This is a genomic window from Mycobacterium sp. URHB0021 (assembly GCF_054057895.1).
Genome location: NZ_JBSRZT010000002.1, coordinates 4,395,752 through 4,511,094, shown reverse-complemented (window position 1 = coordinate 4,511,094; position 115,343 = coordinate 4,395,752). Strand labels below are relative to the sequence as shown.

At 64.1% G+C, this 115,343-nt stretch carries 95 protein-coding genes and 11 pseudogenes (2 of these 106 running past the window's edge); 49 read left to right on the top strand and 57 right to left on the bottom strand.

Going from position 1 to position 115,343, the window contains the following annotated elements; all coding sequences use genetic code 11:
* Positions 1 to 174: the 3' end of a GntR family transcriptional regulator gene (locus tag ACVWWN_RS24530; protein ID WP_457146169.1), read on the top strand. 519 nt of this gene lie to the left of the window's left edge; the window shows 174 of its 693 coding nt (coding positions 520–693); its start codon lies off the left edge, out of view; the stop codon is at positions 172 to 174.
* 33 nt (positions 175 to 207) lie between these two features.
* Here the strand turns inward: ACVWWN_RS24530 and ACVWWN_RS24525 are convergent, their stop codons facing one another.
* The 11 genes from ACVWWN_RS24525 to ACVWWN_RS24475 all read right to left on the bottom strand — a co-directional run bounded on the left by ACVWWN_RS24525 (position 208) and on the right by ACVWWN_RS24475 (position 10,773).
* A complete protein-coding gene (locus ACVWWN_RS24525) occupies positions 208 to 984 on the bottom strand; it encodes a substrate-binding periplasmic protein (protein ID WP_457146168.1) in 777 nt (258 codons plus the stop codon).
* Between the two features lie 191 nt (positions 985 to 1,175).
* Positions 1,176 to 1,832: an amino acid ABC transporter permease gene (locus ACVWWN_RS24520; RefSeq protein WP_457146167.1), complete on the bottom strand. Its 657-nt coding sequence runs from the start codon at positions 1,830 to 1,832 to the stop codon at positions 1,176 to 1,178.
* Entirely contained in the window at positions 1,832 to 2,473 is a 642-nt protein-coding gene (locus ACVWWN_RS24515; RefSeq protein WP_457146166.1) for an amino acid ABC transporter permease, read from the bottom strand. The genes ACVWWN_RS24520 and ACVWWN_RS24515 overlap by 1 nt, the downstream gene beginning before the upstream one ends.
* The gene (locus tag ACVWWN_RS24510) at positions 2,474 to 3,244 is read right to left on the bottom strand and encodes an amino acid ABC transporter ATP-binding protein (protein ID WP_457146165.1); all 771 of its coding nucleotides are present in this window, start codon (positions 3,242 to 3,244) and stop codon (positions 2,474 to 2,476) included.
* A gap of 122 nt (positions 3,245 to 3,366) precedes the next feature.
* Entirely contained in the window at positions 3,367 to 4,329 is a 963-nt protein-coding gene (locus tag ACVWWN_RS24505; protein ID WP_457146164.1) for an ornithine cyclodeaminase family protein, read from the bottom strand.
* 7 nt (positions 4,330 to 4,336) lie between these two features.
* Positions 4,337 to 5,839, bottom strand: a complete 1,503-nt coding sequence (locus ACVWWN_RS24500) for an aldehyde dehydrogenase family protein (RefSeq protein WP_457146163.1) — start codon at positions 5,837 to 5,839, stop codon at positions 4,337 to 4,339.
* Positions 5,840 to 5,866: 27 nt separating this feature from the next.
* Entirely contained in the window at positions 5,867 to 6,868 is a 1,002-nt protein-coding gene (locus ACVWWN_RS24495; protein WP_457146162.1) for a proline racemase family protein, read from the bottom strand.
* A 24-nt stretch (positions 6,869 to 6,892) separates the two neighbouring features.
* On the bottom strand, positions 6,893 to 7,810 hold the full coding sequence (locus ACVWWN_RS24490) for a dihydrodipicolinate synthase family protein (RefSeq protein ID WP_457146161.1): 918 nt from the start codon (positions 7,808 to 7,810) through the stop codon (positions 6,893 to 6,895).
* Positions 7,807 to 9,264, bottom strand: a complete 1,458-nt coding sequence (locus tag ACVWWN_RS24485; protein ID WP_457146160.1) for an FAD-dependent oxidoreductase — start codon at positions 9,262 to 9,264, stop codon at positions 7,807 to 7,809. The genes ACVWWN_RS24490 and ACVWWN_RS24485 overlap by 4 nt, the downstream gene beginning before the upstream one ends.
* Positions 9,257 to 9,595: a (2Fe-2S)-binding protein gene (locus ACVWWN_RS24480; RefSeq protein WP_457146159.1), complete on the bottom strand. Its 339-nt coding sequence runs from the start codon at positions 9,593 to 9,595 to the stop codon at positions 9,257 to 9,259. The genes ACVWWN_RS24485 and ACVWWN_RS24480 overlap by 8 nt, the downstream gene beginning before the upstream one ends.
* Positions 9,592 to 10,773 carry an NAD(P)/FAD-dependent oxidoreductase gene (locus ACVWWN_RS24475; RefSeq protein ID WP_457146158.1) on the bottom strand — a complete coding sequence of 394 codons (1,182 nt, stop codon included), beginning with the start codon at positions 10,771 to 10,773 and terminating at the stop codon, positions 9,592 to 9,594. Before ACVWWN_RS24475 ends, ACVWWN_RS24480 begins: the two co-directional genes overlap by 4 nt.
* A 43-nt stretch (positions 10,774 to 10,816) precedes the next feature.
* On the opposite strand from ACVWWN_RS24475, the gene ACVWWN_RS24470 reads away from it, so the two are divergent.
* The 5 genes and pseudogenes from ACVWWN_RS24470 (at position 10,817) to ACVWWN_RS24450 (ending at position 15,444) form a co-directional block, all read left to right on the top strand.
* Positions 10,817 to 11,008, top strand: coding sequence for a hypothetical protein (locus ACVWWN_RS24470; RefSeq protein WP_457146157.1), 192 nt, complete (start codon positions 10,817 to 10,819; stop codon positions 11,006 to 11,008).
* A 282-nt stretch (positions 11,009 to 11,290) separates the two neighbouring features.
* Positions 11,291 to 12,349, top strand: coding sequence for a proline racemase family protein (locus ACVWWN_RS24465; protein WP_457146156.1), 1,059 nt, complete (start codon positions 11,291 to 11,293; stop codon positions 12,347 to 12,349).
* Positions 12,350 to 13,185: 836 nt separating this feature from the next.
* On the top strand, positions 13,186 to 14,034 hold the full coding sequence (locus tag ACVWWN_RS24460) for a proline iminopeptidase-family hydrolase (protein WP_457146155.1): 849 nt from the start codon (positions 13,186 to 13,188) through the stop codon (positions 14,032 to 14,034).
* Positions 14,031 to 14,921 (top strand): annotated as a pseudogene (locus tag ACVWWN_RS24455) (APC family permease); the annotation flags it as partial. The gene ACVWWN_RS24460 and the pseudogene ACVWWN_RS24455, both read left to right, overlap by 4 nt.
* Before the next feature lie 106 nt (positions 14,922 to 15,027).
* Positions 15,028 to 15,444, top strand: a complete 417-nt coding sequence (locus ACVWWN_RS24450; RefSeq protein ID WP_457149258.1) for an amino acid permease — start codon at positions 15,028 to 15,030, stop codon at positions 15,442 to 15,444.
* A gap of 587 nt (positions 15,445 to 16,031) precedes the next feature.
* Here the strand turns inward: ACVWWN_RS24450 and ACVWWN_RS24445 are convergent.
* The 6 genes and pseudogenes from ACVWWN_RS24445 to ACVWWN_RS24420 form a co-directional block, all read right to left on the bottom strand.
* The gene (locus ACVWWN_RS24445; RefSeq protein ID WP_457146154.1) at positions 16,032 to 16,880 is read right to left on the bottom strand and encodes a Rieske 2Fe-2S domain-containing protein; all 849 of its coding nucleotides are present in this window, start codon (positions 16,878 to 16,880) and stop codon (positions 16,032 to 16,034) included.
* 104 nt (positions 16,881 to 16,984) lie between these two features.
* Positions 16,985 to 17,500 (bottom strand): annotated as a pseudogene (locus ACVWWN_RS24440) (leucine zipper domain-containing protein); the annotation flags it as partial.
* A gap of 166 nt (positions 17,501 to 17,666) precedes the next feature.
* Positions 17,667 to 18,758 carry a P1 family peptidase gene (locus ACVWWN_RS24435; protein WP_457146153.1) on the bottom strand — a complete coding sequence of 364 codons (1,092 nt, stop codon included), beginning with the start codon at positions 18,756 to 18,758 and terminating at the stop codon, positions 17,667 to 17,669.
* A complete protein-coding gene (locus tag ACVWWN_RS24430; protein ID WP_457146152.1) occupies positions 18,755 to 20,158 on the bottom strand; it encodes an APC family permease in 1,404 nt (467 codons plus the stop codon). The genes ACVWWN_RS24435 and ACVWWN_RS24430 overlap by 4 nt, the downstream gene beginning before the upstream one ends.
* A 363-nt stretch (positions 20,159 to 20,521) precedes the next feature.
* Positions 20,522 to 22,272 (bottom strand): annotated as a pseudogene (ctaD, locus tag ACVWWN_RS24425) (aa3-type cytochrome oxidase subunit I).
* Between the two features lie 225 nt (positions 22,273 to 22,497).
* Positions 22,498 to 23,282: pseudogene (locus tag ACVWWN_RS24420) on the bottom strand (IS1380 family transposase); the annotation flags it as partial.
* A gap of 429 nt (positions 23,283 to 23,711) precedes the next feature.
* Between ACVWWN_RS24420 and ACVWWN_RS24415 the strand changes: the two are divergent.
* Positions 23,712 to 24,524, top strand: coding sequence for a hydrolase (locus ACVWWN_RS24415; protein WP_457146151.1), 813 nt, complete (start codon positions 23,712 to 23,714; stop codon positions 24,522 to 24,524).
* A gap of 487 nt (positions 24,525 to 25,011) precedes the next feature.
* Here the strand turns inward: ACVWWN_RS24415 and ACVWWN_RS24410 are convergent.
* Positions 25,012 to 25,134, bottom strand: a pseudogene (locus tag ACVWWN_RS24410) (DUF1906 domain-containing protein); the annotation flags it as partial.
* 168 nt (positions 25,135 to 25,302) lie between these two features.
* Here ACVWWN_RS24410 and ACVWWN_RS24405 point away from each other — a divergent pair.
* The 4 genes from ACVWWN_RS24405 to ACVWWN_RS24390 all read left to right on the top strand — a co-directional run bounded on the left by ACVWWN_RS24405 (position 25,303) and on the right by ACVWWN_RS24390 (position 30,255).
* A complete protein-coding gene (locus ACVWWN_RS24405) occupies positions 25,303 to 25,635 on the top strand; it encodes an ANTAR domain-containing protein (protein WP_457146150.1) in 333 nt (110 codons plus the stop codon).
* A 607-nt stretch (positions 25,636 to 26,242) separates the two neighbouring features.
* Positions 26,243 to 26,671 carry an acyl-CoA thioesterase gene (locus tag ACVWWN_RS24400; RefSeq protein ID WP_457146149.1) on the top strand — a complete coding sequence of 143 codons (429 nt, stop codon included), beginning with the start codon at positions 26,243 to 26,245 and terminating at the stop codon, positions 26,669 to 26,671.
* 706 nt (positions 26,672 to 27,377) lie between these two features.
* A complete protein-coding gene (fabG, locus tag ACVWWN_RS24395; protein WP_457146148.1) occupies positions 27,378 to 28,223 on the top strand; it encodes a 3-oxoacyl-ACP reductase FabG in 846 nt (281 codons plus the stop codon).
* Between the two features lie 70 nt (positions 28,224 to 28,293).
* Positions 28,294 to 30,255, top strand: a complete 1,962-nt coding sequence (locus ACVWWN_RS24390) for a 3-oxoacyl-ACP synthase III family protein (protein WP_457146147.1) — start codon at positions 28,294 to 28,296, stop codon at positions 30,253 to 30,255.
* A 39-nt stretch (positions 30,256 to 30,294) separates the two neighbouring features.
* On the opposite strand, the gene ACVWWN_RS24385 is transcribed toward ACVWWN_RS24390, so the two are convergent.
* The 3 genes from ACVWWN_RS24385 to ACVWWN_RS24375 are packed head-to-tail and all read right to left on the bottom strand — an operon-like array spanning position 30,295 to position 32,784.
* Positions 30,295 to 31,062, bottom strand: coding sequence for an alpha/beta fold hydrolase (locus ACVWWN_RS24385; protein WP_457146146.1), 768 nt, complete (start codon positions 31,060 to 31,062; stop codon positions 30,295 to 30,297).
* Positions 31,059 to 32,024 (bottom strand): PHA/PHB synthase family protein, encoded by a 966-nt coding sequence (locus tag ACVWWN_RS24380; protein ID WP_457149257.1) that lies wholly within the window; start codon positions 32,022 to 32,024, stop codon positions 31,059 to 31,061. Before ACVWWN_RS24380 ends, ACVWWN_RS24385 begins: the two co-directional genes overlap by 4 nt.
* A complete protein-coding gene (locus ACVWWN_RS24375) occupies positions 31,963 to 32,784 on the bottom strand; it encodes a hypothetical protein (protein WP_457146145.1) in 822 nt (273 codons plus the stop codon). Before ACVWWN_RS24375 ends, ACVWWN_RS24380 begins: the two co-directional genes overlap by 62 nt.
* 483 nt (positions 32,785 to 33,267) lie before the next feature.
* Between ACVWWN_RS24375 and ACVWWN_RS24370 the strand changes: the two genes are divergently transcribed.
* A complete protein-coding gene (locus ACVWWN_RS24370) occupies positions 33,268 to 34,056 on the top strand; it encodes an alpha/beta fold hydrolase (RefSeq protein ID WP_457146144.1) in 789 nt (262 codons plus the stop codon).
* A gap of 147 nt (positions 34,057 to 34,203) precedes the next feature.
* Positions 34,204 to 39,708, top strand: coding sequence for an ATP-binding protein (locus tag ACVWWN_RS24365; protein ID WP_457146143.1), 5,505 nt, complete (start codon positions 34,204 to 34,206; stop codon positions 39,706 to 39,708).
* Positions 39,709 to 40,137: 429 nt separating this feature from the next.
* Here the strand turns inward: ACVWWN_RS24365 and ACVWWN_RS24360 are convergent, their stop codons facing one another.
* From ACVWWN_RS24360 to ACVWWN_RS24310, 11 genes and pseudogenes are all read right to left on the bottom strand, one after another.
* Complete coding sequence (locus ACVWWN_RS24360) at positions 40,138 to 41,400, bottom strand: IS256 family transposase (RefSeq protein WP_457145238.1); 1,263 nt, start codon at positions 41,398 to 41,400, stop codon at positions 40,138 to 40,140.
* Positions 41,401 to 41,572: 172 nt separating this feature from the next.
* Complete coding sequence (locus ACVWWN_RS24355; RefSeq protein ID WP_457146142.1) at positions 41,573 to 43,420, bottom strand: NAD-dependent malic enzyme; 1,848 nt, start codon at positions 43,418 to 43,420, stop codon at positions 41,573 to 41,575.
* Positions 43,417 to 45,192 carry a dihydrolipoyl dehydrogenase gene (lpdA, locus tag ACVWWN_RS24350; protein WP_457146141.1) on the bottom strand — a complete coding sequence of 592 codons (1,776 nt, stop codon included), beginning with the start codon at positions 45,190 to 45,192 and terminating at the stop codon, positions 43,417 to 43,419. The genes ACVWWN_RS24355 and lpdA overlap by 4 nt, the downstream gene beginning before the upstream one ends.
* 43 nt (positions 45,193 to 45,235) lie before the next feature.
* Positions 45,236 to 46,516, bottom strand: coding sequence for a 2-oxo acid dehydrogenase subunit E2 (locus tag ACVWWN_RS24345; protein ID WP_457146140.1), 1,281 nt, complete (start codon positions 46,514 to 46,516; stop codon positions 45,236 to 45,238).
* Between the two features lie 34 nt (positions 46,517 to 46,550).
* Entirely contained in the window at positions 46,551 to 49,223 is a 2,673-nt protein-coding gene (gene aceE, locus ACVWWN_RS24340; protein WP_457146139.1) for a pyruvate dehydrogenase (acetyl-transferring), homodimeric type, read from the bottom strand.
* A 68-nt stretch (positions 49,224 to 49,291) separates the two neighbouring features.
* Entirely contained in the window at positions 49,292 to 50,683 is a 1,392-nt protein-coding gene (locus tag ACVWWN_RS24335; RefSeq protein WP_457146138.1) for a cation:dicarboxylate symporter family transporter, read from the bottom strand.
* Between the two features lie 158 nt (positions 50,684 to 50,841).
* Positions 50,842 to 51,069 (bottom strand): hypothetical protein, encoded by a 228-nt coding sequence (locus ACVWWN_RS24330; protein WP_457146137.1) that lies wholly within the window; start codon positions 51,067 to 51,069, stop codon positions 50,842 to 50,844.
* Positions 51,070 to 51,263: 194 nt separating this feature from the next.
* On the bottom strand, positions 51,264 to 53,516 hold the full coding sequence (scpA, locus tag ACVWWN_RS24325; protein ID WP_457146136.1) for a methylmalonyl-CoA mutase: 2,253 nt from the start codon (positions 53,514 to 53,516) through the stop codon (positions 51,264 to 51,266).
* 4 nt (positions 53,517 to 53,520) lie between these two features.
* Positions 53,521 to 55,378, bottom strand: a pseudogene (gene mutA, locus ACVWWN_RS24320) (methylmalonyl-CoA mutase small subunit).
* Between the two features lie 154 nt (positions 55,379 to 55,532).
* Positions 55,533 to 55,751, bottom strand: a complete 219-nt coding sequence (locus ACVWWN_RS24315) for a hypothetical protein (protein ID WP_457146135.1) — start codon at positions 55,749 to 55,751, stop codon at positions 55,533 to 55,535.
* A gap of 607 nt (positions 55,752 to 56,358) precedes the next feature.
* Positions 56,359 to 56,730 (bottom strand): histone-like nucleoid-structuring protein Lsr2, encoded by a 372-nt coding sequence (locus tag ACVWWN_RS24310; RefSeq protein WP_457146134.1) that lies wholly within the window; start codon positions 56,728 to 56,730, stop codon positions 56,359 to 56,361.
* A 568-nt stretch (positions 56,731 to 57,298) separates the two neighbouring features.
* Here ACVWWN_RS24310 and ACVWWN_RS24305 point away from each other — a divergent pair.
* From ACVWWN_RS24305 to ACVWWN_RS24295, 3 genes are all read left to right on the top strand, one after another.
* A complete protein-coding gene (locus ACVWWN_RS24305; RefSeq protein WP_457146133.1) occupies positions 57,299 to 57,532 on the top strand; it encodes a cytochrome P450 in 234 nt (77 codons plus the stop codon).
* Between the two features lie 41 nt (positions 57,533 to 57,573).
* Positions 57,574 to 57,744, top strand: a complete 171-nt coding sequence (locus ACVWWN_RS24300; RefSeq protein ID WP_457146132.1) for a hypothetical protein — start codon at positions 57,574 to 57,576, stop codon at positions 57,742 to 57,744.
* A 1,377-nt stretch (positions 57,745 to 59,121) separates the two neighbouring features.
* Positions 59,122 to 60,825 carry a diguanylate cyclase domain-containing protein gene (locus ACVWWN_RS24295; RefSeq protein ID WP_457146131.1) on the top strand — a complete coding sequence of 568 codons (1,704 nt, stop codon included), beginning with the start codon at positions 59,122 to 59,124 and terminating at the stop codon, positions 60,823 to 60,825.
* Positions 60,826 to 61,296: 471 nt separating this feature from the next.
* On the opposite strand, the gene ACVWWN_RS24290 is transcribed toward ACVWWN_RS24295, so the two are convergent.
* Complete coding sequence (locus ACVWWN_RS24290; RefSeq protein WP_457146130.1) at positions 61,297 to 61,800, bottom strand: helicase-related protein; 504 nt, start codon at positions 61,798 to 61,800, stop codon at positions 61,297 to 61,299.
* Positions 61,801 to 61,882: 82 nt separating this feature from the next.
* Between ACVWWN_RS24290 and ACVWWN_RS24285 the strand changes: the two genes are divergently transcribed.
* Entirely contained in the window at positions 61,883 to 62,221 is a 339-nt protein-coding gene (locus tag ACVWWN_RS24285; RefSeq protein ID WP_457146129.1) for a hypothetical protein, read from the top strand.
* A complete protein-coding gene (locus ACVWWN_RS24280) occupies positions 62,218 to 62,868 on the top strand; it encodes a hypothetical protein (RefSeq protein WP_457146128.1) in 651 nt (216 codons plus the stop codon). Before ACVWWN_RS24285 ends, ACVWWN_RS24280 begins: the two co-directional genes overlap by 4 nt.
* 297 nt (positions 62,869 to 63,165) lie before the next feature.
* Here the strand turns inward: ACVWWN_RS24280 and ACVWWN_RS24275 are convergent.
* Positions 63,166 to 63,420 (bottom strand): annotated as a pseudogene (locus tag ACVWWN_RS24275) (recombinase family protein); the annotation flags it as partial.
* Between the two features lie 229 nt (positions 63,421 to 63,649).
* On the opposite strand from ACVWWN_RS24275, the gene ACVWWN_RS24270 reads away from it, so the two are divergent.
* Both ACVWWN_RS24270 and istB read left to right on the top strand, forming a co-directional pair.
* The gene (locus ACVWWN_RS24270) at positions 63,650 to 65,011 is read left to right on the top strand and encodes an IS21/IS408/IS1162 family transposase (protein WP_457146127.1); all 1,362 of its coding nucleotides are present in this window, start codon (positions 63,650 to 63,652) and stop codon (positions 65,009 to 65,011) included.
* Entirely contained in the window at positions 65,008 to 65,865 is an 858-nt protein-coding gene (gene istB / locus ACVWWN_RS24265) for an IS21-like element helper ATPase IstB (RefSeq protein WP_457144319.1), read from the top strand. The genes ACVWWN_RS24270 and istB overlap by 4 nt, the downstream gene beginning before the upstream one ends.
* A gap of 590 nt (positions 65,866 to 66,455) precedes the next feature.
* Here istB and ACVWWN_RS24260 read toward each other — a convergent pair.
* From ACVWWN_RS24260 to ACVWWN_RS24250, 3 genes are all read right to left on the bottom strand, one after another.
* Positions 66,456 to 66,707: a hypothetical protein gene (locus tag ACVWWN_RS24260; RefSeq protein ID WP_457146126.1), complete on the bottom strand. Its 252-nt coding sequence runs from the start codon at positions 66,705 to 66,707 to the stop codon at positions 66,456 to 66,458.
* Positions 66,708 to 66,712: 5 nt separating this feature from the next.
* The gene (locus ACVWWN_RS24255; protein ID WP_457146125.1) at positions 66,713 to 66,847 is read right to left on the bottom strand and encodes a hypothetical protein; all 135 of its coding nucleotides are present in this window, start codon (positions 66,845 to 66,847) and stop codon (positions 66,713 to 66,715) included.
* Positions 66,848 to 67,029: 182 nt separating this feature from the next.
* Positions 67,030 to 67,161, bottom strand: coding sequence for a hypothetical protein (locus tag ACVWWN_RS24250; RefSeq protein ID WP_457146124.1), 132 nt, complete (start codon positions 67,159 to 67,161; stop codon positions 67,030 to 67,032).
* A 256-nt stretch (positions 67,162 to 67,417) separates the two neighbouring features.
* On the opposite strand from ACVWWN_RS24250, the gene ACVWWN_RS24245 reads away from it, so the two are divergent.
* Together ACVWWN_RS24245 and ACVWWN_RS24240 are read left to right on the top strand one after the other, a co-directional pair.
* Positions 67,418 to 67,825: a hypothetical protein gene (locus tag ACVWWN_RS24245; RefSeq protein ID WP_457146123.1), complete on the top strand. Its 408-nt coding sequence runs from the start codon at positions 67,418 to 67,420 to the stop codon at positions 67,823 to 67,825.
* Positions 67,826 to 67,960: 135 nt separating this feature from the next.
* Positions 67,961 to 68,233 (top strand): hypothetical protein, encoded by a 273-nt coding sequence (locus ACVWWN_RS24240; RefSeq protein WP_457146122.1) that lies wholly within the window; start codon positions 67,961 to 67,963, stop codon positions 68,231 to 68,233.
* Positions 68,234 to 68,886: 653 nt separating this feature from the next.
* Here the strand turns inward: ACVWWN_RS24240 and ACVWWN_RS24235 are convergent.
* On the bottom strand, positions 68,887 to 69,768 hold the full coding sequence (locus ACVWWN_RS24235; RefSeq protein WP_457146121.1) for a universal stress protein: 882 nt from the start codon (positions 69,766 to 69,768) through the stop codon (positions 68,887 to 68,889).
* Between the two features lie 485 nt (positions 69,769 to 70,253).
* On the opposite strand from ACVWWN_RS24235, the gene ACVWWN_RS24230 reads away from it, so the two are divergent.
* From ACVWWN_RS24230 to ACVWWN_RS24215, 4 genes are all read left to right on the top strand, one after another.
* Entirely contained in the window at positions 70,254 to 71,156 is a 903-nt protein-coding gene (locus tag ACVWWN_RS24230; RefSeq protein WP_457146120.1) for a universal stress protein, read from the top strand.
* 10 nt (positions 71,157 to 71,166) lie between these two features.
* Positions 71,167 to 72,162, top strand: a complete 996-nt coding sequence (locus ACVWWN_RS24225) for an Acg family FMN-binding oxidoreductase (protein ID WP_457146119.1) — start codon at positions 71,167 to 71,169, stop codon at positions 72,160 to 72,162.
* A 79-nt stretch (positions 72,163 to 72,241) separates the two neighbouring features.
* Positions 72,242 to 72,406 carry a hypothetical protein gene (locus ACVWWN_RS24220; RefSeq protein ID WP_457146118.1) on the top strand — a complete coding sequence of 55 codons (165 nt, stop codon included), beginning with the start codon at positions 72,242 to 72,244 and terminating at the stop codon, positions 72,404 to 72,406.
* A gap of 120 nt (positions 72,407 to 72,526) precedes the next feature.
* Entirely contained in the window at positions 72,527 to 73,414 is an 888-nt protein-coding gene (locus ACVWWN_RS24215; protein WP_457146117.1) for a universal stress protein, read from the top strand.
* Positions 73,415 to 73,427: 13 nt separating this feature from the next.
* Here the strand turns inward: ACVWWN_RS24215 and dosR are convergent, their stop codons facing one another.
* The 3 genes from dosR to ACVWWN_RS24200 all read right to left on the bottom strand — a co-directional run bounded on the left by dosR (position 73,428) and on the right by ACVWWN_RS24200 (position 76,562).
* Positions 73,428 to 74,075, bottom strand: coding sequence for a hypoxia response regulator transcription factor DosR/DevR (gene dosR / locus ACVWWN_RS24210; RefSeq protein ID WP_457146116.1), 648 nt, complete (start codon positions 74,073 to 74,075; stop codon positions 73,428 to 73,430).
* 40 nt (positions 74,076 to 74,115) lie between these two features.
* Complete coding sequence (locus ACVWWN_RS24205; protein WP_457146115.1) at positions 74,116 to 74,985, bottom strand: universal stress protein; 870 nt, start codon at positions 74,983 to 74,985, stop codon at positions 74,116 to 74,118.
* A 599-nt stretch (positions 74,986 to 75,584) separates the two neighbouring features.
* Positions 75,585 to 76,562, bottom strand: coding sequence for an Acg family FMN-binding oxidoreductase (locus tag ACVWWN_RS24200; RefSeq protein WP_457149256.1), 978 nt, complete (start codon positions 76,560 to 76,562; stop codon positions 75,585 to 75,587).
* Positions 76,563 to 76,855: 293 nt separating this feature from the next.
* Here ACVWWN_RS24200 and ACVWWN_RS24195 point away from each other — a divergent pair, with 293 nt between their 5' ends.
* A complete protein-coding gene (locus ACVWWN_RS24195; RefSeq protein ID WP_457146114.1) occupies positions 76,856 to 77,848 on the top strand; it encodes an Acg family FMN-binding oxidoreductase in 993 nt (330 codons plus the stop codon).
* Between the two features lie 404 nt (positions 77,849 to 78,252).
* Here ACVWWN_RS24195 and ACVWWN_RS24190 read toward each other — a convergent pair whose 3' ends face one another.
* The 4 genes and pseudogenes from ACVWWN_RS24190 to ACVWWN_RS24175 all read right to left on the bottom strand — a co-directional run bounded on the left by ACVWWN_RS24190 (position 78,253) and on the right by ACVWWN_RS24175 (position 81,882).
* Complete coding sequence (locus ACVWWN_RS24190) at positions 78,253 to 79,860, bottom strand: GAF domain-containing protein (protein WP_457146113.1); 1,608 nt, start codon at positions 79,858 to 79,860, stop codon at positions 78,253 to 78,255.
* Positions 79,861 to 80,176: 316 nt separating this feature from the next.
* Positions 80,177 to 80,281, bottom strand: a pseudogene (locus tag ACVWWN_RS24185) (SHOCT domain-containing protein); the annotation flags it as partial.
* 47 nt (positions 80,282 to 80,328) lie between these two features.
* Positions 80,329 to 80,667, bottom strand: coding sequence for an N-acetyltransferase family protein (locus ACVWWN_RS24180; protein ID WP_457146112.1), 339 nt, complete (start codon positions 80,665 to 80,667; stop codon positions 80,329 to 80,331).
* A 222-nt stretch (positions 80,668 to 80,889) separates the two neighbouring features.
* The gene (locus ACVWWN_RS24175; protein ID WP_457146111.1) at positions 80,890 to 81,882 is read right to left on the bottom strand and encodes an Acg family FMN-binding oxidoreductase; all 993 of its coding nucleotides are present in this window, start codon (positions 81,880 to 81,882) and stop codon (positions 80,890 to 80,892) included.
* A gap of 541 nt (positions 81,883 to 82,423) precedes the next feature.
* On the opposite strand from ACVWWN_RS24175, the gene ACVWWN_RS24170 reads away from it, so the two are divergent.
* Positions 82,424 to 82,858, top strand: coding sequence for a pyridoxamine 5'-phosphate oxidase family protein (locus ACVWWN_RS24170; protein ID WP_457149255.1), 435 nt, complete (start codon positions 82,424 to 82,426; stop codon positions 82,856 to 82,858).
* Between the two features lie 57 nt (positions 82,859 to 82,915).
* Positions 82,916 to 83,065: a hypothetical protein gene (locus ACVWWN_RS24165; protein ID WP_457146110.1), complete on the top strand. Its 150-nt coding sequence runs from the start codon at positions 82,916 to 82,918 to the stop codon at positions 83,063 to 83,065.
* A gap of 354 nt (positions 83,066 to 83,419) precedes the next feature.
* Here ACVWWN_RS24165 and ACVWWN_RS24160 read toward each other — a convergent pair.
* From ACVWWN_RS24160 to ACVWWN_RS24150, 3 genes and pseudogenes are all read right to left on the bottom strand, one after another.
* A pseudogene (locus tag ACVWWN_RS24160) lies at positions 83,420 to 83,726 on the bottom strand (3-oxoacyl-ACP synthase); the annotation flags it as partial.
* Positions 83,710 to 83,982: pseudogene (locus ACVWWN_RS24155) on the bottom strand (3-oxoacyl-ACP synthase); the annotation flags it as partial. The pseudogenes ACVWWN_RS24155 and ACVWWN_RS24160, both read right to left, overlap by 17 nt.
* 422 nt (positions 83,983 to 84,404) lie before the next feature.
* Positions 84,405 to 84,845 carry a pyridoxamine 5'-phosphate oxidase family protein gene (locus tag ACVWWN_RS24150; protein ID WP_457146109.1) on the bottom strand — a complete coding sequence of 147 codons (441 nt, stop codon included), beginning with the start codon at positions 84,843 to 84,845 and terminating at the stop codon, positions 84,405 to 84,407.
* Here ACVWWN_RS24150 and ACVWWN_RS24145 point away from each other — a divergent pair.
* Entirely contained in the window at positions 84,778 to 85,377 is a 600-nt protein-coding gene (locus ACVWWN_RS24145; protein WP_457146108.1) for a helix-turn-helix domain-containing protein, read from the top strand. The genes ACVWWN_RS24150 and ACVWWN_RS24145 overlap by 68 nt on opposite strands.
* 36 nt (positions 85,378 to 85,413) lie before the next feature.
* Here the strand turns inward: ACVWWN_RS24145 and ACVWWN_RS24140 are convergent, their stop codons facing one another.
* The gene (locus ACVWWN_RS24140) at positions 85,414 to 85,668 is read right to left on the bottom strand and encodes a hypothetical protein (RefSeq protein ID WP_457146107.1); all 255 of its coding nucleotides are present in this window, start codon (positions 85,666 to 85,668) and stop codon (positions 85,414 to 85,416) included.
* A 1,172-nt stretch (positions 85,669 to 86,840) separates the two neighbouring features.
* Between ACVWWN_RS24140 and ACVWWN_RS24135 the strand changes: the two genes are divergently transcribed.
* The 14 genes from ACVWWN_RS24135 (at position 86,841) to ACVWWN_RS24070 (ending at position 101,438) form a co-directional block, all read left to right on the top strand.
* Entirely contained in the window at positions 86,841 to 88,046 is a 1,206-nt protein-coding gene (locus ACVWWN_RS24135) for a Gfo/Idh/MocA family protein (protein ID WP_457146106.1), read from the top strand.
* A gap of 19 nt (positions 88,047 to 88,065) precedes the next feature.
* Positions 88,066 to 89,142 carry an ABC transporter ATP-binding protein gene (locus ACVWWN_RS24130; RefSeq protein WP_457146105.1) on the top strand — a complete coding sequence of 359 codons (1,077 nt, stop codon included), beginning with the start codon at positions 88,066 to 88,068 and terminating at the stop codon, positions 89,140 to 89,142.
* A gap of 27 nt (positions 89,143 to 89,169) precedes the next feature.
* Complete coding sequence (locus ACVWWN_RS24125) at positions 89,170 to 90,297, top strand: ABC transporter substrate-binding protein (protein WP_457146104.1); 1,128 nt, start codon at positions 89,170 to 89,172, stop codon at positions 90,295 to 90,297.
* Position 90,298: 1 nt separating this feature from the next.
* Positions 90,299 to 91,225 (top strand): ABC transporter permease, encoded by a 927-nt coding sequence (locus ACVWWN_RS24120; RefSeq protein WP_457146103.1) that lies wholly within the window; start codon positions 90,299 to 90,301, stop codon positions 91,223 to 91,225.
* Complete coding sequence (locus ACVWWN_RS24115; protein WP_457146102.1) at positions 91,218 to 92,087, top strand: ABC transporter permease; 870 nt, start codon at positions 91,218 to 91,220, stop codon at positions 92,085 to 92,087. The genes ACVWWN_RS24120 and ACVWWN_RS24115 overlap by 8 nt, the downstream gene beginning before the upstream one ends.
* Positions 92,088 to 92,097: 10 nt before the next feature.
* Complete coding sequence (locus tag ACVWWN_RS24110) at positions 92,098 to 93,030, top strand: sugar phosphate isomerase/epimerase family protein (protein WP_457146101.1); 933 nt, start codon at positions 92,098 to 92,100, stop codon at positions 93,028 to 93,030.
* Between the two features lie 13 nt (positions 93,031 to 93,043).
* Positions 93,044 to 94,186 carry a Gfo/Idh/MocA family protein gene (locus ACVWWN_RS24105; protein WP_457146100.1) on the top strand — a complete coding sequence of 381 codons (1,143 nt, stop codon included), beginning with the start codon at positions 93,044 to 93,046 and terminating at the stop codon, positions 94,184 to 94,186.
* A gap of 13 nt (positions 94,187 to 94,199) precedes the next feature.
* The gene (locus ACVWWN_RS24100; protein ID WP_457146099.1) at positions 94,200 to 95,141 is read left to right on the top strand and encodes a TIM barrel protein; all 942 of its coding nucleotides are present in this window, start codon (positions 94,200 to 94,202) and stop codon (positions 95,139 to 95,141) included.
* Positions 95,138 to 96,079: a Gfo/Idh/MocA family protein gene (locus ACVWWN_RS24095; protein ID WP_457146098.1), complete on the top strand. Its 942-nt coding sequence runs from the start codon at positions 95,138 to 95,140 to the stop codon at positions 96,077 to 96,079. Before ACVWWN_RS24100 ends, ACVWWN_RS24095 begins: the two co-directional genes overlap by 4 nt.
* A 279-nt stretch (positions 96,080 to 96,358) precedes the next feature.
* Positions 96,359 to 96,634, top strand: a complete 276-nt coding sequence (locus ACVWWN_RS24090) for a hypothetical protein (RefSeq protein WP_457146097.1) — start codon at positions 96,359 to 96,361, stop codon at positions 96,632 to 96,634.
* 103 nt (positions 96,635 to 96,737) lie between these two features.
* Entirely contained in the window at positions 96,738 to 98,045 is a 1,308-nt protein-coding gene (locus ACVWWN_RS24085) for a hypothetical protein (RefSeq protein ID WP_457146096.1), read from the top strand.
* Complete coding sequence (locus ACVWWN_RS24080) at positions 98,045 to 98,986, top strand: glutamate ABC transporter substrate-binding protein (protein WP_457146095.1); 942 nt, start codon at positions 98,045 to 98,047, stop codon at positions 98,984 to 98,986. The genes ACVWWN_RS24085 and ACVWWN_RS24080 overlap by 1 nt, the downstream gene beginning before the upstream one ends.
* Before the next feature lies 1 nt (position 98,987).
* Complete coding sequence (locus ACVWWN_RS24075; protein ID WP_457146094.1) at positions 98,988 to 100,988, top strand: tetratricopeptide repeat protein; 2,001 nt, start codon at positions 98,988 to 98,990, stop codon at positions 100,986 to 100,988.
* A gap of 213 nt (positions 100,989 to 101,201) precedes the next feature.
* Entirely contained in the window at positions 101,202 to 101,438 is a 237-nt protein-coding gene (locus tag ACVWWN_RS24070; protein ID WP_457146093.1) for a hypothetical protein, read from the top strand.
* 1,033 nt (positions 101,439 to 102,471) lie between these two features.
* On the opposite strand, the gene ACVWWN_RS24065 is transcribed toward ACVWWN_RS24070, so the two are convergent.
* The 4 genes and pseudogenes from ACVWWN_RS24065 to ACVWWN_RS24050 form a co-directional block, all read right to left on the bottom strand.
* Positions 102,472 to 102,795, bottom strand: coding sequence for a protease inhibitor I42 family protein (locus ACVWWN_RS24065; protein ID WP_457146092.1), 324 nt, complete (start codon positions 102,793 to 102,795; stop codon positions 102,472 to 102,474).
* An 84-nt stretch (positions 102,796 to 102,879) separates the two neighbouring features.
* A complete protein-coding gene (locus tag ACVWWN_RS24060) occupies positions 102,880 to 103,698 on the bottom strand; it encodes a C1 family peptidase (RefSeq protein ID WP_457146091.1) in 819 nt (272 codons plus the stop codon).
* Between the two features lie 354 nt (positions 103,699 to 104,052).
* Positions 104,053 to 105,828: pseudogene (locus ACVWWN_RS24055) on the bottom strand (ATP-binding protein); the annotation flags it as partial.
* 250 nt (positions 105,829 to 106,078) lie between these two features.
* On the bottom strand, positions 106,079 to 106,672 hold the full coding sequence (locus ACVWWN_RS24050; protein WP_457146090.1) for a cutinase family protein: 594 nt from the start codon (positions 106,670 to 106,672) through the stop codon (positions 106,079 to 106,081).
* A 566-nt stretch (positions 106,673 to 107,238) separates the two neighbouring features.
* Here ACVWWN_RS24050 and ACVWWN_RS24045 point away from each other — a divergent pair.
* Positions 107,239 to 108,069, top strand: coding sequence for an MBL fold metallo-hydrolase (locus ACVWWN_RS24045; protein WP_457146089.1), 831 nt, complete (start codon positions 107,239 to 107,241; stop codon positions 108,067 to 108,069).
* A 173-nt stretch (positions 108,070 to 108,242) separates the two neighbouring features.
* Here the strand turns inward: ACVWWN_RS24045 and ACVWWN_RS24040 are convergent, their stop codons facing one another.
* Positions 108,243 to 108,527 carry a hypothetical protein gene (locus tag ACVWWN_RS24040; RefSeq protein ID WP_457146088.1) on the bottom strand — a complete coding sequence of 95 codons (285 nt, stop codon included), beginning with the start codon at positions 108,525 to 108,527 and terminating at the stop codon, positions 108,243 to 108,245.
* A gap of 258 nt (positions 108,528 to 108,785) precedes the next feature.
* On the opposite strand from ACVWWN_RS24040, the gene ACVWWN_RS24035 reads away from it, so the two are divergent.
* A complete protein-coding gene (locus tag ACVWWN_RS24035) occupies positions 108,786 to 109,568 on the top strand; it encodes a DUF899 family protein (RefSeq protein ID WP_457146087.1) in 783 nt (260 codons plus the stop codon).
* 5 nt (positions 109,569 to 109,573) lie between these two features.
* On the opposite strand, the gene ACVWWN_RS24030 is transcribed toward ACVWWN_RS24035, so the two are convergent.
* Together ACVWWN_RS24030 and ACVWWN_RS24025 are read right to left on the bottom strand one after the other, a co-directional pair.
* Entirely contained in the window at positions 109,574 to 110,962 is a 1,389-nt protein-coding gene (locus ACVWWN_RS24030) for an NAD(P)/FAD-dependent oxidoreductase (RefSeq protein WP_457146086.1), read from the bottom strand.
* 447 nt (positions 110,963 to 111,409) lie between these two features.
* Positions 111,410 to 111,754, bottom strand: coding sequence for a helix-turn-helix domain-containing protein (locus ACVWWN_RS24025; protein WP_457146085.1), 345 nt, complete (start codon positions 111,752 to 111,754; stop codon positions 111,410 to 111,412).
* Positions 111,755 to 111,897: 143 nt separating this feature from the next.
* Between ACVWWN_RS24025 and ACVWWN_RS24020 the strand changes: the two genes are divergently transcribed.
* Positions 111,898 to 113,199, top strand: a complete 1,302-nt coding sequence (locus ACVWWN_RS24020; protein WP_457149254.1) for an aspartate aminotransferase family protein — start codon at positions 111,898 to 111,900, stop codon at positions 113,197 to 113,199.
* Here the strand turns inward: ACVWWN_RS24020 and ACVWWN_RS24015 are convergent.
* Complete coding sequence (locus ACVWWN_RS24015) at positions 113,083 to 114,162, bottom strand: LysR family transcriptional regulator (RefSeq protein WP_457146084.1); 1,080 nt, start codon at positions 114,160 to 114,162, stop codon at positions 113,083 to 113,085. The genes ACVWWN_RS24020 and ACVWWN_RS24015 overlap by 117 nt on opposite strands.
* A 157-nt stretch (positions 114,163 to 114,319) precedes the next feature.
* On the opposite strand from ACVWWN_RS24015, the gene ACVWWN_RS24010 reads away from it, so the two are divergent.
* Together ACVWWN_RS24010 and ACVWWN_RS24005 are read left to right on the top strand one after the other, a co-directional pair.
* Positions 114,320 to 114,727 carry a hypothetical protein gene (locus ACVWWN_RS24010; RefSeq protein WP_457146083.1) on the top strand — a complete coding sequence of 136 codons (408 nt, stop codon included), beginning with the start codon at positions 114,320 to 114,322 and terminating at the stop codon, positions 114,725 to 114,727.
* A 37-nt stretch (positions 114,728 to 114,764) separates the two neighbouring features.
* Positions 114,765 to 115,343, top strand: the 5' portion of a protein-coding gene (locus ACVWWN_RS24005; protein WP_457146082.1) for an alpha/beta fold hydrolase. 285 nt of this gene lie beyond the right edge of the window; only the first 579 of its 864 coding nucleotides appear in the window; it begins with the start codon at positions 114,765 to 114,767; its stop codon lies off the right edge, out of view.

The following is a 115,343-nucleotide window of genomic DNA, read 5'->3' as shown; positions in this document are numbered from 1 at the left end:
ACCCGGCTCTACGGCCTTGCCCGGCTTGCGCAGGCGGGCAAGCTGGAATCCTCTGCCGCCGAACACCATGTGTTGGTGGATCTGGTGGCCTCGGGCGACGGCCCCGGTATCGAGACCGCCCTGATCCGCCACATCGGTCATGTGCGGGGGATATGGGCGACGGGCCAGGAGTGAGCCCTGGCCCGCCGCGGGAAGACCTTTGGTTATCTAGCTGGCCGGCACGACGTATTGCTTCTGCGCGACGTCGGCCAATTTCGGTGAGAGTCCGGCGTCGGTAATCAGCTTGGCTACGGTGCCGTCCTGGCGCTGCGACTGGATGCCGTCGCTGAGCGCCTTGCCCAAGGACGTGTTGCCTTTGGTGTACGGAAAAGCGGCCTCCGGCGCTTGCACGATGGCCTGTACGCGTGGGTCCGGGTTCTCGTTGGCCAGGAACACCTGTACGTCCTTGACATCCTTGAACTGCGGGACCAGTACGCCGTAGGCGTCGACGTCGGCATCGAGTCGGCCCGCGTCGAAATCGGCTTTGAGCTCGACGCTGCTGGGATACGTCTTGAGTCTGTCGCCCAGTATTTTCCTGAGGTCCTCAACCCACAGGTAGCCCTCGATTGTGCCCACCGTCCCGATCTTCTCCAGGTCGGAGACGGTCTTGGCGCCGGACTTTGACGCGATACCCATCCCGTCGAGGTAGGTGGAGCTAGAGAAGTCCACCGCTGTCATGCGTTTCTCGGTGGCATCGATGGTGCCCAGCGCCATGTCGATGGTGTTGCTGCTGATCGATTGCACGGCGTCGGCGTAGGTGGCTTGCTGGTAGACCGGCTCCAGGCACTCGTCTTTAGCGATCTTGTTGACGATCGATATGTCGATACCTTCGGGGGTGCCGCTGTTGTAGCTGCTGAACGGCGGGATGTCGATGACTCCGACGGTGAGCTTGCCCGGGCTGATGGTCTGGACGTTGTCGTGTTTGGGTTTGCAGTCGGAGGCCACCGAGGAGCCTTTGTCGCTGCTACACCCGGCGAGCAAAGTCACTACGAAGCCGGCTCCGGCGACAATTGCTGCGTAACTGCTTAACCGAGTCGTGCTCATTATTTCTCCAGTTTGTTGGGATTTTGTTTCGTTCAGCGTCGCCAGCAGATTTGCTCGACAACGCGTCATGGCCCACCTGAATTCGAAGTCGACTAGGCGTATCGTCGCTGAATTCGCCTTTCGAAATAGACGGTGATCCAAGTCGCGGGCATCGATATACAGGCGTAAACAAGTCCGGCGAGAATGAATACCTCGAGATAGTTGAAGGTCCTGCTGCCAATCGAGTAGGAGGTCTTCATTAGTTCTGGGACGGCGATGCCGTAGGCCAGCGACGTCCCCTGAAACATCTGGATGGCCAATCCCATCAGTCCGGGTACCGCCGAGCGCAGTCCCTGCGGCAGGCGCACCCGGTAGAAGATCGGCCACGGATGCAGGCCCAGCGCTTGGGACGCCTCTATCTGGCCGCGCGGCACGGATTGCAGACCAGCACGGAACATTTCACTGGCGTAGGCGGCTGCATTCCAGGTCAGCCCGATGTAGGCGGCGGCGAGACTCTCAAAACTGATCCCGAACTTCGGAAGGCCGTAGTAGATGAGGTAGAGGATCACCAGCGCTGGTGCCCCTCGTCCGATTTCGACCACTGCCAGCCCGACGGCACGGGCCGCCAGGTTCTTCGATGCCGTCATCAGCGACAGGCCCAGGCCGATCGGATAGCCCACCACGATCGACACGGCCGCGATGAGCAGGCTCAGTTTGAGGCCAGACAACATTTCGGGCAGATATTCGGCCCAGTTGTGCAGGAAATCCATCAGTAGATTTCCTCCCGCATGCGCCGGTCGAGCTTGCGCGAGAAGTAGGCCACCGGAATGCTCAGCACGATGTAGATCAATCCGGCCACGATGTACGGGATGATGCCGACGGCCGTTGGATGCTGACGCGCGTAAGACTGGGCCTGAAAGACGATTTCGCCGACGATGATCGTCGACGCGATCGAGGAGTCTTTGAACAATCCCATTAGATAGGTCGCCACCGATGGCGACACGATCCGAATGGCCTGCGGCGCGATCACCCGCCGGAAGGTGACGCTGCGGCTGAGCCCCAGCGCGTTGGCGGCCTCCAACTGACCGACCGGTACCGTCTGCAGACCGCCGCGGTAGATCTCGGCCAGGTAGGCCGCCGAGACCAGGCCCAACCCGATCACACCCGCGGTCAACGGTGCGAACCGGATGCCCTCGCCGGCCAGGCCGAACTTCAGCACGAACAGCCAGACGATGATCGGCACGCCCCGTACGAAATCGACCAGGAGCCTGCTGATGACGCGGACCGCCAAGGTTCCCGATCGCAGCGCCAGGGCCAGTGGTACACCGCCGATGGCTCCGATGACGAAGGCGCCGAAGGTGAGGTACAGGGTCATGGGCACGCCTCGCAGTACCGCTGTCACAGGATCCATTCAGCGCTCCAGCACAGCGCGCAGAAACTGCCTCGTCCGTGCTTCCGTGGGTTCCTTCATGATTTCGCGTGGGTTGCCCCGCCCGATGATGCGGCAGTCGGCCATCACTACCAACGTGTCGGAAACGTCTCGGGCGAACTGCATTTCATGCGTTACCACGATCATCGTCATTCCCTCGGCGGCGAGTTCGCGCATGACGGCAAGGACTTCGAGCCCGATCTCGGGGTCGATCGCCGACGTCGGCTCATCGAACAGCATGATCGACGGGTCCAGTGCCAGTGCCCGGGCGATCGCGATGCGCTGCTGTTGACCGCCCGAGCACCGGGTTGGAAATTGATCGGCTTTTTCCGGCAAGCCGACTCGCTCCAACAGCTGCATCGACCTGTCGTTGGCCTCGTTCTTGGTGCGCTTGAGCACCTTCTGCTGGGGGAAGCTGATGTTGTCGAGCACCGACATGTGCGGAAATAGGTTGAACGACTGGAACACCATCCCGACGGTGCTGCGCAGCGCCGCGAGGTCACGACTGCGAATCTCTTTACCCGGCTCGATGGTGTGGCCTGCCACCCGGATGGTTCCCGAATCGGGTCGTTCGAGCAGATTGATGCAGCGCAAGAAGGTGCTCTTACCAGCGCCCGATGGCCCGATCAGCGCGGTCACCGTGCCCGGTGCGACATGGAGAGACACGTCATCGAGGACGACGTTGTCGCCGAAGCGCTTGGAGATGTGGTCGAGGTCAATGCCGACATTCCCGGCGCGCTCGCCGGCTTCCACCCCGGTAAGCGTCACCAGTCAGCGTCCCGGTTCACAGTGATCCTCCCTTGTGTGCCATGTCACATGGCAGTGTGCCATGCCGGTCGCTGCGTTTAAAGCCTTTGGTTCGACTTTGTGAGGATTTATTCGGGCGCGGCATCCACGACGGCGCTGGCGATGACGAGGTCTTCCCATGACATGCCGACGGAGATGAATACCAGTGGCGCGGTGGATGTCACGCTGTCGAGGTTGCCGCATGCGCGCAGCGCGACGAGTCGTCTGTGATCACACCGACCGGCCGCCACCGCATGGATGACGGCGCCGACCTGACGGGTAGCCATCGCGGGGCTTTCCACCATCACCGTCGACCGGGCGATCAGCTCGTCATCCACTTCGCGGGCGTCCGGTTCGTGGGCACCGACACATACGACTGTCGCGTGCTCGGCGACCAGCCTGCCGTCGAATAGCGGGACATCGGAGCCGGTTGTACAGATGATCAGGTCGGCGCGGGCGACTGCCCGATCGGCTGCAGCCGATCCGATGACGACTGTGGTCGCGTCGACACCGGCCAGCGCCGTTGCACCTCGTGGCGTGCGCACGGCCACCGCCAGCTCATCGAGCGCGCGCGTGCCCTCGATGACGGCCAGTAGTGTGCGAACGTGACTGTGTGCCTGGGTGCCAGCACCGAAAACCACGACTCGCAACGGATTCTCGGCCACCACCAGCCGATCCTTCACCGCGGCCATAGACACTGCCGCGGTGCGTATCGCGGTCAGTTCCGGTCCGTCCAGTAGTGCGGTTGGGGTAGCGGTCAAGGCGTCGAACAGCAGGTAAACCCCCTGAATGCGCGGCCGGCCATGGGCGGGGTTGTCCGGCGCAGAGGTCAGCACCTTCACACCCGCGTAGCGTCCGGAATCCGAGGGCATCAGGAGGAATGCACCGTGGCGAAGTGGTACTGACCAGCGCGGGATGTCGGCGTCCGGGTCCAGCCCGGCCGCCAAGGCGTCGCGAAGTGCCTCGACCGCGCGCGTCGGCGATAGTGCAGCCCGAATGGCGGTGCGATCATAGAACGGCAAGCCTGCCGGCTGGTCGGCTGCGGCGACCATGGTGTCCTCAGTACCGTCCGGACAGCGAACCCCACTGCGCCGACAGCCCTTTGATGCTGCGCCGCTGCGGAATCTGCCACGGATTGTCGTCGCGCAGTGGCGGCGGCAGCAGTGACTCCGGTGCATTCTGGTAGGCCACCGCGCGCAGAAACCGGCCGATCGCGGCCGTTCCGACCGACGTCGAGTCGACGGTGGTCGCCGGATACGGGCCGCCATGTTGCATTGCGGCGGTGACAGATACCCCCGTGGGCCAGCCGCCAAACAGCACCCGGCCCGAGAGCTGTACCAGGGCACGGACCAGAGCGGCCAGTTCGGGACTGTCCTCACCGTCGGCGCTGTGTACGGTGGCGGTGAGGTTCCCCGGAAACAGCCGCCGGGCCAGCTCCGGCAGTGCCGCGGCGTCGTCGTATTCCACGATAACCGATAAGGGCCCGAACGCCTCGTCCAGCAGCTCGCCGCCGGCGCTCACCAGTGCCTCGATCGACGTCGCGACGAATGCCGGTGTAGCCCAGCCGAACCCGTCGTCATCAACACGCACGTCGCCGGACACGAGGGTGGTCACGTCGGGGCGGGACATGACAGCGTCGCGGCGCCGCAGGTATCCGGTCGTGATGCCGGGTGTCAGTTCCCGGTGTTCGCCCACTTCGGCGGCGGCGTCGACGATGTGATCGGCTACCAACGTATGTGAAGGGACGAACAAGAATCCCGGTTTGGTGCACAGCTGACCACACGATCCAGTGACACTGGCGACGTAACCCTCGGCGATCTGAGCCGCATTCTTTCGCAGCGCGGCTTCGGTGACGAAAACCGGGTTCACGCTGCCGAGTTCGCCGAAGAAGGGAATCGGATTTGTGCGGCCCGCGGCGATTTCCGCCAACGCCCGCCCTGTGGCGGTCGATCCGGTGAATGCGGCGGCGCGCACGCGCTGATCCCGCAGCGCGGTGATGCCGTCGTCGCGGGTCTCGATCAGGTTGAACGCGCCGGGCAAACCCGCGGCGGTCAAGGCGTTATCGACAATCTCAGCCGTTGCCCGGGACAGCCGGGGATGGCCTTCGTGCGCCTTGAGCACAACCGGGTTGGCCGCGGCCAGCGCAGCGGCCGTGTCACCGCCGGCTACCGAGAACGCAAACGGAAAGTTTGACGCGGCGAAGATCAGGACCGGGCCGATCGGCACATTGACGCGCCGCACATCGGGCCGAGGTCCGATGACATAGTCCGGGTCTGCTTCGTCGATGCGCGCATCCAGGTATGCGCCTTCCGCAATGACTTCGGCAAACAGCCGCAGTTGCGATGTGGTGCGGCGTATTTCGCCACGCAGCCGGCCTTCGGCCAGGCCCGTCTCGGCGATGGCCAGCGGAATCAGCTCGTCGGCGGCGTCGTCGAGGCGGCCTGCGACCGCTACTAGAGCGCGGGCGCGGTCGCGCGGGTCGCTGTCGGCCAGTGGCGCTGCGGCGGCCTCGGCGCGATCGAGGAGGGCGGACAGCTCGACAGGGGTAACGGTGTCAGTCACCGGTGAGGCCTCCGTAACAAGTGATAGTCAGAATTCGAATCCGGCCGGGAAGGGATCGTCGGGGTCGAGCATGTACTGCGCGGTGCCAGTGATCCAGGCCCGTCCGGTGATCGTCGGCTGCACCGCGTCGAACCCGCCAACAGTGGTGGTTCCCACGAGCCGACCGATGAACTGCGATCCGATGAATGACTCGTTGACGAAATCCCGGTGCAGGGGCAGTTGTCCGCGACTGTGTAACTCTGCCATTCGCGCGCACGTGCCGGTGCCGCACGGTGAGCGATCGAACCACCCCGGATGAATGGCCATGGCGTGCCGCGACAGTTCGGCGGTGGAACCCGGCGCGATGAACTCCACGTGGTGGACGTGATCGACGCCCGCGATGGTGGGGTGTTTGGGCGGGGCGGTGGTGTTGATCGCGTCCATGATCGCCAGCCCGGCGGTGATGATGTCATGGCCGCGGGAGCGGTCGAACGGGAGGCCCACGTCGTCGAGGTTGACCATCGCGTAAAAGTTGCCGCCGAAGGCCACCGAGTAGGGCACATCACCGAACCCCTCGACGGCGACGCTGGCGTCAAGGCGCTCGGTGAAGCTTGGTACGTTGGCCAGTGTGACCGACACCGCGCGGCCCTGCTTGACTTCCACCTCGGCGACGACGACGCCGGCGGGTGTGTCAAGCCGGATAACGGTGCGCGGTTCGGTTACCGGCACCATTCCGGTCTCGACCAGAACCGTTGCTACACCCATTGTTCCGTGGCCGCACATCGGCAGGCACCCGCTGGCCTCGATGTAGACCACGCCGAAGTCACAATCCGGGCGCTCAGGCGGTTGCAGGATCGCGCCGGACATCGACGCGTGGCCGCGCGGTTCGTTCATAAGCAGCCGTCGGATGTGATCGAGGTGGGCGATGAAGTGCAGCCGTTTGTCGTTCATTGTCGCGCCTGGAATGACACCGACCCCCCCGGTGATCACCCGGGTCGGCATCCCCTCGGTGTGCGAGTCGACGGCGTGCAGCACGAGCGATGATCGCATGAGCGGTCCTCCTGTCGCGCTGGGTCAGCGGGCGGCCAGTCCTGCCAGGGCGCGTTCAGTGTCCGCGGTGACCTGGGCGCGTTGCTGCGGCGTCAGCGGCGTGCGCGGTGGCCGGGTCGGACCACCGTAGCTGTTGCCGCAAATGTCCATCGACAATTTGATCGCCTGGACGAACTCGGTGCGCGAATCCCAGCGGAACACGGCGACCAGTTGCTCATAGAGTGACCGGGCCTCCTGCCACTTGCCGGACACGCACAGCTCGTACAGTTCGACGGCTTCCCTGGGAAAGGCGTTGGGATAGCCGGCAAACCACCCCACGGCGCCGTCGACCAGCATCTCGAACAGTACGTCGTCGGCGCCGGCGATGACATCGATGTCACAGCGCTCCTTGATATCGAAGACCCGACGCACGTCACCCGAGAATTCTTTGACAGCAACAACTTCCGGGATCTCGGCGAGCCGCGCGATCAGTGGTGGGGTGAGGTCGACTTTGGTGTCCAACGGGTTGTTGTAGGCCATGATCGGCAGCCCCACCTCGGCAACGTGGCGGAAGTGTTCGACAATTCCGTCGTGGGTCGACCGGTACAGAATCGGGGGGAGCAGCAGCACGCCGTCGGCGCCGTCCTGTTTGGCGTACTCGGCCCACATCTGCGATTGATGCCAGCCGACGCCGTGTACGCCGGCGACCACCAGACCGCGGCCGGCGACCGCGTCGACGGCGACCTGGGTCACCCTGCGGCGTTCCTCGTCGGTCAGCGAGGAGTACTCGCCGAGCGAACCATTCGGCCCGACGCCGCGGCATCCGTTGCTCATCAGGAAATCGACGTGTTCGCCGAACTTGTCGTAGTCGACGGCCAGACCAGCGGGTGCCGAGGCGTCCGATTTGAACGCCAGTGTAGTGGCGACGATAACGCCACCCAGATCCATTGTCGTGTCCCTCATACGGTTTTCCTTTCCGGGGCGGATGGTGATGGCGGATCGTCGACGAACTCTGCGGGCCGGGATAGTTCCCCGAGTCGAATGGGCGCAGCGATCGGTCTGCGATCGGTGCTGGCACTGTCGGCGAAGCCGGCACCCTCGGTGCTGCGGGACAGGATGTGTTCGACCGAGCGGCCGCAAATCCGCCCCTGACACAGCCCCAGCCCGGCCCTGGTGGTCAGCTTCAGGGAGCGCAGTCCGACCGACTCGGTGGCATGGCGGACCCGATCCAGGGTGCCGTAATCGACTTCCTCGCAACGGCAAATCACAGTCGACGGGTCAAGCCAGTCGGTCCACGCGGAGCCGATTCGATGTGCGTTGGCGATACGGCGGGCGAATCTCGTCGACACTGCGCGGGCACGCCGCGCGTTCATCAGCGCCGCATCGGTGGCTGTCCCTCCAGCGGCCACCCAGCCGGCGATTTCACCTTCGGCTAGCGCCAGATCCACGCCGCCGATTCCGGTGATCTCCCCGGCGGCCAACACCGAAGGGGCGCTGGTCCGCTGGGAGCTGTCCACGATGACAAAGCGGTCGCCGGTCAGGTCGCAGCCCGCCGCAATGGCCAGCTCCAGCCGGGGGCTGAAGCCGTGCCCCAGGCAGACCGCGTCGCAGTCTACCGTTCGCCTCGTCCCGACAGGCCGCCACTGGTCGTCGAGTCTGGCCACCGTGGCCGAGGTGACATGGTCGGTGCCATTGATCGCCACCACACCCCATCCCGGGTGGTACGGAATCCGGCCGCGCAGATGGGTGCCGACGTACCCGGTGAACTCGGCCAATTTGGCTAATGCAGAAGATAATTCCCATGGCCGGCTCAGCCAGTGGCGGCCCAGTCTGCCGAATCCCGACGCCTCGTACACACCGACCACCTTGGCCCCGGTCAGATGCATCGAGGCGGCCACCGGGAACAGGAAGGGGCCCGCTCCGGCGATCAACACCCGCTCACCGATCATCACGCGTTCGCCTTTGGCCAAGGCTTGAGCGGCGCCCGCAGTAACCACACCCGGTAGCGTCCAGCCCGGGACGGGTAGTGCGCGGTCGTAGGCACCGGTGGCCAGGATCAACGTCCGGGCAAGGATCGACTGCCTGCGACGACCGGCTCCGTCGACCTCGCCGCACACGGTGTGGACGCGCACGGCGTTGTCGGGGCGTTCGATCGCCCAGACGTGCGCCCCCAAGTCGACTGTCACACCGGCATCGGTCTCGATGGCCGACCGAAACTGTTGGTAGCGCTGCCATTGGTGGTGCAGTCGCGGTTCCTCACTGGCCGGCCGGTCAACGGGGAGGTGCCGCCAGTATTGGCCTCCCGATTGGTCAGAGGACTCCAGAATCCGGACCCTTGCCCCCATCCGGCGCGCGGACACTGCCGCGGCGAGTCCCGCCGGACCGGCCCCGATGATCACTACGTCGGCCTCATTCATGGTGACGATCCTGCGACGGAAGTGGTGGCGCGATGTGTTGGCGTTCAATATGTTCGCCACCTCGGACGCGTCGCAGGCAGGCGCGAACGTCGGCAAGTCCGTCGACGGTGACCACGCACTCGAAGCAGACGCCGATACCGCAGAACACTCCCCGCGGTGCCTGAAGATCACCCGTAGTACGCCACGCGATCTCATTGTTGGCGAGCAGAATCCCGGCGATCGACTGACCGCGAACGCCGCGGTAAGCGCGGCCCTCGAACTCGATCTCGACCTCGCTGGTCGGCAGTGGCCGGATCGGGTCGTGTGCCGGTGGGATGCCGCGCGCGCTCATGCCGCATCCCGAAGGTGTGGCGCCAGGCTCGCGCGGCTCAGTGCGAACGGTGCGGGTTCGATGGGCGGAACTGTCTGAGTGATCTGCGCTAGAAGGATGTCGGCGGACACCACCGACAGGCCGATGCCGGCGCCCTCGTGTCCGGTGACGTGGTAGAGCCCCGACATCCGATGGTCCGGTCCGATTACCGGAAGGTGGTCAGGCATATACGGCCGAAACCCGCCGTAGGTGCGCAGCACCTGGGCGTTTTCGAGGAAGGGGAAGAGCCGCACGGCTTTGGCCGCGATTTCAGCGACCACGCGCACCTGAAGGCGGTCGTCGAAGCCCACCCTTTGTCGTGATGAGCCGATGAGAACCGTTCCCGCGGCGGTGGATTCAATCACTGTGGACGTCTCCAGGTCAGTGTCGGACGACTGGGTGGCACTCACGTAGTCGGCGTCGTAGACCTTATGGAATACCCGGTGTGGCATGCGCGGGGTGACCAGGACCCTCCCGTACCGGGGCAACACCGGGACTGGGGCGCCCAGCACCGCGGCGACCTCTCCGGCCCACGGGCCGGCGGCATTGACCACAGCGTCCGCATACAGGGCACCACGGTCGGTCCGCAGGCCGACCAGGCGGCTGCCGGCGCCGTCGCGCAGCGCTCCAATGACCCGCTCGCCGGTGCGCACCGACGCTCCGGCCCTTCGGGCCGATGCCAGCAGCGCCTCGACTGCCGCGGTCGGTTGCAGCTGGGCATCCCCCGGGTAGTGCACCGCGGCGGAGATATCGGGGTTCAGATGTGGCTCGAGTCGAAGTGCCTCACCCGGCGTCACGGTGTGCGCCTCCACTCCCTGCCGACGCTGGTTCTCCACGAAAGACTCCAGCGCGTCCGCGTCGGCGTCAGTGCAAGCGACGACGACACCGCCCTTGGGCTCATACTCGATCGATGGAAACCCGTCACCAAGTTCGTCATTCAGTTCCGATACGATGCGCGGCCATCGGGTCATTGCCAGCAACGCAAGATCCAGCTCCGGCCCCGGCGGCTTGTCGGACACCAGGAGGTTGCCTTCGCCGCAGGACGATGTACCCCCGGCGACGGCACCTCGATCGACGACCGCGACGTCGAATCCAGTTCTAGCCAGCACGCGTGCGCAGGCTGCGCCGACAATGCCGGCACCGACAACGACAATGTGCACGGGCGTGACCCTTCCGCTTAGTGCAATGTCACATTGTAGTCACATGGACTGGTTTGAAGGCAACAGCAGGAACCACGCAGCAGCAGTGATGAGTTCGGCACCGCGTGATGGCTTGCTGTCGGCAGTGCTCGAGCATGGCCGCATCGTCGAAGACGGCGCACGCGACAATCTCATCTGCCGCACCGACGATCGGTCGCCACACTGCGCGCCGCGCCGGGTGAAATCGCCGGCCTGATTCGGTCGCATCTGCTTCTCGGCCCATTGCTCACCGCTGTACTTGTGCGATAGTTCGTCGATCAGCGCGCCGGCGTTCTGGTGCGCCAACCGCGCTCGGCGCGGGATACGTTGATGGGCAGACCGGAGGAGCTGTGACCGGAAGGCACACCATCGACGCTGTCGACGCGCACGGCCCCGGAGAAACCCGGCCTATGCGCTGTCTTCCCGGCTCAGTGATCGATGAACGACGAAATATTGAGGTGCACAGGATAGTAAGCAAGCTGTTGAAGGGAGCATTTCGATGCGGTTGAACAATCTTGTCGACGTCGTTGGGTGCCACGCGGAAGGGGAGGTCGGCGACGTAGTGGTGGGTGGGGTCGGCGACGTGCCCGGCGAAACCATGTTCGACAAGCGGAACTACCTGCAGAGCCATCGGGATGACCTGCGGCTTCGCTTGCTGCGGGAGCCGCGCGGCAACGTCATCCGCAGTGTCAACGTTGTTTTGCCGTCCAACAATCCGAAGGCTGTGATGGGCTATGTGATCATGGAATCCACGGAGTATCCGGCGATGTCGGGCAGCAACACAATCTGCGTCGCTACGGTGCTGCTCGAAACCGGGATGATCCCCATGGAGGAGCCCGTCACTCGATTCACCCTCGAAGCTCCGGCGGGGCTTATCGATGTGGAGTGCCAATGCCGCGACGGCAAGGTGACCAGTGTCCGCTTTGTCAATCAGCCGGCTTTCGTGTACCAACTCGGCGCGACGATCGACGTCCCCGGCATCGGTGCACTGGAGGTCGACATCGCTTGGGGTGGAATGTGTTATGTGATCGTCGACGCGGTCAGTGCCGGATTCAGGCTGGATCCCGCCGAAGGGCGCGAGTTACGGATGATGGGAGAGCGGATCAAGGCCGCTGCCATCGAGCAACTGCCCCCTGCAGTGCATCCCGTGCATTCCGAATATCCCGGGATCACCAACCTGTCGTTCACCACCCCCGCGGAACGCGTTGACGGTGTACTGAGGGCACGCAATGCCGTTGTCGTATCGCCCGGTCGCATCGACCGAAGCCCTTGTGGCACCGGAACGTCGGCACGCCTTGCCGTGATGCACGCCCGCGGCCAGATCGGAGTGGGCGAGCGCTTCATCCACGAGTCGATCGTGGGAACGACCTTCGACGCGGTGGTAGAGAGCACGATCAAGCAAGGCTCGGTCGATGCGATCATCCCGAGTATCGCAGGGCAGGGCTGGATCACCCAGCTAATCAAGGTCGGCTTCGATCCCACCGACCCATTCCCCGCCGGATATACGCTGTCGGATACTTGGCTCGAGCCGATGTATTCCTACGAGACGAGTACCTGATCGAAGGGGATGCCGCAGCGGAAAGACAACCGGCTGGCGCCATCGCGCTCAACCGGCCGGCAGGTCCCGCTTGCCGTTGACGTCGGGTACCTGTGAAGCCAGCACGAGACGCGCAGGGCCGAGCCTAGCGGAGCCGGGCGAGTTGGGCGGCGATGATGTCGAGTTCTTCGCACAGTAGCAGGTGCAATTGGTTATGCGTCAGAGAGTAATGGTCGGTTGTGGGTTCGATGGCGGTACACAATCCGGAGGATCAGCTGGCAGATTTGCCTACTCGAGGTCGGTGGCCTCCATCAGTGGCCGCCTCCAGGCGGCCGGCCGGATCGCATTAGCGCCGGGGAGAAGACCCCAGACCTCTTAGATTGGTTTTGCCGCCGAACAACGCGGCGAACGCTGACAAGCCGACTTCGACCACTGGTGACTGGCCGACAACACTCAAGTGGAGTTCTGTGCTGGCTTGACGACCACTTGCGCTATGCACTGTCGATCATCACCCAACGGAGGGTCATGCGGCATCACGAGCGCGACGGCTTGACGCTCGGAGCAGCCCACCACCCTGCCCCGCACCGGGGTGGAGTGGGGCGGCGGTATCTTGTGATCGTTTCCATACTTAGACCACACGTTGTGGGGACGGCAGGGACGGGAAGCTGGCCGTCGAACACTCCGAAGGGAGTTGGCGTAGTTTCGGCGTGGTTGATTCCAACCACCAGCCCTCCAATCACGAGTGCGAGATGGAACCTCACAACACCCTTACAGCTGCAAGCGCCACCAACACTCGCAACCGCCGAGTTGCAAGGGGAGCGATCCCCTTTCGTCAGGAGTTGCTCACCTGGTACTAGGTGACGAAGCCGGCCCGCGGCGCTGACCGTGCACCGCTGGTCATCTTGCATGGCGGCCCAGGCATCGCGCACAACTACACCAAGCCGATGGCCGACCTCGCCGACACCGGGCGTGCAGTCATCCACTACGACCAACTCGGTTGCGGCCTCAGCACGCACCTTCCAGATGCACCAACCGACTTCTGGAGTGTAGAGCTCTTCGTTGAAGAGCTCCGCAACCTCGTCGTGGCCCTGGAACTGACGGATGGCTTCCACCTCCTGGGCCAGTCGTGGGGAGGCATGCTAGCGCCGGAGTACGTCCTGACTCATCCCGACGGCGTGTTGTCGATGACCCTTGCGAGTTCTCCGGCGTCCGTGGACCTGTGGCTGCAGTCCACCGACTCGCTGCGGACCCGGCTTCCCACCGACCTACAGCAGACCTTGACCGCGCATGAAACGGCTGGAACGACCGACAGTGCCGAGTACCTGGCCGCGGTCGGAGAGTTCTACAACCGATTCCTCTGTCGTATTCAACCCTGGCCCGACTGCCTCAACGAATCGTTCACGCAACTGGAGGCTGATCCGACCGTCTATCAAAAGATGTTCGGCCCTAGCGAATTCCACTGCCCCGGGACACTGAGGGATTGGATGGTCGCCGATCGGCTGCCCACCATTGCAGTCCCGACGCTCGTACTCGCCGGTGAACACGACGAAGCGCAACGGGTCGCGTGGGAGCCGTTCGTGACGAACATTCCCGGCGCCCGCGCGCACGTCTTCCCCGGGGCCGCCCACACCGCCCATCTAGAAGTGCCCGAAGAGTTCAACCGCATCGTCGGCGAATTCCTTGACAAAAGCGAGCGAACGCGATGAGTGAGCGCGTGCAGAGCACCCCGAACGATGCTGCCGGGTCAGACGCGCAGCCGAAACTCGAGACTTTCGGGTACAGGCAGCAATTGCAGCGTTCCATGTCCCTGACCGACGTTGTCGTGTTCGGGATCATCTACATGGTGCCGCTCGCGCCGCTACCGGTGTTCGGCATCGTGTTCAACTTCTCCCACGGCATGGCCGCCCTGGTCTATCTAGTGGCGGCGGTCGCCATGGTCTTCAGCGCTCTGTCTTACCGGGAGATGGCGCGCCGGTATCCGGTAGCGGGGTCGGTGTACTCCTACGTACGACTCGGCCTGAGCAACTTCGTTGGATTCATGGCCGGCTGGGCCATCCTGCTCGACTATTTGCTCCTGCCGGCCCTACTGTCGGTCTTCGCGGCGGCGGCGATGGTGTCGATCTTCCCGGCCACCTACGCCTGGATGTGGATCATCCTCTTCGTGGTCATCGCCGCCGCCATCAATCTGCTCGGGATCAACATGACCTCGGCGATGAACAAGCTGTTCCTGGCCATACAACTCATCGTGCTCGCTATTTTCATCGTCGGCGCGCTGGTTGCGCTGGCCCGCGGCACCGTCGCGTTGTCCTTGACGCCGCTGTACAACGGCGACGGCTTTTCCTGGGGCATCGTCTTCGGCGCCATTCCGATTGCAGCGCTGAGCTTCATCGGGTTCGACGCCATCTCGACACTCAACGAAGAAGCCCGGGGTGGCGGTGAAACAGTGTCGCGGGCAACCATGATCGTCCTGGTCGCGGTCACCTTCCTGTTCGTCGTACAGGTTTATCTGGCCGCCATCTTCGTGCCGGCTGCCACCACCTTCGCCGACGGGGACGAGACCAACAACGCGTTCTATCACATCGCCGGAGATGTGGTCGGGCATTGGTTCGAAGTCGTGGTGACATTGACATCGGCGCTCATCGCCATCTTCGCGGAATTCCATTGCTTCGCAATCAACCTCATCGCGGCTCGTCTTCAGCATGGCTCGGGACCGCTGCCTGCCCCACTTCCTGGCAAAGGTGAGTTCGAGGAAGGTCCCCGCGAACGCCTTGATACTCATCGCGTGCCTGTCACTGGTGATCGGCATCGTCGGCAGCGAACAGCAGGGCATCCTGACAACCTTGGTCACCTTCGGCGCGTTGACGGCCTATATTCTCCTGCATATCGCTGTGATCGGGAGCCTCGGCATTCGGCAGCGCTCGAGGAACATCTTCCTGCATTGGATCTCACCGTTGATCGGTACGGCAGTCCTCGGCTATGCCCTGTGGAGCGCCGACATCCACGCCAAGGTCGTGGGCTGTTGTTGGATGGCGATCGGGATCATTCTCGCCGTGTTCTTTCAGCTCCGCCATCCGGACCGCGTGCCCCAGGCCGATGAGGCGGACAGCCTGACGTAGGAATCGTCGGCGAACGCCGACGCCCGTACGGCTTCGGCAAGGTCGGAATAGTGCCTAGTGACAAAATCCCCTCGATGAATCGCCTTGGCCTGTCGCCGGCCGGTTTGCCTTCCTTGGCCACCAGGCGGCCGCGCGACGGTGTCGACCGGCGCTGGCCCGATGACCGTGTGGGCGACTCCTGGCCGAGCACGTAGCCGGACCCGTGGTGCGCCAGCTGTCAGCAGATCAGCTTGGCTGCGCTGCAACGCCAGACCGCGGCGCAACGTCCAGCCGAACAGATCCGCGAGGTAGTGCGCTCGAGCGCTCCCTACTCAACCAACACGTGGGTGAGCGTCGACGGGCGGCGGGCCCGGTGGGTTGCGGCGTTGGTGGCGTGGAAAGCGGGTCATTTATCCTGCCACAGGCGCGGCGTAAGTCTCTGCATCATGCATTAGGCATCAGGATGATGGCGCTTCTGAATGGTCCGGACCGGACAAAGCATCGTCAGCCCGGACTGCTCCAATCGCCGCGCCTAACGCCCATCGCGGGACTCACCGCCGAGGGCCCCTCCCTTATCGATCTCCCTATCTCTACCAGGCTGAAACGGTTCAACCGCGGGTTGATCGGCGCACCTCGATGCGGCCGTCGGTGGTGCGCGTGTCGAAGCCCGGCTGGCTCGTGACGGCCGGGCCGCGCAGGAGTGTGCCGTCGCGGACGTCGAATTGCGAACCGTGACACGAGCAGGTGATCACGTGGCCCTGCAGTTCGCCCTCGCTGAGCAGACAGCCCCGATGCCCGCAGCGGTCGTGAATCGCGTAAATGTCATTGCCGTTGCGCACGAGCAGAACCGGCGTGTCTGCGGCGGCACCGGAGTGCGGTTTGCCGACGGCGAGTTCAGCGTCGTTCAGCACGGGCGTCCACTTGTCGGGGCCGGCGTCGAACACCGTCTGGTTGACTCCGACGCCGCGGACATACGACATATGGCCGCCGAGGTAGCCGCTGCCGCCGAGGAGCCCAGCGCCGGTCAGCGCGAGGAAGACCCCACGGCCCCGTCGGCCACGCCAGCGGGCGGCAAGCGAGGCGGTATAGAGCAACAGGGCAGAGAGATTCGCGCCGGCATGGATTAGACCGACGCGCCGCACGCCTTCGTCGGACAGTTCGGTGTCTGCCCAGTCGCTGATTCCGGTGAGCGCGGTAGGGGTGGCCGCGGCGATGCCGACGGCAATGAGTCGTCGGGCCGCCCGCTCCCCGCTGCGCGGCGCGAGGAAATCGAGCACTGAGGCCGCCAGGAACGGGCCGATGACCAGGTCGGTGAGCGGTGGATGCACCGGATGGCCCAGCCATGTCCCGCTGATCGCGTCTTTGACCGCACCGGCCGAAAGCAGTGCGCGCACCTTCTTGGCGATCGCCTGTGCGGGCTCGTCGAGCTTCTTGGCGCGCTCGAAAGTGTTGACCAACGGTCGAGCAGGGGTGGAAGCAGGCAAAGCGGACCCCTTTCGTAGAAACTCCGCTGCTCATGAATACCCGCCAATCCGGGACTTACGCCCCCCGTTGTGACGTCGGAGCTCCTATCGGCCCAGGCGTTGCGTTTACCGGCGGCGCGGCCCAGCATCCGCCAGCCCCCGCCGGCGGGAATCTTGCCGAGTTTCTTCACATCGACGTGGACCAGGTCCCCGCAGCGGGCGGCCTCCATGCGTCGGATCACCCGCCCGGTCGGACGGTCCAGCCAACGCAATTTGGCCAGCCGGTACCGGGTCAGCACCCGATGCACCGTCGAGGGATGCAGTCCCAGCAGATAGCCGATGCGGGCAGGTCCCCACCGGCGGATAACCCGCACCTTGATGATTCGTCGCTCGGTGCGTGTCGGGGTCTGGTTGGGGCTGCGATGTGGGCGCGATGACCGATCAACCATCCCGGCCCGGCCCTGGGCACGGTAGCGGCGCGCCCAGCGGGCCGCGGTAGTCGCGGACACCTGAAACCGTTCCGCAGCTCGGCGCAACGGCCAGCCGTCCTCCACGACACAACGAGCCAGACGCAGCCGACCAGTTTCCGACAATGGGGCATTACGGTGGGACACGAAGACCTCCGGTGAATGAGTGCGTTCCTAAGCAGCTCGCACTTCACTCGGAGGTCTTCGTCTTGTCACCCCGCCACGCCGTCACCAACGTCCGTGGTCAGTACACCTAGTTCACCCGAATCACGCGTGCAGAAGGTCTCCAGCGCAGCCGCGAAGCGGTCGACGACTAGCCTCGCAGGAGGTCGAGGGCGTCGTGAATGGGAAAGCCTGACAGGACGTGGCCTTCGCGTCCCTCGACGGTGTCCGCCTGACATAGCGCGTTGAGCGCTGCTTCCTCTGATGCCTCCGCAACGGCGTCGAAGATCAGGTCGAACGGTGACCCCTGTCTCCAGAACTGGCCTTCCACAAGTACTTCGATCGCCAGGATGCCGTCGGGCGCCGCACGCGGAATGCGCTGGGCGGTCGAGAAGGCGAGGAAGATCTCGCCGGAGCCGTCGTTGCCGACACTGCCTGTGCGCCCGAGACCGATGTCGACACGTCGCGCGAGTCGTCGAAGTTGACTCGGATGCAGAGGAAGGTCTGTCGCCACCACCGCGATGCAGGATCCCTCCTTGTGGTGGAGAGGCATATTGGCGGTGAGGTGCCGGCCGAGAGGCCGCCCGGCGATCTGCAACTGTTGGCGGGTGCCGTAGTTGGTGTTCAACAGCACTCCGACTGTATAACTCCGCGAGCCGATCTCGACGATGCGCGACGCGGTGCCGATGCCGCCCTTGAAGTCGAACATTTGTGTGCCAGTGCCCGCACCGACGACGCCCTCGGATACCGGCCCAGTGCCGGCCGATTCGAGGGCGACGTGCACGTCGGTTTCGGTGAGCGTGGTGGCACGGTTGTCGTTGAGGTAGCCGTCGTCGCATTCGGCGACCACGGGCATCAACACGTCGTCGGTTCCGACCAACGGGTCGAGTTCCGACATGTAATGCACACAGGCCTGGTAGGCAACTCCGACATTTGCCGTGTCGCATAACACGATGGGTGCACCCAGCAGACCCCACTCGTGCATAACGATGTCGGCGGTAAGGATGCCGTATCCGTTGAACACGCTCGTCGCGGCGTACACGCGTTCTCGGAAGGGGTTGCCGTCGTGCGGCCAGACGGCGGTGGCTCCGGTACGTGCAGTGACTTCGCCGTCCCGCCATACCGTCGTGTGCCCTACCCGGACGCCGGGGACGTCGGTGACGGCGTTAAGCGGGCCGGTGGGGAGGTGGCCGACGGGAAATCCCAGCTCCCGCGCCCGCCCGCGTCCGGCCGGCGGTGTCACAGCGCCTCCTCGGGAACGGTGTGCGGCACCCATCGATCGTGCCGCGCTCGGTGCAGGTAGGCGAAATAGTAGAGGGCGGCGACGGCGAACAGGATGACGACGATCCAGATGTCCTGAGTCTTCTGCTGAGTGAGCGCGATGACGACGCCGGCCAGGGCCAGCAGAGGAGGCAAGGGCCATAACGGCATCCGTGACGGCCGTGCGATGTTCTTGTCGCGGATACGGCTGATCAGCGCGGTAACGGCGATGAGCCCGTAGAGCACGATGATCAGCACTGCGGTGAAAGTAACGGTGGTGACCAGATCTGAGGCGAAGCACAGCGCGGTCGCCACGGTGCCGAGGATGAGGGTGGCCACCCACGGTGATTGGAATTTGGGATGGACGCGTCCGAGAGCGGCGTTGACCGAATGGGGCCAGGCCCGATCGCGCGCGCTCGACCAGAGGATCCGGGCGAACTGCAGCGTGATCGCGAGGATCGCATTCAGCACAGCGAACAAAGCGCCGATGATAACGATATTCGTCAGCGTCGGGCCCCACACCTCGCTGATCAGATCGGTGAGGGGCGTTGCGCTGGAGAGGTACTGGGTCAAATCCTGAGCACCCATCAAGCCGGCGAAGAACGGCACGAGCTCCAGAACGATTCCCGTCAGTGCCGCGATGACGACTGCCTTTCCGACGGTGCCCGGTCCGCCACGAGTCTCTTCCGAAAAGTTGATAGCGCTGTCGTAGCCGTTGACGGAGAACATTGTGATCGCCAGTGCGGCAACCACGGCGCCCACACCGACCGACGAGAGCGCGGAGCCGTCGAAGATGACCGGATGGCTGAGGATGCTCCATGGCTGGTTCCAGTGCGTGAAGCCGGCGACGGCGACCACCACGATGACGACGACCTCGATGGCGAGGAATATGGCGACCAGGATCGCGCCGACATGGATCCGCAACACCGCAAGCAGCGTCACCACGGCCATCGCGATCGCCGACGACAGGTTCACTGGAATAGAGTCGCTGAGCGCATGCAGGTACGTGCCGACCCCGAGCGCGATACTGGCCGGCAGGAACACCCCCTGCGCGATGTAGTCGACGAGGGCCACAAAGCCGATCGGGCGGCCCAACACTCGGTGCACGATCGAATACAGCCCGCCCGCGACCGGATACATCGATCCGAGCTCACCCATGCACAGGGCCACGTTGACCGCCAAAAAACAGCCCACAAGGTATGCCCACATCGCGCCGGTACCCGCCGCCGCCAGCACAACCGGAGCGATGATGAGCAGTGACGCCATCGGAGTGATATCGCTGACCGCGAGCGCGATGACACCCCGCACACTCAGTCCGCGATGCAGCGTCGTACTCATCGCTGGTTGTCCAGCCTTGACGGTGTCGGGAATATCGTCGGCCATGAGGGCATAGTTGCACGATCCCGCTCGGCCGCGATGCGATTAATTCCGTTGTCCTACACATTCCAAAAACCGGTCTCGTACCGATCGGCAGTGGCGGCATTGGGGGTCCGTTGGATGGCCACTCGTCGCCGAAGCAACATTCCCCGACCTATACCGTCGTCGGCTCAACGGCTCCTTTTTCCGACCGACCCCGCCAAACTGCTCTCCGTCGACGCCTACCGCGCGACCCAGGGCGTCATGAGGAGCGGGGGGACGCTCATCGCTGCCCACCGGCTCGGCCTCGGTCCTGCACGCCCACGATGTCGGGGCTGCCGCAGCGGCCGGGGCGGGACCGGCTCTCGGACGTTGGCTGACCACTAAGCCTTAGCTGCCTCGGTCGGGCTCCGTGCGCGGGCCGAAGCCACCCGGCGATTCGCCTACAGTGGCGTGTCGGCCGATGTGGGCTTCGGCGCGCATGCGGTCCACCATGTGCGGGTAGTGCAACTCGAATGCCGGCCGCTCCGAACGGATCCGCGGTAACTCGGTGAAGTTGTGCCGCGGCGGCGGGCAACTGGTCGCCCACTCCAGCGAGTTGCCGTAGCCCCACGGGTCGTCCACGGTGACCGGCTCGCCGTAGCGCCAGCTTTTAAACACATTCCAGGTGAACGGCAGAACGGATATTCCCAGGATGAAGGCTCCGATGGTGGAGACGACGTTCAGCGTGGTGAAGCCGTCAGTGGGCAGGTAGTCAGCATAGCGGCGCGGCATCCCCTCATCGCGAGCCAGTGCTGGATCAAGAACGTGGTGTGAAAACCGATGAGTGTCAGCCAGAAATGCAGCTTGCCCAACCGCTCGTCGAGCAGCCGGCCGGTCATCTTCGGGAACCAGAAATACACCCCGGCGTAGGTGGCGAACACGATCGTGCCGAACAGCACGTAGTGGAAGTGGGCGACCACGAAGTAGGAGTCGGTGACGTGGAAATCCAACGGCGGGCTGGCCAATATCACTCCGGTGAGCCCACCAAGTAGGAAGGTCACCAAGAAGCCGATGGAGAACAACATCGGCGTCTCAAACGTCAGCTGGCCCTTCCACATCGTGCCGATCCAGTTGAAAAACTTGATCCCGGTCGGCACCGCGATCAAATACGTCATGAAGGCAAAAAAGGGCAGCAGCACCGCGCCGGTGGCGAACATGTGGTGCGCCCACACCGCCATGGACAGCGCCGCGATGCTCATGGTGGCGTACACCAACGTGGTGTAGCCGAACAGGGTCTTGCGGGAGAAAACGGGAAGGACTTCGGTGATGATGCCGAAGAACGGTAGCGCGATTATATAGACCTCGGGGTGGCCGAAGAACCAGAACAGATGCTGCCACAGGATCGGTCCGCCGTTGGCCGGGTCATAGATGTGCGCGCCGAGGTGGCGGTCGGCGGCCAGCCCGAACAGCGCGGCGGTCAGCAGCGGGAAGGCCAGCAGCACCAGGATCGACGTCACCAGGATGTTCCAAGTGAAAATCGGCATCCGAAACATCGTCATGCCCGGTGCACGCATGCACACCACCGTGGTGATCATATTGACAGCGCCCAGGATGGTGCCCAAGCCGCCGACACCCAGCCCGAGAATCCACAAGTCGCCGCCGGCTCCTGGGCTGTGAATCGCATCCGACAAGGGCGCATAGGCGGTCCAGCCGAAATCCGCGGCGCCGCCGGGAGTGATAAACCCCGACAGGGCGATCATCGCACCAAACACGAACAACCAGAACGACAGTGCATTGAGGCGGGGGAAGGCCACATCGGGGGCGCCGATCTGTAATGGCAGCACGATGTTGGCAAAGCCGAACACGATCGGGGTCGCATAGAACAGCAACATGGCGGTGCCGTGCATGGTGAACAGCTGGTTGTACTGTTCGTTGGACAGGAACTGCAGCCCCGGCACCGCGACTTCGGCGCGGATGAACAGCGCCATCAGGCCGCCGATGAAAAAGAAGATGAAGCAGGCGACCATGTACATGATGCCGATCAGCTTGTGATCGGTGGTCGTCACCAGCCGATAAACCAGGTGGCCTCTCGGCCCCAACCGTGCAGGGAACGGTCGACGCGCCTGTAGGTCTTTCACCGGGGGTGCGTCGGTGAGCATGAGACCCTCCTTATGACGACGGGTCGACCACAATTCTAGATAGTGATGATCCGAGCCGGAAGCCGATAAGCGAACCATCGGCTCGGCTTCGGCTGCTAAGCCTCGATCCACTGATGGGTAGTTGGTGACGGTGCGGGGCTGCGGGCTGATCGTGATTTTTGGTTTGGGCATGACACGCCCGCTGGTCTGCCCAGCTTTTCCTGTGTTCTCCGGTCGGGCCGTGTCTGGCGGGGTGGGTGGGCTGTGTCCGATCGTGTTGTGCCACAGCTGGAGCCAGGGCTTAGCCCAGGGCCAGTGGCGGGTAGGTGCAGCATCGGTCGGCGTTGTGGGCGGGCCAGTCGGGCCGCGATCTTGATGATCCAGCGTCGCAGGGTCGATCGTCGTGCTCGGGCGTGAACCTGCTTGGCGCGTACACCGGCGGCGCGTAGCAGGTTGTGCGATCGCCGCGCACAGGATCCAGGTGGAGTTGGCGCCGAGGCGCCCCGACGGCCGGTGTGCCAGCGGCCCGGCGATCAGGTCGGGGAACACGGTCTCGATGATGGCGTGTTGGCAGTGGGTGGTGTCGGCTTGCTCGACGGGGGGCGTCGGTGTCGGTGAAGAACGGGTGATATCGCCAGATCGGGAACAGCGCGTCAGGAAAGCGGGCGTCTTCGACCCGGCGCATCACCAGGCGGGCGGTGGTCCGATCGGGTGTGGACGCGAAGGCGTTGTAGGGCATTTCGGCGACCTCGGCGTCAGAGATCCAGGCGCCGGAGACGGAATCTTGGACCGCGCCGGGGCAGCGCATCGGTGTCCATCTGGCCTCGGGATCGCGGCGATGGCGCGTCGATAGCGGCATTGCGCGTCATGGCTACCGAGAACTGTGTGCGGTGGCGCACGTGACCCACACATGCTGTCGCGGCGGACCAGGATCGTGGCGTGTGCGCTGTTCGCGGGCGGGCGGTGCCGATCGTCTGGGCGACCATGCGCCCAGCGCCCTTGCCCGAGCCGGTCTCGCCGGCGCGCAACCGCGTATCGCAGCGGTCATGGAATCTATGGCATCGCACCGCCCACATGATTGAAAACGAATTTTGCCGGGCACAGACTGACCTGAAGTACAGGGTCGCACAGTGGTTCTCGCTGGCGGGCAGGCGCTCCCCGATCCGCGGGAGGGGCGGCGCAAAGGCTGACTGTATGGGTGATCGACAACGCCTACACGTCTGAGGTCTGAAGGACGTCTGAGGTCTGAAGGGAACCGACCCCAGGCGCACCTGACTATCCAGATCGGGTAACCCCCGGCGGCGGATGGTTCTCGGCCAACAAGGCCTGAACATCAACAATGTTGCCGGTACGTTCCGAGACACTGATCCTCACGTGTAACCAGTCGGACGGTTGGTTGACCTCAAGGGCACGTGAGGTTTTAGCCTCTGAGTGTCGACAATACTTCCGAGGAGACCAGCGTGTTGATCTGTGCCACGTGCGCCGTCGAGTATGAAGAACCCACGCCAGAGGAGTGTCCGATCTGTTCGGATGAACGTCAGTATCTGCCTGCCACGGGGCAGCGTTGGACAACACTGCACGAATTGGCTGCGGTCGGTCAGCAGCTGACCTGGACCGACAATGAACCGGGGTTGGTCGGGATTGCTACCGATCCATCTGTCGGTATCGGGCAAACGATGCAATCACTGACAACCCCTGCAGGGTCGATCATTTGGGATCCTATCGGGTATGTGGATGACGAGGCCGGTGCTCGGGTGCTCGCACGCGGGCCGGTCTTGGCGATCGCGTCCAGCCATCCCCATATGTTCGGTGTTCAGGTGGAATGGTCTCGTCGACTCGGAAATCCCGCGGTGCTGGTGGCGGAAGCCGACCGAGAGTGGTTGGGCCGCAGTGATCCCGTGGTCGAATTTTGGAGTGGAACTCGGGAGATCACCGCTGGTGTGACCCTGCATCAGGTCGGCGGCCATTTCCGAGGGAGCAGTGTTCTTCATTGGGTCGACGGCGCCGCGACAAAGGGCGTTTTGCTGACTGGTGACAGTGTCTTTCCGAATCCCGACCATCGGTCAGTCGGCTTCATGCGCAGCTATCCGAACAAGATCCCGCTTTCCGGCGCTGTGGTCGAGCGAATTGTCACCCAGCTCGAACCGCTGAGATACGACCGGATCTACGGAAATTTCAACAACTCCGTCAATGCCGACGCGAAGGCGCTGCTTCGAGCGTCCGCAGATCGACATATCGCTTGGACCCGTGGAGATTTCGACCATTTGACCTGAACCGAGTGGTGGCGAGCGGTCCGCGGCCGTAGTATGGTCAGCCACCTCCGTCGGGATCTTCGCAAGTTTCCTGGCGTTGCAAATGACCTTGGAGACAACAGCTAACGCGCGGAGTGGTCCGAGCCAAAGCGCCGCTGGCGCTTCGACGTTCTGCTCGACGGCGTTAGGTGCCCGATCCGCAGGTGCGGAGTAATCCGCCATGGAGAGCGGCCGTCCCCGAAGCCGGCGGCCGCGTGGCGGCGGAGCACTTGCCTTGGGTTGGGCGTGGTCGGTAACCATTCGTCATAGACGGAGTGCGCCGCCAGCGAGCAAAATTAGCAAGCTCTTGCGGCTCGCCGAATTCTTGTCAGAGTTGCCAGGCCATTCCTGTCAATCTTCGCTGCATCTCGCAAACCACACTCACTGTGCTGATGGCTGCTTGTGGTGCGGGACGAATATCGGCGTGGTCGGTTTGGTCAGCTTGCCACAGCTTGGGTGGGTTACGGCCTCACGGATGCAGGTTCCACTGGCCACGATCCGGGGCCAGGACGTCGTTGACGTCGACTTCGAGCCCGCCGACGAGCGGGCCTGGATTCGACGCGGTGCTCACCACACACTGGTAGAGAACCGCGGGGGCGCGATGGCCGCAGGTCGGGCGGGACCGCACCGTCGGACTTCACCCGCGGGAGCACAATCGGAGCGGGCAGTTCTTGATTCCGACAGACATCTGTCTCACTTCGCTTCGACTTCGAGCTGACACACGGAGCGGCGTCGACCAGCAGGCCGCGTAGGAGTCCGATTGAACAACCCATCGGAGAGCACGATCCGCGACCAAGTATCCGCGGCTGTTGCACAAATTATATCGGCGGCGGTCGCAGAAGTGGCAGAGCACCGGGCAGCGATGGAGCAGGCGAAAGGCATGTTCATCTCGCTATACGGCGTCGATGACAAGACGGCCTTCGACATGCTGCGACGGCACTCCCAGAACACGAACGTCAGACTGCGGGCCCTAGCCGAACAGCTGATGTCTGACTACCGCGCACTCAGCAGCAAAGCAGCACTCCCGGCCCGCTCGATGTACAGCAAAACGCCGACGACCGTCCACGAGCGGATCACTCCGGACCCGGACTAATTTTTCGCTTCGAGCCCAGGTCGTTGAGAACCCAAGCGTTTGACCGCCGATTCCCTTCTGGTGGGTCTTCAACTCGCCGCCTAATCAACCGGGCTACCGACGCAGACCGTGGGCGCGATACTTTTGCGGGACGGGTCGACTTCGCGGGTGCGCGGCGGCAACGTCGGCGGCAAATCATGCATTCCGACCACCGATTGAATCCGCCCAATCCACCGCGCAGGCGACGAAGGCGACATGTACCTGTGCGCGTGCGCGACGAGCATTCCAAACGGGTGCTGGGTTGGTCGGTGGTGGCCAACCCGCATGTCCACGCGACTGCGAATCCGGCTCCGACATCGCCTACCTGCACACTGCGCCGTGTGCCACTTGCCTCGGATGCGAATTAGGTTGTCTAAGAGCGCTTTAACCCAGGCGAGTGGGTAGAACTGAACGCGCATGGGTTCCTCCCCGCAGCCAACGGCGTTCAACCTGCGCCGCATCTGTTGCTGGAGCCTCAGAGGGCTCGGCGGCCCGTTTCAAAGAGCTGACCTGGCGTGGAGCACCAAACGGGCATCCATCATTCTTCGAAGGCGCATCTTCGTCCAGAGCAGCTGACACCATGTTCAACGTGGAGAATAAGACAACGCAGACCACCGAGGCGGTGGCTGTGGAAACGGTGGTGCGCTGCACCGAAATCGACGTCAACGGCCACCTCAACAACGCCAAGTTCGTCGAGTATCTGGAATGGGGTCGCGAGGAGTGGTACGAGTCTCACGGCTTCGGTTACGACCGCCTCGAGGAGCTGAGGGTGATCACGGTGGTGGTGAACGTCAACCTTGACTACCGCCAGCCCTGCCACCAGGGCGATCGGCTGCGGATCGTCACCTCGCCGCAGCGGCGTGGCCATAGCAGCTTCGCCCTGGCACAGCAGATCGAGAGGAGCGACGGCACCGTTGTCGCCGACGGAGTAGTCACCGTTGTCACCGTTGATCCGGACACGCGCCGCGCCGTACCGCTGCCAGAGGAGTTCGCCGGGCTGTTCCGCGCCCCCGACTGAACCGGCTTGCACGGCCGCTCGGCGCCGGACGCGTCGTCGTGCGCTGTCGGCGGTCCGATGGACGCCCTAGGAGGCATATCGCCTCACGCTGGATGAGATCGACGACGCTCGACGGGAATAGGGAGTTGGCTGGAGCTCGTAAAGCGGCACTGGATGAACTATTCGACACACAGGGGCCTGACGGCAACCAGGATCGCCAGCTGCCCGTTGCGCCTCGGGGCCGCCGGAGGGGTCGCATCCCGGAAGCGAGGGCCGGCGGACCGCCATTGCGGCGATCGCCAGGGACTCGGCCATTCAACAGGGCTACGGGCTCCATTCGCCTTCGACCGGACCGCCTATCGTTGATGGAGCGAGCACGCCGGCTGGGTCGTGACGTTGCTTGTCGGCGGGCGCCTTTGGGGTCGCCCGGTAGCGGCCCCGGACGCACAAGTCGACGTCTGCGACTCCCTTGCGGCGACAGCGTTAGCTGGCAACGTTCGCGGGCGATGCGATGTCGTGATGCGTGGCGTGTTGGCAGTGTCGGGCGCCGTGTTGGACGCGCGGGGCTGCTGTCGTCGTTGAAAGCGCTGATCGAACCGAGGTGAGTTCAAGGGCAGTTCCAGTACCGGATGCTTATTCATGAGCACTCTTGTCAATCGGCAGTGGCGAAAGCCTTCTGTCGACAAGACTGGCCATTGATTGATCGAGCGACGGCAAGGGGAACATCATGACGGCCACGACGACCATTGAGGAGGCCGGCGAGTTCCGGTTGGCGGAAGCTCGCGGGACAAAGCTTCGCGGGCGCGTCGCTTTCGTGACCGGCGGTACCCGGGGAATCGGTGCGGCGATCAGTAAGAGCCTGGCCAGTCAGGGCGCAACAGTAGCTGCGGGGTTCGGGCGGAACAGTGAGCAGGCTCAGAAGTTCCTCGCCGAGTTGTCGGCAGCCGGCGACGGCGCCGAGGTCAGCGTCCATCAGGGCGATGTCGCCTGCGGGGACGACTGCCGGCGAACAATCCAGGAGGTCATCAACCAGCACGGCCGCCTGGACATCCTGATCAACAACGCCGGCATCACGATTGACAAGACGGTGGCCAAGATGACCGAAGACGAATGGAACAAGGTCATCGGAGTCAATCTGTCCGGGGCGTTCTTTCTCGCCCAGGCCGCGTTGGCACACATGCTCGAGCGCGGCAGCGGCCGAATCGTCATGGTCTCCTCTGTGATCGGTGAGACGGGGGCCATCGGTCAGGCGAACTATGCGGCTTCCAAGGCCGGGTTGTTCGGCCTGACGAAGACACTCGCGCGCGAGGCGTGTTTCCAGATGGGGCGCGCGGGCAAGTTGACTGAAGACGGTATCGGCGTCACGGTCAACGCGATCACACCCGGGTACGTGTCGACGGAAATGGTCGAGGCCATCCCCGAGAAGGTCCTCGACCGCATCAAGGGCAGCATCCCGATGCGCCGGCTGGCCCAGCCCTGGGAGGTCGCACGGGTGGTGCATTTCCTGGCTGCGGATGCCTCGAGCTACATCACTGGGCAGGTTTGGGGGGTAAACGGCGGTCTGGACATGTGACGTGCGTTCGGCTCCCTCATCGTCTCGCTTCAATTCAATCTCGCAACGAATCTTCGAAAGGTGATCGGCAATGCAGTCTTTTGAACTGAACAAGCATGGCAACATCGTCTTTCCGGCCAATTGCTTTCCCGATCTCGACTTCTCCACCTTCGAAAGCCTCGAGCAGCTCGAGGCCGTCGTCCGGCGGGACTTCGATTCCAAAGCGCCGACCGGGACCGACATCCTTGAGCGGATCAAGACCGGCGCCTACCAAACCAAGTTCGAGCTGATGCGAGACATGGCGCTCAACCTCTTCTGGGCCAACCGCTTCAAAATGACAATGTACGACGTCCAGCCAACTCGCTGGGCCGACGTGCCGCGTAGCCGCGACGACATCTTCATACCCATCCAGACGCCGTGGGAAGATCGCGAAACAAAGGCGACCGCGGTGCAGTCTGCCTATCCCGGTCTTGCGGCGCAGTGGGACGCCGAGGTCGAAGACAGCATCTTCGAAATCCTTTTCGACGTGTTCGGCCATCGTAGGAACCATGCGACCAAGCTGTCGGCCGTCGTACCCACTGTCACCGAATTGCTGTCTGACCCCAATAATCAAACTCTGCGGCTGAATCGGTATGACCCCGACTTCCGCCGGTACAGCTACGCCGAGATCATCGACTGCAACGAGGATGTGGCCGAGCTCGAAGCGCTACGCCGCTGGTCAATGGTCTTACACAATCAGTATCCATGGTCGCGTAGCGACGCCGCCCTGACCGCGGTCAAAGAATTGCGAGACGACGACTACGTGGTGGTCTTTCATCCGCGTGATCTTGATGTCCACCTGTTTCTGTCCCGCGTTGCCTCCGGGCACGCCCCGAAGAAGACTGTTTCTGTTTCGGCCGCCCCCGAGGTGTTCGAGCCCATTCGGCCTTACCCCGCCCTCAACGTGCGCAAGGACTTGGCAGTGCAACCTCGCATCGAGGCCATCGCCGCAGTGCACGGCGAAGTTGTGTGCACCAACGAGGACCTCATCCGTAACAGCGCCTACAACTGGTCGCCCATGTCAGCAGACGAGATCAGTGCCAAGACCGGCATCGAGGCGCGTCGTTACACCTGCGACACCCTCGAGAACCTTTCGTTGCGGGCCGCCCGGTCGGCGCTGGCTCACGCTCACGTGGGTCCAGACCAGATCGGGGCGGTGTTGGTATGCACCTGCACCAGCGATCGACTGATACCGTCGGTCGCGGCCTGGCTCTCCGGCCAGTTGGGCATCCAGCAGACACATTGCTCGTTTGACCTCGTCGCCGCGTGCGCCGGCCTCAGCTACGGGCTGTCCGAGGCCGCGAGAATCCTCCAACTAGTTCGGCGGCCGGTGCTCGTGGTGTGCGCGGAAAAGTTCTCCAACAAGATCGGAAACGTCCGGCCATCCCGAATGATCTTCGGCGACGGTGCGGCCGCCATTGTCGTCGGTCCTGCGCCTGAGGGTTCGCCCCCCGATATCGAGTACATGCAGACCTATGCCAGCGGTCCGACCAGCCAGGTCAACTCGATCCTGTGGCCCAACCCAGCATTCGCCAACAACATCACGGTTTTCGGCCCCGAGGTCAAGGCGCTGGCCGGGCGCTACCTGACGCAGATGCTCGACGACATCAGGGCCCTGCCCGACCCGGATGGGGTCGCAGAGTCGCTGCTGGCCAGCATCGAACTGATCATCCCGCACCAGGCCAACAAGACCATGGTGATCGACTTGGCGAAGGCCGCCGGTCTTTCCCCGGAACAGCTGTATTTCAACATCGAGCGGGTTGGGAACGCCTCCTCGGCCAGCATTCCGCTAGCAATCCACGACGCGGTCCGCGACCAAGTGATCACCAGGCCGACCCGGGTTTTCGCCCCCGGTTTCGGTGCCGGCGCAGTTGCCGGCTACGCGGTGATGCGGGTCGATCCCGCGGTCATCGCGCCCGACGACCAGGCGGCACCAACCGGCGAGTCGGCAGCGGGTCCCGAGCCAGAGCTCAGCATGCCCGGCGGGGCGAATATGGCCGTTGCGTTCGGATAACAGCCCGCTTTCGGCTGGCGTTCGCCCCTTAGGGTGTTGTCAAGCGGACCGCCGGTATTTCGTGTTCGGAGTCGAAATTTCTGAAGCGAGAAACTGATCCACCAGATGGGCCACGATGGCCGCCGAACGGGGCTTTTGCAGATCGTGTCCGTCCTCGATAGTGATGAGGCGGGCATCGGGGATGCGCGCCGCCAACAGCCTGCTGTTCGCCGGCGGGACTGCCCTGTCGTAGCCGCCACAGACCACGAGGGTGGGCGCATCGATACAGCCGAGAACGGGGATGCTGGACCAGGTCGAGATGGCCAGAATCTGCCAGAGCAAGCCCAACGGATCTGGTCGCGGCCACCGTGTCCCGCGATTCGGCGTCAGCAGTATTTGGGTGACATCGCTGGGGCGCCCTGGAATCGAGCCGACCCCACAAGCGGTCGCAAGCAGCACAAGTCGGTTCACGCGGGTGGGGTGGCCGACCGCGAACTGCTGGGCGACTGCGCCGCCGTGGGAGTACCCGACGACATCCGCTTTCTCGATGCCGACTGCATCGAGGACCCGTGCAGCGACATCCGACAACATCGGCATCGAGTATGGAACGACCGGGGTGTCGCTCGCCCCGACGCCGGGAGCATCGAACGCAATGACAGTTCTGTCTCGAAGCGCGCCGGCGAAAGACGCCCAGCTGTCCATTGGTCGGGACATGCCGTTGAGCAACAACACCGGAGCACCCGATCCGGTGGTGCGGGCCGCAATGCGCAGACCGCCAAACGAAACGACGGATGTGTCTGAGTCGACGATCTCCGACGAGTGGGTCATGCGGTGGCCCGGACATAAGTGCCTGGGGCTTTCTCGATAGGCGGATAGGCGTCGTTGCCCGGGTGATCCGGCGCGGGAATCATTTCCCCGCCCCGTTCGGCGATCCATGCGGTCCAGTCCTGCCACCAGGTGGCGTCCACTAATTCCGCGTTCGCTTTCCATTCATGCGGGTTGGCGGGAAGACTGTCGTTCACCCAGTGCTTGGCCTTGGGATTGGGAGGATTGACGATGCCGGCGATATGGCCGGACGAACTCAGCACAAACCTGCTTTTGCCACCGAGGAGCTGGGTGGTCTTGTAGCCCGATGTCCACGGCACTATGTGGTCGTCCACAGCGGCCAACACGTAGGTGTCGATGTCGACAAGGCTCGGGTCGAGATGATTGCCGTCGATTTCGAATTCGCCTCGGGCAAATTCGTTGCGCAGATAGCATGAGCGCAGATACTCCGAATGCATCCGGGCCGGCATCCGGGTTGAGTCCTCATTCCAGGCCAGCAGGTCGAACGATGGTGGTTTGTTTCCCTGCAGCCAATTGTTCGCCACGTATTGGAAGACCAGGTCGTTTGACCGCAACGCACTAAAGGTCCGGGCCATATCCGCGGCGTCAAGGAAACCTTTCTTCTGCATCTGCTTCTCAAGTCCCGCGACCGTTGCCTCATCGGTGAACGTGCCGAGCAGGCCCGGCTCGGTGAAATCGGTATGCGTATTGAGGAACGTCGCGGAGTTGATGGAGTCGTCGCTTCGTGCCGCGTTGTGGGCCAGCCCAAGTGCGGTCAGTGTTCCACCCAGGCACACCGAGACCGTGTTCACCCTGGGTGCACCGGTGATGTCACGAACGACTCGCACGGCGTCCAGCGGTCCTTGGAACAGGTAGTCGCGGAATCCGAGCTCGCTCATCGATTTATCCGGATTGCGGTAACTGATCGCAAAACACGTATGTCCGTGTTGAACGGCCCACTCGATAAGACTTTTTCCCCGGTGCCAGGTCCATGATGTAGAACTTGTTGATCCAGGGCGGGCAAAACAGCAACGGCACCGCGTAGGTATCCGGAGTCTGCGGCGAGTACTGGATTAACTCGATGAGGTCGCTGCGGTAGACCACGCTTCCCGGCGTGGCAGCCATGTTGACGCCGACTTCGAATCCGGAGCTGTCGACTTGCGACGGCCATCCACCGTTGTGGCGAACATCATGCACCCAGTTCTGGAGGCCCCTGACGATGCTCTTGCCGCCCGTGTCGAACGCCTTGCGGATAGCCGCGGGGTTGCCGGCAAAGGTGTTCGTCGGTGCAAGCGCATCAACAAGAAACTTGGCGGCAAAGCGCGCCTTCGCTCCCCGCGATCCACTCACTCCGGCGGTGTCGAGGAGTTCGTCGACAAGCCGGCTGAACAACAAATACTGCTGAGCCAGCAAAAAGTACGCCGGATTCTCCTGATACGCCGGATCGGCGAACCGTTTGTCGCCACGGGCGACCGCGATGGGACCAGGATTGTCACGGCCGATCACGCGTTCGCCGGCAGCTCGAAACGCCCCCGCATAACCCCAGAACAGACGCGTGTTGGCGGCGATGACCCCGGCCGGATTCCTCAGCGTCATCCCCGCGGCAGCCAGCAACTCACGCAATAGGGCGGCCGGATCGGCCGACAACGTTACATTCTCAGCGATCCCAATCAAATCCTGGACTGAACGCGAAGTCGAGCGTGCGGGCGCATCTGACGATGTCATGGGCATCCTTGGGTTCGAACGGGTTCGGGTAGCAGAAGGAATACCCTGCTGGCTAATCAGTATGCGGTGGGGGAGGGTTCACCCACATCGAAACACCGAACCCCGTCGGGCTGGGCGTCCACGCCGCCGCACGCCCCGGCAGTGACCGGACCCATTTCACGACGATTCGGTGCTATCCGGGCATTCGCGGAACGCCTTCGGGTCGTGTCCGCGACTACGGAGGGCGTTGAGGTCATCGAAAAGGGACGCACTGGGCGTGCAGGCACCGACCTATGGGGCTACCCGTTGAACTTCCTCGGAGGTGCTGGTCGCCAACTGTCTCCACCGAAAAGCGACAGTCCTGCCGGCGCGCCCCCCAACCAATTACTATCGACGACATAGATAAGACGCCAGCAGGCGGGGGATGCGTTGGGGTACCGACCGGTCACATCTGTTGATGAGACCCGTCTGCGGTCGTGGAGCAATGAAGGCCACGGGGTTCCGGTGGTGATCTCCAACGGGCTTGGCACGCCACACGACGCCTGGCCGACGATCAACCGGCAGACCGAAACCTATCAAGTTGTGACATGGGACCATCGCGGTCTCGGCGGATCGGACCGCCCGTCTGACGAATCACGGATCACCATCGCCGACCACACCGATGATCTTTTCGCGGTGATGGACTCGTACGGCATCGATCGAGCCGTGGTCATCGGCTGGTCGGCCGGCGTCAACATCGCCTTTGAGGCCGCGCTGCGCGATCAACGCCGGATCGCCGGCGTGCTTGCCGTCGGCGGCGTCCCGGGAGGAACCTTCGAAGCCTTGCTCCACCCTCTGCCACGATTCCTGCGCCCGCGGGCCGGACGGGTGGGAGCACATCTGATGCGTTACCTCGGGCCGGTGCTCAATCGGCTGGGCGACGGATTGCCCGGTTCGCCTGAGCGTGGGTTCGACCCGCGGGGAGTGGGTACATTCGGGCTCGACATTATCCACGGACAAACTCTGGTCCGAGTACTGCGACGATTCGCTGATCACGATTGGCCCTGGTACTCCCGCCTCGCCCGCGCGGTCGGCGACCATCCTCCAATGGACCTGAGCGCGATCGACATGCCGGTCACCTATCTCGCCGGCACGTGGGACTCGATCACATCGGCCGAACGAATGCGTGCTGCCAGCGCGCAGACACCACAAAGTCGATACGTCGAACTCCCCGCCACCCATTTTGCACCGCTGCAGCTTCCCGACCGAATGTCAACGGAGCTCAGTAGCCTCGTTGAACGCTGTCATCTCTAGCCGGCGCAGAAAACGCAGCCATCCAAACCCACCTCGGCGTCACGCTAAAACAAGTGCGGCTCGCGACCTGCCTGAACGTCGATATTTGTCGATAGTGGCGCCGCCGATTCCATCCGTGGCCCCACGCATCACTCATACACTGAGCGAGTGTCCGACCTGTCGACTGTCAGTTTTCCCAAACGTATCGCGGTGGTTAATCGGGGTGAGGCTGCGGTCCGCCTGATTCGTGCGGTGCGTGAATTGAATGCCGAGTATGGCTGCGGTATATCGACGATCGCTTTGTATACCGAGGCGGAGCGTCGGGCGATGTTTGTCCGTCAGGCTGACGAAGGCGTGATGTTGCGCAGCGTGTCGGCGGGCATTGCTTATCTCGATCACGGCGCGCTGGAGCGCGTTCTGGTGGAGTCCAGGGCCGATGCGGTGTGGGTGGGTTGGGGTTTTGTTGCTGAAGACATTGCGTTCGCAGAGCTGTGTGTGCGGTTGAATCTTACGTTTATCGGGCCGGGTCCTGCGGCGATGCGGACGTTGGGCGATAAGGTCGAGGCCAAGTTGTTGGCTGAGAAGGTGGGTGTTCCGCTGGCTCCGTGGAGCGGTGGCCCGGTCGGGACCTGTGAGGAGGCCCGCCGGCATGCCGAGGGCATCGGTTATCCGCTGATCGTCAAGGCCCGTAGTGGTGGCGGCGGGCGCGGCATCCGTAAGGTGTTCTCCCCTGAGGAACTCGAAGTGGCGCTGGAGCGCACGCAGGGTGAGGCTGAGCGCTCGTTCGGCGACCCGGTGGTGTTCCTCGAGCGCCTGGTCACCGATGCCCGCCATGTCGAGGTTCAGGTCATCGCCGACAACTACGGCAATGTGTGGGCTCCTGGAGTGCGTGACTGCTCTATTCAACGCCGGAACCAGAAGGTGATCGAGGAGTCGGCCTCTCCGCTGTTGACCAGGGAGCAGGCCGATCAGCTGCGTAGGGTGTCGGCTGAACTGGTCCGCACTGCTGGATACCGTGGTGCTGGCACGGTGGAATATCTGTACCAGCCGGATCAGAAATCCTTCACGTTCCTCGAGGTCAATACCCGGTTGCAGGTTGAGCATCCGATCACCGAAGTGACCACGGGTATTGATCTGGTCAAGCTGCAGATCTTCGTCGCTGGCGGCGGTTCGCTGGTCGGGGAGTGTCCGGCTGAGTTCGGCCATGCGGTGGAGGCCCGGCTCAACGCCGAGGATGCTGATAACGGGTTTGCGCCGGCCCCGGGCACGGTGCGGCTGTTGAAGTTCCCGCTCGGTTCGGGTATTCGGGTGGATACGGGCGTTGCGCAAGGTGATGTGATTCCCCCTGATTATGACTCGATGGTGGCCAAGATCATCGCCTGGGGTCGCGACCGGAACGAAGCGATGGCGCGGCTGCGCACCGCCCTGCGCGAGACCACTGTGGTCATCGACGGCGGCACGACCAACAAGTCGTTCCTGGTTGAGCTCCTCGACCGCGATGAGGTCATTTCTGCCTCGGCCGACACCGGCTGGCTGGACCGCACCGGTGCTGGGACGGCGAGCGGGCCGACGCCGGTGGCCGACATCGCGCTCATCGCGGCCGCGGTCGAGGCCTATGAAGCCGAGGAGAGCCGCGAACGTGGCGGTTTCTTGGCCTCGGCACGGGGTGGTCGACCGCGGGCCAGCCATGCCATCGGCCAGAAGGTTGAGCTCAACTATCAGGGTCAGGCCTACCAGTTGACCGTCGGACAGATCGGTCCCCACGCCTACCGGGTGGCCGGTGACGGCGGCGGTCTTGTCGTGGAGGTCGAACGGCTCGGCGAATTCGAGAGTCGCCTCAGTCTTGGCGATCAGCGTTTCCACCTTGTCGCGGTCGCGGGCCCGACCGGGTTCCTGGTTGAGGTGGACGGCGTGAGCCACCGGATCAGCCAGGACGAGGCGGGTCTGGTGCGTGCCGGGTCTCCGGCGGTGGTGGTGGCCATGCCGGTGGCGGTGGGCGATGACGTTGAGGCCGGTGCCACGCTGGTGGTCTTGGAGAGCATGAAGATGGAAACCGCGCTGCGGGCACCGGCCGCGGGACGCGTTCGTGAGATCTTGGCTACGGTCAACAATCAGGTCGATGCGGGTGCGGCATTGCTGCGCTTCGATCAGGCCGGTGAGAGCGCGGCGGCTCAGGCCGCGCCCCGGGTTCGGTTCCGTAGCCAGCCCAGAATCGAGGACACCAACCCGCGTGCTGAGGCTCTGGCGCGGCTGGGGGAACTGCGCGCGTCGATCCTGGGCTATGACATGAGCGGGGACCGCGCCCGCCTGCTGCTCGCCGAGTATCAGGCCCTTCGTGGCAGCCTGCCCTTCGATGACCCGGAATTGGTCCAGGCCGAACTCGGACTGCTGGACACCTTCGCCGATATCTGCGAGATTTCGCGCAACCGGCCCACTCTGGACGAAGAGGACACCGACGAGCGCGTCCACAGCCCCCGCGAGCACTTCCATTCGTTCCTGCATTCGCTCGACGCCGACGTGGAGGGGCTGCCAGAGTCGTTTCGGATCAAGATCGTGCGCGCGTTGGGTGATTACGACGTCGAGGCGCTGGACCCCGGACCGGAGTTGGAAGACGCGGTCTACCGGCTGTTCCTGGCGTTGCAGCGGATGGAGAACCAGGTTGCGGTGATCACCGCGCTGCTGGGGCGCTGGCTTAGCGCCGACGACGTCTCACCGGCTTCGACCAGTGCGGTCGGTGAGGTGCTGGAGCGCCTGATCATCGCGACGCAGGTGCGCTATCCGGTTATCGGCGACGTCGCCCGTAATCTGCGGTTCCGTTTGTTCGACGAGCCGCAGATCCGCACGGCGCGCGAGCAGATTCACGACGGCGTGCGCGACGCCCTGCAGTATCTCGCCGACAATCCGGACGCGCCGGACTACGCGGGGCGCATCGATGCCCTGGTCGCGACGCCGGCGCTGTTGATCGATCTTCTGGCGCAACGCATTTCTGATCCCGGCCCGCTGCTGGAGGTCGTCACGCGTCAGTACTACGAGATCCGCGCGCTCGAAAACGTCCAGGTCGTCGAACAGGCCGGTGGCCAGTTCGTCACCGGCAGTTACGAATTGGCCGGACAGCGGCTGCATCTGGTTTCCACTGTGACCGATCGCGAGCGGTTGTCGGCAACGCTGCGCGCCGTCGACGCGATCGCCGGACCCAAGGGGGACAACCTGGTTGCCGACATCTATCTGTCCTGGCCGAACGCGCCCACCGACAGCGACCGACTCTCCGCTGAGTTACGCGATGTTCTTGCCGAGCATCCCAGCGCGACCGGTTGGCGCCGGGTGAGCGTGACGGTGGTCGGCCGCGACCTGCATCAGGTGACATTCCGCCCGGCCCCAGAAGGTGGCATGGCCGAGGACCCGACGATCCGCGACATGCATCCGCTCACCGGGCAACGCCTGGATTTGTGGCGGCTGAAGAACTTCAACGGCACTCGGTTGCCCGCCGCGGCAGGCACCTACCTCTTCCACGTGACGGCCAAGGAGAATCCGTCCGATGAGCGCCTCATCGCGCTGGCCGAGGTTCGTGACGTGACCCCCCATCGAGACGAAGCCGGCCAGATAATCGGGATCCCGGCCATCGAGCGCACCCTGGCCGCGTGTCTGGACGGCATACGCCGGGTGCAGGCCCAGCGCGGCAGCAAGCGGCTCGACAACAACCGCGTCGCGCTTTACGTATGGCCGGTGCTCGACATCCCCGCAAACCGTTTCCCCGCGATCGCCCAACGCCTGGCACCGCTGGCGGTCAATGCCGGGCTGGAAGACATCACCATCCTGGCCAGCATCAACGACGATGAGACGTCACAGCCGCGGCGAGTGGCGATCCGCTTCTCCTCCAGCCCCGGCGCCGGGATCGTCGCGAATGTGACCGCGCCGCCGACCGATCCGTTGCGCCCGCTCGACGGATACGCGCAGAAGGTGCAGCGTTCCCAGGCCCGCGGCGTGGTCTACCCCTACGAACTGATCCCCGGTCTCACCGGCCCCGAAGGCCGGTTCGTCGAATATGACCTCGACGAATCGGGCGAATTTGGACCGGTGGACCGTCCATACGGACGCAACACCGCCGGGCTCATCGTCGGCACGGTGTCGCGACCAACGCCGCGCCACCCCGAGGGAATGACACGCGTCGCGTTGTTCGGTGACCCGACCAAAGCGCTGGGCACGGTGGCCGAAGCCGAATGCGCCCGGGTGGTTGCCGCGCTCGATCTCGCCGAGAAGCTGTCGGTGCCCGTCGAGTGGTTCGCCTTGTCCTCCGGCGCCACCATTTCGATGGACAGCGGCACCGAGAACATGGACTGGGTATCGCGTGCGCTGCGGCGAATTATCACCTTCACCCAGAACGGCGGTGAGATCAACGTCATCGTCGCCGGAATCAACGTCGGCGCGCAGCCGTATTGGAATGCCGAAGCCACGATGCTGATGCACACCAAAGGCATTCTGGTGATGACACCCGACAGCGCGATGGTCCTCACCGGCAAGCAATCCCTCGATTACTCCGGCGGGGTCTCGGCCGAGGACAACTTCGGCATCGGCGGCTATGACCGCGTGATGGGACCCAACGGGCAGGCCCAGTACTGGGCGCCGAACCTTCAGGCCGCCTGCGACATACTGTTCGCCCACTACGACCACGCCTATGTCGCTGCCGGAGAACGCTTCCCACGCCGCGCCGACACATCCGACCCGGTCGACCGCGACGTCCGCGCCTTCCCGCACGACCATCCCTGCAGCGACTTCACCACCGTCGGCGACATCTTCTCGGCCAGCACCAACAAAGACCGCAAGAAACCGTTCGACATTCGCACGGTCATGCGTGCGGTCATCGACCAAGACCATCCAGCACTGGAGCGGTGGGCCGACATGGCCGACGCCGACACCTCCGTGGTGTTCGACGCCCACATCGCCGGCATTCCGGTGTCCGTCATCGGCATCGAGTCGCGAGTCATCCCGCGCAAGGGTTGGGTCCCCGCCGACGGGCCCGACCAATGGACTTCAGGCACCCTGTTCCCGCAATCCTCAAAAAAGACCGCGCGCGCGATCAACGCCGCAAGCAAAAGCCGACCCCTCGTAGTGCTGGCAAACCTGTCAGGCTTCGACGGTTCACCCGAGTCGCTGCGCAACATCCAACTCGAGTACGGCGCCGAAATCGGCCGGGCCATCGTCAACTTCGACGGACCGATCGTGTTCGTCGTGGTCTCGCGCTATCACGGCGGCGCGTTCGTGGTGTTCTCCCAAGCGCTCAACGAGAACATGGAAGTACTCGCCATCGAGGGATCGTTCTCCTCAGTCATCGGTGGCGCACCCGCAGCCGCAGTGGTGTTCACCCGAGACGTGAACAAACGTACCGCCGCAGACCCAGCAGTGCGCGACCTCGAAGCCCAGCTCGCCGCATGCACGGACGACGCCACAAGCGCCCGCCTGCAAGTAAAGCTCGCCGCCACCCGCGCCACGGTACGCTCGGACAAGCTCGGCGAGGTAGCAGCAGAATTTGAAGCCGTCCACAACGTGGAACGGGCCCGCCAGGTCGGTTCAGTCCACTCAATCATTCCGGCGGCAGAACTACGCCCCAGCATCATCGCCGCCCTCGAGCGCGGGATAACCCGAACACTGAACGCATTAACCACCGACCCCATTTAAGGGTTGAAGACCGACGCTTCACACGCTGGCCGTCAATGCCTCGCGATCCGCCGCAGCCCGCACACCGTGCGGAAGCGCTGCGCTCCCGAATAGTGCCAGGGTCACAAGGTATGCATTCACCTGGACCGGCGTCCGCGGCAACATCGTGCGTGAGTTGGAAAAGCCATGCCAGATATCCGACGGCGTCGGCCCCCGGAAGTAGGCCTCAAGATCATCACGGGAAACGTCCGCCTGGATCCATGTCGTCTTCGGCGGATTCCGGCCGTCGGCGGGCAATCCCGACGATGGCATCTACTTGCTCATCAGCCCGCGAGGACCTCGACCACGCTGGTGCCTATCGTTGCCCATCGCGCCCACAACCCTCGACCGCCGCATGTGGGAACCGAGCGGGGGCTGTCAGATAAACGGTGGATCTGATCTTGGCATTGGTTAGTTGCCAGTCGGAGTGATCCGGCCGTTGAAGGTGATCGCGAACGCATTTAGTGCGGGCTTCCACCTCATTGCCCATCGTGCCTTACCGCGGCCGGTGGGGTCTAGGGATCGGGTCACCAGGTAGAGACACTTCATCGCGGCCTGTTCGGTCGGGAAGTGCCCGCGGGCCCGAATCGCCCGCCGATAGCGAGCATTCAGTGATTCGATCGCATTGGTGCTGCAGATGACACGGCGGATCTCGACGTCGTAGTCCAGGAACGGCACGAACTCGCTCCAGGCGTTCTCCCATAGTTGGGTGATCGCCGGATACTGAGCACCCCATTTCTCGGTGAACTCGGTGAAGCGTTCCTTGGCCGCCGCCTCAGTAGCTGCGGTGTACACGGGGCGGATGTCCCTGGCGATGTGGTCCCAATACTTGCGCGACGCATAACGAAACGTATTGCGCAGCAGATGAATCACGCACGTCTGGACCACCGCCCGCGACCACACCGTATTGATCGCGTCGGGCAGCCCTTTGAGGCCGTCACAGACCACGATGCACACATCGACAGTGCCGCGGTTCTTGATCTCAGTGAGCACTGAGAGCCAGAACTTCGCACCCTCGCCACCGTCGCCGGCCCACAGCCCGAGGATGTCGCGCTCCCCGGCGCAGGTCACCCCGATCGCGACGTAGATGGGCCGGTTGGTGACCTGGCCATCGCGGACCTTGACGAAGATTGCGTCGATGAACACCACCGGATACACCGATTCCAACGGCCGGTTGCACCATTCGGCCATCTCCTCAATCACCTTGTCGGTAATCCGGGAGATGGTGTCCTTGGAGACGGTGGCCCCATAGACGTCATCAAAGTGCGCCGCGATCTCCCCGGTGGTCAGACCCTTGGCCGTCAGCGACAACACGATCTCATCGATGCCGGTCAACCTGCGTTGCCGCTTCTTGACGATCACCGGATCGAAGGTGCTGTTGGTGTCCCGCGGCACGTCGAGCTCAACCTGGCCGATCTCGGTGAACACCGTCTTCGATCGAGTGCCATTGCGGGAGTTTCCGCTGCCGCGCCCCGCGGAGTCATGCTTGTCGTAGCCGAGGTGCTCGGTCATCTCGGCACCTAGCGCGGTCTCGAGGACATTCTTGGTCAGTTGATTGAGCAGGCCGTTCGGACCTACCAGTTCCACACCTTGTTCTTTGGCCTGCGCGAGCAACTGCTCGGCGAGCTGCTTGTGATCCACATCGATCGCCACGGATTTCAGTGTTTCGGACATCATCAGTCCTTCCCGCCAAGCTCACGCCCGGCGTGTCAGACCAAGACCAGATCAACCGTTATTCAGACAGTCCCACCGAGCGGTTTTGACTAGAGAATCACCCGCCATGGTGCGGAGACGCTGCTGCGGCGCACGGCGGCGCCGCCGTATCGGTGCGGCGCGGCCCGGGTGATCAGGTGGGTTTGATTTCGATGCGTGGGTAGTCGGGCCGCCACATCGCTTCGTGGACGTTTTGGATCGGGTTGTCGACGGATACCTGTGCGAGTCCTTCGTCGACGGCTGCGGCGGAGACGGCGACGGCGACGGCGGCGGAGACGGCCCGGAGGTTATCCACCGGTGGTAGCAGCGGTGCTCCGGGTGTGGTGGCGTTGGAGAGACGGGCGACGGCGTCGGCGGCGGCGGCGATCATGCGGTCGGTGATGCGGCTGGCGCGGGCGACTGTGACGCCGAGGCCCAGGCCGGGAAAGACGAGCGCGTTGTTGGCTTGGGCGATGTGGTAGGTGCGGTCGTTGTGGGGGACGGGCGGGAAGGGGCTGCCGGTGGCGATGAGTGCGCGACCGTCGGTCCAGCGGACGAGGTCTTCGGGCTGCGCCTCGCAGCGTGACGTGGGGTTGGACAACGGCATGATGATGGGTCGGTCGGTGTGGGCGGCCATATCCCGGACGATGTCCTCGGTGAACGCCCCGGTCTGGGTCGAGGTGCCGATCAACATGGTGGGGTGAACTGCGGCGACGGTCTCGGCGAGCACCGGCCGTCCCGGCCTTGCGGTGTTCCAGCCGGCGACCTCAGCCGCGGGTCGGGCGTAGGGAAGCTGGAAGTCGTACATGCTGGCCGCGCGGTCGTCGGTCAGCAGCCCGGAGCGGCCCAACGCCCAAAACCGGCGAGTGGCTTCGTCGTGGGTCAGGCCGTCGCGGACCATCTGGTCGCGCATCATGTCGGCAATGCCCAGCCCGGCGGTGCCGGAGCCGTGGATGACGACGCGCTGGTCGCGCATGCGGGTGCCTGTGGCGGCGACGGCGGAAAATGCGGCGGCGAGCACGACGGCGGCGGTGCCCTGCATGTCATCGTTGAAACTGCAGACCTGCTCTGCGTACTTGTTCAGGATGCGGCGCGCGTTGCTGGCGCCGAAGTCTTCCCAGTGCAGCATCGCGTGGGGGAAGAGCTTGGTGGTGGCGGTGACGTAGGCGTCTATGAGCTCGTCGTAGCGGTGGTCACGGATCCGGGCGTGCCGGGCACCCAGGTACATCTCGTCGTTGAGCAGGGCGAGGTTGTCGGTGCCGGTGTCTAGCACCACCGGGATGGTGCGGTGCGGGTGGATCCCGGCGGCGGCGGTGTACACGGCGAGTTTCCCGACTGAGATCTCGATGCCGCCCACGCCCTGGTCGCCGATGCCGAGGATGCCCTCGGAGTCGGTGGCCACGAGCAGGTCGACGTCCTCGGCGCCCATACCGGTGTTGCGCAATGCCGTCTCGACGTCCTCGGGGTGATCGATCGACAGGTAGACCCCGCGAGGGCGGCGGAACTCGTGGCTGAACCGTTCGATCGCCAGCCCGACGGTGGGGGTGTAGACGATCGGTAGCATTTCGGAGATGTGCTCGCATAGCAGCCGGTAGAACAGCACCTGGTTGCGGTCCCGGAGGTTCGCCAGATACACCCACTTACCCAGATCATTCGCCTGCGCCAGGTACTGGGCGTAGGTGCGTCGTGACTGCCCGTCCAATGTGGTCACACCGGTGGGAAGCAGGCCGACCAGCCCGAGCTCGCGGCGCTGTGCCTGGGTGAACGCGGTGCCGCGGTTGATGGTGGGGGAGCCCAGCACGGCATAGCCACGAGCGTGGATCCGCACGGTGTAGCCGTCAGCAGACGGAATGAGTTCGTATGGTCCTTCGGACATCATGTCCTTTCCCGATCCAGTCCCCTGTTCGCGGGGCGTTTCGTCACCGGTCACGTGCTCGCCGGCCAAGTCGTTGCTGGTCCCGTCGTTGCTGGTGGGTTCTGCAACCGCAGCGTCGGCCGTCATCTCGGCGCCTTCTTGGGCAGGTAGAGGTCGGTGATGGTGCCCTCGAAGGCTTCGGCGGCCATCGCCACGGTTTCGGAGAGGGTGGGGTGCGGGTGGATGGTCAGCCCGATGTCGGCGGCGTCTGCGCCCAGCTCGATGGCCAGTCCCGCCTCGGCGATCAGGTCGCCGGCATTCGGCCCGACGATGCCGCAGCCGATGAGCCGGTCGGTGGTCTCGTCGAAGATCACCTTGGTCATGCCCTCGTCGCGGCCCAGCGACAGCGAACGGCCGCTGGCCGCCCACGGGAAGTTGGCCTTGCCGTACTTGATGCCGGCCGTCTTGGCCTCGTTCTCGGTGACGCCGACCCAAGCCACCTCGGGATCGGTGTAGGCCACCGAGGGGATGACACTCGCGTCAAAGTAGCTGTTGTGCCCGGCGGTGACCTCAGCGGCGACCTTGCCCTCGTGGGTGGCCTTGTGTGCGAGCATCGGCTGGCCGACGATGTCGCCGATGGCGAAGACGTGGCCCACGTTGGTGCGCTGCTGCTTGTCCACCGGGATGAACCCGCGCTCATCGACCTGCACGCCCGCGGCCTCGGCGCCGATCACCTTCCCGTTGGGCTTGCGCCCGACCGCGACCAGGACCTTATCGAACACCGCCGACTCGGGGGCCTTGCCGCCCTCGAAGTAAACGGTCAGCCCATCCTGTCCGGCCTCCACGTTGGTGACCTTGGTCTTCACCCAGATGTCCTGGTAGCGCTTGGACAACCACCGGGTAAGCGGCTTGATCAGGTCCGCGTCCGCGCCCGGGATGAGCTGGTCCAGCAGCTCCACCACGCTCACCTTTGAGCCCAGCTCGTAGTAGACGGTCGCCATCTCCAGGCCGATGATCCCGCCGCCCAGGATGAGCAGCCGCTCCGGGATCCCATCCAGCTCCAGCGCGCCGGCAGAGTTGATCACACGATGATCGTCGTGCGGGACGAACGGCAGCGTTACCGGCTCGGAGCCCGCGGCGATGATGGCCTGCTCGAAGCTGACCGTGCTGGTCGACCCGTCGTCGGCGGTGACCTCGACCATGTTTGGCGAGGTGAACTTGCCGGTGCCGGTCACGGTGGTGACCTTGCGCTGCTTGGCCAGGCCGGACAGCCCACCGGTGAGCCGGTCGACCACGCTCTGTTTCCAGCCGCGCAGCGCGTCCAGGTCGACGGTCGGCGCGGCGAAGGCCAGCCCGTTGCCCGACATCTCCTTGGTCTCGGCGATCACCTTGGCCGCGTGCAGCAGCGCCTTGGATGGGATGCAGCCTACGTTCAGGCACACCCCTCCCAGGGGGCCGCGGCTGTCGATCATGACGACCTGCTTGCCGAGGTCGGCAGCCCGAAACGCTGCGGTGTAGCCGCCGGGCCCGGCGCCCAGCACGAGCACCTCGGCGTGCTGGTCGCCGCGTTCGATGTTCGCGGCGGCCACCGGCGCCGCCGCGGCAGCCGGGTACACGGCCGCGGTCTCGGTGACCTGCTGGGCCGGTGCCGGGGCTGAAGCTGCCGGGGCGGCGTCGCCGCCCTCGGCGTCGATCACCACGATCACGCTGCCTGCAGACACGGTGTCGCCCAGGGCGACCCGCAGCTCGGTCACCGTCCCGGCTACCGGGGTTGGTACATCGAGCGTGGCCTTGTCCGATTCCAGCGTGACCAACGGGTCCTCGGCCGCGACGGTGTCACCCGCCGCGACGTGGATCTCGATCACCGGGATATCCGTGAAGTCGCCGATGTCCGGGACCTGGATCTCCTGCGCGCTCATCGAGTTGCTCCCTGGTGGTCGAAGTGGTCAGCGGCGAAGGCGGTCACAGCAGTAGCCGTCGGTCGTCTTCGAGCAGGTAGCACAGGTGGCGGGCGAAGCGGGCGGCCAGCGCACCGTCGATGACGCGGTGGTCGTAGGACAGGGAAAGGGGCAGCATGTTGCGGGCCGTGAACTCGGTGCCGTTCCAGACGGGGCTCACCTTGGAACGGACGACACCGAGGATCGCGACTTCGGGAGCGTTGATGATGGGGGTGAAGCTGGTGCCGCCGATGCCACCGAGGCTGGAGATGGTGAACGTGCCACCGGCCAGGTCCGACGGCCCGAGCTTGCCGTCGCGGGCCTTGGCTGAGATGGACATGAACTCCCGGGACAGCTCCACGATGCCCTTGCGGTCGGCGTCCTTAACAACCGGGACCACCAGGCCGCCGGGGGTGTCCACGGCGATGCCGATGTTGTAGTAGTGCTTGAGGATGAGGGCGTCTTTCTCCGGGGACAGTGAGGAGTTGAACTCGGGAAACTTTTTGAGGGCAGCGACGCAGGCTTTGACCAGGAAGGCCAGCAGGGTCACCCGATAGGGGCTGCGGTCGCTCTTGGCGGTGGTGTCGAGTTCTTTGCGGTAACGGTCGAGGTCGGTGATGTCGGCTTCGTCGTTGTGCGTGACGTGGGGGACGTTGAGCCAGGAGCGGTGCAGGAAGGGTCCGGACACTTTCTTGATCCGTGGCAGGGGCGCGGTCTCGATGGGCCCGAACGTGGAGAAGTCCTGCGCGGGGATCTCCGGGATCCCCGCGCCCGTCGCGGACGCGGCGGCGGGTTGGGCCGGGCCCTTCAGGAACCCGAGCAGGTCATCCTTGGTGATGCGCCCCTTGGGCCCGGTCGGGGTGACCGCGGTCAGGTCCACGCCCAACTCCCGGGCGGTGCGCCGCACGGAGGGGCCGGCGTGTATCCCCGCGGGGGTGTCGACTCCACCCGCCGCTGGGGCCGTGGCCGGTGCCGAGGGCGCCGGCGCGGGGGCCGCCGCCGGGGCCGAGGCGGGTGCGGGCTCTTGCTGTTCTACCAGTGACGGCGGGGTGCTGACCGCGCCGGTGCCGGGAATGAGCAACAGGATGGGGCTGCCCTCGCTGACCACGTCGCCGACCTTGACCAGGACCTCGGCCACCGAGCCGGCGACCGGGGCGGGTAGGTCCATGGTGGCTTTGTCGGATTCCAGAGTGACCAGCGGATCCTCGGCGTTGACCTGGTCGCCGGCACTGACGTGCACCTCGATGATCGGCACAACGCCGAAGTCGCCGATGTCGGGAACCGTGACCTCGGTAGGAGCTGTCATGTCGATCGCCTCTTTCCTGATCGGGTCCGAACTCTCAGGCGAGCGCGGGTGCGGTCATGTCGGGGTCGATCTGATAGCGGGCGATGGCGTCCGCTGCGGCCGAGGCCGGAACGGCGCCCTCGGCGGCCAGCTCGGTCAGCGCGGCGAGCGCGATGTAGTGCCGGTTGACCTCGAAGTGCCGGCGCAGGTTGCGCCGGTAGTCCGAGCGCCCGAACCCGTCGGTGCCGAGCACCCGGTACCGGCGGTTTATGAACGGCTGGATCTGGTCGGCGAAGGCCCGCATGTAGTCGGTCGCGGCAACCACCGGGCCGGCCGGGCGCCCGGCCAGGCACTGCTGGGCGAAGCTGAGCCGCCGCTCCTCGCCCGGATGCAGCATGTTCCAGCGGTCGACGTCGATGCCGTCGCGGCGCAGCTCGGTGAAGCTCGGCACACTCCACACGTCGGCGGTCACGCCGAAGTCCTGTTCCAGCAGCTCGGCGGCCGCGATCACCTCGCGCAGGATGGTGCCGGAGCCCAGTAGCTGAACCCGGGGTGCGTTCTTTTTCTTGGCCGGCCCCTCCCGCAGCAGGTACATGCCGCGGATGATGCCCTCGCGAACCTCGTCCTCCCGGCCCTCCGGCATGCCCGGATGCTGATAGTTCTCGTTCATCACCGTCAGGTAGTAGAAGACGTCTTGCTGCTCGGCGTACATGCGGCGCAGGCCGTCCTGCACGATCACCGCGACCTCGTGCGCGAAGGTCGGGTCGTAGGAGACGCAGTTCGGGATGGTGGCCGACAGCAGGTGCGAGTGGCCGTCCTCGTGTTGCAGGCCCTCGCCGTTGAGCGTGGTGCGCCCGGCGGTGCCGCCGACCAGGAAGCCGCGGGCCCGCGAGTCGCCGGCCGCCCAGGCCAGGTCGCCGATGCGCTGGAACCCGAACATCGAGTAGTAGATGTAGAACGGGATCATCGGGGTGTCGGACACGCTGTAGCTGGTCGCCGCGGCGATCCAGGACGACATCGCGCCAGGCTCGTTGATGCCCTCCTGCAGCATTTGACCGGAGCGGTCCTCCCTGTAGTACATGAGCTGCTTGGCGTCCTCGGGCTGATACAGCTGCCCGACCTGGGAGAAGATCCCGAATTGTCGGAACAGGCCCTCCATGCCGAACGTGCGGGACTCATCGGGCACGATCGGCACTACGTGCTTGCCGATCGCCTTGTCCCGCAACAGGGTGGTCAGGATGCGCACGAACGCCATCGTGGTAGAGATCTCGCGGTCACCGGTGGGCTTGAGCTGGGCCGCGAAGGCCGAGAGCCCCGGCACCGTGAGATCGCGCGAGCGCTGGCGCCGCACCGGAAACGCCCCGCCGAGCGCGGTTCGCCGCTCCTTGAGGTAGCGCTGCTCGGGGCCGCCTGCGGGCAGCTTCAGGAACGGCACCTCAGCGATCTTGTCGTCGGCCAGGTCGATGGAGAACCGGTCGCGGAACGAGCGCAGCACGTCCTCGCCCATCTTCTTCTGCTGGTGAGTGATGTTCTGGCCTTCACCGGCCTCACCCATGCCGTAGCCCTTGACCGTCTTGGCCAGGATCACGGTGGGCGAGCCGACGTTGTCAACCGCTGCCTTGTATGCCGCGTACACCTTGTCCGGATCGTGCCCGCCCCGGCTCAGCGCCCAGATCTCGTCGTCGGACATGTCCGCGACCAGGTCCAGCAGCTCGGGGTACGTGCCGAAGAAGTGCTTGCGCACGTAGGCGCCGTTCTTGGACTTGAAGTCCTGGTACTCGCCGTCGACGCACTCCTCCATCCGCTTGAGCAGCAGCCTGGACTTGTCCGCGGCGATCAGTGGGTCCCAGCCGGATCCCCAGATCACCTTGACCACGTTCCAGCCGGCGCCCCGGAAAAGGCCCTCCAGCTCCTGGATGATCTTCCCGTTGCCGCGCACCGGGCCGTCCAGGCGCTGCAGGTTGCAGTTCACCACGAAGATCAGGTTGTCCAGCTTCTCCCGGCCGGCCAGCGAGATCGCGCCCAACGACTCGGGCTCGTCCATCTCGCCGTCGCCGAGGAACGCCCACACGTGCCGATTCGCGGTGTCGGCCAGCTCCCGGTTGGCCAGGTACTTGAGGAACCGGGCCTGGTAGATGGCCATCAGCGGGCCCAGTCCCATCGACACCGTGGGGAACTGCCAGTAATCCGGCATCAGCCATGGGTGTGGATAGGACGACAGGCCGCCGCCGCCGACCTCCTGCCGAAACCCGAGAAGCTGTTCCTCGGTCAGCCGCCCCTCCAGGAACGAGCGCGCGTAGATACCGGGCGAGCAGTGGCCCTGGACGAACACCAGGTCGCCGCCGTGATCCTCCGACGGAGCGTGCCAGAAGTGGTTGAACCCGGTGTCATACAGGGTCGCCGCGGACTGGAAGCTGGCGATGTGACCGCCCAGCTCGGAGGATTCCTTGTTCGCGCGCAACACGATCGCCACCGCGTTCCACCGGATCAGCGACCGGATCCGGTGCTCGATCGCCCTGTCGCCCGGGTGCGGCGGCTGTGCGTGGGGCGGGAGCGTGTTCAGATAGGGCGTGTTCGCCGAGTACGGCACCGGCACCCCGTTGCGCCGGGCCTCACCGTTCAGCTCCTCCAGCAGGAACTCCGCCCGGTCCGCCCCGTCAAACTCGATGACCGAGTCGAACGCTTCCCGCCACTCGCTGGTCTCCACCGGATCGAGGTCATTGCGCATGGGGTTCGTTTCCCTCTTCCCGGGCGGTCCGGTGCACGCGGACACTTAGCTGACGTGTGAGTGGTCAGTTAGACGGAGGTCGTGCCTTCTAGACGAGCTGGGGAGTAGGGCCGGGAAGTGGTGTGCTCGGCAATCTCCGGGGCCTCGTCGTCGTCGATCATGGTCGCCTCGTCGAACGGGTCCTCCCCGCTGAACACACGCTTGGCCTGATCCGAATCGAATTCGCCGACCCAGCTGCCCATCAGCACTGTGGCCACCGCGTTGCCGGAAAAGTTGGTGACCGCGCGGGCCTCGGACATGAACCGGTCGATCCCGACGACCAGGCCGACCCCGTCGACCAGATCGGGTCGATGCGACTGCAGCCCACCGGTCAGGACCGCCAGACCGGCGCCAGTCACGCCCGCCGCCCCCTTCGAGGCGATCATCATGAACAGCAGCAGCGAGATCTGCTCGCCGATCGACAGTGGCTTGCCCATTGCTTCTGCGATGAACAGCGACGCCATGGTCAGATAGATGGCGGTGCCGTCGAGGTTGAACGAGTAGCCGGTTGGAACCACGATGCCAACGACCGGGCGGGAGACGCCAAGGTGCTCCATCTTGGCCACCAGCCGGGGCAGCGCGACTTCCGAGGACGACGTGGAGACGATCAGCAGGTACTCCCTGGCCAGGTAGCGCATCAGCGCGAAGATGTTCATCCCGGCCCCAAAGCGCAGGATCAGGCCGAGCACCACCACAATGAAGATCAGGCAGGTGATGTAGAAGGCCAGCATCAGCTGACCCAGGCTCACCAGTGCAGACCAGCCGGTCGCGCCGACCACGGCGGCCATGGCGCCGAACGCGCCAATGGGAGCTACCCACATGACCATCGACAGCGCCCGGAACACCAGGCGCTCGAAGTACTTGACGCCACGCAGGATCGCCTGACCCGACTGGCCGAGACCCTGCACAGCGAAGCCGACTAAGAGCGCCACGAACAGCGTCTGCAGCACGAGCTCGCCGACCAGCGGGGAGACCAGCGTGGTCGGGATGATCCCGAGAAGGAACTCGGTCGTGGTCTGGTGTTCACCGCTGGCCGCCTCCTCACCGGCGGCCCGGGCGGCGTCGGTGAGTTGCAGGCTCGCACCGGGCTGAAGTAGGTTGCCGACGAGCAGCCCGATGATCAAGGCGACCGTCGACATGACGATGAAGTAGAGCAACGCCAGCCCGCCGACCTTGCCGACCTTCGCCGCCTGCCGGATCGACCCGATACCGAGCACGATCGTGCAGAAGATCACCGGACTGATCATCATCTTGATCAGGCTGACAAAGCCGGTGCCCAGCGGCTTGAGCGCCTTCCCGACATCCGGCGCAAGGATGCCGACGGCAATGCCGGCGATCACTGCGGCGATCACCGCAATATAGAGGTAATGCGAGCGATCTTTCTTCTCGGCGGGGCGCTCGGTGGTAGCTGAATCAGACATAAGCCCTCCCAGGGAGATGAACCGCAATTCTCCAGCCACGAGAAGCTGTTGAATACTACGTCCCGCTGGGCGAGAAGTACCCGGTTGCCGACCGCTTGTGGCGAGTGGGTGTTGGCCGACCAGGAGTGGGTAGCGCTGCCACACCCCCACTATTGCGCTCAAATCCGCACGTCGGCAGCCACCTCCTTGTTGGGTTTACCCGCCGCGCCACCCGGCACGATCCGACACCGCTGCGCCAACGCCTGCGACGACGGCGCCTGCCGGATCAGCGGCGGTTTGTAGGAATGTCGCCTCGACGGCTGGCCGAAGAACCGCGTCCGGGTGCGCCGCACACCATCACGGACGAGCAGGCCGAGGAGGTGATCGTGGCCACTCTTCAGAGACAACGCAAGGACACGCCTCGCACTGATCGCGGGCGTCGATGGCCGCCGAGAGCGGCTTGTCGAAGTCGACGGTGGGCCGGACTGGAAAGCGTTCGGGCTCAAGCCGCATCAGGTCGATACGTTCGCCTGGAACAAACCGACGACGACATCGCTCGAACGGCCGCCGCATATCTTCACCGAATTCCTGGCGCAGGATATTAGGTCAAGTCATAGCCCAGCCGCTTGGCCAGCTTGTGCAGCAGGCCGATCGCGGCGTCGGCGATCACCGTGCCGGGCGGGAAGATCGCCGCGGCCCCGGCGGCGTACAGCTCGTCGAAGTCGCCGGGCGGGATGACCCCGCCGACGACGAGCATGATGTCGGGCCGCCCCGCCTCGGCGAGCGCGTCGCGCAGCGCGGGCACCAGCGTCAGGTGCCCGGCCGCCAGCGAGGACACCCCGACCACATGGACGTCGTTGTCCGCGGCCTGGCGCGCCACCTCGTCCGGGGTGGAGAACAGCGAGCCGACGTCGACGTCGAAACCGATGTCGGCGAAGGCCGTTGCGATCACCTTCTGTCCCCGGTCGTGGCCATCCTGGCCCATCTTGGCAACCAGGATGCGCGGCCTGCGACCGTCGGCCTCAGTGAACTTCTCCACTAGCTCCATCGCACTCCCGATATTGCTGACCTTTCCGACTTCGCCGCGGTAGACCCCGGCGAGGGTACGGATCTCGGCCTGGTGGCGCCCCCAGACCTTCTCCAGCGCGTCGGAAATCTCCCCGACGGTGGCCTTGGCCCGGGCGGCGTCGATGGCCAGCGCCAGCAGGTTGTTACCCAGCCCGTCCTCGCCCGCGACGCCCTCGGCGGCCGCCGCACGGCTCAGTTCCTTCAGCGCGGCAGTGACGACGGTTTCGTCGCGGGCGGACCGCAGCTGCTGGAGTTTGTCGATCTGCTCGGCTCGCACCCGGCTGTTCTCAACCTTGTGTACGTCGATCTCATGGTCATCGTCGACCTGGTACTTGTTGATGCCGATCACGGTCTGCGCCCCGGAATCGATGCGGGCCTGGGTGCGGGCGGCGGCCTCCTCGATGCGTAGCTTCGGGATGCCATCGCTGATCGCCTGCGCCATCCCGCCGTGTTCAGCCACCTCGGCGATATGCGCGCGGGCCCGCTGCGCGAGCTGATGGGTCAGCCACTCCACGTAATAGGAGCCGCCCCACGGGTCGATTGGCCGGGTGGTGCCCGACTCCTGCTGCAACAGCAGCTGGGTGTTGCGGGCGATGCGGGCGGAGAAGTCCGTCGGCAGCGCCAGCGCCTCGTCGAGCGCGTTGGTGTGCAGCGACTGGGTGTGGCCCTGGGTGGCCGCCATCGCCTCAATGCAGGTGCGGGCGACATTGTTGAACGCGTCCTGCGCGGTCAGCGACCACCCCGAGGTCTGCGAATGGGTGCGCAGCGACAACGATTTCGCGTTCTTGGCGCCGAACTGCCCGACCAGCTCGCTCCACAGCAGCCGCCCGGCGCGCAGCTTGGCCACCTCCATGAAGAAGTTCATCCCGATACCCCAGAAGAACGACAGCCGAGGCGCGAACTTGTCGATGTCCAGCCCCGCGGCCAGCCCGGCCTTGAGGTACTCCGCCCCATCAGCCAGCGTGTAGGCCAGCTCAAGATCCGCGGTGGCACCGGCCTCCTGAATGTGATAGCCGGAGATTGAGATGGAGTTGAATCTCGGCATCTTGGTGCTGGTGTAGCCGAAGATGTCGGAGATGATCCGCATCGACGGCTTGGGCGGATAGATGTAGGTGTTGCGGACCATGAACTCCTTGAGGATGTCGTTCTGGATGGTTCCGGCCAGCTTCTCCGGCGGCACCCCCTGCTCCTCGGCGGCCACCACGTACAGCGCCAAAATGGGCAGCACAGCGCCGTTCATCGTCATCGACACCGACACCGTCGACAGGTCGATGCCGTCGAACAGCTGGCGCATATCCAGGATCGAGTCGATCGCCACCCCGGCCATCCCGACGTCACCCTGCACGCGCGGATGATCGGAGTCATAACCGCGGTGGGTGGCCAGGTCGAACGCCACTGACAGCCCCTTCTGACCGGCCGCCAGGTTGCGACGGTAGAACGCGTTGGAATCGGCGGCGGTGGAGAACCCGGCGTATTGGCGGATGGTCCACGGCTGGTTGACGTACATCGTCGGATACGGCCCCCGAACATACGGCGGTTCGCCGGGGAAGCTGTCCAGCGGGTAACCCTCGGCCACGGCGGCGACACGGTCGGCAGCGATGTACACCGGTTTGACGTCGATGCCCTCAGGGGTGACCCAGTCCAGCTGCTCCGGGGTGTAACCGTGCGCGTCAGCGGCCGCCGCGACATGCTCGGTCACGGCCGCCTCGGTGGCGGGTTCCCCAGAGCGCTCACCGTGCAGTGGAACATCGGCGAAGCTGCCGACGGCGGACGTGCTTGCGGCCATCGGTCTAGGCCCCCAATCGGGTGAGCAGGGTCGACAGGGCGTCGACCGCGTCGATCCTGGCGGTCAGGTAGTCGTCGGGGCGCCCGTCCTGGTCGACATCCGCCACCGTCTTCTCCGGGCCGGCCAGATAGATCCGCGACAGCCCGGCGGCGCGGGCCGCCTCGACCACGCCTGCCGCCTCAGTCCTGTAGCGGGCATCGGTACCGCAGATCAGAGCGACGCCTGGGTTGCCCGCGCCCGATACGGCTTGCGCGACACCGGCGGCCTCGACGGTTCCGGGATTGACCGCCTCGATGCCGCCCGAGGCCAGCAGGTTCGCCGCGAACGTCGCGCGGATGTTGTGCTCGGCGAGTGGGCCGAGCGGCAGCAGCAGCACCTGCGGGCGCGACCCGGTCCGCTCGAGGTAGGCATCCGAGCGGTCCCGCAGTGCTTCAAACCCGGCCGCGTAACTCTCGACAGTCGCTTTCAGGTCGTTCGGGGGTAGCGGCGGTTCGGCCAGGTTTGGGTATTCGTTGACACCCGGTCAGCGCCGTGCGCCGGTGCGCGATGTCGTCGATGCGGCGGTCACGCACCTCGGCGATCTGCGCGGCGATGAACTCCGCAGCCTCGACGAAGCCGCCCCGCTGCTCGATCTCCCGGAAATGCATCCACGCCTGGGCGGCGAGCCGCTCGGTGAGGTCCTCAACGAACCACGACCCGGCCGCGGGATCGAGCACCCGCCCGACATGGGATTCCTCCAGCAGCAACAGCTGGATGTTACGGGCGATCCGCCGTGAGAAGCGGGCCGCGATCCCCGGGAATCCGCCGGGGATCGCGACGTCGAAAGGCTGGACGAGCACGGTATCAGCACCACCGACACCCGCCCCGAAAGCCGCCAGCGTGGTGCGCAGCATGTTCACCCACGGGTCGCGCTCGGCCATCATCGGCAACGACGTGACGCCATGCATGGTCGCGCCGCCGCTGTCGGGCTCCCCGACAACCTCGGCAACCCGCGCCCAAACTTGGCGTGCCGCACGCAGCTTCGCAATGGTCATGAACTGATCGTCGTCCGCGGCGAATCGAAAGCTGATCTGCCGCAACCCATCCCGAACACCAAGGCCGTCGCCGCTAAGCAGCCGCAGGTAGGCCACCCCGGCGGCCACGCTGCCAGCCAGCTCCCACGACGCATTCGCACCGTGGTTGTGGAACGCCGGGCCGTCAACGGTGACCGCGCGGACACCGTCATAGCCGTGTACCCGCGACGCCATCGCGACGACGTCGTCCACGCTCGGGGCAGGACGCCCGCTGATTCGCGCGGTCAACGGGTCGCCGCCCAGGTCGATGGACAACTCCGCACGCTTGCCCGACTCCAGCCTGGCCACCATCGCTAGCACCGCGTCCGCGGCGGCGACGTAGTCGGCGCCCGCGTCCACGATCGCCGGCACCACCTCCAGGTAGACGCCCTCCAGCAGCCGGTCGAGGTCGGCGGGCGCGACGCCGGATTCACCGACCCGCAGCACCAGCGCGCTCACCCCGTTGGCCAGCGCCCAAAGCACTGCGGAGTTGCCGCCACTCTCCGGTCCGGCGATGGGTAACATTTCTGCCACCTTCCAGCCCGCGGTGACATCGCGCCGCGCGTCGCCGCCCCGCACGAATGGCCAGCTTCCGGGCAGCGGCTGCTCGGCCAGCGTGTCCAAGCTGGTGTACAACGGGCATACCGGAAAGCCTTCGTAGGTGGGCGAATCCAGCAGGCGTTCGGGCTCGGTGGGCAATTCTGACGGGTCGCGCCGGGTGCTCTTGGCCAGCACCCCGGCAACGGCTGACCGCCACCGCGAAAGGCGTTGCTCTACATCGGCAGGGTCGGCGGAGATCTGGACGGACACCGGCAGCTCCTGTTGTCGCAGCGTGTGGCCAACCGGACTAACGGCTGCCACATGACCATCAGACTAAGTGATAGCCAGCGCCCAAGCACCCGTGTTCACAAGCACTAATCGGTAGCGGCCCGGACGGCGAAAGCCCGCAGCGTAGCTGGAGTTGTTAATCCATCGGACGGCAGGTTTGATAACCCCGAACCCGGTCATTAGCACACTGCGCGGTTGCGCGCAGCGGTGACCGCGACGGCACGTCACGGTGGCCCGCCGCCGGATCGTGGACATCACGGCGGAGGGTTAGGGCGGCGGTGACGGCGGGCCGGTCGCTGGCGATCACGAACATCGCGACCAGTGCAATCAACGGCAAGAACTCCAGGGCAGTCATAACGAACTTTCACTGTGGCGGTGGACCGGACGGCACGATCAGGTGGCGCGGCGGCCCGTCGCCAGCATCGATAAGTGCCTGGCGCTTCCACCGAAAAAGCGTGGCCTGGCATACCGCTTTCTCCGCGCGACCATGGCGACCGGTTCACCCGACCGCAGCCGCGCAATGATTTGCCGGCGCACCGACGACGAATACATACAGGGCACGTGACCTCCCGATGATCACTCTGCCCTCAACTCTCACAACGGTGGACCACCAACACGGGTACAGATCGGTCGTACGCCACCGGCACGGATACTCGTTGGTGAACTCGTCGAATCGAGATATTACCTCGGTCGCGCACCTTGATCGTGCCGACCGCCACGGTCAACCGCTGTCTTAGGCCAGCCGCAGTGGGTGGCTCTACACCTTCCTCGCGCTGACTGCGGCAGTCGATCTCGCATGCAGGCGTTTGGTAAATCGTCCCCAGCCGGTTATGCCGCAACCCGAGAGGCCGACCGGTCATGCAAACGGCGGCGACATCATCGAGCGTAGAAATCGAAGTGGTTTCAACGCCGTTGGTTCAGCTTTGCTGCTTGTAGCCGGCAATACATGAGACGATTGGGCCTCAGGAATGAGCAGATTGGAATGCCTCGACAATCTCTGCCGGCACGCGCCCTCGAGAACTGACGGAATACCCGTTCTCATGGGCCCAAGCCCTTACGACTTTCAAGTCCGCCTTCGCCGACCGCACAGTCGATCGACGATTGCGAGCTGACGTCTTTTTTTCCACTTGACTACGACGCTGACTTGTCGATGCCGCGGTCGCCGCCTTGATGTACGGCGCCAACACCTTCTCGAATTTCGTGACATTCGACGTCTTCAAATCGATTCGATACGTCACGCCGCGGTAGCCAAACTCAATACGCTCGCCTTCACCCTCGGCAATCTCACTCTGGTCTATATCGTCGACTATCGTCTTCTTTAGAAGCTCGGCCATGTTCACTCCTCGTCCACTTCGGGTCGAGGCAAAGAATACAGGTACGCGTTGATCGGCCGATGTGACGTCATTGGGACTATGCCGCCCCGTTGCAGCCGCAGTCTGCCGTTCGGTGAGAACAGGCGGTGCACGACGATATCGCCGTCCTGGCCGCCCTGGATGCGAATCATGCCGTGGCTGACCAGTGCTCCGGGGCCACGTGCACGTCGGTGGATCGATTTTCACTGGTTCGCCTTCCAGTTGATGTTGCCTATAAGCAACTTTGCCTAAATGCAACATAGTGCCCTGAAACTGGTTGTCTAGCAATACTTGCCGACGAGCCCGCACTTCTGGTGCGGCATCGTAAACCCCACCTATCAATGCCTTTCGTTTCTTGACCACCGCTGCATCTGCGGCCGTAGCAATGGCGACAGCGACAATCCACGCAGGCGATGGACGGGGCGCCGCCGAAATCGCCCGGAATCGGACAGCATTCACGTATTCGCGGATTTACCGTCAGGAAGGCCTGGACCGGACCGCTTGCGTGCTCGCCACATTCACGTGCAAACCTTTCTACGGTGCCGCCACCGTGACGAGCGCACCCGATCCGGACCGTTTCGACGTCCGCCGAAGGTCGGGCGATCATCTCGGTTTCGGCGCCGGTCCGCATGCCTGTGTCGGGATGAACCTGGCCCGCATCGAAATACCGGCCTTGTTCACCGCGCTGGCAAAGCGAATTCGACGCTTTACAATCCTGGAGGCGCAGCCGATCCTGAACGACGTTCTGCGAGGCTTCCAGACGCTCCGGGTGTCCGTGGCCTGACAAGGTGATCGCATCAGGCCACGACAAGTTTAGGAACGGTCGTGACCACTGCATCGTTGGAGCATGCCCAGGTCGAAGTCAACGGCATTGCGGTACATACTGTCTCGACCGGCCTGCGGCTCCGCGGCGAACCCGTCGGCTCCTGCCGGGAGCCCCTGCTCGACCTGACGCCCGACAGCGCCACCGGCTCAAAAACGCCTTGGCCCAACTAGATAACTGAAGCCGTTCGGCGCGGTGGCCACAACGGAACACCCACCACGACCACAGAAGCAAATCGGTGTCAGTCATCAACAGCGCAACCGGTATTTCGCCATCGCCATTCTCGCCGACAGAGTGCTAGGCCAGTACGTTCTCAGTAGTGGACTTGCGGTGGGGTCGGGCTCTCCGCGGTGGCCCTGGCCGGAGTTGCATCCCGTTCTTGTTAATCGAAAGGCCGCCCGTGCGGCTTTTGGAGGGTGGACCTGAATGCGCCGTAGTCTTGCGGTCCTGCGTTGTGGTGGTTATGCGCGGGCGAAGTCCTGATCGCTGATGCCTTGTACCTGGATGAGTGGGGAACCGTCGGAGGTTAGGGCGGTGATCGGCGATGATGACAGCCGGTCGCAGGGCAGTTAACGGTCGAGTCATGATTAAACAGAGTAAATTTGGCCGATCATCACGGCCATGTCGGAACCAGCAAGGCATACGAATTCGAGTGCCAGCGTTACTGATGCGAGTGGCCAGGACGGGCGCGGGCGGACCTTAGGCACGTGACGAGAGCAGGTACCCAGCCCGACACACGGAAAGGCGGTTAGCGTGTTACCCGAGAAGGCTGTGAAGGGTGCAGAACATCGATCTGAAATTGGACACGACAGTGAGACAATGTTAGTGGACGCCAGGTGAGAAACTCGGGATGTGACCAGTTCAGAGACCTGCTATTGGACAGAGGGTTTGAGAACCTACAGACGATGATGACGACGAGGGACACCTGTCGGTTCCCAATTGACCTGTCGGTTCCCAATTGAAATGTCGCGTTCCCATTCTTCGTGCATCCCAATGTCGCATATGACGTGAGACCGAGACTCGAAGATGTCCGTCCAGAGCCGTACCTTCCGAGTGCCCAACTGCGCCACCGTCGAGCGAGGATAGAAGCGTCGATAGTGATCGAAGGGCGGCCAGCCGGCACCGACGGATCGCCAACGCGCGGCAGCTCTACTGTCTCACCGCGCGACTGTCGACGAGGTCGGCGCTCGGTTCATTCTGCGTGAGGCGACCAAATCTGGCCGGCGACGTCTTCTAGAGGCCGAACGGCCGGTGACCGAGCCGACAGAGTCGTCGCCGCTGTGGTGGTAGCTGGGGTCGAGCTGCCCGCACAAGATATGGTCGGGAAGTAGAGCCTGCGGCGATCGAGGATGCTGATTGACGGGAGGGACGCAGCGGTCGGATGTTTCCTGTCACCGACTTCTGTGACCGGCTGAACATGCTGCACGCTAAAAAAATTCACAAATTGTTGTAGTCACAAATTGACGCATCTTTAGCTTCTGACAAACGCGTGCCGATGGCAATACCCGAACGTAAACTGCGGTTAGCTGCGGTAGGTGCACCGTGGCGTCGTGCATGGGGATCCGGGGCGCCCCGAGATGGGGGTGTGGTGTGTGCTGGAGCGGGGTGTGAGCCACCATCCTGGTGCCGGCCGCCACTCGGTCCGCGTGCCCCACGGCGCTGGTGCCCCCATCGACATCGCGGTGCCCGAGGATCGTACGGTCCTGCGCACGATGCTGCGGCTCTCGAATGCAATATTGGGCGCCAACTACTTCGACGAGGTCCTCGAAGTCGTCGCCGAGCAGGCGCTGGCCGCGCTGGGTGCCTCGTCGTTGTCAGTCAGCCGGTGGGAGCGCGACAACGACACCCTGCGCACGTTGATCAACGTTGGGGAACTGCAGCCGGGCGACCAGCGCTGGCCCGACCAGGACATCTATCCGGTCACCGACGATCCGTACGTCGTCGGCCTGCTGCAGCACGGGCGGCCCTACGTGCACTCCATCGACGATCCGGCGATCACCCCTGCCGACTTGGACTACCTTCGCCGGGCGGGTAAGGAGAGCGAAGTCGCCGTGCCGGTGATGTTCGACGACACCATGTGGGGGGAGATCCGGGCCACCGGCGTCGCGGGCCGGCGCTTCGGCCATGACGATGTTCAGCTGTTGCAGGCGATCGCCGCCTACACCGCGGTCGCCGTCAGCCGCGAGGAACTCTTCACCACAATCTGGCGACACGCCTATCAGGATCCCCTCACCGACCTGGCCAACCGCCGCGCGCTCGACGAGCGGTTTACCGAGATCGATTGGCACAAGTACCTTCCTACTCTGCTGATAGGTGATCTCGATGGTCTCAAGGACATCAACGACCGTGACGGGCATCCGGCCGGTGATGCCGTGCTGCGCGGGGTCGCCGCGGTGCTGCGCGAATCGACGGCCGCCTTCGATCAGGCGATCGCGGCGCGCCTGGGCGGCGACGAGTTCTGCGTGCTGCTTCCCCACGGGACGCTGGTCGACGCCGAACACCTGGCACATACCGCCAGCCGTACCATCGGTGCGGGCCTCGGCCCGCACGTCACGGTGGCGTGGGGTGCCGCCGAATCGGGTCCGCAGGTCCGTTCGGGGCAGGCGTTGATGGCCGCCGCCGACGCGGCGTTGCGGCACGCGAAGGCCCTGGGCCCGGGCCGGTTCAGCGCCGGCGTCGCCACCGTCCACGTCGTGCCGGGCAGCCTGGACCGCCGGTCGGGCGCGCATCGGCGGACCACCGACACTCTGGTGCCCCGGGTGACCGAACTCGTCGACGCACACCGCCCCCTGTCAACGCTGGCGGCCTTGGAAATCCTTGCGGTCCAAGCGCAGAACGCGATCGACACGGCCGGCTGGGCGGTATCGGTAACCGCTGCGGACGAGGGGAGCCTGGTTACCTACCATGGCGTCGACAGCGCCCGCGACTCGGTGTCGGGGCTATGGGTGCTTAGCGCCGACGCTGCCCCCGAGAGGTATCCGCTGAGCCACTACCCGATGACCGCCCGGGCGATCGCCACCGGGTCCTCTTTCATCGCCGCGGTCGACCTCGAGGGTTCCGACCCAGCCGAGACCGCGCTGCTGGACCAACTGGGGTACCGCGCGGTGCTGGCTACGGGGGTCAGCGACGCCGAGCACGGCTATCTGCTGGAGATCTTTTCCGCCGACACCCATACCGCCCTGGCGGAGATCGCCACCTCGGTGCGGGTGCTGGCGCATTACTGCGTCGGCGTCGCCCGCTTAGCGTCCAGCTGAGCGCGCTGCAGCGTCCTTTTCTCAGGCCGTTCTCGCGAGGTCACCCACCAAGGAGTTCAAGGAGTTGCCGCGTAACCGCCGCCACCGTACTCAATGAATTCCGCAAAACGGGTTGAGCAACATGGCATCCCGTCAACCACCGGTTGCGTTCACATAGATGGCGGTCCCAGTGCAATTCCGCGTTGATCATCTTCATCGCGCCAGGCCGACCCTTCGGCCACAAGCCGGCGAGGCTCCACCTATCGCCCGTGAGGGCGCTGCCCTCCGCTCGATCACCGGCCTAGCTACTCGCCCCGCTCGCGCTCGTCTGGCGACGCGACGACGAACGGCCACTCCTCGGCATCTACGTACGGCGGTCCGCGCAGTGTCCACCAGTGAGCTGAGCACAAAGCAGATCCAGAAGCGGCACTCCCGGGCGCCCAGGGCGGGTGATCGCAGCGCGTGGGACTGACGAACTCGGCGGGTCCGCGCTCAACCGCGCATGATGTGGTTAGTCTGCACGCATCCGCGTCGACGGACCCGGCTGCCGCAAGCCGCGATGGCATCCTCCTCACACAGCCGCCGGACGACTCCATGGAGCTGTGGATAGATGTCAACGTCTCGCGGACTGACAATGACCGAGTCCTGTGGGAACGCCAGATCTACCCGTGCGAGCCGCCCGATCAGCCGCACAATGGCCGTTGTCGGTTTGTGCTTGTCGTGGTACACCGCTACACGTAGTCGTGGGAGGTCGAAGCCTTTCCCTAGCATGTCGCCGACGGCTACGGCGCCAATTTCGCCTGCCCGTAACTTGGCGACCGTCGATGCTCGTTGCTGGGAAGTCATACCGTGCGCAGTGAGAACGGTGACGTCGATGCCGAGTTCTCCGTAAAGCGCCGCCAGCTCTTTTGCGCGCTCGACCGTCGCGGCACGTATCAGCAACGTAGCGACGACCGGTCGCGGACACTTCGCCGCCGACCGGTTATCCCTCGGCACAGATATTGCCAAGGAGGCGCAACGAGCCGAGACTGGTGATGAGGCCTTTCCAGGGCGTCAATTATCGATCGTGAGGTGCGCTATGACTACTCCACCCGAGGTTTGCCCGATCCTGCATCTCGAGCTCGGTCCGCTCGATCTGAACTTGCTTGGCCTTCGGGTGCAGCTCAACCAGGTCATTCTGGACATCACCGCGATACCGGGTCCCGGCAACCTGCTGGGCAATCTCCTGTGTGCTGTGGCCGGGCTGCTCGACGGCTTCGACCTGGGCGGGGCCCTCGCTGGGCTGCTGCAGAACCTTATCGACGCGCTCATCCGGCTGCTCGAGGGGCTGGGTGGCGGCCTCGGTGGGGCGGCAAGTCCGGCGGTCGGCGGGCTGGGCGGCGGCGGCGGCGCGGTAGGATCGGCGGTCACGCCGTGACGACGGGGCCCGACGCCGAGGACTCCGGTCGGGTCGAGCCCCTTGCGCAGGCTGAGACGGATCTCGAAGCGATCCGCCTCGAGTTGCAAGCCGTCGCCGCTGGCCGCTCCGACGTGGGCGGGCTGCGGGCGCAGCTGACTGGTTACGTGCAGAAGCACGAGGCAGGGCTCAAGGCGGCGGCTGCTGGGTTGACCGAGGAGGCGCGCCGGCAGCTCCTCGAGCAGCTGTACGCGTGGCGGGGGCAGGTCCGGACGCAGATTGCGGCTCGGGGGCGTGCGGAGGCACCCGCCCGCAGGAAGGCGGCGGCGAAGGCGCCCACGAAGGCGTCGGGCAAGAAGGCGGCGGCGAAGGCGCCCACGAAGGCGTCGGGCAAGAAGGCGGCAGCGAAGGCGCCCACGAAGGCGTCGGGCAAGAAGGCGGCAGCGAAGGCGCCCACGAAGGCGTCGGGCAAGAAGGCGGCAGCGAAGGCGCCCACGAAGGCGTCGGGCAAGAAGGCGGCAGCGAAGGCGCCCACGAAGGCGTCGGGCAAGAAGGCGGCAGCGAAGGCGCCCACGAAGGCGTCGGGCAAGAAGGCGGCAGCGAAGGCGCCCACGAAGGCGTCGGGCAAGAAGGCCTCCGGCAAAAAAGGGTTCGCAAAAGGCGGGTGAGGATGGCGTGCCGTTCGGCGAAGCCGGACCGTGATGTCATTGCCGGATAGTGTCGGCGCACAGTTCACGCCGCGCAGCAGTCACCAAATCGATCGGTTCTGCCGGCGCGGTTGCGCGCCAATGTGCACGGTCTTCGCGGCGGAGGCGATGTCGCGGTCCGGCGCATCTGCTCGAGGCAGGCTACGACCCGTTGTTCGTCCACCAGTAACTCGGGCACTCCTACGCGTCCACCACTTCGCTCTACACCTCGGTGTCGTCGTTGGCTCCGGTCCAGCGCTGACGAATCATCGGGCGGTCAGCCCTTCTCGGCCCGGGTGCGGTACAGCGCCGCTCGCGATAACAGCTCCAGCTCCAGCTCGGCGAGGCTGGCCAGCACGCCCGCGACCATGCGCCCGGTGGCGTTGGATATATCGATGCCAGCGAGCGCAGCACTATCTCGCGCTGGCCGAGGTCACGGATGGTCAGCATGATCTCGGCGGCGTTGCGGCCCAGCCCGTCCATGCCGACGACCACGCTGGTGTCGCCAGGGCGGGCGTAGTCGAGGACGGCAGCCCGTCGACTTCGAAGCCATCATGACCACACCGGCCAGTCAGGCCGCGCGACCGAAACTGTCACCTAGTCGTCAGCAGACCCGACTGCGCGGGTGACCGCGCTCGCTGAATTTCCCCATTGACGCTCATCGAAATTCCCCGCCCGTGTGGCTCCGCCGAGAAGGGCGGGCCTCCCTCGATGCTGCTGGTGTCTGACGCCAGTAGCTCCGTTGAAGGAGGCCCGCTTTCTCATGCTCACATGGGAGGACGACATGGAAGTACACCATCTACGCAAACGTGGTTGGACGATCTCAGCGATCGCTCGCCACACCGGCTTCGACCGTAAGACGGTCCGCAAGTATCTGGCCGGCGACGGCAAGCCTGGAGAGCGGGCACGGCCGGGTCCGGATCCGTTCGACCCGTTCGTCGACTACATCACCGCCCGGCTGATTGAGGACCCGCACCTGTGGGCCCGCACCCTGTTCGACGAGTTGGAGGAGCTCGGCTTCGACCTGTCGTATCCGAGTTTGACCCGTAACATCCGTGCTCGGAATCTGCGCCCGGTGTGTGAGGCTTGCCGGACCGCCACTGAGCGTCCGAACGCGGTGATCGCGCATCCGCCAGGGGATGAAACCCAGTGGGACTGGCTGGAATTGCCCGATCCGCCGGCATCGTGGGGCTGGGGCAAGAAGGCCTTGCTGTTGGTGGGGTCGTTGGCGCATTCCGGGAAGTGGCGGGCGGTGTTGTCGCCCTCGGCCGATCAGCCTCATCTGGTCGCCGCGATCGACCGCATCGTGCGCGGCCTGGGAGGGGTGAGCAGGGTGTGGCGTTTCGATCGGATGGCCACGGTGTGTGATCCCGGCAGTGGTCGGGTGACTGCGTCGTTCGCCGGGGTGGCCAAGCACTATGGCGTCTCGGTGGCGATCTGCCCGCCGCGGCGCGGCAACCGCAAGGGTGTGGTGGAGAAGGTCAACCACACCGCCGCGCAACGCTGGTGGCGCACCCTGGCCGACGACGTGACCGTCGAGGCGGCCCAGGCCAGTATGGACCGCTTCGCCCGCGTACGCGGCGACACCCGTATCCGCGCCACCGCTAACGGCCGGTCCTCGGTCGCGGTCGTCGCCAAGTCTGAGCCGCTCGGCCCTCTGCCAGCGGCGCCGTATCCGGTCATCGTGTCCGAGACCCGTACCGCCTCGCGGCAAGCGCTGGTGTCCTACCGCGGCAACCGCTACTCGGTGCCACCAGAGTTGGCCGCCGCCCAAGTCACGGTCAGCCACCCGGTCGGCGGTGAATACCTCGACATCGCCACCACGAGCGGCATCGTGGTCGCCCGCCACCGCATGGCCGCCGACGGGTTGGGGGTGATGGTCCGCGACACCGGTCATGTCATCGCCTTGGATGCTGTGGCGATGGCCACCGCATCGACCGCGCGGCCGCACCGCCGCAAGGAACGTATCCCACCCGGTCCGACGGCCAAAGCTGCTGCAGTACAACTACTCACGCTACGTGGCAACCCGCGACCTGAATCTCAATCCTCAACTCCGTCACTCGATTCCACTGTCATCGACTTGTCCGTCTACGAGCGGGCCGCCCAGAAAAGGACCTTGCAATGACGCCCACGACCCGCACTCCGAAAACCACCACCCGCCCCGCTGAGAACGAGGCACCATCGGCTGCAGCGAGCCGCTATCAGCAACTGCGCTCCCACCTGAGCGAGCTCAAACTCGCCGCCGCTGCCGAAGCCCTGCCCGCCGTGCTGGACCAGGCCACCGCCGAGGGGCTGTCGCTGACGGTGGCGTTGGAGCGGCTGTTGGCTGTCGAGGTCGACGCCAGCACCGCCCGCCGGCTGGCCGGCCGACTGCGGTTCGCCTGCCTACCCACCCCGGCCACTCTGGCCGATTTCGATGTCGATGCAGCCGCCGGTATCGACCGCGCCTTGATCGATGAGCTGGGCACCTGCCACTACCTCGAGTCGGCGACCAACATTTTGCTCATCGGGCCGCCGGGGACTGGCAAGACTCACTTATCGGTCGGATTGGCAAGGGCAGCAGCCCATGCCGGATATCGCACCTACTTCACCACCGCTGCCGACCTGGCTGCCCGCTGCCACCGCGCCGCGATCGAGGGTCGCTGGGCCACCACCATGCGGTTCTACGCCGGCCCCACACTCCTGGTGATTGATGAGCTTGGATATCTGCCCCTGCCTGCTGAGGCTGCTTCGGCGTTGTTTCAGGTTGTGTCCCAACGCTATTTGAAGACCTCGATCGTGATGACCACCAACCGTGGCGTCGGAGCCTGGGGCGACATCCTCGGTGACGCCACTGTGGCCGCCGCCATGCTCGACCGACTCCTGCATCGCTCCGTGGTCATCAACCTCGACGGCGAGTCCTACCGACTCCGCGACCACCACGCCGCCGCCGACACCCTCCGCCGAGCCGCCACCGGAACCCGCCAACCACTACACTGACCACTGCTCACAGGTGAGGAATTTCAACGAGCACACCTGAGGACTTTCGATGAGCGCAGTCACGGGTGCCCCGCAGTAGTACTGGACAGACCCCGCGCTTCGTCGGGCGACCCGAACGACAGGCTCTGCTCGGCAGCGATGAGTGGCTTCGGTCATATCGTGGCTAGACGCTTGGGGACCGCGGGACCGCTGTGTTGCGCGCGCGGGGTGTGACCGCCACCTTCCCAGGCAGGCTTGATGCCCGACGAGGGACTTAGCTTGGGATCACTGATCGGATGGGTGGCAACGTCCCCACATAGCGACTCACTTTTCTGCGTCGTAAGAGTCGGGGATGGTGCAGTGGCGGTGGCCGTGGCGAAGCCGGGAGTGACAGCCGAAGCACACACCACCGGTCAACACGAGTTGTGTGAGGTTGCGCTATTGGCTGCACTCCATGCAGCGGCCCCGTTCCGTGGCGGACATATCGTCGTCAGCAGGCAGGTCGGTGCATTGCTGCCGATCGCTGCGTATGGCGCGCAGCAGCATTTAGAAGAGAAGACCGCCGACGAGGACGGCGACCGAAGCGCCGACAACAACGCGGATCGACTCGCTCACGTCTGCAGGGCCTCCAGCCGGAGTTCGTCTCGGATGAACTCGGCGATCCCGACGCCCCACGTGCTGCCATTCACTTCGGAGGCCTTCGCCACAGTGTCGGCGATCTGAGCGGCACGATCCAGGCCCTCACGAATGCCGTCTTTCCAGCTGATGGAAACCAGTTGGGCCACCCGCTCGGCGATGTCGTTGGTGAGCACGTCGACGCGCTCGGGCGGTGTCTGTGTCTGGTCCAGGTTCTCCGGGCTCATGGGGCTCAGCGATCCTCGTCGTGGTCGAACCAGTCATCGTAGGGGTCATGCCCGTAGGTCTTGACGGCGCGGATCGCGGCCAAGGCCCGAAACGGTATGGAGACCGCGAGCTCGATGGCGCGTATCAATGGGTTAACCATGGTTTCTCATTTCGTTCGAAGGAAACCGGCCCCGCGCTGTCCCTGGCTCACCTCTCGAACCATGACGATCAACAGTGCGCCCGGGCTTCCACATCAGAGTGACGTGGCGTTGGCCTTGATCACATTGGGGCTGGCCGCAGTTGTCGACCACCTGCTGGCCGGAAGCCGGCCCCGACCTCCGGTTAGTCGACACGGCGCACCGACTCCAGGACCGGGGTGGTCAGATAGAGCCACGCCAGCCAGCCGCGTGCGGTACGGCCCGTACTAGGTGGTTGTGCCGCCTTGGATGCGCGCACGTAGAAAACCGGTCTCATACTTGCTCCTGGCCCTCACCTTGAACGATGCCCACTCGATCCACACCACCTGGTTGTGCCGCCTCGGGTTCCAATAGGGCAGCCAGTGCAGCGGGATGCGCCGGTTGAACCGGCACCGACACCGTGGCGTTTAGACCGTATGTGGTGACTACTCGCGGAGTGGAGTAGTTGCTGGCCGGGGCCTTGCTCACGCAATCTCGTGGTTGCCGGGCGCGGTTCCGTGCTCGGCCTTCCGACAGGAGTGAAGGCGGCCCGGGTGTTTGCCAGTGTTGGCCTGGATGTGCACGCGCGTTCGGTTGTCGCGGCGGCGATCGATGGGCGAAGCGACGAGGTGTTTCGGGCGCGATTGACGCCGTCGCATGCGGAGGTCATCGAGTGGGTGGGCAAGCTGCCGAGCCCGTGTGCGGTGGCCTACGACGCCGGTCCGACGGGTTTCGGGTTGGCGCGGGCGTTGTCGGCGGCGGGGCTGCGACGCGAGGTCGCGGCGTCATCCAAGCTACTTCGCCCGGCTGGTGATCGGATGAAAACCGATGCGCGCGACGCCCTGGATTTTGGCGGGGTTGTTGCGGTTGGACGAGGTTGTGCCGGTGCGCATTCCGAGTGCGGCCGAGGAGGCTGCCCCGGGATCTGCTCCGCACCCGCGAGGCCGCCCGAGCGGATTTGAGCGGGCCCGACATCGGTTGTCGAAATTGTTGCGGCGTCACGGCATCGTCTACTACGACGGCAAGGCGTGGACCCAACGCCATGACCGGTGGCTGCACCACCAGCGATTCGACGCCGCCCCACACAGTCCGCGTTCGTGGATTCCTACGAGGCGGTGGTGCTGGCAACCGCGCGGCGGGCCCGCCTCGATGAGAAGATCACCGGGCTGGCCGCTGACCGCGAGTTCAGCCCGCCGAGGCGACGGGCTGGCATGTCTGCGCGGCATCTCGACGTTGACCGGGTTCGCGCCGGCGGTCGAGATCGGCGACTGCGACCGCTTCACCGGCGCGAGTGCGGCGGAGAGTCGGGAGCCGGACCGGCCGTGGTCGCTCATGATTTGGGTTGCGACATGTCGATGCAGAAGGGGTGACCGCTGGTTGCGAGAGGAACTCCGTTGTACGGGACGGTGATTGACCGCAACACCTACTTTACCCGGCGGATTGCTGAAGGCCGGCCTTGCGATGACGGGGTTTTTCGTTGTTCGCGGGGCGTCCAGAATGTCGGGATTAATGAGGATCATTGAGGGCGCGTCGCGCTTGATGGGGAAAGCCCAGCTGCCAGCGGATTAGGGATGATCACCGCGCCGGTTTCAGCCACCAACTAGTGGTAAGACGCGGATACTGACCTTTTCCAAGGCCTAGTGATAATTGTCGAGTTCGAGTCGTTCCTCAGCGAGGGAGGAGCACCGTAACGCGCTTGATGCATAACGTTATTGAACCAAATGTCGGCCGGAACAAAGTCATGTTCGGTCCAATTCATCCGCATTGCGGCTGTGCAATCGGAGTAAGCTCTCAGCCTTCGAGCAAGGGACCCTGTGGCCTTAACGTGGGGCGGCAGGACGCATTCTGTGGATATCCGCAGCACGTCGGGTGCTGTTGGGGCGGAGCTTCTTCGGGTTTGTCCCGGCATAGGCGCCGCGATAACGCCTGTCTGATATGCGTGACGGCGAGCACCTTGAAGACGCAGTAGCGGTCGCCAACAACTTCGAACACCTCCACCGAAGGCGGCGGCACGGTGAACGCGTTAGCTGCGAACTACGATCACGGGTGATTTGGCGGATTCGGCGACGGTGGTGCTGACCGAACCCAGAAGCGTGCGTGAGAGTCGGCCGCGTCCGCGGCTTCCGACGACGACCAGTTGAGCCCGTCGTGACTCATCGAGTAGCCATCGCGCCGGTCCGTCGCAGACGATTCGTCGGTGCACGTGAACGTCGGGGTATTGCTCTTGCCAGCCTGCGAGGCGTTCGGCGAGCAATGCGTGTCCTTCCTCTTCATACCTGTGCCAGTCCATACCGAGAATCGGAAAGAGCCCGACGTCGCTCCACGCATGAATCGCCACGAGATCCACTCCCCGTCGTGATGCTTCGTCGAAGGCCAAGGCGGTTGCCGACTCGGATGCGGGCGATCCGTCGATTCCGAGAACGACTGGTGCCGCGCCGTCAAGGGTATTGATGCCGCGCGCGTGGATGACGGCTACCGGGCAGCGGGCGTAATGCAATAACCCGCGGCTGACTGATCCCAGCAGGGCGCCACCGACAGGACCTAGGCCTCGGCTTCCCACGACGATCATGTGCGCCTTCCGGGTGGACCCTACGAGCGCCGTCGCGATGCCGTCATGCTGCACCTCGGTCCGCACGGAGGGGAGTTCGCCCTCGTCGGCTGCGGCATTCAGATTCTTCGTCGCCTGTTTGATGACGTCCCTTGCGTTTTCCTCTTGCCACTCGTGGTAGCTGGCCTCTAGGTATTCGATCGGCCAACTGACGACGACCGGGGCGATGACATGCATCAACGTGACGGCTAACTTGCGCATGACTGCTTCATGCGCCGCCCACTGAACCGCCAGGTCTGACTCGGGGGATCCGTCGACACCAACGAGAATTCCGTACTCGTTTATGGGCTTGGACATTTTGTACTCCTTCGAACCGGCGCCCCTTGGCTACCTTGGGGCCCGGGCCGCAATATCGGTGGTGAGAACTGCCATCAGAGCAAAAACGATCGCATCAGGACGGCAGCTGTCGACCAGTCCATCGCTCTACTACCCGTGATCGCACGAGCGGCCCGACGCCGTTTGCTCTGAACCGAAACGTATGTGGTTTGCGGCGAGGTTGGGCAGGGTCATTGGTCCCGGGAACTGTTGCCGGTGGTAACCGGCGCGGCCCTAATCCGACGGGGATCGCCGTAGTCGTCATTGACGGCGAGTGGAGCCTCCCCGATAAGGCCACTGACGCACCATGGGGTCAGCGCCCGAGCTGACCTGCCGGTAACCGCGCCAGTAGAGGTCCTTTGGCCCCTCCCATGATGACTATCGGCTCCGGGAGACCCGTCAGTGGTGAGCTTATTGTCGTTTTGTCGATCAAACCTGCCGCGCGAAACGCAGACTAGGAGAGTGAGATGGCCTCTGTATCAAAGTCTTCGGAATCCAAACTTCACGGCATAGTCGTTGGAGTCGACGGCTCGCCGGCTTCCCGAGCTGCGACGGATTGGGCGGCACGCGAGGCGGCGTCGCGCCGTGTGACTTTGACTGTCGTTCATGTTCTGCCGACGATGGACATCGGTCCGTGGGTCGATTTTCCGGTGCCCCCGGAATACTGGGTAGAGCGTGAGCGCAGAGGGGAGCAGATTGCCACCGAGGCATCGCAACGGGCGTCTGATGCCATCGCCGACATGCACCAAGTACGGATAGACCATTGCGTCGTCTCCGGAAAAGCCGTGCCTACTCTTGTCGATCTTTCCAAGGACGCTGACATGATCGTTGCGGGGTGCAGCGGCCTGGGCGGTGTCCAGGGACTCCTGTTGGGCTCGGTCAGTTCGGGCCTGGTCCATCACGCGCACTGTCCCGTCGCTGTCATCCACAACGAGAACCCTGATGCGGTTCATCACGCCACTGCGCCTGTCGTTGTCGGCATCGACGGCTCACGCGCATCGGAGCCGGCGACGGAAATCGCCTTCGACGAGGCGTCTCGTCGCGGTGTCGAACTGCTCGCCATTCACACCTGGATGAATAGCGCCGACTTCTCGATCGAAGTGGCGCGGGACGACTTGACGAACAAAGCTGACGAGGAACTTGCCCAACGTCTTTCGGGTTGGTCCGAGCGGTACCCTGATGTCGTCGTGCGCCGCATTGTCGGTCAAAACAATCCGGTTCGACGGCTGCTCGAGGAATCCAAGGCCGCCCAGCTCCTGGTGGTGGGAAGCCACGGACGCGGCGGATTCGCCGGGCTCCTGCTGGGTTCGGTGAGTTCGATGGTGGCGCACGCGGCGCGCGTACCGGTGATCGTGGCGCGGCAGTCCTGAATCAACGCCCATGAGCGGACACTCTCTCGATATTGAACCGATTCGGTCGGCCTTGCTGCTGGCCGTCCGTGCGCCCTCGGTGCACAACTCCCAGCCTTGGCTATGGAGAATCGGGGACAACACCCTTCACTTGTATGCCAACCTCGAATTGCATCTACGCCACACGGATCCAGACGCTCGTGATCTGATGTTGAGCTGTGGCGCAACGCTTCACCATTGCGCGGTCGCGATGGCTGCGCTCGGCTGGCAATCGACGATTCACAGGTTCCCCAACCCCGCCGAACCGACTCACGTAGCCGCTGTCGAGCTCCATCCACATTATCCGGTCGACAAAGCCGACATAGCATTGGCAGCTGCCATCCCGCGGCGATGTACCGACCGCCGTCGCTACAGTTCATGGCCAGTGCCGCACGCCGATATCGCCTTGATGGCGACACGGGCAGCCCGCGCGGATGTCATGTTGCGCCGCATCGACGCGCTGGACGATCTCAAGCGCCTGATCGCCGAGGCCGCCTGGCGTCACCGTAGCGATCATGACTACTTGACGGAACTTGCCGCCTGGAGCGGACGTTACGGGTCGACCGCAGGCGTGCCTGCGCGCAATACCCCTGGAAGCGACTCAGGAGCCGAGGTACCGGCTCGGGCGTTCGCTGGTGGGGTACTGGCTGAGACACCGGATGGGAAATCACCTCGAGATAATGCCGTGGTCGTCGCGCTGGGCACCGCTGCTGACGACAAGTCGGCACGACTGCGGGCGGGCGAGGCCGCCAGCGTGGTGCTTCTGACCGCGACGGCGCTGGGTCTGGCGAGCTGCCCGATCACCGAGCCGCTGGAGATCCCTGACACCCGGGCCCGGGTGGCGAAGGACGTGTTTGGGGCCGAGGCCTACCCACAAATCATGCTTCGCATCGGGTGGGCACCAGTCAACGCAGATCCATTGCCGGCGACTCCTCGCAGGGGATTATCGGATGTCGTTGAATGGGTGGATGGTTCGCGATTCAGCTAAATGTGCGTCGTTGCGTGTTGCTGGATCACCATCGCGAGGCTGATTCGTGGACCGTTGCGAAAAGGATTGAGAGCCGATCATGACCGATTTGCCCGGACGTGAAATGCCGGTCCTTGACAGGAAAGCGGACCGCCCAGCAGACCACAAGCTCTCACGCATCGTTTCGGTTTTGTGTGGCAGCTATCCGGAACACGACCAGGCCGAGATCTCCGAGTTCGTCGGCGGTCGATCGGAGCCCAGCTGAAAAAGCCACCGTTACCACGCGTTTGATTCCACTGACCATGAACCGCTGCCGTCGGCTTCCCGATACCTGATACCCGCAGCGCTCATCCTCGTTTTGCCAGCTCGATTAAGGAGCGACCGAATGCCCACCTCACGGACGCAACAAGGGGTTATCGTCGGTGTTGACGGTTCCGCACCATCGAAAGTGGCTGTCGACTGGGCCGCCCGGGAAGCCGCCATGCGTGCTGTCCCACTGACTCTCGTCCATGTCGTCCCGCCGTTCCATGACTGGATGTCGCCGGAAGTGCACGTCCTTGATGAACTTCAAGAATTGCGGCAGCGTGACGGTCGGCAGTTCCTTTCGGCCGCACGTCAAACCGCCGAGGCTGCGACGAAACCCGACAGTGCCGAGGTCAGCGGCGAAATATACACCGGCAATATCCTTTCAACCCTCGTTGATCTCTCCAAAGCGGCGGAACTGGTAGTCGTGGGCTGCCGCGGACGCGGTGTCATCGGTAGGCGCCTGGTGGGACCCGTCAGCGCCGGGCTGGTCCGCCATGCGCGCTGCCCTGTCGTAATCATTCATGATGAAGACCCGCTGATGCCTCACCCCTATGAGGCGCCTGTTGTAGTGGGAATCGATGGCTCACCCGCATCGGAGTCCGCTACCGCGATCGCTATCGACGAGGCGTCACGCCGCGGCGTCCAGCTGATCGCGGTCCATGCGTGGAGCGATTTCAGCGCTTACGAGTTGCCCGGCCTCAAGCGGTCGGAATTCGAAGAGCAGGCAAACGAAACGCTCGCAGCGCGGTTGGCGGGGTGGCAGGAGCGCTATCCAGACGTTGATGTGCGGCGGGTTGTCGTGTGCGACCGTCCGGCGCACCAGCTGCTCGAACAGTCGGAGTCCGCGCAGTTGACGGTTGTCGGCAGTCACGGCCGGGGCGGATTCGCCGGGATGCTGCTCGGTTCGGTCAGCAGCGCAGTTGTGGAATCGGCCCGGATGCCGGTGATGGTGACGCGGCCGGTGTGATACGCAGGCGGGATCATTGCTCGCGGCGGTGGGACTGGTCAAGCTTGGACACGAACACCGCCGCTTGGGTACGGCGTTCCATGCCCAACTTGGCCAAGAGCCGGGACACGTAGTTCTTGACCGTCTTCTCCGCGAGGAACATCCGCGCGGCGATCTGCTTATTCGTCAAGCCCTCCCCGAGAAGGCCCAGCAGGACGCGTTCCTGATCGCTGAGTCCAGACAGCGGATCGGACTGCTCCGCGGCGCCGCGCAGCTTGGCCATCAATGCTGCCGCCGCCCGGTTGTCGAGCAGCGAACGGCCCGCCCCGACATCTTTGATGGCCTGGGCCAGCTCCATGCCCTTGATGTCTTTGACGACATACCCGCTTGCGCCGGCGAGAATTGCGTCCAGCATCGCTTCGTCTGAAGTGAATGATGTGAGCATCAGACAATGCAAATTCGGCAGCCGAGAGAGTAGATCTCGGCAGAGCTCGATTCCGTTGCCGTCCGGTAACCGGACGTCGAGGACGGCGACCTCGGGTTGAAGGGCGGGTATCCGTGCCATCGCTTGCGCCACAGAACCGGCCTCTCCGACAACCTCGAGCTCGGGATCGGCGCTCAGGAGATCGATAAGTCCCCGGCGGACCACCTCGTGATCGTCGACCAGAAAGACCTTCACCATGAGAAGCCCTCCAACGCTAGGGGCGCGATAGATGCTTTGTTCACAATAGCTTTGGCGATTCGCAGATCAATAGCGAACAGCGGCCGTCGCGTAGAGCGGCACTGCCGGGCGGCCCGACCAGTTCGCTGATTCCGTGGGCACGCTCGTGGCCGACCACCAGCAGCTGGATCGAAGCTGCGTGTCGGGCCAGATAGTTGGCGATGGTTCCATGCACTGTCGCCGCACGGACGTCAAGATCGGGATAGCGCTTTTTGCACGTTGCCAGCCGGCGGCCGAGCTGCGCTTTTGCGATCCGGTTGCCATCGGCGACGGCGTTGCTGTCGTGGACATCCGTAAACCGCGATTGCCAGGTCAACAGCGCGCGCAGAGGCGCACCGCGCAGCCGCGCCTCATCCAATCCGCGAAGCAGCGGACCGTCGCCTGCCAGCGCCTCGTCAACCTCAGCGACGATCCAGCGCTGCGTCATATGTAGGGGGTCGTGACCGCGGATCACCGCCACAGGACAAAGCGCGGTGGCGGCCACCGCCGCGGCTGTCGAGCCGATGCGACCCTGCTGGCTGTACCGAAAACCCATGGAGCCGACGCAGAGCATCGCCGCCGATCTGGACGCCTCGCGCAGTGCCTGCACCGGTCGGTTCTGGACTATCTCGACTTCGATTTTGACGGGTCTGTCTGTCGACTCGACGGCGATGAATGCGCACCGCACGGCAGTCTCAGCGGCGGCCAAGTCGCGCGCGCAGGCCTGCGGACTGGTGTCGGCGGCGGCGTCGGGGTCGATGGCGTAAACCAGCCGGAGCGGGATATCCCGGCTGACCGCCTCGTCAACCGCCCACAGAGCGGCATCGACCGCGGATCGTGATCCATCGATGCCGACCACGATTGAGGGTGATGAATGAAGGTGTTCGCTCATGTCCGCTCCTGTAATTCGCAGTCAACCAGCAACGCTATCGGCCTGATCGCCTGCCATTGAGAGGCGAAAGTCCCTACCCGTCGGTCAATGGTCGTTCTGTCTTTGATGATGAAAACCTCATCGAGCGGACGCCTGGGTGTCGCCAGCGGTTGGCCGTCGGTGCTCGGCGCCAGGCCGGTCCGGATGAGGAGCCGTGGTATCGCCGCCTGCCCGATCAGGTCGCCGGCCTTGACCCGGTCCTCGCCGACCTCCAAGCGTCGCTCGCGGTGCTGCGTGACGGGAAGACCCGCCCCATGTCGACGCGGTCGCTTTCGATGGCTGAGACCAACGAGCTTCGCGGGATGTCCTCGTTCGGTACGAAGTCGGTTGTACCGATGGGTACGGAATGGTGTGCCGAATCGTAGAGGCGTAGCGATTCGCTGAGTTTAGGGGGAAACCGCCCCGGCGACGAGCTCGCAGCGAGTTAGTCCCAGACGTAGACGCGATACTCGGCGCCGAATGGAGCAAACGGATGACTCACTTGACCTGTCCCCGACTCATCGTGGTCGGGTCTTCTGGTTAAGTCACTGTTGTGGTGACGTCATAAACTTCGATACCAATCAGTTACGGATCTCAAGCACCTCGGCCAAGGGCCGGCGAGGCGTAGTGATGGTCTCGCCGTTCTGGGGCGCCTGGCCGATCCTGATCAACACCTGCGGTAGACCGCGCTGACCAACGAGTTGGCGGACGATTTCCCGGCTTTGGGCAAGCTCGGTCATGTGCGTCAGCGTGCAGGTGGCTATTCCGTTCGCGGTGCAATCGAGCAGCACCGCTGAAAGCGCTTCGCCGCAGCGCAGCACCTCCAACCGTGCATCCTCATGCCGGGTGGACAACACCACGATGTTGGAGTAATCGATGGCGCCGCTGTCTTTCTGATGGCGACCATACGAAGCGGCGGGAAACGTCCGAGCCACATCGACAGGGCCGGGCGACGCCGGCGACGTGAGCAACGTTGACGGAAGACCTTCGTCCACGACCGATGACGAAGCCCACCAAGCCAACTCCGCTTCGTATGAAGGATCGTTCTGCCGGATCGCCTCGGTCAGTCGTGACGCCTCGGCCAGCCGCCGCCGCGCATTCGTGAGCACCGTGTCGAACATGATGTGATAGGGAATCACGGTCAAGCGCAGCCGTACTTCCAGGTCTTCCCAATCGGGCGGAGTGTCGAACGGCCGACGGTCCGTGCGACGCTCACGGATTGCCAGCGCGCGGGAGACGGTTTCCTCCGTCCGTTCGTCAGGGGCCCAGGAAAACTGCAACGCCGCCACATGAAATGGGTCGTGGGGATCGGGGAACCTGTCCACGGATGAGCGCCAACCCTCGGAGGCCATCGCAGACACCAAGTGGTCGAGCACGGCCCCGCAACTCAGGTAGACCTCGCGTCCCTGGGGGTCGGCCGCCGTCATTGTTCGCGTCAAGTCCGCGAACAAGTGCAGCGTCGACCCCTCGGTCACCCACCGCCATGGCTGGCTGTTGTGCAATGACGGGGCCCTGCAGGCCAGTTCCACAGCATGTCGGACTGTCGCGGGCTGTGGCATCGTATCAGTCATCTTCACCATCCCAATTCAATGAAGTCGACGCTAGTCGCTGCTCACACAGGTGCCAGGGCCATTGGTCACCGCGCCAATGGCAGCTCGGCTCCTGAGCGACGGACGACCGCTGCGCTGAATCGCCAGGAGGGTTTGGGGTGGCTGCGTCCGCCGGAGCTTGGACTCGCTTCGTGGCAACTTCTCTCGACACAACTTGAACTGGGGACTTCTTTCTCTATCGATGTCCGTTCTGACCGAAGCAGGATGGGAGCGACCAATTCTCTGCTGAAAGTGGACCGGAGATGACTGCTAACTTCCCGAATATGGAGACGGTGCGCGCGGCGCTGTTGTTAGCCAATCGCGCTCCCTCCGTGCATAATTCGCAGCCATGGCGCTGGCGAGTGGGTCCGCACAGTTTGCACCTATACGCCGAGAACTCGTTACACCTCGAGTACACCGACCCCGATCGTCGTGATCTGACGGTCAGTTGCGGTGCAGCGCTTAACCACTGCACGGTTGCCCTGACTGCGCTGGGGTGGCAGGCGAAGGTGCACCACATGCCTGATCCATCCGATCCCGACCATCTGGCGTCGATCTCGGTTCGCCGAGCGGTGCCGGGGGAGGTCGATGTCGCGTTGGCGGCCGCTATCCCGCGTCGGCGCACAGATCGTCGGCACTACAGCCCATGGTCGGTCCCACTGGGTGATGTCGCCCTGATGGGTGCGCGCGCCGCTCGGGCAGGGGTGGTACTGCGTCGCATCGACACGTCGGCGGACTTTCGCGCGCTGCTCGCTCAGGCCGTGTACGAACACGTCAGCGACCCTGGCTACCTGACCGAATTGACGGCGGGGAGCGGCAGGTACGCGTCGACCGCCGGCGTTCCCGCGCGCAATACCCCCGAATCCGATCCGACCGCGTCAGTACCAGGACGTCTGTTCTCCGCGACCGCGCTGGCCCAGCCGCCTGGCGTTTCCTCACAGGACGGCGCGTTGGTGCTTGCTCTCGGAACTGCCGCAGACGAAAAGGTAGACCGGTTGCGCGCCGGTGAGGCGGTCAGTCTGGTGTTGCTTACCGCCACGGCTCTAGGTTTGGCCAGCTGCCCGATCTCCGAACCGTTGGAAATCGCGAAGACTCGTGAGGGGCTTCGAGAGGATGTGTTCGAAGATGAGCAATTCCCGCAGATACTGGTTCGAGTCGGCTGGGCAGCCGTCAACGCCGACTCGTTGCGCGCAACACCACGTCGCGCTTTGACTGAAACCGTGACACAACTCGACGGGTCCTTCTTCGACTTCTAGACGTCGATGCACGAATGCTGAAGCGTGACAGGCGACAGACTGATTGCGTGCAGAGGCCCAGTCGTGAATTTCAGCTCGCGCCCGAGGCCAATGACCTACGATACGGGGACTTTGGGCTCTGCGGCTGCTGTGCGCTGAGAACCACCATTGAGACCGTCGGGTCACTCGTGACACGTGAAAGCTCAGTCAACAGGCTGCCGTATGACACTCGAATCTCACGCCGCTTCGCTGGGTGTTTCGCGGTACCTCCCACACCAGTGCCGTCGACACCTCCCCTTACATGAAAGCCGGTGATGACATCACGATCTGGGTGGAAGAGGCCGGTGAGCGCACACACCCGGATCGGCCGGCACCGCCGTGACGCAGGAGGTGCGGGTGCCGGTGATCGTTACCGCCCGCCACCCCTAGCTGTCGGTAAGCGGCACACTCCATGTCAAGGCAGTCCCGCCACCGGAGGGGGTGCAGAATTCGCAGGTGCCGCTGAGTTGTTCAGCGCGTTGTCGCATGTTGGATAATCCGCTGCTGCGGGTGTTTTCGGCGGCGATGCCGCGACCATTGTCCGCGACCTCAACAGTCAACAGGTCTGCTGCGGTGACGCGGACGGTGAGTCGTGATGCGTCAGCGTGGCGGACACAATTGCTGATCGCCTCGGTGATCACCGCCTCGGCGTGCCGGGCGAGGTCCGCGTTGATGACGCCGACGGGACCTGACATGCGCAATTCGACAGCGAGGTTCCGATCGTTGGTCAGATCCGCGACAAGTTGTTCGACCCGGGCCCGGAACGTCGAGCCGGGATCATTACTTGCTTGCAGCTTGAAAATGGTGTTGCGGATGTCGTTGATTGTGGCCTGCAGGTCGTCGACCGTGCGCGAAAGGCGTTCGACGACTTCGGGCGATCGGGAACGCGCGATGGTGCCCTGCAGATCCATGCCGGCGGCGAACAAGCGCTGAATGACGTGATCATGCAGATCGTGAGCGATTCGCTCACGGTCGGCAAGGACGGTGAGCTCCTGTTGACGTTCATGGGCGTTTGACAGGGTCAGGGCGATCGCGGCGCGTCCGGCAAAGTCACTGATGAGATCGAGGTAGCTGTCATCGAACGGAGGCTGGCCCTCATTTCGTGCCACTGCGATGACACCGAGCACAGCGTCGTTGGCCCGCAACGGCATGACGATTGCGGGGCGTCGGCCTATATCGGTGAACGCCTGGATAGGACGCCGGAAGGACTCCGTGATCAGGGGGATGCCGGATCGAAACACCTCGCCGCTGGTCGATCCGTCGACAGGAATCCGTTGGCCCATGACTTCTTCGGCGTGCACTCCGACGGCGGTATCGACGACGAGGGTCTCGACCTCGTCGTCGCGGATGTCATCCTCAGTGGGGACGAGCACGATGGCCTGCTCCGCATCGGTCAATTCTCGCGCACGTTCGGCTATCAGCTGCATGGGCGGCATCGCTGGTCGAGTGTCGCCGAGCAGGGCGGTGGTGATCTCACGGCTGGCTTCGGTCCACCGGGCGGACGTCTGCGCCCGTTCAAACAGCTGAGCATTGTCGATGGCTGTGGCGGCTGCCGATGCCAGGACTCGGACAGCTATCTGGTCGGCTTCGCCGAATGTGCGATCGGGCACGTCGTCGGTGACGTGCAAGCTTCCGAACGCCACACCCCGAATCGTGATAGGCACACCGACGAAAGCCTTCATCCGGGGATGGTGCTCGGGAAACCCAGCGGTGGCGGGGTGCGTGGTCAGATCATCGAGCCGAAGCACTGCGTTCTCCACCAGAGGGACGCCAAGCAGGCCTTTGCCAACGGGCAAATGGCCAATTAGCTGGACTAGCTCGTCATCGATGCCGGTGTGCACGAAGGACACCAGTGCGGAGTCCGGGGCGCGCACCGCTAGGGCGCCGTAGCGAGCTCGGGTGACCTCTTTTGCAGCGGTTGCGATGCGCTGAAGCGTCGCTTCCAGCGACAGGTCGGAGCCGATATCGACGATGACCCGCAGAAGGCACTCCATCTAGTCGTGCCCAGCGAGAAGTTCGTCGACCTGGTCGTGCATGCGCCGCATCACGGCCCGCCCACCTAGTTCGGCGAACTCAGATCCGCGCTGCGTCTCAGTCATGAGGGAGGCCGTCCACAGTCACCGGTGCTGATCTTAGCGCCGCTGCAGATCACGGGCGGCAGCATTCATCAGCTATTTGTCGAGGCAACTGACCACCTGAACCAGCGTGCGCAGCGGTGACTGCTCATCGCCACCGCGCTTGCGATTGCGATTACCACCGCGCCGAGCGTGATAGCCAATTCCCGCGATCCCCGGCAGGACCTCATCGCGGTCACCGGTGTTCCCGCCGCAGCGTCGTCCGCCGCCGGAACTCGTCTTCGTCGATCTCGCCTCGGGCGAAGCGATCGGCCAGCCGGTCTTCGGCTCGCACCCCTTGCAATCCCGGACCGCGGCAAGCCGAGGGCTCCGGCTCACGGCAAATGCCTATTCTGGGATGGCATCAAGATCGACGTCGACATGTAAGACCGGTCCGTCGAGGTGTCGAGTGCACGGCCAACCGGAGTCGGTCGAGACCCGATGCATGGGGTGGTTTTCAGCCAGCACCTCGGCGACGAAATGATGCCCACCTCTTTCCTGGGCGATAACTGCTAGCCGACAAAGCAACGCCGTACCCACTCCACGCAAGTGTTGGCTATGAGCCACCACAACCACCACCTCGGCACGCCCCGTTGTGGCGGTCTCGACGTAGTGGCTCGCGACGCCGAGCAGCTCGCCGGATCCGAATGCGCCGAGGGCGTAATAGGTGTCCGACGGTTCTGTCATTGACAGCGCCGATGTCTGTAGGTGGAGCGGGGTGCGCGGCGAAGAAGCGCTACTAGCACTGGTCGTCGCTGAGCGTTTCGTACAATCGAACGACGTCGGCGGCGTCGGCAAGGATCAACTTGCGGAGCGCAATCACCGCGCCGTCTAGCAGCTTGGCAGAGACGACATGCTCAAAACCCTTGGGCACTCAGAGTATCTCGCACGTTGACTCCTGCGGCGTGGTCAACGTTCCTTCGACACAATTTCGAGCACCTCATCGATCGGCCGCCGGGGGGTAGCGGGCGGTACGTCTTCGATGTGAGGGATCTGTCCGACGCGAATCAACAGCTGGGGCGTTGCGGTCTGTTCGATCAGGCTCGCGACGATGTTTCGGATTGCCCGTAGTTCAGTGATATGGGTGAGCGTGCACGTGGCCAGTCCCGCCATTGTCGCGTCAAGCAATACGGCGGAAAGCGTTTCACCGCATCGCAGCACGCTCGCGCGTTCGTTGTCATACGTGGACAACACGAGGATTTTGGAGTGGTCGTGATCGAATCCAGGTCGTCGATCACTGTTGCGGGTGACGGGGAAGTTGCGTCCGATGTCGACGCGGTCGCTCTCGAGAGCCGATACCAAAGAACTGTGAGGTATCCCCTCGCGCGTCTCGAACAGCCCGGTCCACCAGTAAAGTTCGGCGTGATACGACGAGTCGTAGAGGCGAAGCGATTCGGTGAGCTGAGAGGCTTCTGCTAGTTCCGGGCGCAGTTCGTCGGCGATGACGTCGAACCGGACGGCGTCGCTGGTAACAGTACTGCGCAACTGTGACTCAACCGAATCCCAGTCTGGCGGCTCGGCAAAAGGAAGCCGATCGGTACGCCGCCGCATTATGGCATCCGCGCGGCGACGGTGTCCCGCTGTGACGAACTCGAGCGGGCTGAAATCGATCGACGCCAGATGGAGTGGATTGTTGGGGTTGGGAAATCTGTCTACATTGGCCGTCCACGCCGCGGCCGCCATTGCCACCCGCAAGTGGTCCAGTGCGGCTCCGCAACCTATCAGCGCCTCGCGGCCCAAGTGGTCGGTCGAGTAGAGGACCCGATCCTTGTCTTGGTACAGATGGACTATGCCGTCCTCGGCTGCCCAATGCCACGGCTGGCTGTTGTGGAGCGATGGAGCGCGGCAGGCCAGTTGCACTGCATTCTTGATGACTTCGGTGTGCACCATGGTGTCTCGCATTACCCAAACCTCAGCCAGACGCCGCGTAGAAACCAGGGTCAATGGTCCTCGAGGGTGGACCAAAGGACCCTGGCGTGGAGTGATTACCCTGGTCAAGCTTCGAGGCATGAACGGCGCGCCGTCGACTGACTTCGGCACTACTGAAAAGGTCCACGAAATAGCCGGCTCGTCAACGTTGCGCAGGTCGCCTACCACCTTGGTGCATCGGTCACAGCGATCTTCCCCGCGGGCGGCGCGACCGGCGATGTCGCAGCGATCTCCCTGAGGCGCAGGGGGTCCCGTTCCACCGCGTCAAGATCGCAGGTTCGGCACGCGGAAGTTTCACTGTCAACGAGACCAACACCGGCCTTCAGTGCCGGTTCGTGCTTCGAGGGCCTTCACTGACATTTGCGGAACTCCGGCAGGTGTCGTGTCAAAGCCCTTCATCACCGGCGATGCGGATGATCTGTTGCAGGGCAGGGAGGTTCTCGGGTCATTAGTTCGTCGATTGTGGGACTTTGGACCACTACGCCACCACTCCGAAGTCGGTAGCGTTGCGGCCATGTCTGAAGACTCTCAACCCGTCTCGATCTTGCCGGAGACCGAGTGCTGGAATCTCCTGTCAGGCGCCTCACTGGGACGACTCGTGACGAGCGTCGATGGTCAGCCGGACATTTTTCCGGTCAATTTCGTGGTGCAACACCGCACGGTGCTTCTCCGCACGGCCGAGGGCACCAAGCTGGTCAGTGCGGCGATCAACAACAATGTGCTGTTTGAGGCTGACGATCACAATGTCGCAGAAGGCTGGAGTGTGATCGTGAAGGGCATGGCACGCCTGCTTCGTACCGACGACGAGATCGGCGAGGCGGAGCGGGCCCAGCTACTTCCGTGGACCGCGACGGTCAAGCAACACTTCGTTCGAATTCGCCCGCTGAGTGTCACCGGCCGGCGGTTCTCGTTTGGCTCCGAGCCCGACCGCGACTTCACCGTTGCGTAAGTCAGGCCCCCGCTCCGTCCCGCATTAACCGACCCGACGCCGTACATAGGAGCTGCCATGAGCAGAGACGACTCGGGTCACGTCCGTTACGACTGGACTATCGACATCTCGCTCGACGATCACGGCGGCCAAGCCAGAGCCACAGCGCTGCTTCGCGGGCGGGGCAAGGAATCGGTGGGCGTTGTCGTGCCGCGGCTCGATGGCTGAGGCGCACGACATCGAAACAGTCCCAACTCGCCGAGACCACGTCATGGCGGAGAAACCCGACTAACGCTGGAGCACCGCAATAACTCGCACGTGAAGGCTGACCTTGCTTTTGCGGCGTGCCAAGAAGCGGTCCTATAGCTGAGGTGCGCCGTTCCGTCCGGCAGTCGATACACCGTGGCGCCGGCAACGATGCCTGCTCCAGCGGCGACGAGAAGAACGCGGCCTCCCGGCCGGATCTGATCACTCGCACGGACGAACGCCGCCGCCAAGGAGGCGGTGTGCGTTCGCTTGTCGTCGGCGACGATGATCTGGGTCTCGGAGAACGCCAGACGATCTGGGTCTCGGAGAACGCCAGACGATCTGCAAGGCGGTGAGAACTCTACAGGATCCGTTTGAAATATCGAATGAGAACGTGCCGTGGGCCTGTTTGTGCGCGTCTTTCGGTATTGGCGCCGATGTCCTCTTGAATCATCGCCGCGAGCGCTGGTTCGGCCAGGCTGCGGTCACGGTAGATGCCCGCGTTTATGAGGAGATTGACATCGTGTCGCTTCGCCCCGCCTCGTGGAGGCAGCGCCTGGCCGCCTTTACTGCCAAACGGAATGCACTGACGAGTTCTCCACCCGCCGTCGGTCAGAGAAACCTGCTCAATCACCCGTGCCATAGCGTTCCACCAATTCTTTGTCGAGTGTCTGGAGCACGATGCCGATCTCCAACCCAGATGCCAAGGCGGTCAACGCAACCGCCTCACTGGCCGATATGTCCCGATTCAAGTTCCTCTATGAGGGCGATGCCGTAATCACCGTGGATCGGTACGGCAACACGGCGTCCACCACCCAGTGCCGGGGGCTTTCTCCAAAATAAGCCGACATCTCAGCCATCCCTTTGCCGATCGCGCGTGCGGAAGTTTGATGAGTGATCTAAGTGTGTCAGCGCATGACGGGCGCTAAATCAGCCGAACACTGCATCTGCGTGGAGTGGAGGGGGGTTCTGAGTTCCTCCGTCCGGGATGCACCACGGCGACTGCAGCCCCAGCGCCGCGGTAGGGCGTGCCCGTGTTCTCCGGAAGGCGTTGTAGGACAGTGGCATCGAAGTCCGTCAGGACGGCCAGCGCATGGCTTCAACCGCATTCGGATCATGACACTGGTAGCCCGGAGTCCACGAGGCCAAGCCCGGCTGCAAATGGAGGATCGCTGGATCAAGAGCAACATTCTTGAGCACCTTCCCACCACGGACGTCGACCAGCCACGGTGTACCTTTGCTCACCTGAATGACGGAGTCTGGGTTACACGAGGTCATAGGCCACACGTCGCGATTTCGATGCCGCGTCGCGCAGCAGTCGTCAACTGATGATTGTTTCGTGATTCGGTTCCGGGCCGAACTTGAATCTTCGACCGGTGATTTCCGAGGCGATCACCCGTACGTAGATAGGCTTCACCATCGCGACCCACGACCGCAACGGTGCTTCCTCGGCGTCCAAAATGTCGGCGTTGGAGGACAACACATGTGCTCTGCCCTTGATGATGACGCTCCACCCGTATGTGAGGGGAGGATCGTGGTAGTCGGCCTCGAAACATACCCAGTCGCCCATCACAGCGCTGTACAGCTTGGTGCCGTGGGCAGTTCGGAAGAGCACCGTCCGGCGTTGGGTCACGAAGTTGACCGGGAAGATTTCCGGCTTCCCGCCCAGGATTGTGACTACTCGGCCCAACGACATGCTTGATAGCAAACTCCAGCACTCGTCTTCGCTGAGGACGGTGACCGGAGCCTCTTCTGCGGACATGATTCAGCCTAACCCTCTGGGGTTTTCGGCGCGGTCAGATGAGATGGCCGAATCGCGGGTCGCACGCGATTACGGGGTCTCCCAGAGTTGGATCAGCCGGCTCGTGGCCCGCTACAAGGCCGAGGGTGAGAAAGCCTTCCAACCTCGATCGCGCCGACCCCGCACCAGCCCCACCCGACTACCGCAGTCCACGATCGACCTGATCACCGACCTCCGCGGCGAACTGCGCGGCAAAGGACTCGACCACGGGCCACACACCATCGCCTGGCACCTGCAACATCACCACCACCTCATCGTGTCGGCCGCGACGATCAGTCGGCACCTGCACGCCGCCGGCCTGGTGCAAGCCAGCCCGCAGCAACGCCCTCGTCGGTGCCGGCGCCACCACCGTCGAAATAGCGACGAGCACCGCCCGCGGATTGGCATCCCTGCCAGTGCCGGTCTCTGTCGACCTCACAGGGACGACCGCCGTCATCATGAACAAGTTCACCAGCGGACTGGCAAGAGCTGCCCGCGGACTCCTAGAGGCTAAGCAAAGTCACAGTCCGGCGCGTCGAGCCGGCAGCAACTACGGACGGGGAGCCGGTGCGAAGCCCGAGGGCGTGGTCGCGGTCGCTATCGGGGTTGCCACGCTGGTCTCCGGCGCGGTCGGAGGTGTCGTTGTCGTGATCGTCTGCTCGGTGGCCTGGGGCGCGAGCGGACCGACGACTTGTGCGGGCTCAGCGGAACTGACGTCGCCGAAGGTCACACCGAGCACTGCCATGGCGACTACCGCGCTGACACCGATAGTCGCCGGCCCCAACTTCCACTGTCCAGCTGTCACCTTGACCACTCCATTCGGTCGGTGATTCGCTCCAGCCGTCGGGCGAGGGCCAGACGCGAACCCTCTGCAGAGGGATTACCGAAGCGGCACGCGGTGAAACCTGAAGTTAGCCAACAGAATTACTGTGGTGTTGCCTTCGAGATGCCGAGAGCTAGCTGTGGAAGTGCTGCGAATGCTTGGTTTCTCGCCCGCGAAGAGGTGGAGGGTAAACGGTAACCGACCGACGTTGCCGCTCGATGTCAGCCTCCTCGGTAGTGGCGGCCCAAAAGCCCATTTCGGCCGCCAACTCACGCAGGCTCTCGGAGTCGATCGTCCTCGCCTGCGTGACCGCTTGGGTTAACCCGACCTGGTCTCGCATTGCTTGATGTTGGCGCCGGGACGAGGTGGAATGGCGTCCTCATCGATGGCCATGTCGGTGCTTGTCCTGTTGAGCTTCTGGCACAACGATGGAGCCATCCCAGATCAGCCGTGCCCTGCGCCGCGAGTTCACCGACCGGCCTGACTGCCGCCATCTTGCTGCCGAGACCATCTAGCAAAAGCTCTACCGGCCTAAGAGCCTGCTGCTGCGCCGGACCGCCCCTCTCCACTGCGCACTGGCCGCGTTCACCGCCGCCCACATGCGATTCATCCGGCGGCGGCAACGCTTCCGCGAACCATGCTCAGCGTGCACCAGCGTGTCCGTTCGCTCCAGAGGACCGTTCAGAGCCCGGACACTGGGAAGGCGACGTCATCGTGGGCCCGCAGCACCGCACGGCGATCGGCCCGCTCGTGGAGCGCTACACCCACCCGGTGTCGTGGCTTCAAGCTGCTGGCCGTGTGAGCACTATCGTGGCCAATCGGCCGGCGCTCGCGCCGCCGCGCTCTCAGGATTGGCAGTCCTAAGGTGACGGCCATGGCCGTCCGAGTCGGACCTGCGCGTGGATTTACCCGGAGTTCCTGTGAAGTTGTTGTGAACGGATCCGTGAATGAAACGCGGCGGAACGATCCAACCGCCCGAGATCTCGTGGACGCAATTCGAGTCTTGCGGCCGAGTCATCTAATGAGCTCTTGTACCGATGTATTGACAAGCTGTCAAGGCATGTCCAGACTTCACTCACTCGGTTATGCCGGCGCGGGCGGACGGTTCCGTCCCGCGCGCGGAACGGGCGCGGTTGCAGCAAACGGAGAAGCACATGGCAGTGCCAGCAGCGATCAATCCCTCTGCCGATTCAGGCGTGGCTGCAGCTGCTGCGAGCAGCTATTACCCTCCTCCGCTTCGGGCGGCGATCGTGGGTACCGGGGGAATTTCCCGCATTCACGGTTGGCGATTACAGGACCTGGGCTCGACCGTCGTCGGCGTCTGCGGACGCGATGTCGCAAAGGCTCGATCGTTGGTAAACGAGTTCCGTCCTGTCGGCGAGCCAGGCCGGCAGGCCCGTGACATTCCGACGAGCTCGCCGGCGGGTGCGTTCGGTGACCTCGGTGCCATGCTCGACGAGACCAAGCCCGACGTGTTGCACGTCTGCAGCCCGCACGGACTCCACGTCGCACACGCCGCCGAAGCGGTCAAGCGCGGAATCAACGTCATCATCGAAAAACCCATGGCGACCGAGGAGGCCTCGGCGGCGGCCCTGATCGCCGCCGCGATGGAAACCGGCGTCCACGCGGCCGTCTGTCTGACCAAACGGTCGTATCCGATGGTTGCCGAGTTGCGCGCACGTATTTTGGCCGGCGAACTCGGCGAGGTCAATGCTCTTCGCGGCGGATTCATGTCATGGGATTCCAATCACGACAACTGGGGTTGGGGATTCGATCCCGAAATTGGCGGAACCTCCTACGCCACAGCAGATCTCGGAGTGCACTGGCTCGACTTGGCCGAATACGTCACTGACCGCCGGATCATCGAGGTTGATGCCCGATTCTCCACTTTGCGGCCCATTCGGTACAGCAACGATCAGCCGATCAAGGTCCAGGCCGAGGATTACGTGCGGCTCTTCCTGGAATTCAGCGGCGGTGTGGTCGGGTCCGCGACGTTCTCCGGCGTCACGGCCGGTGAGCCGAATGGCTGCTCGATCGACGTCGACGGCACCGACGGTGGCTTCCATTGGAAGGTCGATCGCCCGAACGAAATCATCCATCGCCGGGCTGACGGGTCGATCGAAACCGTCATCAGGAACCCCGCAGCCTTGGCTCCTGCTGCCGCCCGCCTGTCGTTCGCGCCAGCAGGTCACGTCGAGGGGTTCGGCGACGCCTTCCGAAATCTGTTTCGCGATGTTTATTCGGCGATCGGTGGGGCCGATGTCTGCTATCCGACTCTTGCCGAGGGATATCGCATGGTTGCCATCGTCGAGGCAATCCAAACGAGTGCACGCACCCGAAGGGCGGTCAGCATTGACTAGTTTCCCGGTTGACGAACTCTTGGCAAAGCCCGCCGGGAGTACGGTCGAGCGTGCGAACGCGATCGAACTGCGGGGCGTGGGAAAGACTTACGGCGATGCGGTGGCGTTGCATCCCGTCGACCTGGATATCCTCGATGGGGAGTTCTTCTGCCTGTTGGGGCCATCGGGTTGCGGGAAGACGACAACGCTGAACATAATCGGCGGCTTTGTCCAGCCGTCGTCCGGTGTGGTCCGTATCGGCGGCGAGGATATGACGAAACGACCGCCGAACCGACGCCCTGTCAATACGGTCTTCCAGTCCTACGCGTTGTTCCCGCATCTGAATGTCGTCGAGAATGTGACCTTTGGGTTGCGGATGGCTCGGGTGCCCAAGGTCGAGCAGCACGACCGCGCACGCGAAGCCTTGGACCTGGTTGGCCTGGCAAGGTTCGCCGAGCGGCCGGTCAGCCAGCTTTCCGGCGGCCAGGCGCAACGCGTCGCCATTGCTCGCGCGCTGGTCAACAAACCCAGCGTTCTGCTCCTCGATGAACCGCTCGGTGCCCTGGACCTCAAACTGCGCAAGCGGCTGCAGACCGAGCTTTCCCTGATCCAGCGCCATGTCGGCACAACTTTCGTGTTCGTCACACACGATCAGGAAGAGGCGATGGCCCTCGCGGACCGTATCGTGATACTCAACGACGGCCGTATTGAGCAGATCGGAACTCCGGAGGAGATCTACCGCCAGCCTGCCAGCTTGTTCGCCGCCGACTTCATCGGCGAGTCGAACATCTTGCATGGCAAGAAGGACGGCGACACCTTCGTACTGGAAAACGGTGCCAGAGTGCCGATCTCAGCGCAGGCGCCCGCAGCCGTCACATCTCTGGTGATCAGGCCCGAAGCCCTGCAGATCGGCAGAGACGGATTCATCGGTGCACAAGTACTCTCGCGTGGATACCTCGGATCAACCACGCGCATGGTGCTTCGGCTGGAGAATTCGGAAGTGCAAGTAGTGCTGTCGTTGAATGACGACGACATACGGAATCTAGCCGAAATCGGCCTTGACACGGGTGAATTCGTGAAGCTGTCCTGGTCGAAGGAAGCAGCTCATCCTCTGTAGTGATCCACTAAGAGTCAGGAAATCGCCATGCCCGGAATCACTGAGATCAAGCTAGACCGCCGCTCGTTCGTCAGGGGAGCGCTGATGTTGGGTGCGGCAAGTCCGCTCCTGTTGTCATCGTGCTCTTCCGGGAGTGATTCATCCAGTGGGGGTGGGTCGGGGTCCGGCGGGGACGTCAACTGGCTTACCTGGTCGGACCACTATTCCAATGACCAGCTCGCCAAGGTTGCTTCGAGTACCAAGATCACTGGCCGCCCGAAGCTGTTCTCCGACAACGCCGATGCTTTCCTGCAGATCAAGCAGACCGGACCGCAGTTCGATATGGTCTCGGCGGATGCGCTGTGGGTCAAGAAGTATATGGAGAGCGGCCTGATCGAACCGTTCGACCTGGCTTCGATCCCGTCCAGCTCCGAGTTGTACTCGATGGCCAAAAACTTCGACTTCCTCAACGATCCGAAGGGTGCGCTCGGATACCCGTTCTCGTGGTCGACAGTGCAGATCTACTACAACCCGGACAAGATCAAGACCCCGCCGACATCATGGGAGTCGCTGACCGATCCGATGTACAAGGGCCTGATCGTCGCCGAGAACATCCCGACCGACCTGATGGCGATCGCAGGGATCGCCACCGGCTCCAAGTCTCCCTACGCGCAGACCCCCGAGCAGATCTCGTCCGCGTCCAATTTCTTGGGAGCCCTCAAACCCAACATGGTCAAGCTCGCTTCGCAAAATAATGAGATCGTGACGATGATGGCCAGTGGGGAAGCCGCCATCGGTATCTCGAACCTCGGTACCGACGTCCGCATCAAGGACGCTGGTGGCCCAGAGATCAAGTCGGCCTACCCGCCCGAAGGCACGATCGGCTTCATCGATTCGGAGATGATCAACGCCAAGGGTGCGAATAAACCGCTGGTCAAGCCATTCCTGGACGCGATGCAGAAATCCGAGTGGATCGTGGCGAACTTCACCACGAACTGGCGCCCGCTGTTCAACGAGGCGGCGGCCAAGGCTCTGACGAACGATCCAAAGACAGCCGACAACGCCAAGAGGCTCTTCATGGACAACCCGGAGAAGGCGTTGGCAATGACCCTCAAGGGACCGGCGCAGGACCAGCAGGCCTACACCGAGGCGTTCAACAAGGTCTTCGGGGCGTGACATGACCGTTGCCTCCACCGCCCGCGATGCGGGCGGGGGGCCGGGCGGGGCAGAACGTCAACGTGCTGATGTCAAGAAGGAGCGCCGAGACTGGCGTCAGTACGTTGGGTTTGCGCCGGCCGCAGTCCTTTTCGGAGTCTTCTTCATCGCTCCGTTGTGCCTGATCGTCGTCTATTCGTTTTGGGTCACCAAGAACTACGAGTTGGTCCCGGCGTTCACCAAGAACAACTACGCGACAATCATGGCGACCAGTACGTATGTGCGGACGTTCGGGAAGACGGTGCTGATGGCCTTCCTCGCCACGGTGACCGCGCTGGCATTGGCGTTTCCCTTTTGCTACTGGCTGGTGCGCTACGTGCCCAAGAGACTGCAGCGGGTGGGCCTTCTTCTTGTGGTCCTGCCGTTCTGGACCAGCTATCTGCTGCGGGTATATGCGTGGGTGGCGATTCTGGGTGACCACGGTGCGATCAACTCGTTGCTCAAGGCGCTTGGCCTCACCCACCAGCCGATTCGGCTGTTCCTGTACGACAACCCTGGCGTGTTCATCGTCCTGGTCTACCTGTACTTTCCGTTCGCGGCGCTCACGCTGTACGCGTCGCTGGAACGGTTCGATTGGCGGCTCCTGCACGCGGCTGTCGACCTCGGTGCAACGCCGATGCGGGCCATCGCCAACACCCTTCTGCCGCAGATGCGCCTGGCGATGGTGACGGCCGGAATCTTTGTGTTCATACCGATTCTGGGTGAGTACCTCGCGCCTGCGGCGATCGGCGGTACCAATGGCGTGATGATGGGAAACCTGGTCGCCAACTTCTTCTCGGGCTTCCTGCTTCCGCTCGGATCGGCGGCCAGCGTGCTGATTGCGCTGGTGATCCTCATCGTGCTGATCATCTTCCGGCGTAGCCTCGACACGAAGGATATCTATGTCTGACGATCTGCAGGCGGTGAATCCACGGGCCCGGCTGTTTCGAATCATTCTGTCGCTGTACGGCATCGGTATCTACATCTTCCTCTTCGCCCCGATAGCCGTGTTGATCCTGTTGTCGTTCAACTCATCCGCGGTCGTCGGTTTCCCGATGGCGGGCTTCACGACAGACTGGTATGCCCGGCTGTCGCACGATGCCGTCATTCTCGATGCGCTGGAAAAATCGCTCTTTGTCGCCTTCTGGGTAACCGTGCTCGCGACGCTCATCGGTAGCGCGGCGGCCTTTCCGCTGGTTCGCGCCAACATCAGAAATCGCGGCGGAGTGCGAGTTTTCATCACATTACCGATCATGATGCCGGGTCTACTCATCGGCGTGGCCATCTTGGTGCTGGCGACGAACGTTTTGCACATCCAGCCTTCGCTGCGGGTGGCGATCATCGGGCAGACCGTCCTGGCGACACCGTTCGTCATCCTGGTGGTGTCCTCTCGGCTGGAGGCGTTGGACCGCAATCTAGAGCGCGCCGCTGCCGACCTGGGGGCCGGCCCGCTGCAGCGACTCCTATTCGTGGTGCTCCCTCTGATATATCCCGGCATCATCGCCGGGGCGCTGCTAGCACTCACGCTCTCGTTGGATGAGTTCATCGTCACCAACTTCATCATCGGCGCAGATCAGACGCTGCCGATCTACATCTACAACCAGCTCAAGTTCGGCATCACGCCGGAGGTGAACGCCCTGGCGACATTGATGCTGGTCGGAACGCTGGCAGTGGCCGGCGTGACATTCGGAGCGCTGCGCCTGGTCAAGGTGCTGGCCTCGGTCACCAAGAAAACCAACCGATTGGAAGAACCCGCTAGTGCAGAAGTGTGACGTTTCGGTAGTGCTCGAGGCTTTCCTCGACCAATCTCTCGAGGAGATGCTGACGTGGCTGAATAACGAGGTACCAGAGATCACTGCAATCGAGGTCGGTGCTGGTGGCTATGCCCCGCATCCTCATCTGGATCCCGACGGACTGCTCGCCAATGCGCCGGCTCGACAGGCTTGGCTGGGCACACTCGAAGACCACGGCATCAGGCTGGACGCATTGAACGTGTGGGGCAATCCGCTGCATCCCGACAAGGCGATCGCCGACGACCACGACGCAGCGCTGCGGCGGGCGGTGCGGCTGGCAGGTGAGCTCGGTACCGAAACGATCGTGGCGATGTCGGGTGCTGCAGGGGGTGCCGCAGGAGACCGTGCTGCGGTGTTCGGCGCCGGGGGCTGGCTCCCGTATCTGGAGGGCGTGCACGACCGGCAGTGGGAGGAGTCCGTGGTTCCCTATTGGTCTGGGCTCTCGGAGTTCGCAGCCGAGGAGAACCCCGACGTCAAGATCTGCATCGAGCTGCACCCAGGCACGACCGTCTACAACGTGGAGACCTTCGAGAAGTTCATCACTCTCGGTGAGAACCTGTACGCCAACCTCGATCCCAGCCACTTCTTCTGGATGCAGATGGATGCCGACCGGGTCGTCGATCGGATCATGCCGCGCATCGGCCACGTACACGCCAAGGACGTGACCTTCAACGAAGATGCCCTCGGTCTCAATGGCCTGCTCGACCACCGGTGGCCCGCAAGTCCGGAGAGCATGCCTTGGAACTTCTCGGTTCCCGGCCATGGCAAGGACGCTGGATGGTGGCGCCAGTTCATCGCGCGCTTCGACGGCTCCGCGGTCCAGGCGTTCTCCATCGAGCACGAGGACCCGTTCGTCGACTCGAAGACCGGGGTCAAGGAAAGTGCAGTTCTGATCAAATCCGCGCTGGCCGCATCCCGCTAAGCGCCGCAACGGAATGCAGGAGGGAAACCCAATGACAGACCGGCTCAAGGTAGGTGTCGTCGGTGCCGGCGTAATAGCGCAGGTCATGCACCTGAATTATCTGCGCGAATTGTCCGACCGCTTCGAAATCATTGCACTATGCGATATCTCGCGCGAGAACGCCGTCAATAACGCCGAGCGGTACAACATCGGCACGACGTTCACTGACTGGAGGGAGATGCTCGACGACGCCGACATCGACGCCGTCTTCATTCTGACTTCGGGCAGTCATGCGCCGATCGCCATCGCGGCGGCGAAGGCGGGCAAGCACGTCCTGGTGGAGAAGCCTATGTGCTTCTCCGTGGCCGAAGGTCTGGAGATGAAGGCTGCCGCCGACGAGGCAGGGGTGACGTTGATGGTTGCATACCCCAAGCGCTACGACCCGGCATATGAGCGCTTCCGCGACGTCGCGGCGAATGTCGTGGAACCACGGCTCATGCGGGTCACCACATTCGAGTCGCCTTTCCTGCCCTACATCGGTCACTACGCACTGGCACCGGTCGCGCCGATCCCGAAGGATGCCATCGCGGACTTCACCGCGGAGACCCAGGCGAGCATCACCCGGGCAATTGGCGAGGCGAACCCGTTCCTGCGCGAGGAATATCACCTCGTTCTGCTCGACACGCTTGTCCACGAGCTCAACACCGTCCGTGGCGTACTCGGTGAACCGACGAGCTTGGAGTATGTCGACATGCAGAGCGGTCACTTGACGGTCTTCCTCAAGTTCGGCGAACTGTCGGTGGCGATCCATTGGATGGACTTGCCCGGCATCACCCGCTACGAAATGGAGTTCGCATTATATGGCCCGCAACAACGGGTGACCTTGAGCTTTCCCTCGCCGTTTCTTCGCAGTGCACCGGCGACCGTCGAGCTCATCGAGGGTGAAACAGGTACTGTCAAGTCGCGCAAAATTAGTGAAATAATCTCGTATGCAAGCGGTTTCAAGCTCGAGCTGGAAGCCTTTCACCACTGTGTAGTCACGGGGGAGGGGCCGGCCACGAGCGCCGAAGACGCAATTCACGACCTCGCGCTGTGCGAGGCCATCATCCGATTCGTTCAGGACCGGCGGCCGATAACAGATCCGAGCACGATCCCCGCGCTGGCGTCTGCCAACTAGAAAGAACACGAATATGAGCAACAGCAATGGAATCATTGTCGCCAACGCACCCGTCAGCTACGGCGCTTTCGAGGTGACAATCGGATTCGACCCGAATGTGCCGGATGGCGACGACATCCTGGACCAGGTCAGCGATGCGGGCTACGCGGGGATCGACCTCGGCCCGGTCGGCTACCTGGGCACTACCGAGGATCTGGGCGCCAAGCTTGCCAAACGTGGGCTGGGCCTTGCGGGTGCTTACCTGGAGTTGCCGTACGCGGACCCGGAATTGTTGGAGAAGACGCTTCCCGAACTCGACGCGATGCTCGACATCTTCGATTCGATCAAACCCCTGGGGCTCGGCCCCGACCCACGTCCGACGCTGGCGGACCTCGGCGTCGGCGATGGCGCCGATTTCCGTCGCAACAACCCGGGCTCGGGCGCGCGGAACCCCGCAAGCGGATACACCGACGAGCAGTGGGCAGAGTTTGCGAGAGGGATGGCCGTTGTGGTTGATCGGTGCCGCTCGCGTGGCTACCAACCGGTGTTCCACAACGAGACGGGCACCTTTGTCGAGGCCCCCGCCGAGGTCGGCAGGATGCTGGAGATTTCGGAAATCGGCCTCTGCATGGACGCCGGCCATTTCCTGGTCGGCGGTGGCGATCCCGTCGAGTACGTCAAGAAGTGGGGTAACCGGATCGACCACGTGCACATCAAAACCGCGGACCTGCCCCGGTTCCAGGAGGTCGTGGACCAGGGCTTGCCGACCAACGCGATTTGGGAGCGCGAAGTCTTCCCCAAGCTGGGTGAAGGCGCGCTCGACGTCGATGCGTTCTTGGCGGCATTGCGCCAGATCGATTACGCCGGTTGGCTCGTGGTCGAGCAGGACATCTTCCCGACCACAGCGGAGCGTTTCGCGCGCGCAGCCGCCGACCAACGGGCGAACCGTGAATTCCTGAAGGCACGTGGCCTGTGAGCGCACCTTTTCGGTTCGGTTTGATCGGTGGCGGTCGAATGGGCCGTACCCACTTGCGGAGTTTGAAAGGTTCGACGGAAGTGGCGGTCGTGGCAGCGGCCGAGCCGATTGAGGCGGCGGCGGCGCCGCTTCGCGAGCAGAGTCTGTTGGTGTATCCGACGGCTGAGGAGATGTTCGCCGATTCGGAACTCGACGGCGTTCTGGTCGCCGTGCCGACCCCCCAACACATCGACACCACCCGCAAGGCTCTCGACGCCGGCCTTCCGGTTCTGTGCGAGAAGCCGTTCGGCCTGGTGCCCGACGAGGCGAGGGCGGCAGGCACACTTGCGAGCCGACTGGGACTGGCCCTGCAAATCGCATACTGGCGGCGATTCGTGCCGCAGCTGTCGACCCTTCGCAATGATCTGGCCGAGGGGAAGTACGGCGATGTTCACTTCCTTGTGTGCTCACAGTGGGACGAGGCTCCGCCACCCCTGAGTTTCCGGCGCGACAGCGGCGGGATTTACATCGACATGGGCGTCCACGAGATCGACCAAACGCTGTGGCTGCTCGGCCAGGATTTCACCGATGTCAAAACACAGGTGTTCCCGACCACCGAAGACCCGGGGGCCCAGAACGACGTGGACAGCGCTCAAGCGTTGGTGATGCTTTCGGGCGGCACATCAACCGTGGTGTCTCTCGGCCGGTTCTACGAGGGTGGCGACATCGTCAGCGTCGAGCTTTATGGATCCAGGGGTCACACCCGTTTCGACGTGGTCTCGCCGGAAACCGGGGAGGGACCGCAACTTCATGCGCTCAAACTGCAGGCAGAGGCCTTCGGGCGGCACGTGCGCGGAGCTTCGCAAGAAGGTACGACAGCTGAGGATGCCGCTCGCGTGCTGGAGCTCGCCCATCGTCTGACCGAAGCCGCCGGTATCGCGGTGCTCCGGGTCTCCTGAATTTGGTAGGTGCCGGAGGTGTCGTTCTCAGCAACTGCGGGGATCGCACTGTTTCGTGCAGCGTGCCAAGAATGGGCCAAGATTGGCGCGAGCAGTACCTGACATACGTCGGTGCTCCGAGTCGGCTTATCCCAGCTCACTCGCGGATCCCCCTGGTCGGCATGCCGACGCTGTTCGAAAAACTCGCTGAGAAGTCTCTCAGCGACGCTGGCCGACACTGGTCTCTGTCAAGAGACCGTGAGTTGACCGTGAGGGTCGATTCAGATGCTGGGAGCCCGCATGACGCATCACGTTGTTCCGGGGACTGGCGGAATCGGAACCACGGCACTGTCAGCGGCGCTACTGGGTACCGGAGTGGCCGGCGCCGGTGACTACGACGGCCTGACGTACGGCAATGCCGCCGCAGCGATCGAAGAGTCCGGCGGGATGCCGATCACCGGCCGAGTCACGCCGCCTGCCGATTCAGGCGAAATGGGCCCAGCGGGCCGCTCGAAGCCATTATCTGGGGCGATCGAAGATGTTTCCTGGGGGGTTGCAGTGCGAACGGAATACTGAGTCGGACAACCTCGCCCGCTTTGTGTGTCCGAGGGCTACCGTGCGATCAAGCGGCGTTGGATCGAGGTCGGTCCGGGCCCAGCGTGCGACGAGGTGATGTCGAGTGCACAGTGGTGAGCTGGCGCGCCAGCGGACGCACACACTCGACGAGTCCGTGCTCATCGATTCGGAGGAGTCAGACCGGCCGATCGTCGACTTCTTCAGAGCCACGCCGGGCCGGATGGTGCTGATGGCCGTTGTCCTGGTAACGGCGCTGCTCGCCGTCGGCGCCACCGCGTCGAAGACTGCTTTTGACCGGCAGGGTCAGTTGGACACCCTGCGATCGCACACCGAACCGCTGGCTGATGCCGCACAACGCATCTACGGGGCTCTCTCGTTTGCCAACACAACCGCAGCCACCGCATTCCTGTCCGGCGGCGCCGAACCGCACGACGTCCGTGATCGCTACGACGCCGCCATCGGACAGGCGTCCGCCGGCCTGGTCACCGCATCGAACGGCGTGTCGCCCAGCGATATTCCCTCGCTGACGCTGCTGACCGACATCTCCAACCAATTGGCGGTGTACACCGGGATCGTGGCCACCGCCCGGGCCAACAACCGCGCCGGCCGTCCGATCGGAGTCGCATATCTCAGCGACTCGTCGGCGTTGATGCAGCACGACATCTTGCCGTCCGCGGAACGGTTGTACGCGACTCAATCCGACGCCGTCGTCACGTCGGAACGCTCCGTCGGTCCATCCCGTGTCGTGATAGCGGCGGCCGTCCTCGTGCTGGTGTTGCTGGTGCTCTCGCAGGTGGCGCTGGCTCGGCGCAGCCGTCGCCGGCTCAACCCCGGTCTGGCGCTGGCATCGGTGCTGATGGCGGTGCTGGTGGTCTGGTTGACAGTGGCCGGACTGGTGTCGACACATGCCGCCACCAATGCGCGCATGCACGGAGGTGAGCCGCTGGACGCCGCGGTGAGCGCACGGATCTTCGCTCAGCAGGCCAGGGCGGATGAAATCCTCGGACTGCTCAAACGGGGGTCGGACGCCCTGTCCGACATCAGATTCGATGAGCGGACCGCACAGATAGGGTGGCTGCTGGACAAGCACCGGGTCGAGGGGGCGGCGGACGCGCTGACCGGCTGGGTCGGCTCCCATGACGAGATCCGACGGAAGCTGGCCGGCGGCGAATACAGCGGCGCCGTGGCGATCGCGCGAGATGACGGGCCGCAACATTCCACGGCGCAGTTCACCCGGTTGGACACGGCATTACGGGACGACATCGCGCTACTGCGCGACCGGCAGCGCGCCGGGATCACCCAGGCCTACACCGCGCTGAACCTTCTTCCTTTCGGCGCGGTGGCCATCTGTGTGCTGGCGGCACTGGCGGTGGCCGCCGGCATCGCGCCACGACTGAGCGAGTACCACTGATGCGCACCATCGCAGCTGCCCTGCTCCTGGCGTCGCTGCTGGGCGCCGGCTGCTCCAAGGTGCAACCGCTGACCGAGGTGTCCGCCTCACTCACCACACTGCCACTGCCTAGCGGCGCCGCCGTGGTACCGTCCGCATCCGGCGCGGCGGTCGAAAGTTGCGATGCCACAGCCAGTTTGCGGCCATTCGCCGCAGGTGGCCCGAACGTGGACGAGATCCGGCGCCGTGGCAGACTGATTGTAGGTGTGGACCAGAGCACCAACCTGTTCAGCTTCCGCGATCCGATATCTGGCGAGTTGCAGGGCTTCAACGTCGACATCGCCCGCGAGATCGCTCGGGATCTGGTGGGCGATGCCGCCAAAGTGGACTTCCGTCTGGTGTCGGACCCGGAGCGCATCGAGGCGGTGCAGAACCAGACCGTCGATATCCTCGCCAAGGCGACAACGATCACCTGCGCACGCGCCGAGCTGATCGCCTTCTCCACGGTGTACTTCCAAGCGAGCCAACGACTGCTGGTACCCAAGGATTCGCCGGTGCGGGGGCCTGAGGACCTGGCCGGCAAACGGGTCTGCTCAGGGATGGGCACCACATCGCTGGCCACCGTGGCCCGGGTCGCCCCAACGGCAACCCTTCTCGCCGTGCAGAACATGGACGACTGCCTGATCGCTCTTCAACAGGGTCAGGCTGACGCCTTCAGTACGGATGACTCGATCCTGGCTGGCATGGCGGTGCAGGATCCCAACCTTCATATCGTCGGGCCGAGTCTGGAGGCCGAACCGTACGGTATCGGCGTCAACAAGTCCCAGGACGATGTGGTCCGCGCGGTCAACGCCAGTCTGCAACGGATCCGACGCGACGGGACGTGGCTGTCGCTGTATCGGAAGTGGCTCACCATGCTCGGTCCGTCGCAGGGCCCGCCGGAACCGAAGTATCGGGATTGACATGGCTCGAGACGAGGGAACGCGCGCGGTCCTGGTGACTGCATCAGGGCCGGTCAAGGTCGAGACCACCCGCCCGCGGCTCCGCACCGGGCGGCGGCGCATCGGCGACGGCCTGGTCGAGATTCCGATTCGCGAGGACATCGAGCCTGCCAGTGCGATCCTCACCAATCCGGTGCTGGCCGAATCGAAACGGGACTGCAGCAGCTGCGGGCAGCCGGTTGGGCGAAGTGTTGCCGGCCGGCCAGGGGCCAGCGAAGGGGTGTGCCCGCACTGCGGCACGTTGTTCTCATTCTCACCACAGTTGGCGAACGGCGAGTTGGTGGCCGATCAGTACGAGGTTCAAGGCTGCATCGCGCACGGCGGCGTCGGCTGGATCTATCTGGCGATCGACCGCAACGTGAGCGATCGGTGGGTGGTACTCAAGGGTCTGCTCCAGCCGGGCGGACAGCAGGCGCAGGCGATCGCCGTCGCTGAACGCCAATTCCTCGCGATGGTGAACCATCCCGGCATCGTGAAGATCTACAACTTTGTCGAACACCCGGGTTTCGACGGTCGCCCTGTCGGCTACATCGTGATGGAGTACATAGGCGGCACCACGCTGCAGACGATCCTGGCCAAGCAGCTAGCGGAAACGCCCGATGGCGAACCCAAGCCAATGATGCCGGTGGAGCAGGCGCTCGGGTACGTGCTCGAGGCGATGCCGGCGCTTTCTTACCTGCACTCGCTCGGCTTGGTCTACAACGATCTCAAGCCCGAAAACATCATGCTCACCGAGGACAACGTCCAGTTGATCGACATGGGAGCCGTCTCGGGCATCGGAGACTTCGGATACATATACGGCACCAAGGGATTTCAGGCCCCCGAGATCGTGCGGACCGGTCCGACGGTCGCGACCGACATCTACACCGTCGGCCGAACGCTCGCGAAGATGACCGTCGACATACCCGAGGATTCCTACGCTGAGACCTTGCCCGAACCCGACGGCGTGCCCCTGTTCCAACGGTATGAATCGTTTTACCAATTGCTGGCGCGCGCGACAAACACCGCGCCGGCGCAGCGGTTCTCGTCCGCAGAAGAGATGGCGACCCAGTGCAAGGGAGTGCTGCGTGAAGTTCTCGCCGAGCAGACCGGGGTGCCGCGCCCAGGGGCGTCGGTGCTCTTTACCATGCACGGCTCGGAGTTCGGTGCCGACCTGGCGCCGCAGCGTACCGACGTGTTGGTTGACGGCCGCCCTCGTACCGTGCGGCTGAGCGCACGCGATGTCGCCTGTGCACTGCCGACCCTGGCCCCGACCGAGGATCGGGAAAGCGATTGGCAGATGGACTGGGACGATGGGGTCTCCGCGCTGGGTTCGGGAAATCTGCGGGCAGCACTGAAGTGTTTCCACCGGGTAGTTGCCGCAGTACCCGGCGAAGCCGCGCCGAAGATGGCATCGGCGGCCACGGCCGAGTTGATGCTCGAAATGGAAGGCTCACTGAGTGCCGGACGATTGCGGCGGTCATGCGAGCGGTACTACCGGACGCTATGGCACACAGACCATTCATTGGTGAGCGCGGCGTTCGGCTTGGCTCGTCAACTCGCCGCTTGCGGCGATCGGCCCGGCGCGATCGATGTACTCGACCAGGTTCCGGTGACCTCGCGCCACTACGGCGATGCTCAGCTGACGTCGGTGTTGATGCGGGTCGATGGACGTGCCATCGCAGAGATCACCGAGGCCGACGTACGCGATGCGGCGAAGCGCGTCGGCCGGTTGCCTGAGACCGAGCCGCGCGTGCTGCAGATGCGTGCGCTCGTACTGGGCACCGCCCTGGACTGGCTTCAATCCGGCGCGACACCCGCCAACGCCAGTGACCCGATCCTCGGCCAGGCGTTCGACCAAGGGCGTTTGCGCATGGGTATCGAGGAAGCGCTTCGGGAACTCGCGCGCCACTCGCCGCGGCGGCGCCATCGCTACACCCTGGTCGACCTGGCCAATTCGATCAGGCCGCCGAGCTGGATGTGAGCCAACTCCTCGCCGTTGGGCTCCAGTTCTGGGCTTTCGACGTGGTGGCCAGGCTCCCGCATCCATCCGGGCAGCGGAGCCGCTTACGGGAGAAGGCATGCCGCGGGCCTCACTCTTGGCGCCACACTGATTGGAGTAGTGCCATACTCGCGACTTCTCTCCGCCGGGACCCACACTGGGGGCGGCTACGAACGCCAATCGCAGCAGCTGGCGATGTCCCTCTTCCCGAGTGGAGCTAACGATGGCATTCCTGCCCGACTCAACTCGATCGACCTCGGGCGATTCCTCGACGAGCTGGGCCACGCCCCCGACGTCGAGGGGACCGCGAAGAACGCGGCAGCTGCCAGAACCGCGCTGGACGACATCGTGCTTGACAACTACGCATCACCCACACGGCAGGGTGAGTTCGGCTCGCCGACCTTGCCATCTACTTTCCTGCGGGTCATCTGATGTACCACCTCGATCCCGACCATGATGCGTACCGGCCCACAAACTCATCACACTCGGTGCAATTCGTCGACAATGAACAATGGCCCGTCCTGGTCCACGCCCATATGACCTGGCTGTCCTACCCAGAGTAGTGAATGCCTGATCTCCCGGAAAGCCCAAAACATGCCGCGCTCCACAATGAGACGTGGCCATCCAATCGCGAGTCACATTGCGGGATATAGTCATTCGAATCAGCCATGGTGGGCGCGCGAGCCCAATGGCCGGATGGATCTCAAACGTTGCCGTCATGACGCACACTCCCAGAATGCGTGAAGACCCCCGCGTCGCCAAGCGGTCTTCGCCGGCTTGGAAACGGTGCGCACTGACTGCCGTTCTGCGGTGCGCATCACTACCCCCTTCGCGTTTACCCGCTAGGTCAGCGGAACTTCGAGGCGGTACCGCTCGAACAGCCCTTGGCCGAAATCGACTTCGATCTCGCGGGTTGCCACCAACACCGCCTGATCGCCGTCGAAGGCATACCCGACCTCGGTGGTGCCCGGGGACGATGCACTGCGCCGGCTCCATCGGGCTTCTCGGTAGGCCGTTCACTGAAGGGATTGACGTCGGCCGATCGGTCGAGAACAAGTGTGGGACCGTCACCGTCGGCTGCGTGCAGAGGTTTCGGCGCCGGTGGGACAACCGGGTTCTCCACTGGAGCGCCTGCCGAACCCTCGACTTTTCGGCTGTGCGTATTGCTGTCTTCCGTGCAGTCATTTCGTCCCCTCATCGGGACAATGGAATCTCCTTTTGATGACCCCCCGACTCGGGGCGTAGGCATGGGATAGACGAGAACGTAGAGTAGAGCACTACTCCAATTACCGTTGATCACATTGGTTGTTACTGCGCGACTCATTAGCGGAATTGGCTGATCGCGCAAGGCGTCCCGGTCGCGGGCATAAACCCTTATAAGGATTCTTTGCGCGTTTATCGCGGTATTGATAGCGGACTCGCCCCGTAAAAAGAAAGATGGCGGGCGGCGAATATGATGCACCCCTCAGCCGGGCACCACTTCCACCTCGACGGTGAACCGCTTCAGGGTGGCATCGGCGCCTTCCCAGGGCCTGCGGTAGTTGAGCCGCACAGTGCCGATTCCCTGGCCGCGTACCGTGATCCGGACGCAAGCCTGCCCGCCCGCGCCGATGGTCTGCCCGGGATATTCGGCGCTCGCGCCCGCCACGCCGAACAGGGAGCTGTCGAGGTCATCCACCGACCAGCGGTAGCCGGTGCTGGCGTTTTCGGGCAGGAAGATCTCGATCGTGTCCCCGACACGAACCCGAATCCGACCGCCATCCTCGCGTTCGGTGAGGGCTACCGTCATCGTCCTCCGATCGGATCCGAGCGGAACGTCACCGCCGGACCCTAAGGGGCCGGACCTGACTGCCGGGGCATCCCCGCCGGTGGATCACACGGTGACGCCGTAACTTTCGTTGAAGAACGCCGCCTTGATGTAGTCCTCACCGGCATAGGCGAAACCGCTGTCGCCCCAGGCAGTGCCCCAACTGTTGCGCACGATGAACCGGTCGTCGTCGGTGTAACCGACGACTGTGACCGCGTGTCCGCCACGGACGGTGTTCGGTTGGAACTCGTCGAGCTTGCCGCCGGTCGAGGTCGCCTCGTCCCACGTTTTGTCGACGTTGAGGCCGACCAGGATCGGGCCGTGCTGTATCAGCCAGGTGCGCCAGTTGGCGAGGTCGAGCTGCAGGTTGAAGTAGCCGGCGATCTTGTTCGTCGCCGCGGTGGCGTAGAAGGCGTTCTCGCTGCCTGTGTACATCGCCGTGTCGAGCTTGAACGGCAGCAGCGTGTCAGGCACCGCACCATAGAGGCGCAACACGTCAACAGCGGCCTTCAGCGTCGTGCCGGCGCCTTCGATCATGGTTTCGGGCCGCGCCCGAAACTCGTCGGTCTCCTTGCACGCCATCCAGGTAAAGCGCGGTGACAGCTTGGTCTTCTGCGCCAACCCTTTGAACGTCACCAACACGTACCGGGCGACTCCTTCAGTCGATGCCCAGCCCACGCAGGAGCCGGTGTTGCCCTGGTCGCCGACGGTCCACCACGCCTTGCGCAGATCGACGCTCGACGGCAGTGCGCGCTGCGCGCCCAGCACGCCCGCTTCGAGCGCATCGGCGAATCGCCAATCGGTTCTGGTGCTCGGCTCGGGCGTGGGCACGAGGTTACAGATGCGCTCTTGCTGCGGACGCTTCCGCGTTGTCGTCTTCCCCATGATCAATCCCCTTTGGCTGTTGTCGTCTTCCCCATGATCAATCCCCTTTGGCTGGAACGCGTCCGATAACGCGCCCTCGTGTGAATCGTGAGCCGGAAGGTGACGTTTGGCGCGAGTAGCGCACTACTCGAATTTCAGTTCCTCAGCGCAATCGGATCGCGGACCCGGTCGGTCAATATGGAGCGGATATCAACACCGAACGACAGTTTCAGGATATCGACGGACTGAGGCTCGCAACCTTTGTCAAAGCACTGCGAAACGACAACGTGGATTTCGTTCGACGCCGTACGGGCTTTCCGCAGCCGTCGATCAGCGAGGTGAGTTTCGCCGTGTCGGCGATCGACCAGGCGCGTACAGCGACGACTCGAGGCGCAATGTGTCCTCGGCGGCGGCGTGTGCGCGGCTCCAAGCGAACGCGGCCCGCAGATTATCGATGTCGGTATCAATTTGCTCGATGCGCTGTTGGTGCACGGTCGGCTCGTCGAGGGTTGCCGCCTTGGCGGTGTAGTGGTCGCGGTGGCGGTCGCGTATTGCATCGGCCTCATCGGACTCGCCGAGTTTTTCCAGCGCGTATTGGCGCAGGGTCTCGGTCAGCCGGTACCGCGTTCGACCGCTGGCGTTTTCGGCCACAACGAGCGATTTGTCGACGAGCAGGGTCAGCAGGTCGAGGACTTGGTGACGGTGCAGCCCGTTGGCGCCGGCGACCGCCTGGGTGGCGTCGAAGTCGAATCGACCCATGAACACCGCCAGCCGGCGGAACAGAACCCGCTCGGGCTCGGTCAGCAGCGCGTGCGACCAGTCGACCGATGCGCGCAGGGTCTGCTGGCGGGGCAGGGCGGTACGAGCTCCGCCGGTCAGCAAACGGAACCGGTCATGGAGGCTGTCGAGAATCTCGGCCAGCGAAAGGGCCCGCACCCGCGCCGCCGCGAGTTCAAGAGCCAACGGCATGCCATCGAGTCGCCGGCAGATCTCTGCCACGACGGCAGCGTTGTCGCGGGTGATGGGGAAGTTGGGTCGAGCGCGGCGCGCGCGGTCGGTGAACAACGCGATCGCGTCGTCGGCAAGCGACAGCGGCGGCACGCGCCACGTCACCTCGCCTGGTACCCCGATCGGCTCGCGGCTGGTCGCCAATACCGTCAGTCTGGGGCATGCGCGCAGCAGTGCCGTCGTCAGCGCGGCGGTGGCGTCGAGGAGGTGCTCGCAATTGTCCAGCACCATCAGCATGTGCTGGTTGCTGATGAATCGGAGCAGGGTCTCACTAGTGGAGCGGCCCGGCTGGTCCGGCACACGAAGCGCACGTACGGCGGTGACCGCCACGAGCCCGGGGTCGATGATCGGCGCCAGGTCGACGTAAACGCCAGCACTGAACTGTGCTGCCATCTGGGTCGCGACGTGCACGGCCAGCCGGGTCTTCCCGATGCCGCCCTCACCGGTCAGCGTCAGCAACCGGTTCTCGGACACCAGACCGCACACTTCGGTCATCTGCGCGTCGCGACCGACGAAACTCGTCAGCTGCACGGGAAGGTGCTGTGCCACACCGACCGCCGACGTCCGCAGCGGCGGGAAGTCGTTATGCAGGTCGGGATGGCAGAGCTGGACGACACGCTCGGGCCGGGGCAGATCGCGAAGCGGCTGGGCGCCCAGGTCGGTGAGCCACGCGCCAATGGGCAGCATGTCGATCACGACGTCGGCTGTGGTGCCAGACAAGACGGTCTGCCCCCCGTGCGCCAGGTCGCGTAGTCGCGCGGTGCGGTTGATGGTAGGACCCATGTAGTTGTTCGCGTCGCGCAGTTGTACCTCTCCGGTGTGCAGTCCGATGCGCAACAGAATGGGCGACAGCGGTGCTCGCTGTAATGCCAGCGCACATGCCACCGCATCGGAGGCGCGGGCAAAGGCCACCACAAAGCTGTCGCCCTCGCCCTGCTCGACCGGGCGCACCCCGCGATGGGCACGGACCAGGTCTGCGAGGATCCGATCCAGCTGCGCCACCGCGGCGGTCATATTTTCGGGACGAGCCTGCCACAGCCGCGTCGAGCCCTGGACGTCAGCCAAAAGCAACGTCACCGTTCCCGCCGGCAAGGGGCCATTCACACGCTGATCGCTCCAGTCCAGCCGATTGATCGTGGTCATGCCGGCCAGCACGGCTCAATCGCACGGCTGCACAGCATCATCGCACACACGTCCCCGCTACGTGATCGGCGAGAAGCTATTGGTTGTCACCCGCTGTGAAGCGCGTCGACGATGATCGGGCTGGCGTCGCCGTGGGCGGCGGACCACCCCCGCGCACCTCCGAAGGCGCTTGACCCTTGCGAGCCCGTTGCGGCGGCGGTCAGCAGCTGGATCTACACAAGACCCGCGACAACCGCCGCGGCCTGGTCCGTCAGCCCCGGAAGTATTCGTGATGCGCATTGATATCGTTGCCGCCGCCGCAGAGCGGGTCGCCGGCATGGCACAAATCGATCGTCTTGGGCCCGTACGCCCCGGCGAGTCCATTCAGCGGACCGGAGGTCCTGGTCAGCGGGTTGCCGAACACCGCAACGGCCGCCACATGGTCAACGGCCGCGGGGGGTAGCGGATTGGTGGGGCCGGTGCCGGAAAGAATGTCCAGTCCTGGCAGTGGAACGGGTACGCCTGGTATGTCGGGCAAGGAGGGAAGGCCGGCTGGTACCCCGGGAACGGCTGGTATGGCAGGAACGCTCGGTACGGGACCCACGAGAAAATCGACGACGGCCGCGCCCTCCGGGAAGCCACCAAGCACTAACCAGGTGTCCGGACAATTGGCGATCATGTAGTTGACATGGTTCGTCGCGTCGGCGACGCCGTCGGATACGCCGAGAAAGTTGGTCGTGGCGGCGTAATTGACTCCGTACACCGCAACTGACCTATCACCGACCCTCGATCGCAACGAGTCGACAAAGGCATCGCCCAGTGGGCCTGGACCTGGGGCATCTCCGAGACCGCGCGCGAACGTCACATCGATATCGGGCACAGTTCCGCTGCGGCGGACGGAATAGCGATGGGTGCGACTCACATCGCGCCGGCCGCCAGCACGGCGGCACAAAACCCATTGACGATCAGTTGCGATCGCGCCACGTCCATCTTCATTTGCCGATGGTAGGCCGCACGAGCCCTCCTTGGGCACGATTTGCGGTACGGTTCGAATCCGGCATGGCAGGCCACACAGTAGGTCGCCACTAGCGGCGGCTCAGCGGTGAGCCAAAGCTACGCTCGGCCGGAAGCTGTCGGCAGGGCTGTACGGGTCGATTCGCTGAAATGCTTGTGTCACAACCGCACTGGGCCGGGCGAAGGCCTCAAGTTTGCAGGCGCGTAGGAATCGCTTGGGTGGTCTGCGGGGCGCGGCCGTGTCGGACGTGGTAGTGGCACGGATCTGCTGGCCGGCGGGTGAAGGTTTCGGGTCAGTCGCTGAATGCCTGTCGGGTTGTTTCGGTGCGGGGGTCGTTGATCTGCTGAGGCAAAGCGCATGTTCAAAGGCGACCGCTGGGATGCATAGCCGAACTCGCAGCGGGTATCTCCGCCACCATGTCGAGTTCATCAGGGTCACCGGGCGCGGTTACCGTCACATTCATCGGCAACGCGACGACGCTCATCTCCACCGGAGACGTCACCTTGCTCACCGATCCGAACTTTTTGCACCAGGACCAATACGCCTACCTCGGCTACGGACTGGTGTCCAAGCGGCTTCACGAGCCGGCGCTCCGCGTGCAGCAACTTCCAGCGATCGATGCGGTCATTCTGTCGCATATGCACGGTGACCACTGGGATCGGGTGACGCAGAACCATCTCGATCACGCCGTGCCGGTGCTGACCACTCACCACGCTGCCAAGCGATTGCGTCGTCGTGGATTCGCAAAGGCGAGCGGCATGTCGACGTGGCAGTCGCACATTCTGACCGGTGCCAGGTCCCGCGTCGTCGTCACCGCACTCCCGGGCCGCCATGCACCGCTGTGGACGCGGCGCTTGCTGCCACCGGTGATGGGCACGATGTTGGAGATGGGACCCGTCGATGGGGGCGTCGAAACACGTGTCTACATCTCCGGGGACACCTTGTTGATCGACGAATTAGGTGACATACCGGGTCGTTTCGAGGCGATTCACGCCGGTGTGCTGCACCTGGGCGGGACTCGGCTTCCCGCTGGGGCCCGCCTACCCTTCGGGCTCACCGTGACGATGGACGGCCGCCAGGGCGCCACTGCCGTGGACCTGCTGAGCTTACCGAAGGTCATACCGGTGCACTTCAACGATTACGGCGTGTTCGCGTCACCTCTCGGCGACTTTGAGCAAGAGATGGCGCATCGCGGTTGGTCTGATCGGATCGTCCAACTTCAACGCGGCGCCTGCACGACGGTGTAAGGCCACGTCGGTGCCAGAGCGGTACGCCGGGATCGCGTCGATCCGGCACCGCTTTGTCTCCGTCTGCATGGGTGGACTCGGGAATCTGCTCATGTCAATGCCTTTGGCTGATGCCAGCGCTGCTATCGGTAGATCGGTACCGGTCATGGCGCCGATACCGACGGCGGTGCCGGTCACCAAGGTATTCGCCCGCAGGCCAAGGGCCCTGGCCAGTCCGCGCACGCCCCCACGTCGACGCCCGTGGCGATACCGGACAACGGGTCGAGTCCGGCGAGGCGATTCTGCCGGGCCTGGTCATTTCCTGGAATCCCGACTCCCGATTTGTCGGCTATCTTCTCGACGACGTCTTCGGGCGTGCTGCTCATCGGTCGCGACCGCACCGCCATGTCCAGATAGGTCACCGCGTTCAGCGCAGTGGTACCGGCGGCGCCCCTGCTCAACGCTTGCCAGAAATTCATTCGGCTCGTCTTCCCGCTGCACAGAGGGTCAAACAGGAAGCACCAGCACACTTTCCGTGATCGCTCCGTTGTTCGTTTGAACGGGATGACGACGTGGCGACCATTAATTCACCGCGTGGGCAATGTGTGACTAGCCAGGCGCGAGTGCATCGGGGTCTGGCTGCTCGCCGCGATGAGTTCGGGCCGAGACGTGGGTCTGTTCTGGTGTCATAGGACGTCATACGACGTTGCCCGTCACGAGACACCGCGGAGGACACCATGACGACCACGCCAAGTGACCCGATCAACACGCTTCCCGGCCGCCCGCCCATAGTCGACCTAGCCACCTGGCAGGTCGCCCGGGACGAGCTTCTGGTCCGCGAGAAGGCCCACACCCGCGCGGGCGACGCCCTCGCCGCGGCTCGCCGCCGGCTGCCTATGGTCGAATTCGACGGAACAGTCGAGGTCGTCGGGCCCGCCGGCCCTGTCCCGTTCCTCGACCTGTTCCAAGGCCACGACGAGCTCGTGGTCTACAAGCACATGTGGTACGACGGCGCGCCGCACCAGGGCCAGTGCGAGGGCTGCACCACCACGGCATGGCACCTCAAGGATGCCGTCTACCTCAACGCGCGTGGCGTTTCGTACGCCAACCTGACCACGGGCCGCTGGGACGAGGTGGCCGCCTACGTCGAGTTCATGGGCTACACCCAGCCGTGGTACTCGGTGCGCGACGTAGCCGAGCCGGTAGGCGGCGCGATGGGTTTCCTCACCTGCTTCCTGCGCGACGGCGACCGGGCGTTCCTCACCTACTCCACGACCGGCCGCGGCAACGAGCCGGTCAACGGGTCCATGGGGCTGCTCGACATGACGCCCTACGGCCGCGGCGAGGCGTGGGAGGACAACCCCGCCGGCTGGCCAGAAGGACACCACTCGTGCTGGTCCTGGCGTTCGGACGCGGAGGGGAACCCGACCTGGGGTCCGACCAGCCGCCCCGTGCCGCAGTGGACCCGCCCCGGCGCGACCCCGGTGGAGACCCTCGGCCGGCGCGGCGAACCGAGCTGAAACTCTCAACCACCCGAGCCGTTGCCCGACGGCGGATGACCGTCCGTCGGCGTATGAGCGGTCAGCGACTTGACGGGACCGCACGCCGACCAGGTGTAGGGCTCCTCATATGTGGTGGGGCGGCCGAGCATGAACGTGCGGTCGGTACGCCGCGCGCGGGCGATCGTCCCCAGCCAGGTCGCGACGGTGCTGATCCTGTTCTGCACGCCGGTGAGGAAGGCGATGTGGATCAAACCCCAAGCCAGCCAACCGGAGAAGCCGGCCAGCCGCACGGGTCCGACCTGAAGGACCGCATGGCCGCGGCTGATATAGGCAGCCGAGCCGACATCCCGGTAGCGGTAGTGCTTACGCGGCCTGCCGGCGACGTCGTGACGGATGCAGGCTGCGGCGTGCAGACCGCCCTGCATCGCGTTCTCGGCCACCCCGGGCAACTTGTCGCGGCCGACGAGATCGCCGACGACGAACACATTCGGGTGTCCAGGCACCGACAGGTCCGCTTCGACCGCGATGCGGCCGGCCCGGTCCGACGTCGCGCCCAGCACCTCCGCGACGTGCCGCGCGAACGGCACGGCCTCTACGCCTGCCGTCCACAGCACCGTCCGCGCCGCGTACTCCTGGCTGCCGCCGCCCGCCTTGGGTGTCACGGTGATGCCGTCGCGACGGACATCGGTGACATGCACGCCCATGTGCAGCTCGACGCCCAGCCGCTCCAGGATTTTGGCGGCCTTGGCGGACAAGGCCGGTGCGAAACCGGCCAGTACGCATTCACCGCCGTCGAACAGCAGCACGCGTGCCTCTTCGGGCTGGATGCTGTGGAATTCGTTGGCCAGCGCCCGGGTCGCCATTTCCCGGATCTGGCCGCCCAGTTCCACCCCGGTCGGTCCACCGCCCGCGATGGCGAAGGTCAGCCAGCCGTCGCGCTCCGGGCCGGGGGCCAGCGTCTCGGCGATCTCGAAGGCGGCGTAGAGACGACGGCGGATGCTCAGCGCATCATCGAGGGTCTTCATCCCCGGCGCCCATTTGGCAAATTCCTCGTGGCCTAGATACGACTGACGCATCCCCGCGGCGAGCACGAGGAAGTCGTATTCGAGCACAAACGTGGATTCGTCGGGGCGACGCGCGGTGACGCGGCGGGCGTCGGCGTCAAGGTCGATCGCTTCGCCGAGCAGGGTGGTGACGTTGCGGTGCCGCGCCAACTCCTCCCGCAGGGAGCGACTGATCTGTCCGATGCTGAGCGTCCCGGTCGCGCACTGGTACAAGAGAGGCTGAAAGACATGGCAGGCGGCGCGGTCCAGCAGGGTGACATCGACGTCGACGTCTTCAAGGCGGCGCGCGCAGAACAGACCGCCGAATCCGCCCCCGACGATCAGCACCTTCAAGCGATCGTTGCTCATCGTTTCGAGGTTAACCCCACACGGCCCGCGCGTACGCAGGGCGCAGGAGTTCTCATCGTCGTCGGCGGTCATGCAGGGGGCCGTGTCGTCCCCGCCGCCCTCTGGGTCAAGGGATTGGGCCCACACGTCAGCCGGTTCTTCCACGGGGCCCGGTCGGCCATTCGCGTCCCGTCGGGTGACATCGTCGCCCGAGGATTCTTTCGCACAAGAGGGGACAGGTTTGATGGCCGCGCCGGCGGCATCCCGGGCGGTGACGTGGTATCGAATTGTGCTACTTGGGTTTTACTGGTCCCCCGAGGCACCCGTTGGTGGCCTCCCGGATGGCACGATCGATCAGCCCCAAGGCTTCCTCGGGGGCAACGTCGCGTTTGTCGACGATTGCCTGACTGACTTCTTCATCGACGACGCGGAAGGCGCCGGTGACGGCCGCGGCGCAGAGTCGGACCGTCAGGTCGGCTCCATCTCGTCGTGCACCATCAGGTACGACGTGCGCAGCGCCGCGTCCGACAGCGACCGGGTGGCGATGCACCATCGTGCTGATCGGTCGTCGACATCCGTCGGCGTCAGCGGGTGTTCGATGACTTCGGCGGCGATGTGCTCGCCCAGTGAGAGCCCCGGCGGCCACCGATCCATCACGGCGATGAAGCAGGGCGCCGACTTCGCGAGCACCGGCTCGACGCAGCTCTCCTTCGACCGGAAGTACCGCCAGATCGTTCGCGTGGAAGCTCCTGCGGCAGAAGCGATTCGTCGCCACTGGTCGCCGCGACACCCTTCTCCCAGAACAGCCCACACGCATGCCGGGACACCTCGAGGCGCGCCCCGGCCTGCTGCTCGTGCGTGTGTGTGGTCGTCACCCCTCTCGATTGCCTGGCACTTAGTGACAGCACTACTGTCACCAAGTGACAGGGGCTGTCAAGCGAAGAGGGGTCACCGAGTTGAACGTCGATCAGTTCTGGCGCGATGCCGACCAGCACATCGTTCGGTACGGATCGTCATTCGTCCCGCGAATCATCAAGCGGGCCAACGGGAGCTACGTCTACGACCAGGACGGGGCCGCGATCCTGGATTTCACATCCGGGCAGATGAGTTCCGTGCTGGGACACTCGCATCCCGACGTCGTGTCGACGGTGGCGACGGCCGTCGCGACACTCGACCACCTCTACAGCGGCATGCTCAGCGTTCCGGTGGTGAACCTCGCGAAAGCGCTCTCTGCCACGCTGCCTGCGCATCTGAGCAAGGTCCTGCTGCTGACCACCGGAGCGGAGTCGAACGAGGCGGCCATCAAGATGGCCAAGCTCTACACCGGCCGCTACGAGATCGTCTCCTTCGACCGGTCGTGGCACGGGATGACGTCAGGCGCGGCGTCGGCGACCTTCAGCGCAGGGCGGCGAGGCTACGGACCGCCGATGCCGGGAAATCTGACGCTGCCGACGCCGAATGCCTACCGGTCGCCGTTCCGCCACTCCGACGGAACCTATGACTGGATGTCCGAACTGGAATACGGGTTCGCCACGATCGACGCGCAGTCCAGCGGAAGCCTCGCTGCCTGTCTGGTCGAGCCGATCCTGTCATCGGGCGGGATCATCGAACCGCCGGAAGGGTACCTGCGCCGGCTCAAGGAGTTGTGCGTCCAGCGCGGCATGCTGCTGATTGTCGACGAGGCGCAGACGGGCGTGGGTCGCACCGGAGCGATGTATGCCTTCGAGCGGGATCGCATCGAACCGGACCTGCTCACCCTGTCGAAGACGCTGGGCGCGGGTCTGCCGGTCGCCGCCGTCGTCACCAGCGAGGAGATCGAAAGAACCTGCTACGAAAGGGGATTCCTGTTCTTCACCACCCATGTGTCGGACCCGCTGGCCGCGGCCGTGGCGCTGACGGTGTTGACCGTGGTCGACCGGGACGGTTTGGTCGAGCAGGCGGCCCGTCTCGGCAAGCAACTCACGGAGCGACTCCTCGACATGCAGGATCGCTACGGACAGGTCGGTGACGTCCGCGGCAGGGGCCTGTTGCAAGGGATCGAACTGGTATCCGACAAAACGAGCAAGACGCCCGCCGACAGCCTGGGAGCCAGGGTCACCGCCGCCTGCCTGGAGCGCGGTCTGCACATGAACATCGTCCAGTTACCCGGCATGGGCGGCATCTTCCGCATCGCTCCGCCCCTGACCATCAGCGACTCTGAGCTCGACGCGGGGCTGGACATCCTCGACGACGCGCTGGCGAGCGTGCTGGCGCGCTGATGAAGCCGAGAGCGCCGACTCGTGAATCGGACCGCCCAGTGGCGACGACAACGTTTCGGGAACGGTGGCGAGCGCGGCCACGACCCGTGCGGTGTTGATGAATTCGCGGACCAACTGGGAGTCGACGTCGGTGCGCCACGCGATCGACAACGATGTCGGTGGAATGTCGGTGACCGGAACGAAGGCCAAACCCGGTCGGCTGTAGAAGCGCCGGGTCGACGCCTGAGAGAACGCCACCCCGCGTTGAGACAGTATCGCCTCGAAACACTCGTCCACCGTGGCCGCTTCGGCGCCCAGCCGCACCCGCTCGCCCTGTCGCGATTCGGCGGCAAGCCAGAAGTTGCGCCACTCCTCTGGCGCCTTGCGTGCCACGAAGTACTCATTGGTCAGCTGCTCCACGCTGACTTTCGACTTTCCGGCCAGCGGCGAACTTGACGACACGACAAGCACTCTCGGCTCCACGAACAGAGTCTCGAGTCCCAACCAGTCCTTCACGACCAATGGCGGCCGGACGAACGCCACGTCCGAGGAGCCGTCTGCCAGCCCAACATAGGGATCGGTGAAATCGAACCCCTGCATCTGCACGTGTACATCGGCGAACTGGGATTGAAAGGCGCTGAGGATCTGCGGCGTCAGCTCCGCCGCGGCGTTGGCCTGAAATCCGACAACAAGCTTGCGCCTGCCGGACCCGTGCGCGGCCGCCCGGGTGATCCCGACGATGCGTTCCGCATCGCGTAGCAATCGTCGGCTTTCCTCGAGCAGCACCTGGCCGGCCGGGGTGAGCTCTACCTGTCTGGTACTGCGCAGGAAGAGCAGAGCGCCAAGAGTGTGTTCGAGTTTGCGAATCTGAACCGACAGCGACGGTTGGGCGATGTGCAACCGGGCGGCGGCACGGCAGAAATGCAGCTCCTCGGCGACCGCGACGAAATACGTCAGCAGTCGCAGATCGAGCTGCGGGAGCATCCTTCGAGGCTAGGGGAGCCGGTACGCCGTGACAATGACATTTAGGCATCGCCTATCAATCGATGGTTGACAGGTATTGGACGCTACGGGGTCGCCGAACGTGTGATGGGAGTCACGACGTCCTCCACTTCGCCCAACACATCGAAGGAAGCACAGCATGACCGCAACCACACAGGCACCGGCCGCCGCCGATTGGGCCGATTCGTTCGCGAAGGCCACCAATCAAGATCCCCAAATTCAGGCGCACGGCAAATACTTCACCTGCTCTTATCTGCTCGACATGACCGATCACAGCTTCGTCGTCCAGGTGAGCGGCGGTCGGGTCACCGATGTCGCCGTGGATCCGGGACCTCTCGACGTGCCGTATCAGTTCGCGATCCGCGCGAGCGCCGAGACGTGGCGGAACTTCGGAGTTCCGGTGCCCGCGCCGATGTACCACGGAATCTGGGCGGCCAGCTTCCAGCGTGACATGAAGCTCGAAGGTGACATCCTCGTCCTGATGCAGAACCTGCGCTGCGTCACCCGCCAGGTCGAGCTGCTGCGCCCCGTCGGCGCCCCCGTCTGACCACCCCAAAAGCCCTGAGATACCGAAGGACTGACTCATGAGCAAAATTTCGCCGGTCACCGGACACTACGTCGACGTCGACGTCGACGGTCTGCTGTACAAAGTCTTCAACCTCGAGAACGGCAGCGGGCAGCCGCTGGTGTGCCAGCACACCGCGGGCTGCCACAACCACCAGTGGCGCGGCCTGCTCGAGGACGACGAGATCACCCAGAACTACCGCGTCATCGCCTACGACCTGCCTCGGCACGGCAAGTCCGACCCGCCGGAGAACACCCAGTGGTGGACAGAGGAATACAAGCTGTCGGCGGACCACTACGCCAACTTCATCGTCACCCTCTGCGACGCGCTGGAGCTGGAGAACCCGATCTTCATGGGGTCGTCTTTCGGCGGCAACATCGCACTGCAACTCGCGCTTCGCCGCCCCGACCGGTTCACCGGCGTGATTCCCGTGGAGGGCGCCGACTACTCCCCGGGGTTCTATCTCGACTGGTGGCAGCATCCACACGCCAATGCCGCGCAGGTCTGTGCCAGTGGTGTCTGGGATCTGATGGCGCCGCAGTCGCCCCAGGCGGACCGCTGGAAGACCTGGTTCTACTACAGCCAGGGCTCCGAGGCG

Excerpts from the sequence above, each read along its gene's own strand:
- ACVWWN_RS24230 (WP_457146120.1), top strand. The coding sequence starts at position 70,254 with ATGGCCTCTGTATCAAAGTCTTCGGAATCCAAACTTCACGGCATAGTC.
- ACVWWN_RS24255 (WP_457146125.1), bottom strand. The coding sequence starts at position 66,847 with ATGGTTAACCCATTGATACGCGCCATCGAGCTCGCGGTCTCCATACCG.
- ACVWWN_RS24315 (WP_457146135.1), bottom strand. The coding sequence starts at position 55,751 with ATGACTGCCCTGGAGTTCTTGCCGTTGATTGCACTGGTCGCGATGTTC.
- ACVWWN_RS24120 (WP_457146103.1), top strand. The coding sequence starts at position 90,299 with ATGACCGTTGCCTCCACCGCCCGCGATGCGGGCGGGGGGCCGGGCGGG.
- ACVWWN_RS24165 (WP_457146110.1), top strand. The coding sequence starts at position 82,916 with ATGAGCAGAGACGACTCGGGTCACGTCCGTTACGACTGGACTATCGAC.
- ACVWWN_RS24285 (WP_457146129.1), top strand. The coding sequence starts at position 61,883 with ATGACTACTCCACCCGAGGTTTGCCCGATCCTGCATCTCGAGCTCGGT.
- ACVWWN_RS24175 (WP_457146111.1), bottom strand. The coding sequence starts at position 81,882 with ATGCGAGACACCATGGTGCACACCGAAGTCATCAAGAATGCAGTGCAA.
- ACVWWN_RS24180 (WP_457146112.1), bottom strand. The coding sequence starts at position 80,667 with ATGACAGAACCGTCGGACACCTATTACGCCCTCGGCGCATTCGGATCC.
- ACVWWN_RS24385 (WP_457146146.1), bottom strand. The coding sequence starts at position 31,062 with ATGACCCACTCGTCGGAGATCGTCGACTCAGACACATCCGTCGTTTCG.
- ACVWWN_RS24505 (WP_457146164.1), bottom strand. The coding sequence starts at position 4,329 with ATGGTCGCCGCAGCCGACCAGCCGGCAGGCTTGCCGTTCTATGATCGC.
- ACVWWN_RS24030 (WP_457146086.1), bottom strand. The coding sequence starts at position 110,962 with ATGAGCAACGATCGCTTGAAGGTGCTGATCGTCGGGGGCGGATTCGGC.
- ACVWWN_RS24015 (WP_457146084.1), bottom strand. The coding sequence starts at position 114,162 with ATGCTCCCGCAGCTCGATCTGCGACTGCTGACGTATTTCGTCGCGGTC.
- ACVWWN_RS24115 (WP_457146102.1), top strand. The coding sequence starts at position 91,218 with ATGTCTGACGATCTGCAGGCGGTGAATCCACGGGCCCGGCTGTTTCGA.
- ACVWWN_RS24490 (WP_457146161.1), bottom strand. The coding sequence starts at position 7,810 with ATGAGGGACACGACAATGGATCTGGGTGGCGTTATCGTCGCCACTACA.
- ACVWWN_RS24190 (WP_457146113.1), bottom strand. The coding sequence starts at position 79,860 with ATGGAGTGCCTTCTGCGGGTCATCGTCGATATCGGCTCCGACCTGTCG.
- ACVWWN_RS24470 (WP_457146157.1), top strand. The coding sequence starts at position 10,817 with ATGGACTGGTTTGAAGGCAACAGCAGGAACCACGCAGCAGCAGTGATG.
- ACVWWN_RS24270 (WP_457146127.1), top strand. The coding sequence starts at position 63,650 with ATGCTCACATGGGAGGACGACATGGAAGTACACCATCTACGCAAACGT.
- istB (WP_457144319.1), top strand. The coding sequence starts at position 65,008 with ATGACGCCCACGACCCGCACTCCGAAAACCACCACCCGCCCCGCTGAG.
- ACVWWN_RS24195 (WP_457146114.1), top strand. The coding sequence starts at position 76,856 with ATGACTGCTAACTTCCCGAATATGGAGACGGTGCGCGCGGCGCTGTTG.
- dosR (WP_457146116.1), bottom strand. The coding sequence starts at position 74,075 with ATGGTGAAGGTCTTTCTGGTCGACGATCACGAGGTGGTCCGCCGGGGA.
- ACVWWN_RS24040 (WP_457146088.1), bottom strand. The coding sequence starts at position 108,527 with ATGAATTTCTGGCAAGCGTTGAGCAGGGGCGCCGCCGGTACCACTGCG.
- ACVWWN_RS24080 (WP_457146095.1), top strand. The coding sequence starts at position 98,045 with ATGCGCACCATCGCAGCTGCCCTGCTCCTGGCGTCGCTGCTGGGCGCC.
- ACVWWN_RS24375 (WP_457146145.1), bottom strand. The coding sequence starts at position 32,784 with ATGACATCGTCAGATGCGCCCGCACGCTCGACTTCGCGTTCAGTCCAG.
- ACVWWN_RS24235 (WP_457146121.1), bottom strand. The coding sequence starts at position 69,768 with ATGTCCAAGCCCATAAACGAGTACGGAATTCTCGTTGGTGTCGACGGA.
- ACVWWN_RS24205 (WP_457146115.1), bottom strand. The coding sequence starts at position 74,985 with ATGAGCGAACACCTTCATTCATCACCCTCAATCGTGGTCGGCATCGAT.
- ACVWWN_RS24260 (WP_457146126.1), bottom strand. The coding sequence starts at position 66,707 with ATGAGCCCGGAGAACCTGGACCAGACACAGACACCGCCCGAGCGCGTC.
- ACVWWN_RS24450 (WP_457149258.1), top strand. The coding sequence starts at position 15,028 with ATGGCTCGGGACCGCTGCCTGCCCCACTTCCTGGCAAAGGTGAGTTCG.
- ACVWWN_RS24010 (WP_457146083.1), top strand. The coding sequence starts at position 114,320 with ATGACCGCAACCACACAGGCACCGGCCGCCGCCGATTGGGCCGATTCG.
- ACVWWN_RS24360 (WP_457145238.1), bottom strand. The coding sequence starts at position 41,400 with ATGTCCGAAACACTGAAATCCGTGGCGATCGATGTGGATCACAAGCAG.
- lpdA (WP_457146141.1), bottom strand. The coding sequence starts at position 45,192 with ATGAGCGCGCAGGAGATCCAGGTCCCGGACATCGGCGACTTCACGGAT.
- ACVWWN_RS24090 (WP_457146097.1), top strand. The coding sequence starts at position 96,359 with ATGACGCATCACGTTGTTCCGGGGACTGGCGGAATCGGAACCACGGCA.
- ACVWWN_RS24145 (WP_457146108.1), top strand. The coding sequence starts at position 84,778 with ATGCTTGATAGCAAACTCCAGCACTCGTCTTCGCTGAGGACGGTGACC.
- aceE (WP_457146139.1), bottom strand. The coding sequence starts at position 49,223 with ATGCGCAATGACCTCGATCCGGTGGAGACCAGCGAGTGGCGGGAAGCG.
- ACVWWN_RS24220 (WP_457146118.1), top strand. The coding sequence starts at position 72,242 with ATGACCGATTTGCCCGGACGTGAAATGCCGGTCCTTGACAGGAAAGCG.
- scpA (WP_457146136.1), bottom strand. The coding sequence starts at position 53,516 with ATGGCCGCAAGCACGTCCGCCGTCGGCAGCTTCGCCGATGTTCCACTG.
- ACVWWN_RS24105 (WP_457146100.1), top strand. The coding sequence starts at position 93,044 with ATGCAGGAGGGAAACCCAATGACAGACCGGCTCAAGGTAGGTGTCGTC.
- ACVWWN_RS24060 (WP_457146091.1), bottom strand. The coding sequence starts at position 103,698 with ATGGGGAAGACGACAACGCGGAAGCGTCCGCAGCAAGAGCGCATCTGT.
- ACVWWN_RS24125 (WP_457146104.1), top strand. The coding sequence starts at position 89,170 with ATGCCCGGAATCACTGAGATCAAGCTAGACCGCCGCTCGTTCGTCAGG.
- ACVWWN_RS24430 (WP_457146152.1), bottom strand. The coding sequence starts at position 20,158 with ATGGCCGACGATATTCCCGACACCGTCAAGGCTGGACAACCAGCGATG.
- ACVWWN_RS24100 (WP_457146099.1), top strand. The coding sequence starts at position 94,200 with ATGAGCAACAGCAATGGAATCATTGTCGCCAACGCACCCGTCAGCTAC.
- ACVWWN_RS24520 (WP_457146167.1), bottom strand. The coding sequence starts at position 1,832 with ATGGATTTCCTGCACAACTGGGCCGAATATCTGCCCGAAATGTTGTCT.
- ACVWWN_RS24035 (WP_457146087.1), top strand. The coding sequence starts at position 108,786 with ATGACGACCACGCCAAGTGACCCGATCAACACGCTTCCCGGCCGCCCG.
- ACVWWN_RS24135 (WP_457146106.1), top strand. The coding sequence starts at position 86,841 with ATGGCAGTGCCAGCAGCGATCAATCCCTCTGCCGATTCAGGCGTGGCT.
- ACVWWN_RS24495 (WP_457146162.1), bottom strand. The coding sequence starts at position 6,868 with ATGCGATCATCGCTCGTGCTGCACGCCGTCGACTCGCACACCGAGGGG.
- ACVWWN_RS24225 (WP_457146119.1), top strand. The coding sequence starts at position 71,167 with ATGAGCGGACACTCTCTCGATATTGAACCGATTCGGTCGGCCTTGCTG.
- ACVWWN_RS24045 (WP_457146089.1), top strand. The coding sequence starts at position 107,239 with ATGTCGAGTTCATCAGGGTCACCGGGCGCGGTTACCGTCACATTCATC.
- ACVWWN_RS24070 (WP_457146093.1), top strand. The coding sequence starts at position 101,202 with ATGTCCCTCTTCCCGAGTGGAGCTAACGATGGCATTCCTGCCCGACTC.
- ACVWWN_RS24075 (WP_457146094.1), top strand. The coding sequence starts at position 98,988 with ATGGCTCGAGACGAGGGAACGCGCGCGGTCCTGGTGACTGCATCAGGG.
- ACVWWN_RS24200 (WP_457149256.1), bottom strand. The coding sequence starts at position 76,562 with ATGCCACAGCCCGCGACAGTCCGACATGCTGTGGAACTGGCCTGCAGG.
- ACVWWN_RS24250 (WP_457146124.1), bottom strand. The coding sequence starts at position 67,161 with ATGAGACCGGTTTTCTACGTGCGCGCATCCAAGGCGGCACAACCACCT.
- ACVWWN_RS24335 (WP_457146138.1), bottom strand. The coding sequence starts at position 50,683 with ATGTCTGATTCAGCTACCACCGAGCGCCCCGCCGAGAAGAAAGATCGC.
- ACVWWN_RS24170 (WP_457149255.1), top strand. The coding sequence starts at position 82,424 with ATGTCTGAAGACTCTCAACCCGTCTCGATCTTGCCGGAGACCGAGTGC.
- ACVWWN_RS24480 (WP_457146159.1), bottom strand. The coding sequence starts at position 9,595 with ATGAGCGCGCGCGGCATCCCACCGGCACACGACCCGATCCGGCCACTG.
- ACVWWN_RS24390 (WP_457146147.1), top strand. The coding sequence starts at position 28,294 with ATGCAGTCTTTTGAACTGAACAAGCATGGCAACATCGTCTTTCCGGCC.
- ACVWWN_RS24515 (WP_457146166.1), bottom strand. The coding sequence starts at position 2,473 with ATGGATCCTGTGACAGCGGTACTGCGAGGCGTGCCCATGACCCTGTAC.
- ACVWWN_RS24150 (WP_457146109.1), bottom strand. The coding sequence starts at position 84,845 with ATGTCCGCAGAAGAGGCTCCGGTCACCGTCCTCAGCGAAGACGAGTGC.
- ACVWWN_RS24355 (WP_457146142.1), bottom strand. The coding sequence starts at position 43,420 with ATGACGGCCGACGCTGCGGTTGCAGAACCCACCAGCAACGACGGGACC.
- fabG (WP_457146148.1), top strand. The coding sequence starts at position 27,378 with ATGACGGCCACGACGACCATTGAGGAGGCCGGCGAGTTCCGGTTGGCG.
- ACVWWN_RS24345 (WP_457146140.1), bottom strand. The coding sequence starts at position 46,516 with ATGACAGCTCCTACCGAGGTCACGGTTCCCGACATCGGCGACTTCGGC.
- ACVWWN_RS24215 (WP_457146117.1), top strand. The coding sequence starts at position 72,527 with ATGCCCACCTCACGGACGCAACAAGGGGTTATCGTCGGTGTTGACGGT.
- ACVWWN_RS24310 (WP_457146134.1), bottom strand. The coding sequence starts at position 56,730 with ATGGCCGAGCTTCTAAAGAAGACGATAGTCGACGATATAGACCAGAGT.
- ACVWWN_RS24485 (WP_457146160.1), bottom strand. The coding sequence starts at position 9,264 with ATGAATGAGGCCGACGTAGTGATCATCGGGGCCGGTCCGGCGGGACTC.
- ACVWWN_RS24465 (WP_457146156.1), top strand. The coding sequence starts at position 11,291 with ATGCGGTTGAACAATCTTGTCGACGTCGTTGGGTGCCACGCGGAAGGG.
- ACVWWN_RS24065 (WP_457146092.1), bottom strand. The coding sequence starts at position 102,795 with ATGACGGTAGCCCTCACCGAACGCGAGGATGGCGGTCGGATTCGGGTT.